This is a genomic window from Mycolicibacterium austroafricanum (assembly GCF_000612725.1).
Lineage (GTDB): Bacteria > Actinomycetota > Actinomycetes > Mycobacteriales > Mycobacteriaceae > Mycobacterium > Mycobacterium austroafricanum.
Map to the genome: position 1 here is coordinate 512,226 of NZ_HG964450.1, position 104,560 is coordinate 616,785.

Genomic DNA, 104,560 nt, shown 5'->3' on the forward strand with positions numbered 1-104,560 from the left:
GACGTGCGTGTCGTCGGCCTGGAGATCGACCCGGAGCGGGTGCGCGCCGGGCAGGCCGCCGCAACGCCCGGCGTCGAGTTCGCGCTCGGCGGCTTCGAATTGGCGGGCAGACGCCCAGTCCTGGTGCGCGCCTTCAATGTTCTCCGTCAGTATCCTGTCGAAGCGGTGCACGACGCGTGGACCGCCATGCAGCACAGGGTGTCTGCGGGCGGGTTGATCGTCGACGGCACCTGTGACGAGCTGGGCAGGCTGTGCTGCTGGATACTGTTGGACGCCGCCGCGCCGGTGAGCCTGACACTCGCGTGCGATCCGTTCGCCATCGAGCGGCCCTCCGACCTCGCCGTGCGCCTGCCGAAGATCCTCATCCACCACAACGTCGAGGGTCAGCCGATCCACGCGCTGTTACGGGCCGCCGACCGCGCGTGGGCCAGCGTCGCCGGGCACGGCGTGTTCGGGCCGCGGGTGCGTTGGCGTGCCATGCTGGAACTACTTGTCGGCGAAGGGTTTCCGGTGGCCGCGCCGCGCCGCAGCCTTCGCGACGGAATTCTCACCGTGCCCTGGGCCGCCGTCGCACCCACCGCCCGGTAGCCCGGTCTACCGAAAGCTGAAGTAGACGCCCAACAGTAGTGCGAAAAGCGCGGCCAACCAGAGGTGCATAACTGCCCGAAGCCAGCCGGGCGAGTTCCGCACTTCCATGAAATGCCAGATCACCAATTGCGTTTTCAGCGCCGCGATCAGCAGAACGACGACGGTGACGGCGATATTCACCTGGTGCGATGAGCCGCCATCACGCGCGGTCAGCCACGACGCGACGGTCACCACCGTCAGCAAGGCCCAGACGATGACGAGCGGGCTACGGATGTAAGACGTCAACGACTACCTCATCAAGTAGAACAGCGCGAACAGGATGAGCCAGAGCACGTCGACCATGTGCCAGTACGTTGCGCCGGTTTCCACTAACGAGATTCGGGGGTTCGGTGATATGCGCAGCTCTCGGACGACGAAGCCCAGGACGACGAGTCCGAGCAGCACGTGGCACAGGTGCAGCCCCGTCATCACGTAGTAGAACATGAAGAACGCGTTGGTCCCCGGCGTCAATCCAGCGGTCACTTCCGGGACGTACTCGAACAACTTCAGTAGCGGGAACGCTGCGCCGAAACCGAGTGCGATGACGAACAACCGCACTGCGTCTGCCACTTTGCCGCTGCGGGCAGCGGAGGTGCCCAGCGCCACGAACAGTGAACTGGTCAGCAACATGACCGTGTTGACCGCGCCGATGTCCTGGTTCAACCGGGCCTGACTCTGCAGGAACAGGTCTGGGTGTTGTCCTCGGTAGAACATGTAGGCGACGAAGTAGGCGCCGAAGATCACCAGATCCCCGATGACGAAGAACCACATGCTCCCTTCGCCGGGGAGGTGGCGGCCTGTCCTGCCGTCTCGTCGGGGCTCGCCGATGCCGGCGGTCTGCCCCTGCGCGACCTCCGTCATGCGTGGGCCGTCGGCCGAGTGGCGGGCAACGATGACGCCACGACGAACTGGGCATTCTCCAGCTCGTGGACCGGCTGGTTCTTGATCGCTCGGTAGATGCAGAGGTAGACGATGATTTGCCACGGTACGTACAGCGCCATCGCGAACCAGAACGTCATCAGACCGTCCCAGGCGAAGGGTCCGGAGGTGGCGATCCAGACGGGTGCGGCCATGAGTTCGGTGAGGTACTGCCACACGGTGTAGTAACCCAGCCACTTCGGGAGGATGTTGTTCCGATCGAGCAGGATGGCCAGCCCGAACGCCATCCACATGATGCAGAAGCAGCCCAGCGAACCGATATAGGCCAGGTAGCCGAAGTCGAAGAGCATGGCCAGGATTGGCGGGTCGTACCCGGTTCGGAACGCGCCGAGACCGAAGCAGAACATGGGAAAGAGCATGCCGACGATCGCGCCGGTGGTGGCGCCGACGATGATCGTGTAGCGGAACACCGGGCTGACCGACATCCGCTTGACCTGCATCACGTAACACGCGTTGGTGATCGGCGCCAGCCCGAAGGACAGCGTCAGGATCGCGCATGCGATCAGCAGATTGTGGGACTGCATGAACCCGACGATCTCCGGCGTCGAACTGCCCGGTGATCGCGGCGGCATCATGAAACTCAGTGGCACGAAGACGATCCCGAAGAGCGTGAAGAAGCCCGGAACGATCCAGAAGGCAATCCACTGATCCAGCTTCGGGTGTCTGCGCCACGACGGCGATGTTCCCGCGGCGGGGTTGTCGGCGACCTCGACTCGCTCGTTCATGCGAGGACCTCGCGCTCGCTGCCCTGCCGATTGACGATTCGCAACAGAACCAGGAACATCACGACGATGTACGTGGCAAAGACCAAGAGCCGCAACGTGAACGACACCGCACCATCCCACGCCAGTGGACCCGACTTGTAGAGGATGGAGAACGCGCCGGGAATCAGCAGTGCGGCGATGGCGATGTTGAAGTGCGCCACCCAGCGCGGGAAGATCGGGTCCGGCCGTGCGTCGAGGTAGATGCTCAGTGCGAGACAGAGGTTCTGGACGGCGATGCTGCCCACCGGAGCGATGAAGAAGAACCACGCCATGTCGTTCAGCAGGCTGATGAGCTGCGGGTCACGTTCGGGCCTGAACGCGGCGACACCCCAGCAGTAGTCGGCGAGGATGAACGCCGTGATGCTCACGCCGACGCACATGATGTACGCGTAGGTGAACACACTGCTCGACGTCGCGGTGCGCGAAATCTGCACCGCGGCAACCGCGAACAGCGGGACCAGTGACCCAGCGATCAGATTGCACAGTATGACGACGCCGAGGATTCCCGTGACATTGGTTCGGAAAAACGCCGCGACCTCTTCGGGTGGCATGGCCGGAGACAGCGGTGGCGAGAAGACCGGGAAGAGAAGACAGGCGACCGCGAACAGCGCCCCCGCCGCCGGCGTCGTCCACAACAGGATGCGCTGACCCCTGGTACTCATCACACCGGCCTGACCGTTCCCGTGGCCCTGACCCCGCAGTGAGCTGCCGCTGGAGGGTTCGGGCCGCAATCCGCATCTGGTTGCCGATCGGCAACCAGCATCAGCCACGGTAGCCGTTCGGCAACTAGGTCTCAAGAGGTCGAGTGGCTCCGAGCGCCCTCCCGCGTCGATGCCGAGATGGCGCAGTCGTTCGGCGGGGCGCTCACTTCACCGTGGGACGTCGTCGCATTCCGCGGGTGAGGCGAGCACCGAGCAGCACCGCCACCGTCAGGACCAGCACGGCGGCGCCGATCAGCACCGGAATCGTCAGGTCGATGCGTTCGTAGCGGTAGACGACCGCCTGGTAGGGGTCATCGTCCGGTGCCTTGACGAACTCGAAATCCGATGTGATGGAAGCGGGGTCGACGATCGTCGTGGTCATCTTCGTCAGGTAGCTCCCGGCGCCGGCCAGCCCGGTCAGCGCGGCGTTGTCGGTCCGCCCCGCGATGGAGCCTGCGTAGTCCTGTCTGACGATGTGAACGGACGCGTCCGCGTCGTCGCGGCGCATCCGGTGTTCGCCGAGGGTGTAGATCGTCACCGTCTGCCCGGTGGCCGCCTGCGCCGACATCCGCATCGGATAGACCAGTTCCTCGGACGCGAAGCGCAGCATGACCGGGGCGAGCGGTCCCGCCAGGGACGCCGCGTCGGTGGTCAGGCGCATCGCGACGACCGACCACCCTTCCCGCAGATAGGGGTCGAGTCCGGCGGAGATCTCATCACGGAGCTGATATCCGTTGTCGTCCAGCCATTTCCGAATACCGTCCAGATCTCCACCGGAGAGTGTGGTGGCCTCCAACGGACCCAGCTGGACCTGCTGCAGCACCGTCGGATCGCCCGGGCCTGCCCCCGGCGCCCGTGCGGTCGCCCCCTCCGACGCCATCGCGCCGTCCCAGCCGATCGTCCAGCGCCGCACCGTCTCGATGCGCGGAGCGGACAGCTCGGCCAGATCGTCGAAAAGGTCGGCGGGTGCGGCCGACACCGTCGCCGGGGCGGGGGTCGGCATCACCAGCGCCGCGTTGTCGGCGGAGGTGCTCAGGTTGAGCCGCATCACGATCGTCTCGGTGTCGCCGTCAGCGGTGAGCAGCGCCAGCTCGTCGGCGATGCGCATCGACGGATCGGCGCTGAGCAGCCCGCCGCACGCGCACGCGGTCGCGACGGTGGGCGCCGACAGCGACGTGGCCAACAGGCACCACACCGCGATCAGCGACCACCACCGCACCCGTGCCATCCGGTGAGATTACGTCGCCTTCGCCAGCTCCGGTTCCTTCTCGAACGCATCCGGGTCGTCGAGTGCGTCGTCGATGTCCTGGGCCACCCGGATGTCGAGTCCGCGCATGTGCGCGGGACGCGTCGCGAGCGACACCGACACGTAGGTCAGGATCGCCGCGGCGAACGCGATGAACGTCGGCCACCCGTCGAACGCCGCACCGACGAGGGTGTTCGGGATGTACAGGATGGTGTTGTCGACGCCGTAGATCGTCGGGGTGAGCACGAAAAGACCGACCCGGACCACGAATCCGACGACCATCGCCGCCATCGCCGCCTTGACCGTGCCGCGACGCCAGTACAGCCCGAGGATGAACGGCACCGCCAGGCAGGCCAGCAGCAGGTCGAACGCGAGAGTGAGCAGGATGCCCGTCTGCTTCACATAGATCGCGAACGCAATCGAGAACAACGTCATCGGGACCATCGCGATGCGCGTCGCGCGCAGCAGCGGATCACGCTTACCGGGCTCGTGCACCCGGCGCACGCCGCCGAGGTTGCGTACGCAGACGTTCGAGATGGCCAGGATGGCACCGTTGGCGGTGCTCATCGACGCCCCGACCAGACCGCACAGCACCAGCACCGTCAGCCCGGCCGGCGCGTACTGGTCGAGCAGCACGAACAGCACCGGGCCGTCCAGTTCGGCCGGCATGAACGAATGTGCGGCCAGCACCACGAGCCCGAACGGCACGCAGATGGCGACGGTCCCGGTCGCCGCGCTGAAACAGGCCTTGCGGGCGGCATCCGGCGACTTGGCCGAGAACACCCGTGCCATGAAGTCGATCGCGACCACGTCACCGATCCCGAGTGCGATCAGCGTGGCCCAGTTGATGACGGCGCCCTGCGCCGGGTCGGACAACTGACCGAACGCGAAAGGTCCTGTGCCCTCGGCGATGTCGATACCATGGGTGCTCGACATCCACACGAAAAGGCCGATCGCGCCGGCCAGGATCAACGCCATCTGGATGATCGCGGTGTAGGCGTCGGCGATCAGACCGCCGGTGCCCGTGTAGGCCACGGCGATCGCCGCGATCAGCACCACCCCGAGCCAGTACGGCATGCCCAGGAAGTAGTTGAACAGCAAGCCGCCGGCCACCAGATTGCCTGCCACCAGCATGCAGAACGCGACGACGAGCAGCAGCGACGCCCCCACCTCGACCGACCGGCCGAACCTGAGCCGGTAGTAGTCGGGGAACGACGTCAACCCCATCCGGTTCATCGGTTTGGCGAAGAAGATGCCGGTGATGGTCAGGCACAGCGCCAGGCCCAGCGGCAGCGTGGCGCCCGCCCAGAACCCGAATCCGAACGCGAGGTCGGTGTTGCCGAGGGTGGCGTTGGTGTCCACGGCCGCACCCATCAGGGCACCGCCGACCAGCCAGAACGGCAGCATCCGGCCGCCGACAAGGAAATTGGAGCTGTCACCCTCGATACGCCTGGACACGAAGAAGCCGACGGCCACCACAACAGCGATACTGATCGCCACGCCGAGAAGGATCATGGAGTCTCCCGAATCGAACTGGAGTCTCCCGGGCTTTTGTCCCGCCGTGGAACGGCCGGGCTCCGGTGCCGGCCGCCTGCGCCTCTCGGACCAGACCCGGCTGCCTGCCGGCGGAACCCTAGGCGCGCCCCACATACCTGTGTGAGTCCAACTCAGAAAAGCGCCGGCTCATTACGTCAGGTCACACAGGATGTAAAAGATGCGTTTCCAGTTCCGGTGGACAGGGATTCACGGACGTGCTGACAATGACCACAGGCGTCGCGTGTTCCGGCGCCCCGGACGAGGTGCGTCGTACCCGGTCAGCGACAAGACGGCGCGATGAGGAGTACTCGTGTCCGAGTCGTATGACGTACCGAACCCAGATCTGCCCAACGCCGAGGGCGCCTGGGCGCAGCAGGCCGAAGCCAGGCTCGGCGACCGCCGGCTGCGGGAGGAGATCGACCGCGGCCTCAGCTACGGGCTGGAGGCCGCGCCGACGATCAACGACCGCACCATCTCGACGTTCGTCCGCGGCGAGAAGCCTCACTTCGCCGGTGAACGGGGCACCTTCCTGAAGTGCCCGTTCATCGAGGACGTCAACGAGGTCGACGACGCCGAGGTCGCGATCTTCGGTGTGCCGCTGGATGCCGGCGCCACCTACCGCCCCGGAACCCGGTTCGGCCCGCAGGGGATTCGCCGCTCCACCAACCTGTTCGGCACCTACAACTACGAGTCCGGCGTGGATCTGCGCGAGCAGCTGAACATGGTCGATATCGGCGACGTGTTCACGATCCCGGGCAACCTGGAGAAGTCGTTCGACCAGATCAGCCAGGCGATGGCGCACGTGGTGCAGAAGGGCGTGATGCCGATCGTGCTCGGCGGCGACCACTCCATCGGCTTCCCCACCATCCGCGGTCTGGCGCCCTACATGGACGGCAACATCGGCATCATCCACTTCGACCGGCACGTCGACACCCAGGAGACCGACCTCGACGAGCGGATGCACACCACGCCGTGGTTCCACGCCACCAACATCAAGAACGCGCCCGCGACCAACCTGGTGCAGATCGGCATCGGCGGCTGGCAGAGCCCGCGCGAAGGGGTGAAGGTGGGCCGTGACCGCAAGTCGACCGTCATCACCGTCGGCGACGTCGAAAGGGTGGGGGTCGAGAAAATCGCCGAGATCGCGCTCGAGACGGCATGGAAGGACGCCAAGGCGGTGTACCTGTCCTTCGACATCGACGTCATCGACGCCGGGTTCGTGCCCGGCACCGGCTGGCCCGAACCGGGCGGGCTGCTGCCCCGCGAGGCGCTCAACCTGGTCAAGATGGTCTCCGAGCCCGGCCTGGCCGGCATCGAGGTGGTCGAGTGCTCACCTCCGTACGACTGGGCCGAGCAGACCGCGCTGATGAGCTCGCGGGTGATCCTCGACAGCCTGGCCGCCCAGGTGCGGTCCGGCAAGCTCGGCAAGAAGGCCGCCAGGGCCGACCGCCCGGCCTGGGGGCCGTAACTAGGCTGGGGGCATGCGCATCGCGTTGGCTCAGATCCGCGGCAGTACCGACCCGGCCGAGAACCTCGACCTCGTCGAGGAGTACACCGGGCGGGCCGCCGAGGCAGGTGCGTCCCTCGTGCTGTTCCCCGAGGCGACCATCTGCCGCTTCGGGGTTCCGCCGGCCGAGATCGCCGAGCCGTTCGACGGCCCCTGGGCCTCGGCGGTACGCGGCATCGCCGCGCGCGCGGGCGTCGTGGTGGTGGCGGGCATGTACGTCCCGTCGGACGACGACGACCGGGTCACCAACACGCTGATCGCCACCGGGCCGGGGGTGGACGCGCGCTACGACAAGATCCACCTCTACGACGCGTTCGGCTTCAGCGAGTCCAAGACCGTCGCCCCGGGACGTGATCCCGTCGTCATCACGGTCGAGAGCGAGTCGGGGCCGGTGAAGGTCGGCCTGACGTTGTGTTACGACATCCGGTTCCCGGAGCTCTACGTCGAACTGGCCGAACGCGGCGCGGAGATCATCACCGCGCACGCCTCATGGGGCAACGGTCCCGGCAAGATCGACCAGTGGACACTGCTGGCCCGGGCCAGGGCCATCGACACCAGCACCGTGGTCGCCGCCGTCGGCCAGGCCTACCCGGGCGACGAGATCGCCGCGCTGGGGCCGACCGGGGTGGGCCACAGCGTGGTGGCCTCAGCGCTGGGTGAGGTGCTGGCCTCGGCGGGCGCGGACCCGCAGCTGCTGATGTGCGATATCGACCTGGAGGCAGCCCGTGCCGCCCGCCAGACCGTCGCGGTGATGCACAACCGCTCAGAGGCAGTCCGCTCTTCGCGCGAGCGCTCATCGCCAGCAGTCCGCTCTTCGCGCGAGCGCTCATCGCCAGCAGTCCGCTCTTCGCGCGAGCGCTGATCGGCATCCACTCAGGGCAGTAGGGCAGAATCGCTGGGGTGACTGATCCCTGGGCGCGTCCGCCACAACAGCCCGGCCCACCGCCGGCACCGTTTCCGCAGGACCAGCCCCCCGGTTACGGGCCAGGGCCGACATCTCCCACCCCTCAGGAAGGTTCCTCGTTGCCGGCGAAACTGAAGAACATCTTCAGCGACCCCATCTCGATCGTGCTGGTCGTCGTGATCGTGCTGGCACTGGTGTTCGCGGGCCTGCTCGGCGCCGAACTGTATGCGCGTAACCGCGCGGACACGGTCGTCGCCGGCACCGTCGAGTGCGTCGTCCAGGACGACGCCACCGCATCGTTCGGCGTGCTGCCGCCGTTCCTGATGCAGCACGTGTCGGGGCACTACACGAACATCCGCATCGAGACGGCTGGCAACCAGGTCCGCGACGCCAAGGGCATGAAGGTCGACCTCGACATCAACGACGTCCGGTTGGAGGACTCCCCCACCTCCAGCGGAACCATCGGTTCGCTGGTCGCGCACATCACCTGGAGCGCCGAGGGCATCAAGCAGACGATTCAGGGCGCCATCCCGCTCGTCGGCAGCTTCGTGACCGGGGTGACCACCAACCCCAACGACGGCACCGTCGAGCTCGAAGGCGCGCTGGGCAGCATCACCGCGCGTCCCGAGGTCGCCGACGGCGGCATCGCGCTGCGGGTGCAGCAGGTCACCGGCCTCGGCTTCACCCTGCCCCGCGAGGCCGTGCAGCCCGCGCTGGACGCGTTCACCTCCGAGCTGACGCAGGACTACCCGATGGACATCCGCGCCGATTCCGTCGAAGTCACCGATTCCGGTGTGGTGAGCCAGTTCTCGACCAGAAACGCATCCATCCCGAAGCAGACCGACGACCCCTGCTTCGCCGGGCTGTAGGCGTCAGTCGGGAAACCCGGCCAGCACCGCGCGGGTTCCGGACAGGCCCAGCCGGGTGGCACCCGAGTCGAGCATCGCCGCCGCGTCTGCGGCGGAACGGATCCCGCCGCTGGCCTTCACCCCGAGACGGCCGCCGACCGCGCCCGCCATCAACTCGACGGCACGGACCGAGGCGCCGCCGCTCGGGTGAAAACCGGTGGAGGTCTTGACGAAATCGGCGCCGGCGTCCTCGGCCACCCGGCAGATGTCGACGAGCAACGGTTCGCCGCTGATCTGGAGGATCGCGGCCGACTCGACGATCACCTTCAGCACTGCTTCTGGGGCGGCGGCACGCACCGCCGCGATGTCGGATCGCACGGCGCCGAGTTCTCCGGCAAGAGCGCATCCGACGTCGATGACCATGTCGACCTCCCTGGCTCCCGCCTCGACCGCCAACCGGGCCTCCTCGGCCTTGATCGCCGAAACGTGCTTGCCGGAGGGGAATCCCACCACCGAGGCCACCGTCGCGTCGGGCGCCAACAGGGAGACGGCCGCGACGAACGTGGGGGACACACAGATCGCGTAGACGCCGAGTTCGGCGGCCTCGGTGACGAGGGCCTCGATATCGGCCTCGGTCGCCTCGGGCTTGAGCAGGGTGTGGTCGACCAGCGCCGCGACCCGGGCGCGCGAGTAGGAACCCATCAGAAGGGCTCTTCGGTGCCGCCCGGATTGCATCGGGTGGCGATCATCTGCTCGGGGCTGACCTCGGGGCGCCACGGTTCCAGGTTCCAGCTCACCTTGCCGGGTTCGACGAACTCGGCGAAGTTCCAGTGGCACAGGAACTGCTCCCGCATGCCCGGAATCGCGGCGTCGGGGGACAGCGTCAACACCTCGGCCCACGCCGCCTCTGCCAGCGCCGCAGTGCCTGCATGACCGGATGTGCGGCGTGCCGACGGCGTCGGATACACGCGCAGGCTCGAGAGGTCACCCCACTTCGCCCACGTCACGTGGTCGACGTACGGCGGTGGCCCGGGGACCGGGGACGCCGCAGCGGGAGGAGCCGGCACCACCACAGTGCCCGCCGCGGCCACGGCGGCGATCACGAACGCGCGCACTAGCGTGACTTTCCCTGGATCTCCAGGATCTTGGGCCGCACGTCGACCAGGTAGACGCCCGCGGCGACCGCCGCGATCGCCACGCCGGTGATGCCGAGCACCAGAGCCAGCAGCACGCCCACCCCGAGGATCACCAGCCACACCGGCTTGGTCAGCTTGTCGGCTGCGGTGTAGGCGTCAGGCCGCTGCATTGCGGCATGCACGAACGCGTAGGCCGACGTCACCAGGACGGCGATCTGCAATGCGAAGAGGACGTAACCCACGAGGCCTTGGAGCTGCACGCTCAATAGCCTATGCGGGTTACGTCCCCTTTTCGACTTCCGCCGCTCGCGCGGTGGGGTCGGTTACTTCTGGGTGACCTTCTTGGCCGCCGCCTTCTTGGCCGGGGCCTTCTTGGCCGGGGTGGCCGCAGAGGTCTTCGCAGCCGCAGCCGGGCTGGCCTTCTTGGCCGGCGCCTTCTTGGCGGCCTTCTTGGCCGGCGCGGCGGCCGACTCGGCCTTCTTCGGCAGCTCGACGCCGACCAGCTTGGCGGCGCGCTCACCGACTGCGCGGGTCTGCGACGCGACGTTGCCCAGCGCCTCCTGGGTCAGCTCGACGGCCTGGTCGGTGTACTCCTCGACCCGGCTGGCGGCCTCTTCCAGCGCCGGCTGGGTGCGCAGGCGCTCGATCGCCGCCTCGCCGCGCTCGATGAGCTTGTTGTAGGTCGACTGCGCGGCCTCGGCGTAGCCCTCGGCGAACTTGCGCAGCTCCTCGGCCGTCAGCTTCTCGCGGATGTCGCCGAACTGGGCCGGCAGATCTTCCTGCAGCTTGGTGATGCGGGCGCGGCTCTCCTCGACGCGGCTCTTGGAGTCGGTGCGGGCTTCGCCGGCACGCTCACGAAGCGTCGCGACGATCTCGTTGACGCGCTCCAGCGCCAGGTCGGCTGCACCGACCGCGGCGAGCAGAGGGGCCTTCAGGTCGTCGATGTCGAGTTGGTTCTTGTTGGTCTCAGCCATGGCTGTGTCCTTCCTTCGGAGGTTTGAGTTCTGTGATCGATTGCGGGACTTCGGGGATCTCTAGAGGGCTCTTGTCTTGTTCAGTCGTGGGCTCCTCGTCTACGTCGGTCACATTGTCGCCTCGCGCTTCCGTCGCTGAGACCGCTTCGGCGAGGACGGCCTCGTTCTGCTGGCAGAACGAGGTGTAGATGTCGAGCAGCACCTGCTTCTGCCGCTCGTTGATCGCCGTGTCGGTGACGATGGCGTCGCGGACCTCGTTGGTCTCACTCGGCTCGAGGATTCCGGCCCTGACGTAGAGAACCTCGGCGGAAACCCGCAGTGCCTTGGCGATCTGGTTGAGCACATCTGCGGACGGTTTCCGCAGGCCCCGCTCGATCTGGCTGAGGTACGGGTTGGACACCCCCGCCTTCTCGGCCAGTTGCCGCACCGACACCTGCGCGGCTTCGCGCTGGGCCCGGATGAAAGAGCCGATGTCCTGTGCAGCGCTGGACATGACAGCGGCAAGATTCTCATCCTGCGGCATGGGTTGCCCCCTCGTGCGGTGGGTTATCCGATTACCGACAACACCAACCGTACGACGGGGTGCTAACTTTTGCAAGCACCAGTTAGCGCAGGTCAGAACAATAGCTGGGCTATCGAATAGATGGCCAGACCCGCCAGCGACCCCACCACGGTGCCATTGATGCGAATGAACTGCAGGTCGCGGCCCACGTGAAGTTCGATCCGGCGGCTGGCCTCCTCGGCATCCCACCGCTCGATCGTGTCGGTGATGATCGTGGTGATCTCCGCCCCGTACTCGCCGACGAGGTGCTGAGCCCCGCGCACGATCCAGTTGTCCGCCTTGTCGCGCAGGTCAGCGTCGTCGCGCAGGGATTCCCCGATGCGCACGACGGTGTCGGCAATGCGGGTGCGCAGTGACGACGACGGGTCGTCGACCGATTCGAGAATGATCCGCTTGGCCGCGTTCCATGCCGTCTCGGCAGCCCTGGCGACCTCGTCGCGGGCCATGATCTGGTCTTTGACGTTCTCGGCCTTGCGGATCGTGGCCTCGTCGTTCTGCAGGTCGTCGGCGAACTCGAACAGGAACCGGGTGGCCGACCGGCGCAGCTCATGATCGGGATCACGACGCACCTTGTCGGTGAAGTCCATCAGCTCGCGGTGGATGCGATCGCCCACGAGATGGTCCACCCACCGCGGCGACCAGGTCGGCGAGTCACGTTCGATGACACGCTCGATGACCTCGCCGGCGTTCAACGACCACTGGAAGGCGCGATCGGCGAGCAACTGCAACAGCGCCTCCTGCCTGCCCTCGACCAGCAACGTGGACAGCACCCGCCCGACAGGGGGACCCCACTGCGGTTCGGCGATCCGCTTGATGATCATCCGGTCCAGCACATGCTGGACGTCCTCGTCACGCAGCATTTCGACCAGCACGCGCAGCACGGTCGCCGTCTCGGCGGCCACCCGCTCGGCATGCTTGCGGTCACAGAGCCACTTGCCCACCCGGCCGGCGACGTCGGCGTCGCGCAGCTTGGTCTCCACGTTGGCCGGGGACAGGAAGTTCTGCCGCACGAACGTGCCGAGCCCCTCCCCCAGCTGATCCTTCTTCCGCTTGATGATCGCGGTGTGCGGGATCGGAATGCCCAGCGGATGCTTGAACAGCGCGGTGACCGCGAACCAGTCGGCCAGCGCGCCGACCATGCCGGCCTCGGCCGCCGCCCGCACATATCCGATCCAGGGGGCCGCACCACCGGATGCGGCACCCCGGGACTGCGCCCAGGTGCAGATGAGGAAGATGACGCTGGCCCCGAGCAGGAAACCGAGCGCGACCAGCTTCATGCGCCTGAGCGCGCGCCTGCGTTCGGCGTCGGCGGCGCTGTCCGCGTCGGCTATCGCCTGGGCGAAACTCGTCAGCGCGCCGGCGGGCCGGACGTCCGGGGCATCTAGTCGGTGAGCCACATGTCCCATCATCCCTGCGCGGACAACCAGCCGGGGCCGGCCGCCGTATTATCGATGCGTACATAGGGAACGGATCACCGCGAACGTGGCACAACAATTCCCGCCGGTGGCGGCCAAGACCGACGGACGGAAACGGCGCTGGCACCGGCACAAGGTGGAGCGCCGCAACGAGCTGGTCGACGGCACGCTGGAGGCCATCCGCAGACTGGGCAGCAACGTCAGCATGGACGAGATCGCGGCGGAGATCGGTGTCTCCAAGACGGTGCTCTACCGCTACTTCGTCGACAAGAACGACCTCACTACCGCGGTGATGATGCGTTTCGCGCAGACCACGCTGATCCCCAACATGGCGGCCGCGCTGTCGTCGAATCTGGATGGATACGACCTGACCCGCGAGATCATCAAGGTCTACGTCGAGACCGTCGCGGCCGAACCGGAGCCCTATCGGTTCGTGATGGCCAACAACTCGGCGAGCAAGAGCAAGGCCGTCGCCGACTCCGAGACGATCATCGCGCGCATGCTCGCGGTCATGCTGCGCAGGCGCATGGTGTCGGCAGGCATGGACACCGGCGGCGCCGAACCGTGGGCGTACCACATCGTCGGCGGCGTCCAGTTGGCCACGCACTCGTGGATGTCGAATCCGCGGATGACCGCCGAGGAGCTGATCGACTATCTGACGATGCTGTCCTGGAGTGCGCTGTGCGGCATCGTCGAGGTCAACGGATCGCTGGACACGTTCCGTCAGAGTCCTCATCCTTCCCCGGCGTTGCCCACTCGCCTGCTTGACTAGGGCGCATGAGCGAAGCTTGCGAGCGAATCATCGGCCCTGAATGCGCCGACCGAGCCTGCGAGGACGGCGCATGAGCGAAGCTTGCGAGCGAATCATCGGCCCTGAATGCGCCGACCGAGCCTGCGAGGACGGCGCATGAGCGAAGCTTGCGAGCGAATCATCGGCCCTGAATGCGCCGACCGAGCCTGCGAGGACGGCGCATGATCGAAGCCGGCGAACCCAACGACCTGCCGTCGCTGTGGTCACACGAACCGCACGCCGAATTGATGTTCCAACCGGGCGACAAGGTGGCCGACATCGACACCGAAGCCACCCCCGGCTTCCGGGGCACCAAGTCCGACGCACCCACACTGCAGGCCGAACGCAACGTGCGCTTCGCCGAACTGCAGGAAAAGCTCTATGCCAACAGCCGTTCCGGCGACACCCGGTCGGTGCTGCTGGTGTTACAGGGCATGGACACCGCAGGCAAGGGCGGGATCGTCAAACACGTTGTGGGCGGCGGCAATCCGCAGGGCATTCAGTACCGCAGTTTCGGCAAGCCGACGGCCGAGGAACTGGCCCACCACTACCTGTGGCGGATCCGCAAGGCGCTGCCGGCGGCCGGTCACATCGGGGTGTTCGACCGCTCGCACTATGAGGACGTGCTCATCGTGCGCGTCCACAATCTGGTCCCACCCGATGTCTGGCAGCCGCGCTACGACGAGATCAACGCGTTCGAGCGGGAACTCGTCAACCAGGGCACGTCGATTGTGAAGGTCGCGATGTTCGTCTCGCTCGACGAGCAGAAGAGGCGGCTGGCCGCGCGGCTCGAGCGGCCCGACAAGTACTGGAAGTACAACCCCGCCGACATCGACGAACGGCTGAAATGGCCCGCGTACCAAGAGGCGTACCAGGCGATGCTGGACCGCACGTCGACCGCGTATGCGCCCTGGCACATCGTGCCCTGCAACCGGAAGTGGTACAGCCGGCTGGCGATCACCGAGTTGCTGATCGAGACCCTCAAACGCCTCAACATGTCGTGGCCGCCGCCGGACTTCGACGTCGCCGCCGAGAAGAAGCGACTGGCCTCGGCCTGACCGGGCCGAGCCGGCTCAGCCCGGCGTCAGCCCTTGACGAGGGTGAACTGCCCGACGTTGGTGATGCCGCGGCGGAAGAAGTCGGCGCAGCCGGTCAGGTAATGCATGTAGCGCTCGTAGACCTCCGGCGACGTGATCCTGGTCGCCTCTTGCCGGTTGGCCTCCAGGTTGGCCGCCCACATGTCCAGCGTGCGCGCGTAATGCGGCCGCAGCAGGTGGGCGCGCTCCAGCGTGAACCCGGAGTCGGCGGCCAGCTTCTCGATGTCCTCGACGGCGGGCAGCTGCCCGCCGGGGAAGATCTCGGTGCCGATGAAGCGCATGAACTTCAGATCCGAGATCGTGAGCTTGATGCCGTTGTCGCGGAAGAACTTCTGCGTGTGCGCCAGGATGGTGTGAAGCAGCATCCGGCCGTCGGCGGGCAGGATGCCGAAAGCCCGTTCGAAGAACAGCGGATAGCGCTCGGCCTTGAACGCCTCGAACGCGCCGATCGACACGATCCGGTCGACGGGTTCGTCGAACTCCTCCCAGCCCTGCAACCGCACCTCGGCCTTGCGCTCGGTGTCGAGGCCGGCCATCAGCGCCTTGCTGTACTCGAACTGTTTGCGGCTCAACGTGATACCGATGACGTTGACGTCGTACTTCTCGACGGCGCGGCGCAGTGCGCCGCCCCAGCCGCAGCCGACGTCGAGCAGCGTCATCCCCGGCTCAAGGTTCAATTTGCCCAGCGCAAGGTCGAACTTGGCGATCTGCGCCTCGTCGAGCGTCATGTCCTCACGCTCGAAGTAGGAACACGTGTAACCCATCGTCGGCCCGAGAAAAGCGCGAAGAATTCGTTGGACACGTCGTAGATCGACTGCGATTCCTCGTAGTACGGCGACAGATCAGGCACAGCGTTCGACATGCGGCAGGCAACCCCTTGCGGTTCGTCGGCCGACCGAGAACGCACCGGACACCGGGGCGGGGCGCAGACGGGCCTCTACCGCAGTCCCGGCTGCACTCTCAACCGGCGTGTCAATATTCGGTTAGAGCGTAACGAAGTATTCGGCCTTAGCGTAACGAAGTCGTCATTCATACACGTACGACCCCCTGAGCTGGCCCGATGCCTGCTCAGTAGGTGTAGAACCCCTTGCCCGACTTCTTGCCGAGCTGCCCGGCCTCGACCATGCGCTGCAGCAGCGGCGGCGGCGCGTAGTGCGGGTCCTTGTACTCGTCGTACATCGAATCCGCGATCAGCTTCATGGTGTCCAGCCCGATGAGGTCGGACAGCCGTAGCGGCCCCATCGGGTGCGAGAGCCCGGCCACGACGGCGGTGTCGATGTCCTCGACGGTGGCCACACCGGCTTCGGCCATCCGGATCGCCGACAGCAGATAGGGCACCAGCAGTGCGTTGACGACGAAGCCGGAGCGGTCGCCGCAGCGCACCACCTTCTTGCCCAGCACCTCGTCGGCGAACTGTTCCACCCGCGCGATGGCGTCGTCGGAGGTGACGAGCGTGTTGACCAGTTCGACCAGCGGGAGTACGGGCACGGGGTTGAAGAAGTGCAGGCCGAGTACGCGGCTCGGGTTCTTGGTCGCCGCAGCGATCTTCATGATCGGGATGCTCGAGGTGTTCGACGCGAGCACTGCATCGGGATCGGTGACGACGGCGTCGAGTTCGGCGAAGACCTTGGCCTTGACGGCCTCGTCCTCCACGATCGCCTCGATCACGAGCTGGCGGTCGGCGAGGTCACCCAGGTTGGTGGTGAACGTCAGCCGTGCAACCGTCGCGTCGAAGTCGTCGGCGGCCAGCTTGCCCTTCGCCTTGGCGCGCTCCAGCGACGCGGTGATGCGGTCCCGGCCTGCGGCCACGAGGGCTTCGCTGGGTTCGTAGACGACGACGTTCGCGCCCGCCTTCGCCGCCACCTCGGCGATTCCCGAGCCCATCTGCCCGGCGCCGACCACACCCACACGTTCGATGCTCATCTGTCCTCTGCTCTCTTGGCGTGCGGGATGACCCGCCGTTCTCCTCGCGCGGTATGCCGCTGTTCTCTGCGCACGGGGCATCTGGCGCCCACACGCGTCAGACCCCGCCCAAGATTTCTGGGCGGGGTCTGCGCTGTCAAGCTCGGTACCAATGCTCCTCGCGCAAGCGCTCGTCGGTCCGAATGCACGCGCGCGAGCCCTCGTGCGCGAGCGTGCGCTATATCTGCGTGTTGCACGGCGTGGCGCCTGCAGACACGCACGCTCGCGGCCTAGTGGCCTGGTGGCCTGGTGGCCTGGTGGCCTGGTGGCCTGGTGGCCTAGTGGAACTGGCCCTCTTCGGTCGAGCCCGCGAGCGCGGTGGTCGAGCTGGTCGGGTCCACGGTGGTGGCGATCCGGTCGAAGTAGCCGGCGCCCACCTCGCGCTGGTGCTTGGTCGCGGTGTAGCCACGCTCCTCGGCGGCGAACTCGCGCTCCTGCAGCTCGACGTACGCAGTCATCTGGTTGCGGGCGTAGCCGTGGGCCAGATCGAACATCGAGTAGTTGAGGGCGTGGAAGCCGGCCAGCGTGATGAACTGGAACTTGAAGCCCATCGCGCCGAGCTCCTTCTGGAACTTCGCGATCGTCGCGTCGTCGAGGTGCTTGCGCCAGTTGAACGACGGCGAGCAGTTGTAGGCCAGCATCTGGTCCGGGAACTCGCTCTTGACGCCCTCGGCGAACTTCTTGGCCAGCTCCAGGTCCGGCGTGCCGGTCTCCATCCAGATCAGGTCGGAGTACGGCGCGTAGGCCTTGGCACGCGCGATGCAGGGCTCGAGCCCGTTCTTCACCCGGTAGAAGCCCTCGGCGGTGCGCTCACCGGTGATGAACGGCCGGTCACGCTCGTCGACATCGGAGGTGATCAGCGTGGCCGCCTCGGCGTCGGTACGCGCGATGACGACGGTGGGAACGCCGGCCACGTCAGCCGCGAGGCGGGCCGAGGTCAGGGTGCGGATGTGCTGCTGGGTCGGGATCAGCACCTTGCCACCGAGGTGGCCGCACTTCTTCTCCGAGGCCAGCTGGTCCTCCCAGTGCGACCCTGCGACGCCGGCGGCGATCATCGCCTTCTGCAGCTCGTAGACGTTGAGCGCGCCACCGAAGCCGGCCTCACCGTCGGCAACGATCGGGGCGAGCCAGTTCTCAACCGAGGTGTCGCCCTCGACCTTGGCGATCTCGTCGGCGCGCAGCAGCGCGTTGTTGATGCGACGCACCACCTGCGGCACCGAGTTGGCCGGGTACAGGCTCTGGTCCGGGTAGGTGTGGCCGGACAGGTTCGCGTCACCGGCGACCTGCCAACCCGACAGGTAGATGGCCTTCAGGCCGGCCCGGACCTGCTGCACGGCCATGTTGCCGGTCAGCGCACCGAGCGCATTGACGAAGTCCATGTCGTGCAGCTGATCCCAGAGCACCTCGGCGCCGCGGCGGGCGAGCGTGTGCTCCTCGACGACGTGCCCCTGCAGGGCGACGACGTCGGCGGGCGTGTAGGTGCGGGTGATGCCCTTCCAGCGCGGGTTGTGGTCCCAATCGTGCTGGATCTGCTCCGGGGACTTCGGCGTTCCGACGGTGGACATGGGCTGCTCCTTCGTTTGATGCAAACCACCGGAGGGCTGGCCGACCTCGGCGGTGTTAATGCTCCAGCGGTTTCGCTGGCTTGCTAATCCGAGGATGCCTGAAGCCATAACCGCAGGTCCACCCGTTTCGATTGCCAATTTCCGCCAACCGAATCGGTGAAGTTGCTAATTCTGCAAAGGGCCACTGACCTGAACCGGTTCAGAAGCTACCGGCGGGTAGCGAATCTTCGCAGGTCAGTACGCTTGTACTGTTTGGGTGAGCCGATCAGAGCGGGAAGATGGCCGCGACGGCTTTCGTCTCGTTGCCGACCGCGTATGTGAGCGTTGTAACAGTCCGGTCGCTCAGTTCTTCGCCGAACTTGTCGGTGGATCCCGCGGGGTGGACGTGTCGGATGATCTCCAGCTTGTCGCCGAGCGCCACCGGAAGATCGTGCTCGATGGTGACCCGTACGGGTGCGCTCATCAGCTCGGGCTGCGAGTAGAGGTAGTCCTCGACCACGCTCCAGTACACCGAGTTGTTCATGTGGTCGAAGATGTCGATGTCGCTGACCCGGACCGGGTAGTCGCGGATGTGCTCGGCGTCTTCACGGCTACCCGCCCTGAGATAGGGCTTCCAGCGCAGACGGTTCTCGTCGGTGGTGCGACGCAATCCTTCGATGAAGTCGTCGGAGATCCGGGCGGGTCCCTGGGTCTCCCGGTTGATGTTGATCCAGAACGCCTCGGATTCGATGAGTCCGCCCTTGCGACCCTCGATGCGCACCCGCATCTCACACCACCGGTTCGAGGTGCCCGAACACCAGCGCCGCAACCGCAGCATGTCCTTGAACACGACCGGCTCGATCATGTCGATCATGGTCCGGCGCACGATCCACAGCGGGTGGGTGTCCTCGTAGCCCATCTCCCGCAGCTGGTCGGTGCCGATGTCCTGGATGTGGCGGGTGGCGGCGTCGAACTTGAGCCTGCCCTCGCGGTCCACGTCGGCAACACGCAGCGGCCATTGGATGTCGAAGACGTCGGGGTGTGGATCCGGCACCGGCATCATCGCCTTGGCCAGGCCGGTCGCTCCCGGGGTGGTACTCACGACCTTCGATACTGCCACATCGCCGCAGCCTGCGAATGCTGCAAACTTTGCCTTAGCAGGGTTGTTACGCTGTCTGACGTGGCCAAGACTTTCGTCGGCGCCCGCATCCGACAGCTGCGCAGCGAACGCGGGTTCAGCCAGGCAGCACTGGCGCAGATGCTGGAGATCTCGCCGAGCTACCTCAACCAGATCGAACACGACGTCCGGCCGCTGACCGTCGCGGTGCTGCTGCGCATCACCGAGGTGTTCGGGGTCGACGCGACGTTCTTCGCCTCCCAGGACGACACCCGCCTGATCGCCGAGCTGCGCGAGGTGCTCATGGACCGCGATCTCGACGTCGACGTCGACCCGGCCGAGGTGGCCGACATGGTCGGATCGCACCCCGCGCTTGCCCGCGCGATGGTCAATCTGCACCGCCGGTATCAGCTCACCACCACCCAGCTCGCCGCCGCGACCGAGGACCGTTTCAACGTCGGGAGCGGCGGTGGGTCGGGCGCCATCACGATGCCGCACGAAGAGGTGCGCGACTACTTCTATCAACGGCAGAACTATCTGCACGACCTCGACACCGCCGCCGAGGCGCTCACAGCCGACATGCGGGTGCATCGTGGCGATCTCGCCGGCGACCTGTCCGACCGGCTGCGATTCGTCCACGGCGTCACCGTGATCCGCAGCGTGGACCTCGGCGAGGGCGTGCTGCACCGCTACGACCCGGTGACCAGACGCCTGGAGGTCGGTGCGCACCTGTCGTCGGGGCAGACGGTGTTCCGGATGGCTGCCGAGCTCGCCTACCTGGAGTGCGGCGAGCTGATCGACAAGCTGGTGGACGAGGGCAAGTTCACCAGCGAGGAGTCGCGCAAGCTCGCCCGGATGGGATTGGCGAACTACTTCGCCGCCGCCGCCGTGCTGCCCTACGGCCAGTTCCACGAAGTGGCCGAGAAGTTCCGTTACGACATCGAGCGGCTCTCGGCCTACTACTCGGTCAGCTACGAGACCACCTGCCACCGGCTTTCCACCCTGCAGCGGCCGTCGATGCGCGGTGTCCCGTTCTCGTTCGTGCGGGTCGACCGCGCCGGAAACATGTCGAAACGGCAGTCCGCCACCGGGTTTCATTTCTCGTCCAGCGGCGGGACCTGCCCGCTGTGGAACGTGTACGAGACGTTCGCCAACCCGGGCAAGATCTCCGTCCAGATCGCCGAGATGCCCGACGGGCGCGCCTACATGTGGGTGGCGCGGACCGTGGAGCGACGCGCTTCACGCTATGGTCAGCCGGGTAAGACGTTCGCAATCGGCCTCGGCTGCGAATTGCGTCACGCGCAGCGGCTGGTCTACTCGGAGGGGCTGGTGACCGGTGACCCCAACGTCCCCGCGACACCGATCGGCGCCGGTTGCCGGGTGTGCGAGCGCGACAACTGCCCGCAGCGCGCGTTCCCCGCACTCGGGCGCGCGCTCGACATCGACGAACACCGCTCGACGGTGTCGCCCTACCTGGTGAGGCAGCAATGAGCAATCCCGCCCGTATCGCCCCCGGCGGCTTCAAGGAACTCGGCCCGCTCAACTGGGCCATCGCCAAGATCGGGGCCCGCGGGATCCGACGGCCGAGGTTCAGCCTGATGAACGTGCTCGGGCAGCACCGGCTGTTGTTCCTGACCTGGCTGCCGCTGTCGGCTCACCTGCTCTACGTCGGCAAGCTGTCGCGGCACGACGCCGAGGTGGTGATCCTGCGCGTCGCGCACCTGCGCGACAGCACCTACGAGCTTCAGCAGCACCGCCGCCTGGCCCGCAGTCGCGGCGTGGACGCCGACACGCAGGCCCGCATCTTCGCCGGACCCGACTCCGAGGGCCTGACGGACCGGGAACGGGTGCTGATCACCGCCACCGACGAGTTCGTCGTCACCCGCGGCGTGTCCCCCGAAACGTGGCAGGCGCTCTCCGCGCACCTCACCAAGCCACAGCTGATCGAATTCTGTCTGCTCGCAGCGCAATACGACGGTCTGGCGGCCACCATCACCACGCTGCAGGTGCCGCTGGACTTCCCCGACTGAACCGGGACCTGTTTGACATAGTCGACCGCGGCTGTAAACCGCGCGGCTACCATGCGTCCATGTTGTCGAACCCGTGGCGTCACCCTCCGGGTGTGCCTCGCTGTGAGCCGCCCCGCGCCGAGGGTGCGTTCTTCCTGCCCGACGGCCGCCGCATCGGTTACGCCGAGTACGGCGATCCGTCCGGACCGGTCGTGTTGTGGTTCCACGGCACCCCCGGCGGCCGCAGGCAGCTGCCGATCGTGGGTCGACGCGCGGCCGAGAAACTCGGGTTGCGGGTGATTCTCGTCGAGCGCGCGGGATCCGGGTTGAGCCACCGGCACTGCTACGACCGGGTCGGCGACTGGGCCACCGACATGGCGCACGTGGCCGACCTGCTCGGCGCCGAAAAGCTCGGTGTGGTCGGGTTGTCCGGCGGCGGCCCGTTCGCGCTGGCATGCGCCGGGATGCCCGCGCTGGCCGACCGCGTCGTCGCCGTCGCCGTCCTCGGCGGGGTGACACCGTCGGTGGGTCCGGATGCCGCATGCAGCGGCGCCATCACGCTGTCACGCAAATTCGCGCCGGTGACCTCGGCGATGCGGCGCCCGTTCGCCGCCGTCACCGCGGGCCTGCTGACCCCGGTGATACCGCTGGCACACCTGGCGTACCGCGGCCTGAGCGCCGCGATGCCCGAGGGCGACAAGCGGGTGTTCGCCAACCCCGAGATCGAGGCGATGTTCATCGACGACATCGTGCACGCCGCCAACGGCGGGTTCCAGGCGCTGCTCGACGACGCGCGGCTCTTCGGCCGCGACTGGGGCTTCCGGCTGGCCGACGTCAAGGTTCCGGTCCGGTGGTGGCACGGCGACGCCGACTCGATCATCTCGCTGGCCGACGCGCAGGCCGCCACCGAGCACCTGCCCGACGTCGAGCTGCTGCTGATGCCCGACGAAAGCCATCTGGGCGGGTTCGCGAAGGCCGACGACGTGCTCGACTTCCTGCACCAGCATCTGCTCAGCGGACACCGGCCGTAACGACGACCCGGTCGCCGCCGCGCGCCTTGGCTTCGTACATCGCCGCGTCGGCCGCGGTGATCACGTCGATGAGATCAAGATCCGGCCGCGTGCAGGTTGCCAGGCCGATGCTCACCGTGACGGGCGGCTGGGCGGGTGCCGAGACCGCCGCGCGGATGCGCTCGGCGACCTTGCCGGCCTGCTGGGCCGGAATCCGGTCGACCACCAGGAATTCCTCACCGCCCCACCGCACCACCACGGCATCCCCACGCACGCTCTGCCGGATCCGTCGCGCCGTCCGGATCAGCACCTCGTCGCCGACCGCGTGCCCCAGCGTGTCGTTGACCCTCTTGAAACCGTCGACGTCGATCAGCAGCGCACACAGGTCGGCTCCGGTGGGCGCGGCCTCGTTGAGCCGCTGCATCGACACCGCCAGACCCCGCCGATTGGTCAGCTCGGTCAACGGGTCGGTGAGTGACTGCTTCGAGCTGCCCTGCAGCAACCAGAATCCGAACTGCAACGCCGGCAGGATGCACACCGTGACCAGGAGCGCGATCACGGCCCGGGAGACCGCCACCTGAACGCCGTAGTCGGGCGTGGACGCCGCCAGCCACACCGCGATGCCGACGACCGAGACCGTGCACCAGGCGATGTGGGCCAGGTGCAGCCGCGGGCCGTGGAAGAACACCACATAGCCGCCCGCGCACAGCAAGATGGGGATCCCCGACATGGCCAGGTTCGGGTCCCCGAACAGCAGCGCCGACAGCGTCATGAGGACGTCGACGCACCCGACCAGGACGGCCGATTCCCGGGCGGTCGGCCACGGCAGGAAGGCCCAGCGCGCGGCCCAGGCCAGCGAGCCCACGGCGACGACCGCCCAGCCGAGGCGGAACACGGTGTCGTCGGCTCCCGGTGGCAGCACGACGTTGACCGCCGAGAGCACGCCCATCGTCGCGCCGATACCGGCGATCAGCCAGCGCAGCACCGGGAGGAGTCCGCGGCTGCGCAAAAAACCGATCCGCCACTGATATTCATCTCGCTGACGCCACCACTGCAGCAGCAGGTCGCCGACGGCTCCGTCCCCCATCGGCTCACCTTAGTCGCCGGTGAACGCCGCCAAGCCACGAAATGCGGTGTCGGACACTTCATTGCGGCACGCCGGCTACAGGTACGTCACCCCGAGCACAGCGAGCGAGAACAGCACCGGCGAGATCGACAGCCCGAACAGGAACGCCGCCCAGATCTCGCTCTTGCGGTCTTTGCGCTGCATCTTCCGCCGGCCCAGCAGCGCTGAGGCAAGGCCGAGGATCAGCGACACCCCGGCGACGACCAGCACCCAGGTGGGCACGTTCGCCGACGCGATGGCCGCCGAGATACCGGCCAGCCACAGGATGTGGCCGACCACCAACCCGCCGATGCCGGCGACCCAGATCGCTCTCAACTAGAAATTGATCATGTGGCCGACCAGGCCGTGGAAGCATTCCTGCATCGCCTCGGACAGGGTCGGGTGGGTGTGCACGTTGCGGGCGAGTTCGTTGGCGGTCAGGTCCCACTTCTGCGCCAGCGTCAGCTCGGGCAGAAGCTCGGAGACGTCGGGGCCGATCAGGTGCCCGCCGAGCAGCTCGAGGTGTTTCCTGTCGGCGACGAGCTTCACGAATCCGGTCGGGTCACCCAGTCCGTGGGCCTTGCCGTTGGCGGTGAACGGGAACTTCGCGACGACGACGTCGTAGCCCTCGTCCTTGGCCTGCTGCTCGGTCAGGCCGAAGCTGGCGACCTGGGGCTGGCAGAACGTGGCACGCGGCAGCATCCGGTAGTCGCCCAGCGCCAGCGTCTCGGCACCGGCGATGGTCTCGGCGGCGACCACCCCCATCGCCTCGGCGACGTGGGCGAGTTGCAGCTTGGCGGTGACGTCGCCGATCGCGTAGATGTGCTGGACGTTGGTGCGCATGTAGTCGTCGATGCCGATGGCCCTGCGGTCGGTCAGTTGCACGCCCGTCGTCTCCAGGCCGAAGCCCTCGACGTTGGGGGCGAACCCGATGGCCTGGAGCACCTTGTCGGCCTTGAGTTCGTCGGTCTTGCCGTCCTTGGAGACCGTGACCGTGACCGTCGAACCATCATCTTGGATCTTCTCGACCTTGGTGCCGGTCAGGATCTTCACGCCCAGCTTCTTGTACTGCTTCTCGATCTCCTTGGAGACCTCGGCGTCCTCGTTGGGCAGTGCGCGCGGCAGGAACTCCACGATCGTGACGTCGACGCCGTAGTTCTTCATCACGTACGCGAACTCCATGCCGATCGCCCCGGCGCCGGCGATGACGATCGAACCTGGCAGCTCCCGCGACAGGATCTGATCCTCGTAGGTGACCACGTTCTCCGACAGCGAGGTGCCGGGCACCAGCCGGGTGCTCGAGCCGGTCGCGATGATCGCGTTGTCGAACTCGAGCTTCTCGGTTCCGCCGTCGTTGAGATCGACTTCGATGCTGTTGGGCCCGGTGAACTTGCCGTAGCCGTGGATCTCGGTGATCTTGTTCTTCTTCATCAGGAAGTGCACACCGGCGACACGGCCGTCGGCGACCTTGCGGCTGCGGTCGAACGCGGCGCCGTAGTCGAAGCTCGCCTCCCCGCTGATCCCGAACGTCTTGGCTTCCTTGGTGAAGATGTGCGCCAGTTCGGCGTTGCGCAGCAACGCTTTCGACGGGATACACCCGACGTTCAGGCACACGCCGCCCCAGTACTTGGGTTCGACGATGGCGGTGCTCAACCCGAGCTGGGCGGCGCGGATAGCCGCGACGTAACCTCCGGGACCGGCTCCGAGAACAACGACGTCATAGTGGGTCACGTTCACACCCTATCGGGCGCGGCAAGACGGGCGGGCTACCTGGCGATCCATTCGAACACGTAGGCGCCGTACAGCACCGCTGCACCGACGGCCGCGGCCAACGGCGCCGACATCATCGCGATCGCGGTCGCCGCGACACCCGGCCGGTCCTGCACCATCGCGGTCAACAGGCTGCCGACGATGCAGGCCACCACGAACACCAGCACCGCGAAGACCGGCACGGCTTTGTCCGGCGAGTGGTACCACCAGTAGTACAGCCCCGCCCCGGCCGCGGCCGCGACGATCCACATACCGGCGACGACGAGCACGAACCGCCAGCGGCCGACGGACTGCGCCGCCGCGGGGACGACGACCGGCTGCGCGGGTGGCCGCGGCAGTTCGTCGGCGTACGCCGGGTCGTCGAGCGCGATCTGGTCCTCAGACACCGGTGGCCACCTGAATCGCGGTCAGCGCCCCGAACCATCCCGGACCGATGGCCAGGACCATGGCCCCGACGGCGGTCATCCACCGCCGGTTCGAGAACAGGATCGTCAGCATTCCGACGATGCTGGGCACACCGATCACCAGGCCGATGGCGAGGTCGGGCCGGATCGTGGCGGTGATCTCGACGGCCGCCAGCAGCGCCGCCATCATGCCGAGAGCGACGCCGATGATCATCACTCCGGCCAACACCGATGCTCGTGGCAGCGGGATCACGGTTCCGACGATAACGCCGCGACCGCCGCAAATCGGGGCGGCGCGCCCTAGCACGGAATAGCAATCCGGGTTGCTGCTGGGGCGGCTGCTTTCACAGCCAGGAACGCTATTCCGGGACGGGGATCGCGCACGCGTCGACGGCCTGGGCCTCGGCGACGACGTGTGTGCCGTTCGACACCGGCCGTTCGCCGCGTTCGTAGGCCGCACCGGTCACCGAGGGCACGGCGTCGAGGGCGCGGTTCTCCTCTTCGGTGAACGCACGCCCCCGCGACAGGAAACGCTTGCCCTCGGGTGCTTCGAGGCTGAACCCGCCGCCGCGGCCGGGAACCACGTCGATCACCAGCTGGGTGTGTTTCCACGCGTCGAACTGCGGACCGGAGATCCACACCGGCACCCCGTCCCCGACATCGAGCACGGCGAGAAGCACGTCGCGGTCGCCGACCAGGAACTCCCCGTCGGGGTAGCACATCGGCGACGAGCCGTCGCAGCAGCCGCCGGACTGGTGAAACATCAACGCGCCGTGCCGGTCCTGCAGGCTGCGCAACAGTTCGGCGGCGGCCTCGGTCACCAGTGCCCGGTTCGGTGCGTCCACGACGGTCATTGTCCTCCATGGGTTGTCGCCGGCGCACCCGCCATTCGGGCAGTGCGGATCGCGGGTGCGTTCGACGGTGGGAGCAGCAGGCACCGGTCGGCGGGATACCGGACGGACAACTCGATCGACGCGGCGAACCGGTACGGCTGGGCGGCAAGGATTCCGGCGAACTGCTTGCGCAGCCGCGACATCTCCGCGCGCACGGTCACCACCTTCGACCGGTCGCCGTAAAGGTCCTCGGCCAGTTGCGGCGCCGACCGGCCCTGGGGTGAAAATGCCAGCGCGCAAAGGATTTCCGCGTGACGCAGCGAAAGGTCATGACGCCAGCTGCCGAACGCGCCGGCCATGATCAGCGACGGCGTGTCCGGGTCGCTGACGTCGAGCGTCACCTGCGACGGCCGGTCCTGCTCGGCCCCGCCCTCGGCGTCATCCCCCTTGGCCGGCCGCACGAGCCAACCGCCGGGCAGCGGCTCGACGGCGCACATGCCCAGCGTCGCCAACCGCACCCGCCCCGGCCCCAGCCGTTCGGGCAGCAGGATCCGGTTGTGCAGCGGCATCGCGTCGACGGCGGCCACCCAGCCGTCGGTGTCGACGGCCAGCGCCGGGCTGCCCATCCGCGCCAGGATCGGGGCGGCGAGCGCACGCAACCGGTTCAGCGTGCGGTCGTGCTCCTGGCGCAGGTGCGATTCAGCGAGCCGGGCCACGGCGTCGACGAGGGCGACGGTCGTCGGGTGCACCGTGGCAGCCGGGCCCGACACGTCGACGACGCCGATGACCTGACTTGTCCTCGGATCCCGGATCGGCGCCCCTGCGCACGTCCACGAGTGATGGCTGCGCAGAAAGTGTTCGGCCGAGAACACCTGGACGGCGCGCTGGGACACCAGCGCGGTGCCGATGGCGTTGGTCCCGACAGCACCCTCGCCCCAGTTCGCGCCCTCGATGAAACCGAGTCGGTCAGCGTTCATGAGCACCGACGGCGATCCGGAGCGCCACAGCACCCGGCCCTTCGCGTCGGCGACCACCAGGATGTTCTCCCCGTCGGCGACCAGCGACTCCAGCCCGCGGGAGATCTCGTCGAGCACGTCCATCAGCCCCGACGACCGGCGCAGCATCTCCAGCCCGCCCATCTCCACCACCGTGGTGTCGGGTCCTCGGTCCTGCATGCCGCTGGCGATCAGCCGCTGCCAGGACTCGCCGATGACCTCCCGGGGCCGGGCGGGCGCGCGATGGCCGGCCATCGTCGCGTCGTAGACGGCGGACATCAACCGCGCGTAGCTGCGCGGGTCCTCGCCGACGGCGACGGCCGGTTCAGGCACGGGTGGGCCTTGCATCGAACCCCAGTGTGCCCCGCGCGCGAGCGGTAGGCCAGAGCATCTCAGCGGTAGACCAGCCCACCGTCGATGAGCCCGGATTGCCCCGTCATGTAGTCGGCGTCCGGGCCGGCCAGATACGACACGAACCCCGCGACGTCGTCGGGCGTCTCGGCGCGGCCCAGCGCGATGCCACCGACGAACTTGTCGTAGGTCTCGCCTTCGGCGGCACCGGTCAGCTCGGCGAACCGCTTGTCGATCTCGACCCACATGTCGGTGCCGACGACGCCCGGGCAGTACGCGTTGACGGTGATGCCGTCGGCGGCGTGTTCCTAGGCGGCGGCCTGGGTGAGCGCGCGCACGGCGAACTTGGTGGCGCTGTAGGGGCCGAGCATCGCGAAGCCGTCGTGGCCTGCGATCGACGAGGCATTGATTATCCTGCTGACTCTTCCTTTATCTTTGTTCTTCAGCTCCTTGAACTTGGCGACGGCGGCCTGGGTCCCCCACAGCACCCCGTTGACGTTGATCGCCCACAGCTTCTCGATCTGCTCGGGTGTGACGTCACTGATCGGCCCGACCAGCGCGATGCCCGCGTTGTTGACCATGATGTCGAAGCCGCCCAGCGCAGCGGCGGCGTGGTCGACGGCGGCGAAGACCTGCTCGCGGTCACTGACATCGGCGACGAACATTGTCGTCTTGCCACCGATCCCGGCGATCTCGTCGGCGACGCCGTCGAGCCCTTCGGGCAGGACGTCGACGAGTGCGATGTCGGCACCGTCACGTGCGAGCCGCAGCGCGATGCCCCGTCCGATGCCGCGCGCCGCACCGGTGACCAGGGCGACTTTTCCGTTGAGTGTCATGGGTCAGGCTCCGTTCGGGTCGACGAGAACTTTCATCTTGGTGCCGGCGTGCAGTGCCTCGAAGCCCTCGTCGACGACGTCGTCGATCGGGATCCGGGTCACCCAGCCGGTGGTGTCGTACTTGCCCTGCCCCATCAGCGCGATCACCGCTTCGAAGTCGGCGCCGGTGTAGCACAGCGAGCCCTGGATCCGGGACTCGTTCATCACCAGATTCAGAAGCGGTGTCTCCAGGGGCTTTTCGTAGATCGCGACGCTGATCATCGGCTTTCGCGACCCGACGCAGGCCAGTGCCGTGCTGACCGCAGGGGTTACCCCGGCTGCGTCGAACACGGCGTCGGCCCCGTCGCCGCGCGTGTGGTCGGCGATGAACGCCGGCACGTCGACGCTCGTCGGGTCCAGCGTTCTGGCGCCGAGCACCTCGATCGCGGCGCGCCGCGTCGGCGACGGCTCGACGACGAAGACATCATCAAGTCCTTTGCCGCGCAACGCGAACCACAGTCCGATGCCGATCGGGCCGGCGCCGAACACCATCGCGGTGTCACCGGGGCTCACGTCGCCGAGCGTGGCGGCGTGATAGGCCACCGACATGGGCTCGACGAGTGCGCCGAGTTCCAGCGACACGTTGTCGGGCAGCTTGTGCAGCATGCTGGTCGGCACCACGGTGTATTCGGCCATGCCGCCGTCGGACATCAGGCCGTGGAAGCCGATCTGCTGACAGACGTTGTAGTTGCCTGCCCGACACGGTCCGCAGTGGCCGCACTTGTAGATCGGTTCGACCGCGACCCGGTCGCCCTCGCTCCAGCCGGTTACCCCGTCGCCGACTGCGGCGATGGTCCCGGAGAACTCGTGGCCCATGGTCAGCGGCAACTGCTGGCCGGTCAGCGGGTGCGGTTCGGTGGGCACGAAGATCGGGCCTGCGTAGTACTCGTGCAGGTCGGTGCCGCAGATCCCGTTGAACCCGACCTTGAGTTTGACGGTGCCCGGACCGGGCTCCGGTTCGTCGACGTCGTCGACTTCGAGCTTGTTCGGTCCGTAGTAGACAGCTGCTCTCATAGCCGCATGTCTATGTGAGCGCGGCCACACCCCGAAAGAGTTGCAGGGGGTTGCAGCGGCCGTGTGCAACGCTTCGCAACCCTTGCCAGCAGCGACGCATCCGGTGTGTCCTGGCTCACATGACATCAACACTTGAGCCGCAGACCACAACCGATCCGACGCCGCAGCAGCGCGTCGACGCCTGGCTGGCCGACTTCGAGGCCGCGCTGGCCACCCGCGACATCGAACGAGTCGCCGGCATGTTCGCCGTGGACAGCTTCTGGCGTGACCTCGTGTCGTTCACCTGGAACATCAAGACCCTCGAAGGCCGCGACCAGATCACCGACATGCTGGGTGCGCGCCTGGCCGAGACGGACCCGTCAGGCTTCCGGACCCGCGAGCCCGCTGTCCAGGACGGCTCCGGAGAAGACGCGGTGACGTCGGCGTTCATCGAGTTCGAGACAGCCGCCGGTCGCGGCACCGGGCACCTTCGTCTGAAGGGCGATCAGGCCTGGACGCTGCTGACCGCGCTTCAGGAGCTCAAGGGCCACGAGGAGCGCAAGGGCCCGAGCCGGGTGCTGGGCGCGGTGCACGGCGACGACCCGGATCCGCGGTCGTGGGCCGAGAAGAAGGCCGCCGAAGATGAGGAGTTGGGCCGATCCATCCAGCCGTACGCATTGGTGATCGGCGGCGGGCAGGGCGGTATCGCGCTCGGCGCGCGGCTGCGTCAGCTCGGGGTGCCCGCGATCGTCGTCGACCGCCACGAACGCCCAGGCGACCAGTGGCGCAAGCGGTACAAGTCGCTGTGCCTGCACGACCCGGTCTGGTACGACCACCTGCCGTATCTGCCGTTTCCACAGAACTGGCCGGTGTTCGCACCGAAGGACAAGATCGGCGACTGGCTGGAGTTCTACACCCGGGTGATGGAGGTGCCCTACTGGTCGAAGACCACCTGCCTGTCCGCCTCGTTCGACGAGGGGTCCCAGACCTGGACCGTCGAAGTCGACCGCGACGGTGAACGGCTGACCCTGCACCCGACCCAACTGGTGCTCGCGACCGGCATGTCGGGCAAGCCCAATGTCCCGACGCTGCCCGGCCAGGACGTCTTCGCCGGCGACCAGCACCACTCCAGCGCGCACCCCGGACCGGACGCGTACGTCGGCAAAAAGGCCGTCGTGATCGGGTCGAACAACTCCGCCCACGACATCTGCAAGGCGCTCTACGAGAACGGCGTCGACGTCACGATGGTGCAGCGGTCGTCCACGCACATCGTCAAGTCCGACACCCTGATGGACATCGGGCTCGGCGACCTGTATTCGGAGCGCGCGCTGGCAGCAGGCATGACGACGGAGAAGGCGGACCTGACGTTCGCGTCGCTGCCGTACCGGATCATGCACGAGTTCCAGATCCCGCTGTACGACCAGATGCGCGAACGCGACAAGGAGTTCTACGACCGGCTCGAGGCGGCCGGGTTCGAATTGGATTGGGGCGCAGACGGTTCCGGGTTGTTCATGAAGTACCTGCGCCGCGGGTCGGGCTACTACATCGACGTCGGGGCCTGCGACATGGTCGCCGACGGCAGGATCAAGCTGGCGCACGGGCAGGTCGACCACCTGACGGAGAACTCGGTGGTGCTCGCCGACGGCACCGAGCTGCCCGCCGATGTGGTGGTCTACGCGACCGGCTACGGCTCGATGAACGGCTGGGCCGCCGACCTGATCGGCCAGGACGTGGCCGACAGGGTCGGCAAGGTGTGGGGTCTGGGCAGCGACACCCCGAAGGATCCAGGTCCCTGGGAGGGCGAACAGCGCAACATGTGGAAGCCCACCCAGCAGCCCAACCTGTGGTTCCACGGCGGCAACCTGCACCAGTCGCGGCACTACTCGCTGTACCTGGCGTTGCAGCTCAAGGCACGGTTCGAGGGGATGGCCACGCCGGTGTACGGCCTGCAGGAGGTCCACCACCTGAGCTGAGCTGGTGGTTTCGGCGTGTTCGGTAGCGGCTGTCGCAACCGAACACGCCGAAATCACAGGTTGTCGACGATGTCCTTGGACTCCTTGAGGCCCAGGCCGGTCTGCTCCCGCAGCAGCTTGATGGCCTGGATCTTCTTACCGGCAAGGGCCAACTGCACGACCTCGGGACTGACCTGCCAGCCACCGCCTCCGGTGGCGGCCGGCGCCGCCTCGGTTTGTGCGCCCGCGCCGCGCAGCGCCCACTCCAGTGCCGCGACGCGGCGTTCCAGGTCGTCGACCCGGCGGCGCAACCCGCCGTCATCGACATCGTCGACATTGTCGGACCGTCCGAAGAGTCCCATGCTGGGCGAGTATGGCGCATTGCGCAGAATGGTGGGCGTGACCGACACCGACAGCAAGCAGACCGATCCCTACCTGTGGCTGGAGGAGGTCACCGGCGACGATGCGCTGGCCTGGGTGCGTAAGCACAACGACCCGACGGTGGCCGACCTCGGCGGTGAACGCTTCGAGCAGATGCGCGCCGACGCGCTGGAGGTGCTCGACACCGACGCGCGGATTCCGTACGTCCGGCGCCGGGGTGACCACCTCTACAACTTCTGGCGCGACGCGACCAACCCCAAGGGGCTGTGGCGGCGCACCACGCTGGAGAGCTACCTGACCGAGAAGCCGGCCTGGGACGTCATCATCGACGTCGATGAGCTGGCCCGGGCTGACGGTCAGAACTGGGTGTGGGCCGGCGCCGACGTCATCGAACCGGACCATTCGCTGGCGCTGATCAGCCTGTCGCGCGGCGGCTCCGACGCCGCCGTGGTGAGGGAATTCGACCTGCGGACACGGGAATTCGTCACCGGCGGGTTCGAGCTGTCCGAGGCCAAGTCGCAGGTCTCGTGGGAGGACGCCGACACGCTGCTGGTCGGCACCGACTTCGGCGAGGGATCGCTGACCGAATCGGGATATCCCCGTCTGGTGAAGCGGTGGCGGCGCGGGCAGCCGCTCGCCGAGGCCGAGACCGTGTTCAGCGGTTCCGAATCGGACGTGGTGGTGGCCGGTTCCCGGGACCGCACCGAGGGATTCGAACGCACGCTGGTCAGCCGCGCCCTGGACTTCTTCAACGAGCAGGTCTACGAGCTGCGCGACGGCGAGCTGATCCGCATCGACACCCCCACCGATGCCAGCATCTCGATCCACCGGCAGTGGCTGCTCATCGAACTGCGCACCGACTGGAGCTACCGATTCCAGAATTATCCCGCCGGATCGCTGCTGGCCGCAGACTACGAGGAGTTCCTCGACGGCAGGGGCGAAGTGCAGGTGGTGTTCACCCCTGACGCGCACACCTGCCTGCACCACTACGCCTGGACCCGCGACCGCCTGGTCGTCGTCACGCTGGCTGACGTGGCCAGCCGGGTGCAGGTCTACACACCCGGGACGTGGACTGCCGAACCGGTGGCCGACCTGCCGCAGAACACGAACACCACGATCGCCGCGGCGGACCCCCTCGGTGACGAGATCTTCCTGGACTCTTCCGGTTTCGACACCCCGTCGCGACTCCTGCACGGCACGGCCGGCGGACCGCTGAGCGAGATCAAGCAGGCGCCGTCGTTCTTCGACTCCGCCGACCTCGAGGTGTCGCAGTACTTCGCCACCTCCGACGACGGAACCCGGGTCCCGTACTTCGTGGTCGGCCACCGGCACCGCCAAGGTCCCGGACCCACGCTGCTGGGCGGGTACGGCGGATTCGAGGTGGCCCGCACCCCGGGCTACGACGGCGTGCTGGGCCGGTTGTGGCTGGCCCGCGGCGGCACCTACGTGCTGGCCAACATCCGCGGCGGCGGCGAATACGGACCGACATGGCACACCCAGGCCATGCGAGAGGGGCGGCACCTGGTGGCCGAGGATTTCGCTTCTGTCGCAAGAGATCTGGTGGCGCGTGGGATCACCACCGTCGAGCAGCTGGGTGCGCAGGGCGGCAGCAACGGCGGCCTGTTGATGGGCATCATGCTCACCAAATACCCCGAGCTGTTCGGAGCGCTGGTGTGCAGTGTGCCGCTGCTCGACATGAAACGCTTCCACCTGCTGCTGGCCGGCGCGTCCTGGGTGGCCGAGTACGGAGATCCGGACAACCCCGACGACTGGGCGTTCATCTCCGAATATTCGCCGTACCAGAACATCTCCGCCGACCGGCGCTATCCACCGGTGCTGATCACCACCTCCACCCGCGACGACCGGGTGCACCCTGGTCACGCGAGGAAGATGACGGCGGCGCTGGAGGCGGCCGGGCATCCGGTGCGGTACTACGAGAACATCGAGGGCGGTCACGCGGGAGCGTCCGACAACCCTCAGATCGCGTTCCGGTCCGCGCTCATCTACGAGTTCCTGCACCGCACGCTGAACGGAAACTGAGATGGCCATGTCGTGGTGGCTGCTGGGTGCCGGCGCGCTCGCGCTCGTCCTCGGCGCCGTCGTGCCGGGATGGGATACGCCGGCCCGTCCCGCGCGCGCGGTCAAGCGTCGCATCTACTGGGCGGGAACCGCGGTCGGTGTGGTGCTGCTGTTCCTCGGCGGCCTGCCGGACGTGCAGAGCGCGATCGCATTCGCCGCCGCCGCGATGATCCTGATGACGGGGTGGGCGTATTCCCGCACTCCCCACATCAAGGTCGGCGGGAAGATCTATTCCGCCTACGAGCCGAACCGCGAACCGGATCCGCCGGCCGGCGTGTAACGCCCGAGGTTCTTCTCCCCACTACGACGTGATCACCGCGCCACCCGCAGCGCGGCCCGTCGAGAGGAACCTCATGACCACCTTGAGCCGCCACACCGTCATCGACCGGTTGCCCGTGTCCCGCCTGGAGAGCGCGGGCGGTGCACTGGCCCGTTACGGACTTGTCGTCGTCATCGCCTGGATCGGCGCGCTGAAGTTCACCGAATACGAGGCAAACGGCATCGCGCCGCTGGTGTCGGAAAGCCCGTTCATGAGCTGGGCCTACGACATCTTCTCCGTCACCACGTTCTCTGCACTGCTCGGCGTGCTGGAGCTGACTGCGGCGCTGCTGATCGCGGTCAAGCCGTGGTGGCCCAAGCTGTCGATCATCGGCTCTGTGATCGCCGTCGGACTTTTCGTCGCCACGCTGAGTTTCCTGGTGACCACCCCGGGAGTGTTCGAGGCCTCGGCAGGCGGTTTCCCCGTGCTGTCGTCGACCGGGCAGTTTCTCGTCAAAGACGTCGCGCTGCTCGGCATCTCCGTGTGGACGCTGGCCGACGCGATCAGAAGTTCCCGGCCCTGACCCCGCCGTGACGGGCTACCATCTCGCCGAGATGACCACCACGTCAGCCGACGAGGCCGACCTCATCGCCGCCCTCCGGGCGCGCGATGAGGTCGCGTTCGCCCGCCTGGTCGATCAGCACACCCCCGCGATGCTGCGGGTGGCCCGCGGATACGTGGCCAGCCACGAGGTCGCCGAAGAAGTGGTGCAGGAGACGTGGATCGCACTACTGAAGGGAATCGACCGTTTCGAAGGCCGATCCTCTTTGCGCACATGGCTTTTCACCGTGATGATCAACATCGCCAAGACCCGCGGCCTGCGCGACCGCACCGACGCCGACGTCCAGATCGCCGCCTACACCGGCGGCACGGTGGATCCGAAGCGGTTCCGCGACAGCGACGATCCCTGGCCCGGTCACTGGAAAGCCGACGAGGTTCCGTCGCCGTTTCCGGATACTCCGGAAGGGTCGGTGCTCGGCGGCGAGCTGTTGGCGGTCACCCGACGGGAACTGGCCAAGCTTCCGGAGCGCCAACGCCTGGTGGTCACCATGCGCGATGTGCTCGACATGGACTCGGCCGAGGTGAGCCGCATGCTGGATCTCAGCCCGGCCAACCAGCGGGTGCTCCTGCACCGAGGCCGGGCCGCGGTGCGGCAGGCGCTGGAGAACTACCTGAAGGAGCCGGTGTGAACACCGAACAACCCCTCGACTGCAACGAACTCGTGGAGTTGGTCACCGACTACCTCGACGGCACACTCGACCTGCACACCCGGGCGCGCTTCGACGAACACCTGCTCGGGTGTGACGGCTGCGCCAACTATCTGCAGCAGTTCCGCACCACCGTGGCGACGTTGGGCAGGGTCTCCGAGGACGCGATCGACCCGGCCTTCCGGGACAAGCTGCTCGACGCGTTCAAGAATTGGAGGTAGCCGTGCCGGAACCCGAGTTCGAGACCCTCCTGTACCGGGCCGATTCCGCTGTCGCGACCATCACGCTGAACCGGCCCGAACAGCTGAACACCATCGTCCCGCCCATGCCCGACGAGATCGAGGCCGCAGTCGGTCTGGCCGAACGGGACCCGCAGGTGAAGGTCATCGTGCTGCGTGGTGCGGGGCGCGCGTTCTCGGGCGGCTACGACTTCGGTGGCGGCTTCGCGCACTGGGGCGAAGCCATGAACACCGACGGGCGGTGGGACCCGGGCAAGGATTTCGCGATGGTCAGCGCCCGCGAGACCGGGCCGACGCAGAAGTTCATGGCGATCTGGCGGGCGTCCAAGCCGGTGATCGCGCAGGTGCACGGCTGGTGCGTGGGCGGCGCCAGCGACTACGCGTTGTGCGCCGACATCGTCATCGCCAGCGACGACGCCGTCATCGGCACCCCGTACGCGCGGATGTGGGGTGCGTACCTGACGGGCATGTGGATCTACCGGCTCTCGCTGGCGAAGGTGAAATGGCATTCGCTGACCGGCGAGCCGTTGACCGGAAAGGAAGCCGCCGCAGTCGAACTCATCAACGAGTCGGTGCCGTTCGAGCAGCTTGAGGCACGGGTGGCCGAGGTTGCGCAGAAGTTGGCGGGCATTCCGCTGTCGCAGCTCCAGGCGCAGAAGCTGATCGTCAACCAGGCTTTCGAGAACATGGGGCTGGCCTCGACCCAGACGCTCGGCGGCATCCTCGACGGGCTGATGCGCAACACCCCCGACGCGTTGGGGTTCATCGACACCGCGGCCGCCGACGGGGTCCGGGCCGCGGTCGAGCAGCGCGACGGTCCGTGGGGTGACTACAGCCAGGCGCCGCCGCATCGCCGGCCCGACCCGTCGCACGTCATCGAGCCCTGACCCTTTCCGTTACGGCTCCGTTTCGTTATTGTCGGTGCCATGACCGACACCGACGTCGTCGTGGTGGGCGCGGGGCCCACGGGTCTGACGCTGGCGTGTGCGCTGCGGTTGCACGGCCTGACCGTGCAGGTGGTCGACCGCGCCGCAGGCCCGGCGACGACATCGCGGGCGAACTTCCTGCATGCCCGCGGCTCGGAGGTGCTGGGCCGGATCGGCGCGCTGGGCACCCTGCCCGACGAGTCGCTGCGAGCCATGCGCATCACCAACTACCTGGGCGACCGCCCGCTGGTGACACTGGAGTTCGGCGACCCCCGCATGCGCACCGCGGCACCACCGATGGTGATCTCGCAGGCCAAGGTCGAGGCCTCGCTGCGGTCCCGGCTGGCCGATCTCGGCGCAGAGCCGCAGTGGGGTAACGGGCTGGCCGCACTGCACCGCAACGACGACACCGTCGTCGCCGAACTCGACGACGGGACCAGCGTCGAGGCCCGGTGGCTCGTCGGCTGCGACGGCACCGCCAGTACCACCCGCAAGCTGGCCGGGATCGGGTTTCCCGGCGTCAAGCTGACCGAACGATGGCTGCTGGCCGACCTGCACCTGGACTGGGACCTCGACCGCGGCGGCACCACCGGCTGGATCCATCCCGGCGGCCTGCTCGGCGCGATGCCGATGCCCGACAGCAGCGGGGCCCACGATCTGTGGCGGGTGTTCGCCTACGACCCCGGTCACACCGAGAAGCCCGCCGAGAGTGAGATTCTGGAGCGGATGCGGCAGGTCATCCCGCAACGCAGCGGACGCCGGGTGCACGTCGGTGACCCGGAGTGGCTGTCGGTGTTCACGGTGCACCGCAGGTTGGCCGACCGATACCGGCAGGGCCGGATCCTGATCGCCGGTGACGCCGCCCACGCCCACGCACCGTTCGGCGGTCAGGGCATGCTCACCGGCATAGGCGACGCCGAGAACCTGGCCTTCAAGCTCGCGCTGGTCACCCGCGGCCTGGCCGCCGACCCGTTCGTCGACACCTACGAGGCCGAGCGCCGGCCGCTGGCCACCGAGGTGCTGCGCGGCACCAGCGCGGCGACACGGGTGAACATCGCGGGCAACCCGGTCGGCCGGTTTCTGCGGGACCGGGTAGCGCCGAAGGTGTTCGGTCTCGCGCCGGTGCAGCGGTGGACGACCTACACCGCGTCCCAGTTGTGGGTGAGCTACCGCAAAGGACCACTGGGCGGTCGCGGGCCCAAGCCGCGGGCGGGTGACCGGATCCCCGACGTGGCGTGCGTGCGGCCCGACGGCACCCCGTCGCTGCTGCACCACGAACTGAGCGGGCGCTGGGCGCTGCTGGCGCCGCCCGACGCGCCGGCCGGGTGCGCCGACGTGGCCCGCCGCCATTTGGGCGACTTCGTCGAACCCCTGACCTTCGACGGGGACGAGGCGATGCTGATCCGGCCGGACGGCCACCTTGCCTGGCGTGGCGACGCCGGCGACGCCGACGGCGTAAACCTCTGGCTCACAAGGGCATTGACCACCGGCAACGCGCGATGACGGCGTCCCGCGGCCGCCCGCGGGACGCCGGCGCCGATGTGGCGATCCTGCGCGCCGGACTCGAGCTGTTCATCGAACGCGGCGTCGAGGGCACCAGCATGGAGCAGATCGCCAGAAAGGCGGGAGTCGGCAAGCCGACGATCTACCGCCGGTGGGCCACCAAGGAAGAGCTGATCTCGGCGGCGATGGAGACACTGGTCGTCGCCGAAACCGGGTGGGCGTCACCGGAGGCCATCGCCACCGAGTCGCCCTACGAACTCGTCGAGGCTGCGATCGAGGGGGCCGCCGTCGCGACCACCACGCCGCAGTACCGTGCGCTGGTCGCCCGGGTGTTCGGCTCGGCCGTGAGCCATCCGGAGCTGATGGCCACGTACTGGCGCCGCTACATCCTGCCGCGGCGGCGGCTGGCGGCCGCGCTGCTGGAGCGGGCACGTGAGCTGGGCACCGTTGCCGCCGACGCGAACCCCGACGTGGCGATCGACATGATGGTCGGCGCGGTGACGTACCGCGTGCTGCAGCCCGACCCGCCCGACGTCGACGAGATGCGGCGCTATCTCCGCGAGGTGTACCGACAGGTCGGGCTGCTACCGGACTGACCGGGTGCTACGTGTCGCGCCGGGCGTGCCAGCGTTCCAGCACTGCCGGGATCTCGGCCATCAGGAAAGCGTAGAAGTCCCGCATCTCGACCAGACGCTGCCGCGCCAGGCTTGTACGGCCGGTCACCGCGATCCCGGCGTCGGCAGCGTCCATGAACGCCGCGATGGTCTGATTCTGACCGGTGTACAGCATCGCCCACGCGTCGGGCCGGAGCCGGAAATGGTCACGGCGGCTACTCGGTGCCGGCACGCGCTCGGCCAGCCCGACCGCCGTCAGCGTCTTCAACGCGCCCGAGATCGACCCGGCACTGGCCTGCAGATCGTCGGCCAACTCGGCCATCGTCACACTGGGCTGCTCGGAGAACAACAGCGCAGCAAGCACCCGCGCAGTCATGCGCTGCAGCCCGTGTCCTGCGAGAACAAGTGCGAGTCGCTCCGCGGCGTCATGCACCTTCGGCGAGGGAGCCACCGACGAAACCTCCTGCAGATAACTGGTCTTCAATAATTTCTGAAAGTTTAGTACAGTCGGTCGCGGTGCTCCGGGAAGTCTGGTCGGAAACACGTATCCGGCTGCCCAGCGAAGGTTGACACAGACACCATGAACACCGAATCCGTCATCGACGTCCGCGACCTGACGTACACCTATCCGAAGACCGCCGAACCCGCAGTGCGGGGAATGGATTTCGCCGTGGGCCGAGGCGAGATCTTCGGATTCCTCGGCCCCAGCGGGGCGGGCAAGTCCACCACGCAGAAGCTGCTGATCGGGCTGCTGCGCGGGCACGGCGGCCAGGCGCTGGTCTGGGGGCGAGATCCGCTCGACTGGGGACCGCGGTACTACCAGCGCATCGGGGTGTCCTTCGAACTGCCCAACCACTACCTCAAGCTGACCGGCGCCGAGAACCTGCAGTTCTTCGCCTCGCTCTACGACAGCGCCGGCCCCGACCCGCGAAGCCTCCTCGACGACGTCGGCCTCACCGATGCGGCAGACACCCGAGTCGCCAAGTACTCCAAGGGAATGCAGATGCGGCTGACATTCGCCCGGTCGCTGGTCAACGACCCGGAGCTGTTGTTCCTCGACGAGCCGACATCCGGACTCGACCCGGTCAACGCCCGCCGTATCAAGGACATCATCCTGGACCTGAAGGCCCGGGGCCGCACCGTGTTCCTCACGACCCACGACATGGCCACCGCCGACGAGCTCTGCGACCGCGTCGCCTTCGTCGTCGACGGCCGCATCGTCGCCCTCGACGCACCGGCAGAACTCAAGATCGCCCGTAGCCGTCGCCTGGTCCGCGTCGAATACCGCAGTGCCCAGGGCACGTTGCAGACCACCGAGTTCCCGATGGACGGTCTGGCCGACGACCCCGAGTTCCGCACCGTGCTGCGCGACCACCATGTGGAGACCATCCACAGCCGCGAGGCCAGCCTCGACGAGGTGTTCGTCGACGTCACCGGCAGGAGCCTGGCATGAAGCGGTGGGTCAGTGCGCTGCGCCTGGAGGCCACCCTGCAGGTGCGGCAGCGGTTCGTTCACGCCGCGGTGATCTCCGGGATGCTGTGGCTGGTGGTGCTGCTGCCGATGCCGCAACACCTGCGCAGCATTGTCGAGCCCTACGTGTTGATCGGCGATATCACCATCGTCGGCTTCTTCTTCATCGGCGGCGCGGTGTTCTTCGAGAAGCAGGAACGCACGCTCGGCGCCGTCATCTGCAGCCCCCTACGGTTCATCGAGTACCTTTCCGTCAAAATTCTTGTGCTCACCGGTGTTTCGCTGTTCATCGCAGTGGTGGTGACGCTGGCGACGCACGGCACCGACTTCCGCCCGGGATTTCTGGTGGCGGGTGTGGTGCTCGGCACCCTGGTGATGCTGCTGGTGGGCTTCATCTCGGCGCTGCCGTTCGACTCGGTCAGCGACTGGTTCCTCTCCACGGTGGTGCCGCTGCTGATCCTGTCGCTGCCGGTGATGTACATGCTCGGCGTCTGGACCAACCCGGCGTTTTACCTGGTTCCGACCCAGGGCCCGCTGCTGATGTTCCTCGCAGTCTTCGACCAGGTCAGCCTCGCACCATGGCAGGTCGGCTACGCCGTGCTGTACCCGCTGATCTGCGCCGCGGGGCTCTACCGGCTGGCCAGGGTCATGTTCGGCCGCTACGTCGTCGAACGGTCGGGGGTGGCGTGATGAGCGTATCGATGACACCACGACTTCGGGCGTGGGCAGCGTTCGGCCGCAACGACCTTCGTGGCACCTATCGGGACCCGCTGCTGGTGATGTTGGTGCTGGCCCCGGCGATCTGGACCATTGGCACCGCGGTTGTGGTGCCGCGGTTGTCGGTCGCACTGGCGCAGCGCTACGACTTCGATCTGGTGCCCTACTACCCGCTGGTGGTCACCGGACTGCTGCTGCTGACCAGCATCATCATCGTCGGTGGCCTGGCGGCGTTTCTGGTGCTCGACGAGATCGACGCGGGCACGCTGACGGCGCTGCGCGTCACCCCGGTGACGTTGGCGAGTTTCTTCGGCTACCGGGCCGCCACCGTCGTCGCCGTCACCACTGCCTATGTGGCGGTGACGATCCCGTTGACCGGGCTGCTGCCGTCTTCGGTGGTGTGGCCGCTGATCCCGATCGGGATGGTCGCCGGGCTGTCGTCGGTGGTGACGATGTTGCTGATCGTCGCGGTGGCGAGCAACAAGGTGCAGGGGATCGCGATGCTGCGGTTGCTGGGCCTGCTCATCGCCGGAATACCCTGCCTGCCCTGGTTCGTCGACTCCGCGTGGAACCTGGCGTTCGGCGTGCTTCCGCCGTACTGGGCGGCCAAGGCATTCTGGGTTGCCTGCGCAAACGGCACCTGGTGGCCGTACCTGATCGGCGGCGTCGTCTTCAACGCCGCCGCGGGCTGGCCGCTGCTGCGCCGGTTCGTCGCCAAGAACACCTGACCCGCCGAGATTGCACGCAGGCAGCGAAATTTCGAGTGAGGACCTGCTGGAATGCAATTTCGGCGGGCAGGCGGCGTCAGGCCCGGTCAGGTCCTCGCAGCACGCTGCCCAACACCGCGGCGGTGACGCCGAGCAGCACCAGCGCGCCGCCGGCGATCAGCGTGTAGTTCAGCCACTGGTGCAGGCTGGCCTCGGCCGAAGCGACCATGACCTCGGCCACCGTCCGGATGTTGCCGGCCGTCCGGTCGAGACCGGCGTCCACGAAGCGGCCACCGACCTCGATCGCCGCCCATCCCGCGGCGCCCACCAGCAGCGCCGAAACACCAAGCGCGGTCAGCACTTTGCCACGTGACCTGGCCGCGGCCAGCGTCAACAACGCGAGCAGGCCGGTGACGACGGCGGCGCCGATGCTGACCCACGGGCCCCAGGTCGCCAGCGGGCGCAGCTTGCCGGGCTGCAACTCGGGTGCATCCACCGTGATCGGCACCGTCAGCGTCGGAGGAACCTGCAGATCCAGGGTGCCGAGGGTGGCCGAGAACGACGGGTCCGCCAACATCGGCGCGACGTCGATGAGCCACTCGTCGGTCGAGTTCCCACTGGGCACCGCACCGGTGAACATCCACCTGTGCGCGATGCGGTTGGCCTGCGCGAACTGGCCCGGGAACCCTTCGTTGCGGGTGTAGGACTCCGCCACCTGCCGGACCAGCTCGGGGTTGAGCGAGTATCCGTTGTCGGCGGCCAGCGAGACGACCTGGGTGGTCAGCTCGGCGGCCATCGCCACCTGCAACCGACCGTCCCTGGCTGCCGAGTCGGCCAGGCCGGCGTAGCCGTCCTCGCCGACGATGTGCGTCTGGGCCCACACCGCGGGGACGGCGGCGGCCAGCGCGATCGTCGTGAGCAGCCACAGCAGCAGCGCGGCGAAAAAGCGCACGGGCGCGTCCTCCTGTCTCCTGCTCCAGGTCGCCGCCCGATTTGTCCGGTCAGTCGGAAAGTGCGCGCCCCACGATGAGCGGATCGGGCCGGCCCACGACGTCGTGGTCCTTGTTGTCGTAGTCGAACTTACTCAGCACGTGGCGCATCGCGTTGATGCGGGCGCGCTTCTTGTCGTTGCTCTTGACCACGGTCCACGGCGCCACCTCGGTGTCCGTCCAGGCGAACATGTCCTCCTTGGCCGCGGTGTAGTCGTCCCACTTGTCCAACGAGGCCAGGTCGGTCGGTGAGAGCTTCCACTGCCGCACGGGGTCCACCTGACGGATCGTGAAGCGGGTGCGCTGCTCGGAGGCCGTCACCGAGAACCACAACTTGGTCAGGCTGACGCCGTCGTTGACCAGCATCTGTTCGAAAAGCGGTACCTGCCTGATGAATTCGGCATGCTGTTTGGGCGTACAGAAACCCATCACCCGTTCGACACCGGCCCGGTTGTACCAGGACCGGTCGAACAGCACCATCTCACCGGCCGACGGCAGATGCTCGACGTACCGCTGGAAGTACCACTGGGTGCGTTCCTTCTCCGTGGGTTTCTCCAACGCCACCACCCGCGCGCCGCGGGGATTGAGGTGCTCCATGAACCGCTTGATGGTGCCGCCCTTACCGGCCGCGTCGCGCCCCTCGAACACGATGACGTGCCGGTGCCCGTGCGACTGGCTCCACTTCTGCAGCTTCAACAACTCGATCTGCAGCAGCCGCTTCTGCTCCTCGTAGTCGGGCCGGGTCATCCGCTCGTCGTACGGGTAGTTCTCACGCCAGGTGTCGACGACCTCGCCGCTGGGCTGGATCAGCAGCACCGGGTCGTCATCGTCGTCGTCGACGACGGTATATCCGGAGATGTCCAGGGTCACCGGCGCAAGCTACCGACCGCCTCGTACCGGACGGTGACGCGCCGGTGAACAGCAGGTGCGTTACTTCGCCACGCGTCGCGGCCGGATCAACGCGAGCTTGGTCATCAGCTTGTTCATCCGCTTCAGCGCGCGCATCGAGTTGTTGTAGTAGTTGCCGCCCGCTCCGAGGTTCGTGCGTGGACTGACCACCGTCTCGATTCGGCAGAACTTTCGCAGGCCTTCGGGCCCGCCGAACCGCGCACCGATCCCCGACGATTTCCAGCCTCCCATCGGGGCGGTGGTGCACATCAGGTTGGAGATCACGTCGTTGATGTTGACTCCCCCACAATCCAATTGCAGCGCAACGGCATTCGCCCGATCGACATCCCTGGAGAAGACGGCCGCCGAGAGTCCGTACGGGCTGTCGTTGGCCAGCCGGACCGCCTCCTCGACCGAGGAGACCTTCATGATCGGCAGGGTGGGGCCGAACGTCTCCTCGGTCATGCACGCCATCGAGTGGTCGACGTCGACGAGCACCGTCGGCTCGTAGAAGCTGCCCGGGCCGGAACCGCGTTTGCCTCCGGTCAGCGCCCTGGCACCCTTGGCCAGGGCATCCTCGACATGGCGTGCGGTGATATCGACCTGGCTGTCGTCGATCAGCGCGCCGAACGCGTTGCCCTCCCCCGCCCCCATCTTGAGGTTTTCGACGTCACGCACCACCGCGGCGACGAACTGGTCGTAGACCTGCTCGAGCACATACACCCGCTCGACCGACACGCAGGTCTGCCCGGCGTTGAACATCGCGCCCCACACCGCGGCGTGGGCGGCGAGGTCGACGTCGGCGTCTTCGAGCACGATCATCGGGTCTTTGCCCCCGAGCTCGAGGCTGACCGGCGTCAACCTGCGCGCCGCGCGCTCCATCACCTTCACCCCGGTCGCGCTGGAGCCGGTGAACTGGATGTAGTCGGAATGGTCGATGACGGCCTCGGACACCTCACGCGCCCCCTGGGCCAGCGCCAGCACGTCGGGACCCCCGGAATCCAGCCAGCCGCGCAACAGCAGTTCGGCGGTCAGCGGGGTGCGCTCGGACGGCTTGAGCAACACCGCGCAGCCCGCGGCGAGCGCTCCGATGGCGTCCATCAGCGCATTGGCGACCGGGTAGTTCCACGGCGCGATGATCCCGACGACGGGGCGGGGCCGGTAGTGCACGGTGATCTTCTTGATCGACAGGAACGGCAGCGATGCCGGCCGGGTTTCCGGCGCCAGCGCTTTGGCCATGGTCCTGACGTAGTAGGACGTGATCATGATGATCAGCGGCACTTCCTGGGCCGCGTCGGCGGCCGATTTCCCGGTCTCGGCGATGAGCAGCCGCTCGATCTCGTCGCGGTGCTCCCCGAGCCATACCGCGTAGCGGGCCAGCACCTTCGCGCGCCCGTTGGGGCCGCGGGTCTCCCATTCCCGCTGCGCGGTGCGCAGGCCGGCCGCCAGCCGGGCCACGTCCGCGGGGTCGGTCCAGCGCACCTCGCCCGCGACGGCTCCGGTGGCCGGGTTCTTGATGGTTCCGGTGCCGGTGAAGGTATGGGTGGGCTGCACGTCAGACGTCGCTGTCATGAACCCCATGCTAACGATTTTTGTGACCCAGCTCGCACCTGGGTTGACGCCTGTCAATTTTGGCCGCCGACACGGCGGCGCACACCAGTGCGGTTCCGAGCAGCAGCGCCCCGATCGCGTCGGTGAAGTAGTGGTAGGAGACGGCCTGCCCGACGACCGCGAGAACCGTGATCACCGCCGCCCCGACCACGGCCCAGGCCGCGGCGCCCACCAATAGCACCGCCATCGCCAGCACGACGACCGTCACCGTGGTGTGCCCGCTGGGAAAGCACACTTCGCCGTCCTTCAACCGGCCGAACGCGCGCTTGCCGAACCGGGCCGCCGCGACCGCCACCACCGGTGTCACCGCCGCGATCGCCGCGAGCCGCCACCGACGCCGGAGGAGGGCCGCCGCGACGACCGCCACATACGCCGCGACGACCACCCGGCTGTCGGTGAACACCAGCAGCCGCCCGAGGTCCGGGTGGCGCTTGCCGAGCTCCTGGAACCAGTCGTCAACCGGCGTCGAACCTTGACCGACGGCAAGGCCCAGCAGCACGAGCGAGGCCAGCCCGACGGGCGGCCACCACCGGATCAGCGACCTCAGCGCACGAGCCCCCGGATGTAGGCCGCCTGGCCCAGATGCTGGGCAGCGTCGTCGATGATGCTGACCAGCCGCACGCTCGCCGTCACGGGCGGCGTCCAGCGCTCGTCGACAACCCTGGCGAGTTCGTCGGCCGACACCGAGGCCACGTACTCCAGGGACAGCTTGTGCACCGCGTGGTAGTAGCCGGCGAGCAGTTGCGCCGACGCGCGCACCTTCGCCACCTCCTCGGGGGTGTGCCCGTAGCCGTGCGCATCACGGGGCAGGTCCAGGGCGAACCTGTCGACCCAACCGTCCCGGAACCACACCTGCTCGATGCCGGCGATGTCGCACAGCTGGGCGTCCTGGATGCGGGCGCTGTGCCAGATCAGCCACGCGATCGTGTTGGCCTGCGGTGTCGGCCGGTAGTAGGCCACCTCGTCGGTCAGGTTCTCGGTGAGATCGTCCACGTGCTCGATCAGGCGGGTGAACGAATCCCGCAGCAGTTCGCGGGCGGCATCTATTTCGGCCATGTCCGCCAAGCTACGCCCCGTGGAAGACGGCTTCGACGTTGTTGCCGTCGGGATCGCGAACGAACGCCCCGTAGTAGCCCGGGTGATACTCGGGCCACAACCGGGGTGCGTGCAGCGACTCCGCACCGGCTTCGAGCGCGGCGTCGTAGAAGGCCTGCACGGCGTCGACACCGGCAGCCTGGAACGCGATATGGACCTCGCGGTTGGGGCCGGAGGCGTCGCCGGTGCTCATGTCGGCGATCCAGAAGTCGGGTTTGCCGTCGACGCCGTACCCGACCGCGACCTGAAAATCCATCTGCCGCGTATAACCCAGCACGCCGAGAACCTTGTCGTAGAACGCTTTCGACGTCTCCCAGTCCGCGCAGTTGATTCCGAAGTGGTCGATCATGGGATCACCGTACATTCGGGGTATGACATATGACCTTGTGATTCGCGGGGGCACCATCGTCGACGGCCTCGGCGGCGAGCCGTTCACCGGGGACGTCGCCGTCCGGGATGGCGTGATCGTCTCGGTGGGCACCGTGGACGCGGCCGGCACCCGCGAGATCGACGCGGACGGGCTGCTCGTCACGCCCGGTTTCGTGGATCTGCACACCCATTACGACGGACAGGCGATCTGGTCGGACCGGCTCACGCCGTCCTCGGCGCACGGCGTCACCACCGCCGTGATGGGCAACTGCGGGGTCGGCTTCGCGCCGTGCCGGCCCGCCGACCACGACGTGCTGGTCGACGTGATGGCCGGTGTCGAGGACATCCCCGGTGTGGTGATGGTCGACGGTCTGCCGTGGCACTGGGAGACGTTCCCGGAGTTCCTCGACGCCGTTGGATCGGGACAACGAGACATTGATGTGGCGGCGTTCCTGCCGCATTCGCCGCTGCGGGTCTACGTGATGGGCCGACGCGGGGTCGACCGTGAGCCCGCCGGCCCCGAGGACCTGGCGATGATGCGCAAGCTGGCCGCCGAGGCGGTGGCTGCCGGCGCGCTGGGGTTCGCGTCGTCGCGGTTCACGTTGCACAAGACCGAAAGTGGCAAGCCGATCCCGAGCTACGACGCCGATCGCGCCGAGATCGAGGCGATCGCCCGCGGTGTCGACGACGCCGGCGGTGGGCTGATCCAGTTCGTGCCGGACCTGGTGGCCGGCGACTACGAGCCGGTGCTGCAGACGGTGTTCGACGTGGCCGCCGAGGTCGGGCTGCCGGTGACGTTCACGCTGGCGATCGGCAACGCCGGCGACCCGTTCTTCCTCGACGCATTGCGGATGGTGGAGAAGGCCAATCAGAACGGCGGCCGGATCAGCGCCCAGATCTTTCCGCGGCCCATCGGGCTGATGCTCGGTTTGGACCTGTCCGGCAACCCGTTCGTGATGTACCCCTCGTACCGCGAGATCGCATCGCTGCCCCTGGCCGAGCGGGTGGCCGAGATGCGCAAACCCGAAGTGCGGGAACGTATCCTGAACGACAAGCCGGAATCGGACGGACACCCGCTGATGTTCGCCGCGCAGGCCTGGAACTACATGTTCCCCCTCGGCGAGCCGCCGAATTACGAACCGTCACCGTCGGATTCGATCGGTGCCCGGGCCCAGGCCCGCGGTGTCAGCCCGCTCGAGGAGGCCTACGACCGGCTCCTCGACGAGGACGGGCACGCCATGCTTCTGGTCACGCTGGCCAACTTCCGCGACGGATCCCTGGAGACCGTCGCCGAGCTGATCCGCCGCGACGACGTGGTGCTCGGTCTCGGCGACGGCGGCGCCCACTACGGAATGATCTGCGACGCAAGCTTCCCCACCTACATGCTGACCCACTGGGTACGCGACCGCGCCACAGGTCGGTTGTCGGTCCAGGACGCGGTGCGCGAGCTGACCTCGGTCCCCGCCCGGGTGGCCGGGCTTGCCGACCGCGGCCGGATCGCGGTGGGCTACAAGGCCGATCTCAACGTCATCGATGCCGACGCGCTGACGCTGCACAAACCGGTCATCGTCAACGATCTGCCCGCCGGTGGGCGGCGCCTCGACCAGACCGCGGACGGCTACGTCGCGACGATCGTCTCCGGAGAGGTGATCGCCGAGAACGGCCAACCCACCGCGGCCCGCCCGGGAAAGCTCATCCGGGGCCGACAGCCCGCCCCCGCGTCGGCCTGAGATCTCGCGACATGAGCGTCAAAGTGGATCTCGACCGGCTCGCCGAGACACTCGGCGACTTCTCCTTCGCCTACCTCGTCACCGTCGGTGACGACCACCGCGCACACACCGTCGCCGTGGACCCGGTGCTGAGCGGCGGCGGCTTGCTCATCGCGTCTGTCGGCACCCGCACCGGCGCGAACGCCGCAGCGCACCCCGACGTCACGCTGGTCTGGCCGCCGCGCGAGCCGGGCGGGTACACGCTGATCATCGACGGCCGCGCGGAGAGCGACGGCAACGGCTTACGCGTGCAGCCCGGCGGCGCGGTGCTGCACCGCAAGCCGGGACCGGACTCGCCGCCGTCCGCATCCGGCTGCGGCGACGACTGCATCCCGCTCCACGGGTAGGTTCCCGCGCACGACACGAAAAAGCCCGGCGCTGCTTGACGCAACGCCGGGCTTCCTCGGTACAGGGACTTAGAAGTCCATGCCGCCCATGCCACCGGTCGGGTCGCCGGCGGGTGCGGCGGCCTTCTCCGGCTTGTCGGCGACGACTGCCTCGGTGGTGAGGAACAGGGCCGCGATGGACGCTGCGTTCTGCAGCGCCGAGCGGGTGACCTTCACCGGGTCGGCGACGCCGGCCTTGAGCAGGTCCTCGTACTCGCCGGTCGCGGCGTTGAGGCCGTGACCCGCGGGCAGGTTGGTGACCTTCTCGGCGACCACACCGGGCTCCAGACCACCGTTGAAGGCGATCTGCTTGAGCGGAGCCGACAGCGCGACGCGCACGATGTTGGCGCCGGTCGCCTCGTCACCGGTGAGCTTGAGCTCCTCCAGAGCGGGAGCCGACTGCAGCAGCGCGACGCCGCCACCGGCGACGATGCCCTCCTCGACGGCCGCCTTCGCGTTGCGAACGGCGTCCTCGATGCGGTGCTTGCGCTCCTTGAGCTCCACCTCGGTGGCAGCGCCGGCCTTGATCACCGCAACACCGCCGGCCAGCTTGGCCAGGCGCTCCTGCAGCTTCTCGCGGTCGTAGTCGGAGTCGCTGTTCTCGATCTCGGCACGGATCTGGGCCACCCGGCCGGCGATGGCGTCGGAGTCACCGGCGCCCTCGACGATGGTGGTCTCGTCCTTGGTCACGACGACCTTGCGGGCGGTGCCCAGCAGCGCGACGTCGGCGGTCTCCAGGGACAGACCGACCTCTTCGCTGACAACCTGGCCACCGGTCAGGATCGCGATGTCCTGCAGCATGGCCTTGCGGCGGTCACCGAAGCCCGGAGCCTTGACGGCCACGGACTTGAAGGTGCCGCGGATCTTGTTGACCACCAGGGTCGACAGGGCCTCGCCCTCGACGTCCTCGGCGATGATCAGCAGCGGCTTGCCGGCCTGGATGACCTTCTCCAGCAGCGGGAGCAGATCCTTGACGGTCGACACCTTGGAGCTGACCAGCAGGATGTAGGGATCCTCGAGGACGGCTTCCTGGCGCTCGGCGTCGGTCACGAAGTAACCCGAGATGTAGCCCTTGTCGAAGCGCATACCCTCGGTGAGCTCGAGCTGCAGGCCGAAGGTGTTGCTCTCCTCGACGGTGATGACACCCTCGTTGCCGACCTTGTCCATGGCCTCGGCGATGAGCTCGCCGATCTGGGTGTCGCCGGCCGAGATCGCGGCGGTGGCAGCGATCTGCTCCTTGGTCTCGACCTCTTTGGCCGACTTCAACAGCGTCTCGGTGACCTTCTCGACGGCCTTCTCGATGCCGCGCTTGAGGCCGAGCGGGTTGGCCCCGGCGGCCACGTTACGCAGGCCCTCACGGACCAGCGCCTGTGCGAGCACGGTGGCGGTGGTGGTGCCGTCGCCGGCGACGTCGTCAGTCTTCTTGGCAACTTCCTTGACCAGCTCAGCGCCGATCTTCTCGTAGGGATCCTCCAGCTCGATCTCCTTGGCGATGGACACACCATCGTTGGTGATCGTGGGAGCGCCCCACTTCTTCTCCAGGACGACGTTGCGACCCTTGGGGCCCAGCGTCACCTTTACCGCGTCGGCGAGGGCGTTGAGGCCCCGCTCGAGGCCGCGACGAGCCTCTTCGTCATACGCAATTGTCTTGGCCATTGCGAAGTGTTTCCTCCGGATTGGGGATGCACGTCTTGTCGGTCGGAATCGATGCCCGCGACGGACGACCAGGGCTGTGCTCGCAGATGCGGCCCCGGCCTCACCGGCCCGACCTAGCACTCACTGGTCGCGAGTGCCAACTGCATTCTTAGCACTCGACCTGGGCGAGTGCAAGGTTGGGTCACACCTTCCCGGGAACCCTCAGGCCGTCCTCGATGACCCGCACCACCCGCTCGGACACCTTGCCGTACACCGAGCCGTCGTGGAATTGCGGCACCTTGCACACCACCAGGAGCGCCTTGATCACCGCGACGTCGACGTCGGCGCGGACGGTGCCCGCGCGTTGGGCCGCGGCCAGGAGTTCGCCGAGCGCCGCCAGGAACGCCGCCTCGGCGCCCGGCGCCGCAACCTCCAGATCGAGGCCGTACCCGACCAGCGCGTCGACCAGACCGTGATCCGCCGCGGCACTGCGCACCATGTCCTGCAGGAACACAAAGAGTGCCTCACCAGGACCTTCGGTCTTCAGCAGGGTTCGCGCATGGTCGACGATGCGGCGCACGCGGTCCTCGGCGACTGCGACGACGAGCGCCTGCTTCGTCGGGAAGTGCCGGTAGACCGTGCCGGCGCCGACCTCCGCCCGCCGCGCGATCTCGTCGATCGGGACGCCCAGCCCCTCCGCGGCGAAGGTGTCGTAGGCGACCTCTAAGACCCTCGCCCTGTTGCGCGCCGCGTCGGCCCGTAGTGGTCGGGTCACGATTTCCCTCCTGGCGAACACTAAGCGGGGCGTACGTTCCGTATTGTCGGGTACAACCGGAGCTATCGCCCCGTTTACGCAGTCTACGAGCACCAGGAGACACACCATGACCGACTGGACCACCGCCGACATCCCCGATCAGACCGGACGCACCGCAGTCATCACCGGCGCCAACACCGGGCTGGGCTTCGAGACGGCGAAAGCCCTCGCCGTCGGCGGCGCACGCGTCGTACTCGCGGTCCGCGACACCGCAAAAGGCGCGCAGGCAGCCGAGAGAATGATCGGTGACGTCGACGTCCAGCAGCTCGACCTGACGTCGCTGGCCTCGATTCGGGCCGCGGCCGAGGCACTGAAGAGCCGCTTCGACCGCATCGACCTGCTGATCAACAACGCGGGCGTGATGACGACGCCGAAGGGCACCACCGCCGACGGCTTCGAGCTGCAGTTCGGGACCAACCACCTCGGCCACTTCGCGTTCACCGGCCTGCTGCTGGACAAGCTCCTCGACGTCGACGGTGCCCGCATCGTGACCGTCAGCAGCAACGGCCACAAGATGGGCGGCGCGATCCACTGGGACGACCTGCAGTGGGAGCGCAGCTACAGCCGGATGGGCGCCTACAGCCAGTCCAAGCTGGCCAACCTGCTGTTCACCTACGAGCTGCAGCGCCGGCTGGCGCCGCGGGGCAAGACGATCGCGGTCGCCGCCCACCCAGGGACGTCGAGCACCGAGTTGGGTCGCAACCTGCCCGCCGCCCTGCAGCCCGCGCTGAACCGGATCGCACCGCTGCTGGCGCAGAGCCCCGCGGCCGGTGCGCTGCCGACGCTGCGCGCGGCCACCGATCCGAGCGTGCTGGGCGGGCAGTACTACGGACCGGACGGAATCGGCCAGCAGCGGGGCAATCCCGTCGTGGTGGCCTCCAGCAATCAGTCCTATGACCTGGCCCTGCAGCGGCGGCTGTGGACGGTTTCCGAGGAGTTGACGGGGGTCACCTTCCCCGTCCCCGTGCCCGCCTGAGCGGGATCACCCGCCGACCTCCTGTCGTTGCGCCGGGTCGTCGGTCGTCTCCCTCGCATCCGACTCCTCCGCGGGCTCAGACGCCTCCGGGTCCTCCGCCGCTTCCCGCTCATGCGGTTCCTCCGCGGACTCCCGCACATCCGGGTCGTCCGCAGAATCAGAGACATCCGGGTCGTCGCGGTCGAGCCGGCCGTCGCCTCCGGCCTGCCGGGTCGGGGCGGCGACCTCGGTCTCCTTCTCACCGCCCGCGTCGTCGTCGCCGTCGCGGTGGATCCTGCCGTCATACAGGTACGGCCGGGAATCGCCGGGCTGGTCGTGACGGTGGTAGCCGGCATCGATGATGGGGCGCAGAATCTGATCGGCCGCGTCGACGACGCAGTCGGGGACGCCGATGTCACGGAACGGCCGCGTCAGCGGGAGGTGCTCAGTCGGCACGAAATACCTGGTGACCGTGCCGTCGACGGTGATGTTCTCGGGCGGCACATCGTCGAGGTCGATGTCCCAGCTCGCCGGCCCGTGGACATAGAGCAAGGCCATCGCCGAGTTGGCGACGGCAACCAGGTTCCACGGCCGATCGGGCGGATCGGCCCAGCCGTCGTATTCACCGACGATGACGGTGGTCGGGTAGGGGGACTGCGCAACGCGGCTGACCGTGTAGTTCAGCAGCGGAATGCGCGTGCCCTCCTTGAAGTACTGCGCCATGCCCTCCTCCGGCGAGGCGATCAGGACGAACCTGATGTCGTCCGTCGACGGGGGATCCGGGCTGTGGGACAGATCCGCGGCGAGTCTGGACGCCACCATGCTCCCCATCGATTCGCCGATGACGACCGCCTTGCCGTCGATCTCACGCACGGCGACCTCTGCCCGCTCGAGCCCTTGGAGAAGCGCACGGTCGGTGGAGAACGGATTCTGCGAGTAGTCGACCACCTGGGGGTCGGCATCGTCATGCAGATTGATGCCGATATACGGATAGGTCGCGGCGATGATCGGAAAGAACGGGTTGATCGGCTTGAAGGGGGAGGCTCCCGGGATCAGGACGGCTCTCTCGGCCGCGCCGACCGGGCCGGCCACTGTTCCGATCCCCAGCAGCACACACGCCAGCGCGATCAGGGAAACCAAACACCTGCGGACTACAACCATCCCGTTGTCCTCCTGCTCGGCGCGCGCCGACGAGCAACAGGTCAAGCGTGTCATCTTGTCGGTCACGCCGCAGCGAAATTGCCGCCACCGTCAGCTTGGTGCGGGGGGCGCGGCCGGGCAGACTGGACGCGTGTCCCTCGTGGTGCCGCCCTACCCCCCGCCCCGCTACACCGCCGACCAGCCCGAGGTCAGCGCCTGGCTCAGGCGCGGCGACGAACCGCCCGACTACGACGCCTTCGGCCTGGTCCAGTACCACTATCTGGCGAACCAGCAGGCCACAGACGGTGACTACGGGCTGTACCGGGTGGAGATCGCACCGAAGGGCGGCGGCCCGGGACCGCACTTCCACCGCGGCATGTCCGAGGCGTTTTTCGTACTTTCGGGCTCGCTGTCGCTACACAACGGAACCGAGTGGGTGGACGGACACGTCAACGACTTTCTCTACGTGCCGCCGGGTGGCATCCACGGGTTCCGCAATGAGGCCGACGAGCCCGCGTCGATCCTGATCCTGTTCGCCCCCGGCGCACCCCGCGAGCACTATTTCGAGGGATTGGCCCAGCTGGGTGAGCTCACCGACGAGGAACGCCGGGAGTGGTTCGTCAAGAACGACAACCATTTCGTCGAGTAGCCGAACCGACCCGGGGACAGACACGCCGTACCCCGGACACGCCGCGGAGATGCGATCGCGGAACAGCCTGCCCTAGACTGCATTCCGGTCGAAAGGAGTTCAAGGGTGCGGGCTGATGCAGCGCCCAGCACCCAGGCGTTGCGGGGCTGGCAACGTCGGGCTCTGGTCAAATACCTATCGGCCGCTCCTCGTGATTTTCTCGCGGTGGCCACACCGGGTGCCGGCAAGACCACCTTCGCGCTGCGCATCGTCGCCGAGCTGCTCGCCGAAGGCACCGTCGACGCCGTCACGATCGTCGTGCCCACCGAGCACCTGAAGATCCAGTGGGCCCAGGCCGCCGCGCGGCACGGTATCGCGCTGGACCCGAAGTTCTCGAACTCGAACTCTCAGACCTCCTCGGAGTACCACGGCGTCGTCGTCACCTACGCGCAGGTGGCCAGCCACCCGACCCGGCACCGGGTGCGTACCGAGAACCGCAAGACCCTGGTCGTCTTCGACGAGATCCACCACGGCGGAGACGCCAAGAGCTGGGGCGACGCGATCCGGGAGGCGTTCGACGACGCGACCCGCCGGCTCGCGCTGACCGGGACGCCGTTCCGCAGCGACGACAGCGCGATCCCGTTCGTCACCTACGAAGAGGACGCCGCCGGCTTCAGGACTTCGGTGGCGGATCACACCTACGGCTACTCGGACGCGCTCGCCGACGGCGTGGTCCGGCCGGTGATGTTCATGGCGTACTCCGGTGAGGCCCGCTGGCGCGACAGCGCGGGCGAGGAGCACGCCGCCAGACTCGGTGAGCCACTGACCGCCGAGCAGACGGCGCGGGCGTGGAAGACCGCGCTGGACCCGAAGGGCGAGTGGATGCCCGCGGTGATCGCCGCGGCGGACAAACGGCTGCAGGGACTGCGTCAGCACGTGCCCGACGCCGGGGGCATGATCATCGCCTCCGACCAGACCACCGCCCGCGCGTACGCGGACCTGCTGGTGAAGATCACCGGCGAAGCGCCGACGGTGGTGCTCTCCGACGACAAGGGCGCCTCCGATCGGATCTCGGAGTTCTCGGCGGGCACGTCGCGGTGGCTGGTGGCGGTGCGGATGGTGTCCGAGGGCGTCGACGTGCCGCGACTGGCCGTCGGGGTATACGCGACGAGCGCATCCACGCCGTTGTTCTTCGCCCAGGCGATCGGTCGGTTCGTGCGGTCGAGGCGGCCCGGCGAGACCGCCAGCATCTTCCTGCCGTCGGTGCCGAACCTGCTGCTGCTGGCCAGTGAGATGGAGGCGCAGCGCAACCATGTGCTGGGCAAGCCGCACCGCGAGCCGCTCGAGGATCCACTCGACGCCGAACTGCGTGAGCAGAAGCGCGACGAACCCGGTGAGGAGGAGAACAGGATCGAGTACCTCGGCGCAGACGCCGAACTCGATCAGGTGATCTTCGACGGGTCGTCGTTCGGCACGGCCACGCCGGCGGGTAGCGACGAGGAGGCCGACTACCTCGGCATCCCGGGCCTGCTGGATGCCGAATCGATGCGGGATCTTTTGCGGCGCAGGCAGGAAGAGCAACTCACCAAGCGCACCGAATCAGGCTTGGCGGTCCCCAAGACCACGCACGGGCAGCTGCGCGATCTGCGCAGCGAGCTCAACACCCTGGTGTCGCTGGCGCATCACCGGACCGGCCGTCCCCACGGGTGGATCCACAACGAGTTGCGCCGCCGCTGCGGTGGCCCGCCGGTGGCCGCCGCCACCCGCGAGCAGCTTCAGGAGCGCATCGAGGCGGTGCGGGCCCTGCAGCGCGAGTTGTCGGCGTAGCGCAGGAATCGCCTCAGAGGCCGAGCAGCGCGGGAAAGTCGGCCACCGAATCGATGACGTGGTTCGGCTGCATGGCGAATTCGTCTGCGGCCCAACGGTCCAGCGTGTCCTGACGGAACTTGCCGGTACGCACCAGCACACCCGACATACCGACCACCTGCGCGGCGAGCACGTCGTTGTTCAGGTCGTCCCCGACCATGTACATCTCGTCGGGATCCACACCCAGCCGGGCCGCCGCGGACAGAAAGCCCTCCGGCGCGGGCTTGCCGACCGCGGTGGCCTTGCGGCCCGAGGCCTGCTCCATTCCGATCAGATACATGCCGGTGTCGATGCGCAGTCCGTCGGTGGTGGTCCACGCGGTGCTGCGGTGCATCGCCACCACCGGCACGCCCTGGGCCATCCAGTCATACACCCACGACAGCGTCAGATGGCTGTATTCGGGCCCCGCCCCGCCGAGCAGCACGACATCGGGCCGGGCGGGCGCGCGCGGACCGGTGAACTCCGAGGAGTAGACGAGATCGATGCCGGGCATGTCCTCGCCGATCTGTCCGCTGTTGACCAGGAAGCAGCGCGCATCCGGGTAACGGTCACGGACATAGTCGGCGGTCAGCACCGCGGCGGTGATCACCTCGTCCGCGCGCACCGCCATGCCCGCCTCGGTCAGCAGATCGGCGATCTGCACGCGTGTCCTGGTGGTGGTGTTGGTCAGGTACGCGCATGCGATCTGGTTGTCCGCCAACGTCCGCAACGTCTCGGCGGCACCGGGGATCGGCTTCCACGACGTCACCAACACACCATCGATGTCGAACAGCACTCCACCGATAGCCATGGTGCGACAGTAAACCGCCGACGCTCGGCCGCAACTCGGGCCCCACTAGCCTCGCGCCCACGCCGTCCTGCCCACCCACGGCGAGGTCGCCGCGACGATCGACCACGCAAGGTCGGCGGGTACGTCGATCACCTCGTAGCGCTTCACCCCGGCAGCGGTCGCCGCCACCAGAGTGGCCACCCCGGCACGCCGCTGCGGCAGGGACTGGCGCACCGTCCATCCGACGATGCCCGCGGCGGCCACACAGTCCCGGCGGCGCTGCAGGCTGCCCGCCCTGGCCACCAGCCAACCTCCGCCGACCCGATGCCCCAGCGACCGGGCACGGTCGAACCCCAGAAATCCGCAGGCGATCGTCAGCGCCGCGGGCGCCAGCCACGCCCACCACGGCACGTCGGCGAACACCGACACCACCGCCAGCCCCGCCACCACCGCGGCCGGCGCCAGCATGGCCCTGGTCCATCGCCGCCGCGTCGCCACCGGACCATGCGCGGTCAAAGGCCCTGTCACCGCGTCGGCCCGCTCGACGAGCTCGGCGAGCACCGCTTCGGCGGTGCCGCGCGGGCACGGCGGAAGCAGCTGCGAGGCCTCGCCTGCGCCGGCGACGCCGGTCATCACCGCGTCCAGTCGGGCGCCGCCGAACAGCCGCACCAGCAGCGGTTCGCGCAGTGTGCCGCCGCGCAGCCGACGCATGTCGAAGGTGTGTTCACGCACGCGAAGCAGCCCGTGGGAAAGATGCAGTACCTCGGCGTCGCGGCGCAGCACCAGGTTCCCGTAGCTCAGCAGTGACTGCAGCACCGACAGCGCCACCGAGGCGAACAGCACCACGACGACCACGACCGTGACCGCGCCGAACGCACCGAGGCTCTCCGCGGCTCTCTCGCCTTCCCGAAACAGGCCTGAATCACGCAGGGCCCCAGACACTTCCGGGTGAGAGAGGATGCCGAGCGCGGCGGCGATCATCAGCAGCCCGGTGAACGTCAGTGGGCTGTAACGCAACCACGACGGTTGCCACCGCGCCAGCACCCGGGTGGGCTCGGCGCTCCCGGCCGGTTCGAGCGACTCCGCCAACAGAATCGCCCGCAGCCGGGCCACCTCGGCCACCGGCACCGCGTCGAGTTCGAAAGACGTGTCCCCCGTTGCTTCCTGGCCGGTGCTGACCCGGACCACGGTCAGCCCGAGGAGCCGGTGCAGCAGCCGGGCGTCGGTGGACACCGAGCGGATCCGGTTGCGCGGCACCGACAACACGTTGCGCTGCAACACGCCGGTGCGCAGCTGCACGTCGTCGGCGCCGATACGGTACGTGGTGGTGAACCATCGGGCCAGGCCGTAGGCGATCACCAGGGCCACACCGGCAACCGCCCACAGCGGGTTGCCCGTCGCCGAACCGAGCACCAGGGAACCGACCAGCACCGGGATCTGGCGCACCACCTCGTGCACCGGATGCACCAGCAGCATGCGCGGGCTCAGCCGGGACCATTCCGGCGTCACGTGGCGTCCTCGGCGCCCAATGCGGCGATGTCGGTCAGCCGCGCCACCACCCGGTCGGCGACGTCGACGTCCAGCGCGACGATGCGCACCGCCCCGGCCGACGACGCGGTCGTCACCGTCACGTTCGCCAAACCGAACAACCGGTCCAGCGGGCCCCGGTAGGTGTCCACGGTCTGCACCCGCGAGATGGGCGCGATGCGGCGCTCCTGCACCAGCCAACCCGACCGGGTGTAGACCGCGGTGGCGTCGAGATCCCATCGGTGCACCCGATAGCGCCACAGCGGCGCGACGACGACCGACACGACGGCGCCGACCACGGTGCCTGCGGCGACCAGCATGTGCAGCCACGGCACCCGGCCGTCGACCATGAACCACACCGCCTGTGCGGCCACGGCGAACATCCACGGGATGGCGGCCCCGATGGCCCAGACGAGCGGCGCTTTCCGGCTCGGCGGGTGCGCCGGTTCGGCCATGTGCACGGCTGCGAGCCTAGTTGCGCGACCATCCAACCCGGTTGCGTGCCCAGCCCGTAAGTTGAATCCCATGAGCTCAAAGTGGACCGCCGCCGACGTGCCCGATCAGTCCGGCCGGGTCGCCGTCGTCACCGGCGCCAACACCGGCATCGGTTACGAGGCCGCCGCGGTACTGGCGGGCAGGGGCGCCCGCGTCGTCGTCGCGGTGCGCAACCTCGACAAGGGCAGGCAGGCGGTGGGCCGGATCAGGCAGCTTCACCCGGGCGCCGACGTCGTGTTGCAGGAACTCGACCTGTCGTCGCTGGCCAGCGTGCGGACCGCCGCCGAGGAGCTGCGCGCCGCGCATCCCCGCATCGACCTGTTGATCAACAACGCCGGAGTGATGTACCCGCCGAAGCAGACCACCGGCGACGGCTTCGAATTGCAGTTCGGCACCAACCATCTCGGCCATTTCGCGCTGACCGGCCTGCTGCTCGACCGGCTGCTGCCCGTGGAGGGCTCGCGGGTGGTCAGCGTCGCCTCCATCGCCCACAACATCCAGGCCGACATCCACTTCGACGACCTTCAGTGGGAGCGCGGCTACAACCGCGTGGCCGCGTACGGGCAGTCCAAGCTGGCCAACCTGATGTTCACCTACACGCTCGCGCGCCGGCTGGCCGCCAAGGGCGCACCGACGATCGCCGTCGCCGCACATCCGGGGATCTCGAACACCGAACTGATGCGTCACGTCCCCGGCTCCCAGCTGCCCGGCTTCGCCTGGCTGGCCGGGCTGGTCACCAACAGTCCCGCGGTCGGGGCGCTGGCCACGCTGCGGGCGGCGACCGACCCAGGCGTGCGCGGCGGCCAGTACTACGGACCGTCCGGGCTGCGCGAGCTGGTCGGTCATCCGGTCCTGGTGCAGTCCAACCGCAAGTCCCACGACGTGGACGTGCAGGAACGGCTGTGGACGGTCTCCGAGGAGTTGACCGGCGTGAGCTACGACCTCTGATGCGCACCGTCGACGAGCACCGGCGGGTGGTCGCCGGGCTGATCACCGCGCGGGCGCCGGAGGCCGTGCCGGTCGCCGACGCGCTGGGCCTGGCGCTGGCCTGCGACGTCGTCGCGCCGCTGTCGCTGCCCGGTTTCGACAACTCCGCGATGGACGGCTACGCCGTCGTCGCCGAGGACATCGCGACCGCCACCGACGACACCCCGGTGCGGCTGCCCGTCACCGAGGACATCCCGGCCGGCCGCACCGACATCCCGACGCTGCAGCCCGGCGCCGCGCACCGGATCATGACCGGGGCTCCGCTGCCCGCGGGCGCGACGGCGGTGATCCCGGTCGAGGCCACCGACGGCGGCGTCGACACCGTGGCCATCCGGGCCGCCGGCCGGGAGGGCCAGCACATCCGCCGCGCCGGAGAGGACGTCACCGCGGGCACGACGGTGTTGCATGCCGGACAGGTCGTCACCCCGGCGGCCATCGGCCTGGCGGCCGCGCTGGGCCTGGCCGAGCTGACCGTGACCCCGCGCCAACGGGTGCTCGTCGTGTCCACCGGCACGGAGCTGGTCGCCGCGGGCGACGCGCTGCAACCCGGGCAGATCTACGAATCCAACGGCGCGATGCTGGCCGCCGCGGTGCGCGACGCCGGAGGTGAGGTGGTCGCCTCCCTGATGACCGGTGACGATGTCGACTCGTTCCTGGACGTGCTGCGCCGGCATCGCGCCGAGGCCGACCTGGTCATCACCACCGGCGGGGTCAGCGCCGGCGCCTACGAGGTGGTCAAGGACGCATTGACCGAGGGCGCGGTCGAGTTCGTCAAGGTCGCCATGCAGCCGGGCATGCCGCAGGGCGCCGGATTCCTCGGCGACGGCGACGGGACAGCCATCATCACGCTGCCGGGCAATCCGGTCAGCGCGCTGGTGTCGTTCGAGGTGTTCGTGCGCCCGGCGCTGCGTGCGGCGATGGGTCTGCCGCATGCCGAGCGGCCGCGCCGCACCGCGATGCTGACCGAGGATCTGGTCTCACCGCGGGGCAAGCGGCAGTTCCGCCGGGGCGTGTTCGACCCCGTCACCGACACCGTCACCGGTTACGGGCCGCCGGCGTCGCATCACCTGCGCTGGCTGGCGTCGGCGAACTGCCTGCTGGAGCTCGACGAGGACACCGCGGAGGTGGCTGCGGGCTCGCGAGTGCAGCTGTGGGACCTCCGCGCAGACTCGACCGGGCCGTAGAGCCGTAGAATCGCCACACGATGGCCAGACGCCCCGACCTCAAGACAGGACCAGCGCGCCTGGCGGCCCTGGTTCGTACGTCCGTACCCCCGATGCACCCGGCGGGCCTGCCGTTCGTGGGCGCCAGCCTCGCGGTGGCGCTGGCCGGGCGGAAGTCCCGTTGGCTGCGCAACGCCGGTGTCGCGTCCGCGGCGGCCAACGCCGCGTTCTTCCGCCACCCTCCGCGCACCCCACCGACCCGCCCCGGCGTGGTCGTCGCGCCGGCCGACGGGCTGATCTGCCTGATCGAGGAGGCGATCCCGCCGAGCGAACTACGGCTTCCCGCAACACCTTTACCGCGGATCAGCATCTTCTTGTCCCTGCTGGACGCCCACGTGCAGCGCGCCCCGCTCGGCGGTGAGGTGATCGCAGTCGAACACCGCCCCGGGCTGTTCGGCTCGGCCGACCTGGCTGCGGCCAGCGAGGACAACGAGCGCAACAGCATCGTCATCCGCAGCCCGGAGGGCGCTCAGGTCATCGCCGTGCAGATCGCCGGCCTGCTGGCCCGCCGCATCGTCTGCGACGTCGAGCCCGGCGACACCGTCCGCCTCGGGGACACCTACGGACTGATCCGCTACGGCTCCCGGCTGGACACCTACCTACCCGCCGGATCCGACATCCTGGTCGACGTCGGGCAGCGGACGCTGGCCGGCGAGACCGTGCTGGCCGAGCTGCCGCGATGAGACCCCGCATCAAGGCGCCCATCGTCAGCGTGCGCATCCTGCCCAGCGCGATGACCGTCGCCGCCATCTGCCTGGGGCTGAGCGCGGTGAAGTTCGCGCTCGACAACCGCCCGACGGAGGCGATGGCCTTCCTCGCGATCGCCGCGATCCTCGATGCGCTCGACGGCCGGCTGGCCCGCGCGTTGAAGGCGACCTCGCGGATGGGTGAGGAGATCGACTCGCTGGCCGACGCCGTGAACTTCGGTGTGGCGCCGGCTTTCATCGTGTACGCGACCCTGCTGTCCACGTCGCGGATCGGCTGGATCGTGGTGCTGCTGTACGCGGTGTGCATCGTGCTGCGGCTGGCCAGGTTCAACGCGATGCTCGACGTGGACCAGCCGGCGTACGAGAAGAAGTACTTCACCGGGATGCCCGCGCCCGCAGGTGCGATCGGGGCGATCGGCCCGCTGGCCGCCAAGATGCAGTTCGGCGACGGCTGGTGGACCTCCGAGCCCGCGGTGGTGATCTGGATGATCGGCGTCTCGCTGCTGGTCGTCAGCACGCTGCCGATGCGCAAGATCCACACCTTCTCGATACCGCCGAACATGGTGGCGCCCCTGCTGGCCCTGCTGGCGATCGGCGTGGCGGCCTCGATCCTGTACGGGTACCTGGTGATCCTCGCGATCATTCTGGCCTACGTCCTCCACATCCCGTTCGCGATGCGCACGAAGCGTTTTCTCGCCGAGCACCCCGAGGTGTGGGACGACAAACCGCGCCAGCAGCGGGCCGCCCGACGCGCGATCCGCCGGGCACAGCCGCACCGCCGTTCGATGATGCGGCTGGGCCTGCGCCGGCCACCGAGGGGGTGACGTGTCCGAGCGCGCACATCTGACACTGACGGCGCGGCTGAACACCTCCGCGCTGGACTCCCGTCGCGGCGTGGTCCGACTGCATCCGGAAGCGATTGCCGCCCTGGGCATCCGGGAATGGGATGCGGTCTCGCTGACCGGGGCGCGCACCACCGCCGCGGTGGTCGGCCTCGCTCCGCCGGGGACGCCGACGGGCACGGCGCTACTTGATGACGTGACGCTGTCCAACGCCGGGCTGCGCGAGGACACCTCGGTGCTGGTCGCCCCGGTCACGGTCTACGGCGCCCGGTGCGTGACGCTGAGCGGCTCGAAGCTGGCCATGCAGTCGATCACCGCCGCGACGCTGCGGCAGGCCCTGCTCGGCAAGGTGATGACGGTCGGCGACACGGTGTCCCTGCTGCCCCGCGACCTCGGCCCGGGCACCTCGACGTCGGCGGCCAGCGTCGCGCTGGCCTCGTCGGTGGGCATCACCTGGACCTCGGAGCTGCTGACCGTCACCTCCGTCGACCCGGCGGGACCCGTGAGCGTGCAACCCAATTCACTGGTCAACTGGGGCACGTCCACGGCGACGCCCGCCGCACCCGCGGATGCCACCGGCCAGCATGTGGTCACGACATCGGCGGAGTCGACGACACCGGCGGTGAGCTACGACGACCTCAAGGGCTCACACACGCAGGCGGCCCGCCTCACCGAGTGGCTCAAGCTCGCCATCGACCAACCGGAGCTACTGGAGAAGCTGGGTGCCACCGCCAATCTCGGCGTGCTGGTGTCGGGGCCGGCCGGTGTCGGCAAGGCCACCCTGGTCCGGACGGTCTGCGCGGGCAGGCGACTGATCGAGCTCGACGGGCCGGAGGTCGGTTCGCTTCGCGCCGAAGACCGACTGGCCAACGTGTCCTCGGCCGTCGCCGCCGTCCGCGACGGCGGCGGCGTGCTGCTGGTCACCGACGTCGACGCGCTGCTCCCGGTGCCCGCAGACCCGGTCGCGACCCTGATCCTCACCGAGTTGCGCTCGGCGGTCGCGACCAGAGGTGTCGCGTTCGTGGCCACGACAGCGGTACCCGACAATCTGGACCCGCGGCTGCGCGCACCGGATCTGTGTGACCGCGAGCTGGGACTGACCCTGCCCGACGGCGCGGTGCGCGCACAGCTGCTGGAGGTACTGCTGCGCGAGGTCCCCGCCGAAGACCTTGAGATCGGCGAGATCGCGGAGCGCACACCGGGTTTCGTTGTGGCAGACCTGGCCGCGCTGGTGCGCGAGGCGGCGTTGCGGGCCGCGGCGCGGGCCAGCGAGAACGGCGAGAAGCCCGCGCTGCGACAGGAGGACCTGATCGGCGCCCTCGGCGTCATCCGTCCGCTGTCACGCTCGGCGACCGAGGAGGTGTCCGTCGGCTCGGTGACCCTCGACGACGTCGGCGACATGGCCGCGACCAAGCAGGCACTCACCGAGGCGGTGCTGTGGCCACTGCAGCACCCCGAGACATTCCAGCGACTCGGGGTACAACCCCCACGCGGTGTGCTGCTCTACGGGCCGCCCGGGTGTGGCAAGACGTTCGTGGTCCGGGCCCTGGCCAGTTCCGGGCGGCTGTCCGTGCACGCCGTCAAAGGCGCTGAGCTGATGGACAAGTGGGTCGGATCCTCGGAGAAGGCGGTGCGGGAGTTGTTCCGGCGGGCGCGCGACTCCGCGCCGTCGCTGGTGTTCCTCGACGAGATCGACGCACTGGCCCCGCGACGCGGGCAGAGCTTCGACTCCGGGGTGACCGACCGCGTGGTCGCCGCGTTGCTGACCGAACTGGACGGCATCGAGCCGCTGGTCGACGTGGTGGTGCTGGGCGCGACCAACCGTCCCGATCTGATCGACCCGGCGCTACTGCGCCCGGGACGACTGGAGAAGCTGGTCTTCGTCGAGCCCCCGGACGCCGAGGCACGCACCCAGATCCTGAAGACCGCAGGGAAATCCGTGCCGCTGGCCTCGGACGGACCCGAAGCCGTCGACCTGGAGACACTGGCCGCGGATCTCGAGGGCTACAGCGCCGCCGACTGCGTGGCGTTGCTGCGGGAGGCTGCGCTGACCGCGATGCGCCGCTCGATCGACGCGGCCGACGTCACCGCCTCCGATGTGGCCACGGCGCGCGAGACCGTGCGGCCGTCGCTGGATCCCGTCCAGGTCGAAGCGCTGCGCGCGTTCGCCGAATCCCGCTAGGCCGATCCAACAACATCTTGACACTGACTAGTTCGAGTGGCATCGTCTGAACTAGTCGTTGTCAAGATTCGGGAGGGATCATGAGCTCCATCGTCACGCCTGCCGCCACTCCGAACTTCCGCGTCGGCGACCGCGACCGCGACATCACCGCCGGCCTGCTCGGCCAGGCCCTGGCGCAGGGATACCTCGACATGGCCGAATACGAGTCCCGCCTGCAGACGGTGTACGACGCCCACACCGCGCCCGACCTGCGCCTGCTCACCTCAGACCTACCGGTGGCCGAGCTGCGCCGCAACGATCCGCAGCGACGATCGGCGCGGATCGCGGCGGCCCGGCGCGGTATCCACGCCCATCTCGCGGCCTACCTGACCATGGTCGTCATCGTGCTCACCGTCTGGCTCGCCGTCGGACTTGGCGCGGGCTCCTGGTACTTCTGGCCGGTCTGGCCGATCCTCGGCGCAGGCATCGGCGTGCTCGCGCATGCCCTGCCGGTCCGCTACGCCTTTCCGGCCTGCGCCGAAATTGCATTCCAGCCGCGAAAGCGCGAGTGACGGCCTGCCGGAATGCAATTTCGGCGGCTGTCTGGCTAGGCCGGGTCGCCGTATTCGTCGAACCAGTACGCGAGCTTGCCGCGGCGACTGACCGCCCGCAGCCGCCTCTCTGCCAGATCCCGCGTCACCGACGTCGTCACGATCAACAGCTCGTCGCCGACCTGCAACCGGGTCACCGGCTGCGGGACGAACGGTTGACCGGCCCGGATGATCAGCGTGATGACGCTCGGATCGGGCAGCCTCAGTTCCAGCACCGTGACGTTGTGCAGCCGCGACCCGGGCGACACCGTCATCGTCAACAGCTCGGCTCCCAGCACGTCCAACGGCGCTGCGTCGACCTGGATCTCACGGGTGGTGTCGCGCGGGATCAGGTGCAGCCATTCGGCGACCAGCCGAAGGCTCGGCCCCTGGATCACCGTGAACAACACCACGAGGATGAACACGATGTTGAGCAGTCGCCAGCTGTCGGGCACTCCGGCCACGATCGGATACGTGCACAGCACGATGGGTACGGCGCCGCGCAGACCGGCCCACGACAGGAACACCTGTTCACGCCACGGCACGCGAAAGCCGATGAGCGACAACATGACCGACAGTGGCCTCGCCAACAGCAGCAACACCAGCCCCGCCACGACCGCCGGCACCACCTCGTCGAGCAGCTCGTCGGGTGACACCAGCAGACCGAGGATGACGAACACCCCGATCTGGGCCAGCCAGCCGGCGCCCTCGGCGAACGAGCGCGTCGCCGAACGGTGCGGCAGACCGGAATTCGCCAGCACCACGCCGGCCAGATACGCGGCCAGGAACCCACTGCCGTGCGCGGACCCGGCCGCCGCGAACGCGAGCATGCCCAGACCGAAAGTCGCCAGCGGGTAGAGCCCCGTGGCGGGCAACGCGATACGCCGCAACGCCATCGCGCCGAGCACACCGGCGCCGAGCCCCAGGACTGTGCCGATGGCCAGCTCGTAGGCCAGCGTCCCGACGATCGTCACCGGATCGAGGTCCAGTGGTACGACGCTGAACAGCGTCACCAGGATCACCGCCGGTGCGTCGTTGAAGCCCGACTCGGCCTCAAGCAGGCCGCTGACCCGCCTCGGCAGCGGCACCACCCGAAGCACCGAGAACACCGCAGCGGCATCGGTGCTGGAGACCACGGCCCCCAGCAGAAGGGCCAGCTGCCAGTCCATCCCGAGAATCCAGTGCACGGCACCGGCGGTCACCGCGGTGCTCACCGCGACCCCGACCGTTGCCAGCACGCCTGCGGGCGCGAGCACCTTCCGGATGTCGCTGAAGCGTGTCGTGAGACCGCCCTCGACGAGGATGACCGCCAGCGCCGCCGTACCCAGATCCTGTGCCAGCTGCGCGTTGTCGAAGGGCAGCCCGAGACCGTCCTCGCCGACCAGCACGCCGACCCCGAGGAAAAGCAATAGGCTGGGCAGGCCGATTCCCGTGGCCAGCCGGGTGGCGGCGATGCTCGCCAGCAGCACAAGGCCGCCGATCATGAGCGCCACGTAGAGCTGGTGCAGGGTCACCGGACAAAGTAAATCAGGACTGTCGGCGCCGGACTCGGCGGTGAAGGAGACCACATGCGGATCGCCGTCGCGGGTGCGGGTGCGGTCGGCCGGTCCGTCGCGCAGGAGTTGGTCGGGTACGGCCACAAGGTCCTCGTCATCGAGAAGGAGTTCGACCGCTACCAGCCCGCGACGGTCCCCGGTGCCGAGTGGTTGTGGGCGGACGCGTGCGAGATCGCCTCGCTCGAGGAAGCCGAGATTCAGATCTGCGACGTCGCGATCGCGGCCACCGGAGACGACAAGGCCAACCTTGCGATGGCCCTGCTGGCCAAGACCGAGTTCGGCATCGGCCGCGTGGTCGCCCGGATCAACGAGGCCGGCAACGAGTGGCTGTTCACCGAGGCGTGGGGGGTGGACGTGGCGGTCTCCACACCGCTGGCGATCGTGGCCGCCGTCGAAGGCGCCATCGACGTCGGGCACCTCATCCGTCTGATGGCGCTCGGCAGGGACTCGCGGGGCGACCTCGGCCGGCGCGCTGCCAATGTCGCCAAGTTCACGCTGCCCGAGGACAGCCCGCTGGTGGCCCAGCAGGTGCGCGACCTCGCGATGCCCCGGGACAGCGCCCTGGTCACGCTGGTCCGTGGCAACCGGCTGATCATTCCCGAACCGCACGACGTGCTACGCGCGGGCGACGAGATGCTGTTCGTCGCGGCGTCCGGGGTCGAGGAGCACATCGAGGCCATGGTGCAGGGCACCCGTAGACTGGAGTGACTCCAGAGTCAGTACGGCTGACACCTTTGTCCACCTGCCCGACGGTAAGCCCGCCCGACAGCGTGCCGCCCACGACGAGACGGAGCCATGCTCGCCATCCTCGCTGCCCATGCAGTCGCCGCCCTTCTGGCGCCGCTCCTCGTGCACCGCTGGGGCCGGATGGCGTTCTACCCGCTGGCGCTCGTACCGCTGGGCTCGCTGGTCTGGGTGGTGTTGAACTGGCCGGCGCGCGGCCAGGCGCGCACCGTCGATGTGTCCTGGGTGCCCGATCTGTCGATGGACATCGCGCTGCGTTTCGACGCGCTCGCCGCGGTGATGAGCGTGCTGGTGCTCGCGATCGGCGCCCTGGTCCTGTTCTACTGCGCCGACTACTTCCACCATCACGACGGCCGCAAGGAAAAGCGCCTGCCGAGTTTCGCCGCGGAGCTGGTGGCGTTCTCCGGGGCCATGTTCGGCCTGGTCACCAGCGACAACATGCTGGTGCTCTACGTGTTCTGGGAGATCACGACGGTCTTGTCGTTCCTGCTGGTCGGGCACTATGCCGAACGGGCGACGAGCCGGCGGGCCGCGATGCAGGCGCTGCTGGTGACGACGTTCGGCGGGCTCGCGATGCTGGTCGGCATCGTCGTGATCGGCAACATCGCGGGCACGTTCCTGCTGTCGGAGTTGATCGCCGACCCGCCCACCGGTCTGGCGGCGTCGGTGGCCGTGGTGCTGATCCTCGTCGGCGCGCTGTCGAAGTCGGCGATCGTGCCGATGCACTTCTGGCTGCCTGGCGCCATGGCCGCGCCCACCCCGGTCAGCGCGTACCTGCACGCGGCCGCGATGGTGAAGGCCGGCGTCTACCTGATCGCACGGATGACGCCCGGGTTCGCCGACAGCCCCGAGTGGCGGCCGACCGTCGTCACCCTCGGCCTGTTGACGATGCTGCTGGCCGGCTGGCGCGCGATCCGCGAGTACGACCTGAAGCTCATCCTGGCCTTCGGCACCGTCAGCCAGCTGGGCTTCATCACCGTGATGGTGGGCGTCGGCGGCAGCGAGATGATGCTCGCCGGCCTGGCCATGCTGTGCGCGCACGCGATGTTCAAGGCCGCGCTGTTCATGACCGTCGGCATCATCGACCACGCCACCGGAACCCGCGACATCCGCAGGCTCGCCTGGCTCGGTGACCGCAGCAGGCCGCTGCTGATCGTCGGTTGCGCGGCCGCCGCGAGCATGGCGGCGTTGCCGCCGTTCTTCGGGTTCGTCGCCAAGGAGGCGGACTTCGAAACCGTATTGCACAGCCCGTATCTGGGTGCCGCGTCACCGTTCGTACTCGCCGGCATCGTGCTGGGCTCGGTGCTGACCACCGTCTACAGCCTGCGGTTCGTGTTCGGCGCATTCGGCCGCAAAGGCCTGCCCCATCCGAGCACCCGAGTCGAGGAGATGCACCGTCCGGAGCTCGGCTTCCTGATCCCGCCCGCAATCCTGGCCGCCGCCGGGCTGCTGTTCGGCCTGTGGCCGAAGCCGCTCGACACCGTGCTGCGCAACTACAGCGACACGGTGCCCGACCCGCTGGGGTACACGGGTGACTACCACCTGGCGCTGTGGCACGGGGTGAACCTGCCGCTCCTGCTCTCGGTGCTGGTGCTGGCGGCCGGTATCGGCGTCTACTTCGGGCGCAAGCGTCTGCGCCGCGCCCGCGCGGACTTCGTGCCGCTGGGCAACGCCGACCGCATCTACGACGCGGTCATCCGCGGCGCCGACGTGCTCTCGGTACGTCTGACCGCCCTCACCCAGCGGGGCTCGCTGCCGCAGACGCAGTCGTTCATCCTCGTCACGCTGGTGCTGCTTCCGCTCGGCGTGCTGGCCCTGGGTGCCCGCGACCGGCCGCGGTTCGAGTTGTGGGACTCCCCGCCGCAGGTGGTGGTCGGCCTGCTGATGGTGGCCGCTGCGCTGGCGGCAGTGGTCATGCGCAACCGTCTCGCGGCGGTGTTGCTGGTCGGCGTCACCGGTTACGGCTGCGGGGCGATCTTCGCGTTCCACGGCGCACCGGATCTCGCACTGACCCAGTTCCTGGTCGAGACGTTGACGCTGGTGGCCTTCGTCCTCGTGCTGCGCACCCTGCCCGCCGAGACCAGCCGGGCCGAGAACACCCGCTTCCGGGTTCCGCGGGCCGCGCTCGCCGTCGCGGTCGGCGCGACGGTCACCACGCTGGCGGCGTTCGCGATGGCCGCCCGCACCGGCCGGCCCATCGCCGAGCTGCTGCCCGAGGCCGCCTACGTGCTGGGCCACGGCTCGAACACCGTCAACGTCATACTCGTCGACATCCGCGCCTGGGACACCATGGGCGAGGTCTCGGTGCTCCTCGTCGCCGCGACCGGGGTCGCGTCGATGGTGTTCCGCAGCAGGCGTTTCGGTGCCGCGCCCCGAGTCTCCGACGCAGGGCAGCCCGACATCGGGCGGCTGCCCACATCCTTCAACACCAGCCCGGCCGCCGGCGACATCATCTGGCTGCGCGGCAGCGGACTGCGTGACCCGCGGCACCGTTCACTCGTGCTCGAGGTCGCCACCCGGCTCATCTTCCCGGTGATGATGGTGCTGTCGGCGTACTTCTTCTTCGCCGGCCACAACGTCCCCGGGGGCGGATTCGCCGGCGGCCTGATGGCGGGGCTGGCGCTGGTGCTGCGCTACCTGGCGGGTGGACGTTACGAACTCGGCGAGACGCTGCCGCTGGACGCGGGCAAGATCCTGGGTGCGGGCCTGACGCTGGCGGCAGGTACCGCCGCCGCCTCCCTGTTCCTCGGTGCCCCGGTGCTGTCGTCGGCGCTCATCCAGGTCGATCTTCCGGTGCTCGGAACCGTCAAGTTCGTCACTGCGCTGTTCTTCGACCTCGGCGTGTATCTGATCGTGGTCGGTCTGGTGCTCGACGTACTGCGCAGCCTCGGGGCTCGCATCGACGTGGAGCTCAGTGAACAGTCCCGCCCGCAGACCGGCCGGATGGCGCGGCAGCGATGACCACCTACCTCGTCCCTCTCGTCCTGATCGGGGTGCTCACCAGCGCCGGGGTCTATCTGCTGCTGGAACGCAACCTCACCCGGATGTTGTTGGGGCTCCTGCTGATCAGCAATGCGATCAACCTGCTGATCCTCAATGCCGGCGGCCCGTCGGGTAACCCGCCGGTCCGTGGCCGCACCAGCGGTACGGAGACGACGACGGCGGACCCGTTGGCGCAGGCCATGATCCTCACCGCGATCGTGATCACCATGGGGGTGGCCGCGTTCGTGCTGGCGCTGACCTACCGCTCGTACCGGATCAACACCATCGAGGAAGTCGCTAACGACCCCGAGGACACCCGGGTGTCCCAGCTCTCCGGCAAGGAGGACGACGAACAAGAGGACCGCCTGGTGCCCGACGCCGCCCGCGACACCGACCTGCCCGACGAGCTCGACGCACTGCCCGGTTACGAGGGGTCGCGATGATCGGCGCACAGTTCGCGTCGGTACTCACACCGCTGCCGGTCCTCGTGCCCATGCTCGCGGCGGCGGCGACGCTGATCGCCGGACGTCGGCCGCGTCTTCAACGCTCGATCGTGGTTCTCGCGCTCTCGACGGTCGTCGCGGTGTCGGCCGCCTTGTTGTATCTGGCCGACCGCGACGGAACTTTCGCGCTGCAGGTGGGCGGCTGGGGGTCCACCGAGGCCGGCATGGGCCCGCTGGGCGTGACGCTGGTGGTGGACCGGTTGTCGGCGCTGATGCTTGTGGTGTCGTCGATCGTCCTGCTCGCCGTCGTGTTCTACGCCATCGGCCAGGGCATCCGGGACGGCGATGAGCGGCAACCGGTTTCGATCTTCCTGCCCACCTACCTGGTGCTGTCGGCGGGCGTCTTCATGGCGTTTCTCGCCGGTGACCTGTTCAACCTGTTCGTCGGCTTCGAGGTACTGCTCACCGCGAGCTTCGTGCTGCTGACCATCGGGGCAAGCAAGGAACGGGTGCGCGCAGGCATCTCGTACGTGATGGTGTCGATGGTGTCGTCGCTGGTGTTCCTGTTCGGCATCGCGCTGGTGTACGCCACCACCGGAACGCTGAACCTGGCCGAGATCGCGGTCCGCCTCGACGACGTGCCCGAAGGCACCCGGATGGCGCTGTTCGCCGTCCTGCTGGTCGCGTTCGGCATCAAGGCGGCGGTCTTCCCGCTGTCGGCGTGGTTGCCCGACTCCTATCCCACCGCGCCCGCGCCCGTCACTGCGGTGTTCGCCGGCCTGCTCACCAAAGTCGGTGTGTACGCCATTATCCGCGCCCATTCGCTGCTGTTCCCCGGCGGCGGGATGGACCGTGTCCTCCTGGTGGCGGGTCTGCTGACGATGATCATCGGCATCTTCGGCGCGATCGCCCAGAGCGACATCAAGCGACTGCTGTCCTTCACGCTGGTCAGTCACATCGGCTACATGGTGTTCGGCATCGCGCTGTCGACCCACCTCGGGATGTCGGGGGCGATCTACTATGTCGCACACCACATCCTGGTGCAGACGACGCTGTTCCTCGTCGTCGGTCTGATCGAGCGGCAAGCCGGCGCGTCCACTTTGGAGCGCCTCGGCGGTCTGGCCGCCGCGAGTCCGCTGCTGGCGTTCGTCTTCGTCGTCCCTGCGCTCAATCTCGGTGGCATCCCCCCGTTCTCGGGATTCATCGGCAAGGTGGCGCTGCTGGAGGCCGGCGCCCAATCCGGGTCGGTGCTGGCGTGGGCCCTGGTGGCGGGCAGCGTCGCGACGAGCCTGCTGACGCTCTACGTGGTGGCGCGGGTGTGGACCAAGGCGTTCTGGCGGTCGCGGGAGGACGCACCCGAGGGACACCTGTCGGGTCCGGCCCCGGCGGCTCTGCTGGACAACACCGACGAGACCATGGACATCGAACTGGCCGACCGGGACGACGTGGGCAGGATGCCGGTCGGCATGCTGGCGCCGACCGGTGCGCTCATCGTCGTCGGACTGTTGCTGACGATCCTGGCCGGCCCGATCTTCGGCTACAGCGATCGGGCCGCCGGCGAGGTGATCGATCGCGGTCAATACATCGGCGCGGTCCTCGGGGGGACACGATGAGACTGCTCGCGCTCCGCGCCTGGATGGTGTGCTGGCTCATCCTGGTATGGGTTCTGTTGTGGGGCAACATCTCTGCGGCCAACATCGTGTCCGGCCTGGCGGTCGCGCTCGTCATCACCCTGCTGCTCCCGTTACCGCCGGTTCCCGTGGAGGGCCGGCTCCATCCCCTTTCGGTGCTGCGGCTGGTCGTGACCGTGGCCTACTGGCTGGTCGTGTCATCGATCCAGGTGGCGGCGCTGGCCGTGAAGCCGGGACCGCCACCGCTGACCGCGGTGCTGCGGGCACACCTGGACGTCAAGTCCGATCTGGTGCTGGCATTGGCGGTCAACATCTTGAACCTGACCCCCGGGAATATCGTGCTGGAGATCGACCAGGCGCGCCGGATGATCTACGTGCACGTCCTCGACGTCGGGTCCGACCGCACCGTCAACCGCTTCTATCACCAGATCGACCAACTGCAGAAGCTCCTGGTGGCCTCGTTCGAGCGCGAGGCGGACTGGAAGCCGTCGGCGGAGAAGGAGGTGGACCCCGCATGATGTACGTCTGGATCGCGGCCGGTGCGATGCTGTCGCTGGCGGCCCTGACCACCATGTTCCGCATGCTGCTCGGCCCGACCACGCTGGACCGGTTGGTCGCCCTCGACACGCTTGTCGCGGTGACGATGTGCGCCATCGGCACCTGGGCGGCGTTCAGCCTCGACACCACGGTCACGTACAGCCTGACCGCGCTGGCGCTGATCACGTTCGTCGGCTCGGTCAGCGTCGCGAGGTTCCGCGTTCCGGACATCGCCGACCCTGCGGACAAGGGGCCCGCGCGATGAACGTCTCCGACATCGTCGCAGCCGTGCTGATCCTGGGCGGGTCGGCGCTGGCGCTGACCGCGGCGATCGGCGTCGTCAGATTCCCCGACACGCTGTCGCGGATGCACGCGGCCACCAAGCCGCAGGTGCTCGGCCTGCTGCTGGTGCTCGCCGGTGCCGCGATCCGGCTGCGCGGCAACGTCGACATCGGCATGCTGATCCTGACCGGCATGTTCACGACGATCACCGCACCCGTGATCGCCAACCGGGTCGGGCAGCTCGCCTACCGGGAGCAGAACATCCGCGACGATCTGCTGACCAGGGACGAGATGCATGATTTCGCCGCCGAACGGGAATCCGGCGGCCATGACAGTTCTGGGCGGTGACGCGGACGCCGTCTACGCCGACCTCACCCCCGCGCGCGTCGCGATGGCACGCGCACGGGAGGCGGGCGAAACGTGTCCGCTGTTCACCGATCCCTACGCCGGATTGCTGGCCGGGGGCGCCGCGGAAGACCGCCCCGCGATAACGAATTACGTTGCCGCCCGGACGAAATGGTTCGACGACTACTTCCTGGCGGCGAGTTCGGCGGGTGTCTCGCAGGTGGTGATCCTGGCCGGGGCCCTCGACACGCGGGCGTGGCGGCTGCCGTGGCTCAACGACACGGTCATCTACGAGGTCGAGCAGCCTGCGCTGTTGGAGTTCAAGCAGCGCGCCCTGGCACAGGCGGGCGCGGAAGCGGCCGCCCGGCACGTCCCGGTTCCCGTCGACCCGGACGACGACTGGCCGAGAGCGCTGACCGCGGCGGGATTCGACCACACCGAACCGACCGCGTGGGCGGCCGAGGGCCTGCTGCCGACGTTGTCGGCGCAGGCACAGGAGCAATTGCTCGGCAACATCGATCTCTACAGCGCGCGTGACAGCAGGTTCGGCCTCGAGACCCTTTCCTCGGGCCCTGACCACGCCTGCTCGCTGTGCGCCCGCCTCTGGGAGGTGAACTCGACGACCATCCCCGATCTGCTGGACCGCTACCACCGCACACCACCGCAACCCCGCGATGATCCGTTGCGTCACAGCGTCTTTCTCGACGCCGCGAAGCTGTGATCACTCCGACAGCTGGAATTCCACCATCGCGGTCACCGTGTCCACCGCTTCGGACAGCGCGGTGACCCGTTCCGCGGCGCTCGGCGCGGCCAGCACCGAGTACCGGTCTGCCTGACCCATGGGCAGACGAGCCGTCAACGCGTACAACCACTTCGCCGCTTCCCCGGATTCGTCGGCGCCGGCCACGATATCCCGGGCGTTGACCTGTGCGCCGCGCGCGGCGGCGATCCGCTCGAACAACGCCACCATCCGGTCCTCGATGTCCTGGATGGCCTCGACGTCGACCGCCTGCCCCGGCTCGTCGGGCCGCAGCTCGACCACCGCCCTCGGGTACGGGTCGTCGGGAAGCCATTCGAGGACCCGAATCCGTTCCCCTATCACGCATTTCAGCCGGTATCGACCGGAACCCATGTCGACGCACTCGGCGATGTGGGCAAGTGCCCCGATGTCGCTGCGGGTGTCGCCGCCACCCACCTCTCGACCGGCGGCGATGAGCACCACCCCGAACGCCGGATCCTCGGCGGCCAGACATGCCTGCACCAGCGCCGAGTATCGCGGTTCGAAGATCCGCAACGGCAGTTCCTCGCCGGGCAGCATCGCCACCTCGAGCGGGAACATCGGCACCGTCGGCATGGTCTACAGCACCAACTCGCTCACCAGGGCGTCGACCACGGCCCGCAGATCACCGTCGTGCTCTTCGGCGACCCGACGCTGGCGCTGATAGGAGGCGCCGTTGTGGTAGATGTCGGGAACGCGGGAGAGCTCTTCGACACACGACAGCCGCTTCGCCACCGGCTGCAGACGCTCCAGCAGGTCGTCGAGATCCTCGGTGACCAGCCGCTCGTTGCTGTCGGCGTCCAGGATGATGATGGCGTCCAGGCCGTAACGTGCTGCGCGCCATTTGTTTTCCTGCACATGCCACGGAGGCATCACCGGCAGCGACTCACCCGCGTCGAGGCGGCGGTCCAGATCGACGATCAGGCAGTGGGTGAGGGCGACCAGCGCCGACAGCTCGTGCAGATTGGAGACGCCGTCGAAGATCCTGACCTCGATGGTGCCGAGATGCGGGGACGGCCTGATGTCCCAGCGGATCTCGTTCATGTGATCGATGATCCCGGTCTTCTTCTGGTCACTGACGAATCGCTCGAACTCACGCCATTCCTGGAAGTGGAAGGGCAGCCCGGCCGTCGGCAACTGCTGGAACATCATCGCCCGGTTACTGGCGTAGCCGGTGTCCTCACCGTCCCAGTACGGAGAGGACGCCGACAGCGCCAGCAGATGCGGGTACTGATGCAGCAACGCGGTGATGATCGGCATCACCTTGTGCGCCGACGAAACACCGACGTGGACGTGCACGCCCCAGATCAGCATCTGGCGACCCCACCACTGGGTGCGCTTGATCAGCTCGGCATAGCGCGGCGCGTCGGTGAGTTTCTGTACCGACCAGTCCGCGAACGGATGGGTGCCTGCGCAGAACAGGTCCATGCCGCGCTCGCGCACCACCTCACGCACCGGGCGCAGCGTGGATGCAAGGTCCTCCATGGCCTCACCGGCGTTGTCGCAGATCCCGGTGACGACCTCAACGGTGTTGCGCAGCAACTCCTTGTGCACCCGAGGGTTCTCGCCGATCTCGGCGATCACCGAGGCTGCTTCGTTGCTCAGGTCACGGGTGGTGGCATCGACGAGCGCGAACTCCCATTCGACGCCCACGGTAGGCCGGACCGACCCGACGAAGTCGATGCGGCCGTCAGCCCGTTGGTCAGCCGCCAGTGATGACACCGCAGGCCACCCGCGCTCCGGCGTCGCCGGTCGCCAGGGTGGTCTGATCCGGTGGCGGCGCACCGTTGACCTGCTGGTAGCGCTCCGGCGGGATGTTGGCGAAGTTGTCGGCCTTCTCGTGGATGATCAGCGCGGTACCCGCGCCGTCGAGCAGGTCTTCCTTGGTGAAGGCGTCGGTGGTCGTCACCAGCTTCGCCGAACCGTCCTCGCGCACCTGCAACGACGACAGGTCGCCGCTGGCGGGGTGCCCGCTGTGCCCGGACACCTGGAAGTGGCCGCCTGCGGAATTGAAGTCGGCCGGTGCGCCGCCCGTCGGTGCGACGGAGTCGGCCTCGCACTTGCCCACCGAATGGATGTGGATGCCGTGGAACCCCGGCGTCAACTCGCCCGCACCGCTGGCCTCGACCGTGACGGTGGCGTAGCCGTCGGAGAACGTGATGTCGGCGGTGGCGACGGTGGTGCCGTCGGCCAGCTTCAGGTCGGCCGTCAGCGTCTCGCCACCTGCCTGCGTACCGCTCCCGTGTCCGGAACCCTGCTCGTCCGGCCCCGCCGTCGGGGAGGGCGAACCTGTCCATACCGGGGGCGTGGTGCCGGGCGAATCCGAGGGCACTTCTCCGGGAGGAGAGCACGCACTCAAGGCAAGTGCGGGCACTGCGAACAATGTGGCGGCAGCGACGGACCTGAGCATGAGCAAGAGCCTAGCCGGTGACCAGTACGACCACTCCCGGTGGCTGCTCTGTGAGCTCGGGCACCCGCGGGGCGACCGGCGCTTCGAGTAGTCGGCCGACCTCTTCTGCGGCCTCCTGCTCGCCGGGTTCCTCCCCGAAGTACACCGTGGTCACCGTCACCTCGGGCACGACGAGGTTGCCGACCTCGGTCACGTTCCACTTGTCGTCGCGCAGCCGGGTGGCCGTCGCTTCGGCGGCGCCTGCGGTCTCGGAGATGTTGAACACGCGCACGTCAGGCCTGGCCGGTTCTTCGGGCGCGGCGCTCGTGGTGGTGGTCGTCGTCACGGTGGTCGCCGTGGCCGACGACTCGTCGTCACCGTCGGACCCGCCCATGGACTGCAGGGCGACGAGCAGGAAGACGACGCCCAGGAACAGCAGGACCATCACCATGGCGCGAAGGGGCAGTCCCGAGGACTCTCGCTGGTTCATCGGCGCCTACTGTATCGCGGGCCGGGACGTTGCCCCGGTGACCTAAGTGACGTCGAAACCGAGGCGGCGCGCGGCGCGCGCCTTCTGCCTGCTGGCGCGCAGCCGGCGCAGCCGCTTCACCAGCATCGGGTCGGCCGCCAGCGCCTCCGGCCGGTCCACCAGCGCGTTGAGCACCTGGTAGTAGCGGGTCGCCGACATGGAAAACAGCTCCTTGATGGCGTCTTCCTTCGAGCCGGCGTACTTCCACCACTGCCTCTCGAAAGCCAAGATGTCGTGCTCTCGACGGGTCAGACCGTCGGTGGGCTCGGTGTCGTCCCCAGAACGCTCAGCCCGCGCGATGGCGCCGTCCATTTCGCTACTCGAACCCTTCCGGAATCGGGAATGACATCAGTGTGGTTTCGGCGAGTATTCAATCACGGCTCGGTCACGGACACCGTCACCAACCGCCGCGAGTCGGCGGCGAAAACAACGGCACCTAAGCTTCCACGCATGGCCGTTAGACCCATCCGCATCGTGGGAGATCCCGTCCTGCACACCGCCACCGAACCCGTGCCCGTCGGCGCCGACGGTTCGTTGCCTGCCGATCTGGCCGATCTCATCACCGACATGTACGACACGATGGACGCCGCCCACGGAGTCGGGCTCGCCGCCAACCAGATCGGGGTCAGCAAGCGGGTCTTCGTCTACGACTGCGCGGATGAGCGCAAGAAGACCACCCGCCGCCGCGGGGTGGTGATCAACCCCGTGCTCGAGACTTCCGAGATTCCCGAAACCATGCCGGACCCCGAGGACGACGACGAAGGCTGCCTGTCGGTGCCCGGCGAATCGTTCCCGACGGGGCGGGCCGACTGGGCGCGGGTCACCGGGCTGGACGCCGACGGGACACCGATCACCCTCGAGGGAACTGATCTGTTCGCCCGGATGCTGCAACACGAGACCGGTCATCTCGACGGGTTTCTCTACCTCGACCGGCTGATCGGTCGCAATGCGCGCAGCGCCAAGAAGACCGTCAAGTCCCACGGCTGGGGGGTTCCCGGACTGTCGTGGATGCCCGGCGAGGACCCCGATCCGTTCGGCCACTGACCGATGACCGAGGTGCCTGAAGTCGGCACTCGGGTCAGCCTGCGCTACCGGCTGCCGACAGACTCGGACCGGCCGTTCACCGACGTGGTCGGCCATATCGTCGACGCCGGCCCGGTGGTGCGGATCCACACCCGGCGCGGCGATGTCGTGGACGTCGCACGCGAGGACGTGGTGGCCGTCCGGGTGGTGCCCGAGATGCCGGTGCGCACCGGAGAGATCCGCAACCTTGAGCACGCCGCCGCGCTGGGCTGGCCGGGCACCGAACATCAGTGGCTGGACGGCTGGCTGCTCCGGCATGGGCACGGGGTCACGAGGCGCGCGAATTCAGCAGTGCCGCTGCGGTTTTCTTCTTTCAGCGAGATCGCAAAGGTTGCGGACTGGTATGCCGAGCGCGGGCTGCCCGCGCTGGTGTCCGCGCCGGACCGGCTGCTCCGGCTTCCCGACGGCGTCCCCACAGATGCCGAGAACCTGGTCATGGCAACCGATATCGCAGTTGCCGGGGTGACGGACGCAGCGGTCTCGGCATCGCCCGATGACAGGTGGCTGGCCCTGTACCGGCGGGACGTTCCGGTCGATGTGCTGACCGCCGTCGTCGACGGGGTGGTCGGTTTCGGTGAACTGGCCGGTGCCGCGGTAGGGCGGGTGGCGGTGACGGACGCACCGGACGGTACCCGCTGGGCGGGGGTCTCGGCGGTGCACGTGTCTGAGGACGCGCGTCGGCAGGGCCTGGCGCGACGGCTGTGCGCGGGGCTGCTGGACTGGGCTCACGGGCGCGGTGCGACGCGCGCCTACGTCCAGGTGGTCGTCGAGAACACCGCTGCGCGTGCGTTGTACGCGGCGATGGGCTTCCGGGTGCACCACCACTCGCGGTACGTCCGCGCGCAGGACCTACTGTAGGGCGCATGCGCCTGGCTACCTGGAACGTCAATTCGATCCGCGCCCGGGTCGACCGCGTCACCGATTGGCTGGAGCGCGCCGACGTCGACGTTCTGGCCATGCAGGAGACCAAGTGCTCCGACGACCAGTTTCCGACCATGCCGTTCGCGGCGCTCGGGTACGAGATCGTGCACTGCGGCTTCAACCAGTGGAACGGGGTGGCGATCGCCTCGCGGGTCGGCATCGACGACGTCGAGGTCGGATTCGACGGCCAGCCCACCTGGAATGACAAACCGGAGGTGGAGGCCGCCGCCGAAGCCCGCGCACTGGGCGCGACGTGCGGAGGGGTGCGGGTGTGGAGCCTGTACGTCCCCAACGGACGCACCGTCGACTCACCTCACTACGTGTACAAGCTGGAATGGCTTGCCGCACTTCGTGACACGGCCTCGTCGTGGCTGGAGTCCAACCCGTCGGCACCCATCGCCCTCGTCGGCGACTGGAACATCGCCCCCATCGACGACGACGTGTGGGACATATCGCTGTTTCAGGACAGCACACATGTCACCGAGCCCGAGCGCGCGGCCTTCAACGCCGTCGTCGACGCCGGATTCACAGACGTGGTACGACCTTTCACACCCGGCCCGGGCACCTTCACCTATTGGGACTACACCCAGCTGCGCTTCCCGAAGAACCGTGGCATGCGCATCGACTTCATCCTGGGCTCCCCCGCGCTGGCCGAACGCGTGGTCCACGCCGAGATCGCCCGCGATGAACGCAAGACCGGCAAAAACCGCATCGGGTCACCCAGCGACCACGCACCCGTGGTCGTGGACCTGAGCGACTGACCGCGCGGAAACGGGGCACCTCCTTGTGGGAGGTGCCCCGTTTCGGCTTTGACGGTTACCGACGTCGCCGCTTACGTGACGTCGGCCGGGTTATCCGCTCAGCGCACGTCGGCCGGATTGTGCGCTCAGCGCACGTCGGCAGAATTGTGCGCTCAGCGCACGTCGACGTAGTAGACGCTGCCTGTCACCGTCTGCTGGTAGGTGCGGTCGGTGAAGTCGTCGCGGACGGTGGAGCGGATGTCGCCGCCCTTGTGGACGCCGACGACGCTGGCTTCGCTCAGCGGGGCATCGGAGAGCCGGTTGACCACGACACGGTGGCCCTGGGCTTCGAGCTGGCTGATCGTCGCGTCGGCGTTACCGCCGGTGGGGGCGGCGATCGCGGGGGCGGCCAGGCCGAGCACGGCGGCGCTCAGGCCGGCGGTGATCGCGGTGGCGATGGTGAGGTTCTTCATGGTTCTGCTCTTCCCTTGTCTGGGGTCGGAGCCGTGGAGCGTGTCGCGCGGTTTCGACGTGTGGTGGTGTTCCGTTCTGGTAGATCGTGATCGATCTGACCGGTTAAACCCGCAGGTCAGGTCAATAATTCCAGTGGCAGAAATTGATCGGCGGCTGGCAGAAACACAGCGGTGAAACTTGCCCGACCGCCACCTATAATCGAACGCATGTTCGACATATCGATTCCCGGGCCCGCCGACCTGGCGGCGTTGGCGGACGCCGAACTCGTCGACGCCGCCACCGCGACCACGCAGGCGGAGAACGCGGTGTGTGCCCGCAAGCTGGCCGTGAGGGCCGAACTGTTCATCCGCCGCACCACACTGGCCCGCACCCTCGACGAACGCCGCAACGACGCCCACACCGCACTGCTGACCGGAATCACCACCCTGGCCTGCCAATGCGGGAACCCCGACCGCCACGCCAGCACCAACCCCCGACCCCTGCGCGACATCACCGTCTACGCCCTCACCGACCACACCACCACCGACAGCGGCGACGCCGACACGACCGACACGAGGGTCACCGCGGGAGGCGGCCAGGAGCACCAACTCGACGAGGAGGACGGTGCACGGGCGCCCACGACCGATGACGCCGAGACCGCCGATGACGCCGACGCGACAGTCGAGGCGAATCCGCCCGCCCCGCCGGCGCCCAAACCCCGCCGCCATCGCCTGGACCGCGCCCACCGGCCACACCTACACCACCCACCCCGGCAGCCGACTGCTGTTCCCCGCCCTGTGCCAACCCACCGCCACCCTCTGGACCGGCGAACCACCCAAAGTCCCACAAAGCCAACGACGCGGGGTCATGATGCCGCGGCGCCGAAACACCCGCGCCCACAACCACGCCGCCCATATCACCGCAGAACGACGACGGAACGCCCAAACACGCTACGCCACAACCGGAAACACCCCGCCATACCTACCGCGCGACCACATCCCCTACCAATCCTCCACCGGATGGCGCCAACCCGACTATGGCAACGACCCACCACCGTTCTAGGAGAGAATGAATGAAAATCCTTGTGGCAACAGGCCATACGCAGGGCACGCATCCCGGCGACTACCACTTCTGCATCGAGCGTGAACTGGTCTGGATCCAGGAACCGTGCGACCGTGACCTTCGCGACCCTGACGGGCCCTGCGGCTGTGGGCGAGGGTTCGCTGGGGCGGCATCACATCGGGCCACCACCACCGCGATGGTTGTGGAATCCGAGATGAGCCGCGACGACGTGGTTCTCGCATTCCAGACCAGTCTCGACGACGGCGGATGGCCGGTCGCGTGGGCCGAAGACGTCGCCGACGAGAACCTGGAGATCGCCGCGCGACTGCCCGCCGGCGCGATCATCACCCGGAAGCTGGAGCACTTCTTTGTCAGAGGCGCGCTGTTCTAAGGGTTCTCGACAACCTCGGCGTAGCGGCCCGGGTTGAACATCGAGGCGATCATGCCGATCACCATCATGATCGCCGCGGCGACGAACACCACGACCAGACCCGAATGGAACGGCTCGATGATCAGATGCGGGAAGAAGGTCTGACCGGTGAGCACCTCGGCGTTGACACCGGGCTGCTGCAGCGCGTGGTAGGGCTCGAGCAGTTCGGCGATCGGGTTGTAGCCGAGGAATGCGGCGAACAGGCTCCCGACCGGTGGTAGATCCGCCACTTGTTGGGCGACGTCGGCGGAAACCCCTTGCTCCTGAAGACCGCTGCTCAGCGCTCCCGGCAACGTGTTGGCCAGCCCGACGACCATCAGCGAGAAGAAGATTCCGATCGACAGCGACGATCCGGCGTTGAAGAAGGTGGCGCGCACCCCGGACGCCGCACCACGTTCCGACGGCGGGACGCTCGACATGATGGCCGCGGTGTTCGGCGCGGTGAAGATGCCGCCGCCGACCCCGTTGAGGAAGATCAGCACGGCGAACACCCAGTAGTCGAAGTCCACCGGGATCATCACCAGCGCGATGAACGAGCCCGCCATCAACAGCATTCCGCCCACGGTCAACGGTCTCGCGCCATACCGGTCCGACAGCCACCCGGCGATCGGTCCGGCCAACAGGAACCCGACCGTGATGGGCAGCATGTAGATCGCGGCCCACAGTGGCGTCACCTCGAAGTCGTAGCCGCGCAGCGGAAGCCAGATGCCCTGCAACCAGATGATCAGCATGAACTGCAGGCCGCCGCGTCCCATCGACGACATCAGCCCGGCGACGTTCCCCATCCCGAACGCCGCGGACCGGAACAACCGGACGTTGACCATCGGCTGAGCCACCCGCAGTTCGACGACACAGAACACCACCAGCAGCGCCAGCCCCGCGGCAATCGACCCCAGCACCCACGGGTTGGTCCACCCGGTCGTCGACCCACCGTAAGGCTGGATGCCGTAGGTGATTCCGATCAGCAGCACCGTCAGCCCGATGCCGAACGTGAGCGTGCCCGCCCAATCGAGCCTGCCCGGCGTGCGCACGCCGATCTCGACCAACGACCGCAGGCTCCAGACCGTGCCCGCCAGCCCGATCGGCACACCCACCCAGAAGATGGCCTGCCAGTGCCACTCCGAGAGCACACCGCCGACGAGCAGACCCAGGAACGAGCCGGCCACCGCGGCGACCATGTTGACACCGAGCGCCATGCCGCGCTGATTGGCCGGGAAAGCGTCGGTCAGGATCGCCGACGAGGACGCCATCAGCATCGCCCCACCGATACCTTGGATCACCCGCCATGCGATCAGCCAGATCGCGCCACCGTCCAGATGGAACGGATCGAACGACAGCGCGATCGCCGCGACGGTGAACACCGCGAAGCCGACGTTGTAGATCCGCACCCGGCCGAACATGTCGCCGAGTCGCCCGAACGGCACGACCAGTACCGCGGTCACCACCAGGTACCCCATCAACATCCAGAGCAGATAGCTGATGTTGGCCGGCGCGAGCGGGTTCAGCCCGATGCCGCGGAAGATGGCCGGCAGCGAGATCAGCACGATCGAGGCGTTGATCGTCGCCAGCAACGTGCCGAGCGTGGTGTTCGACAGGACGATCCACTTGTAGTGCGGGTGGTCGGCGTTCATGCGGCTGCGCCGTCGCGCGGTCTCCGCTGCTGCACCGGTCTCGATCTCCGTCGTCATCACTCACCCACCTCGCCCACAAAAGAACATATATTAGCTATACAAATTACCGCCGGTCAATTCGAAGTACCGGCCGTGCTGTTCCCTGGGCCCGGTCGCTGCGCTAGCGTGGCACTCGCCACTAACGCGGGAGCGCGTACCGAGCGCGCTGAGAGGACGGGTAGGCCCGTCGACCGTACGAACCTGACCGGGTAATGCCGGCGTAGGGAGAACGCACATGTCTGACGTCGTCAATGTCACCACCGGGCCCATCGCGGGCAGCACCAAGGTGTATCGGAACGGGGTGCCGTTCCGTCGGGTCAACCTCACCACCGGCGAGCATCTCGACCTGTACGACACCTCCGGCCCGTACACCGATGCCGGCGCCGTCATCGACCTCGAGGCCGGCCTGCCCCACCGTCGGGTGACCCGGAACCGCGGTACCCAGCTGCAGCGGGCCCGCGCCGGTGAGATCACCGCCGAGATGGCCTTCATCGCCGAACGCGAAGGGGTTTCGCCCGAACTCGTCCGCGACGAGGTGGCCCGCGGCCGCGCGGTGATCCCCGCCAACCACAACCACCCCGAGGCCGAGCCGATGATCATCGGCAAGGCGTTCGCGGTGAAAATCAATGCGAACATCGGCAACTCGGCGGTGACCTCCTCCATCGCCGAAGAAGTCGACAAGATGGTCTGGGCCACCCGCTGGGGCGCCGACACCATCATGGACCTGTCCACCGGCCGCGACATCCACCAGACCCGAGAGTGGATCCTGCGCAACTCACCCGTGCCCGTCGGCACCGTCCCGATGTACCAGGCCCTGGAGAAGGTCGGCGGCGACCCGGTGAAGTTGACCTGGGAGGTGTACCGCGACACCGTCATCGAGCAGTGCGAGCAGGGCGTGGACTACATGACCGTGCACGCAGGCGTGCTGCTGCGCCACATCCCGCTCACCGTCGATCGCGTGACGGGCATCGTCTCGCGCGGCGGCTCGATCATGGCCGCGTGGTGTCTGGCCCACCACCGGGAGTCCTTCCTCTACACCAACTTCGAGGAGCTCTGCGGCATCCTCGCCCGCTACGACGTGACCTTCTCGCTGGGCGACGGGCTGCGGCCCGGCTCCATCGCCGACGCCAACGACGCCGCCCAGTTCGCCGAGCTGCGCACCCTGGGCGAACTCACCGGGATCGCGAAATCCCATGGTGTGCAGGTGATGATCGAGGGGCCCGGGCACGTCCCGATGCACAAGATCGTCGAGAACGTGCGCCTGGAGGAGGAACTGTGCGAGGAGGCGCCGTTCTACACCCTCGGCCCGCTGGCCACCGACATCGCACCCGCCTACGATCACATCACCTCGGCGATCGGCGCGGCGATCATCGCGCAGGCCGGCACCGCGATGCTGTGTTACGTGACGCCGAAGGAACACCTCGGGCTGCCGAACCGCAAGGACGTCAAGGACGGCGTCATCGCCTACAAGATCGCCGCCCACGCCGCCGATCTCGCCAAGGGCCACCCGGGAGCGCAGGCCAGGGACGACGCCCTGTCCAAGGCCCGCTTCGAGTTCCGCTGGGAGGACCAGTTCAACCTGTCACTGGACCCCGACACCGCCCGCGAATTCCATGACGAGACCCTGCCGGCCACGCCGGCCAAGACCGCCCATTTCTGTTCGATGTGCGGCCCCAAGTTCTGCTCGATGCGGATCAGCCACGAGGTACAGGAAGCCATGAAGGAGAAGTCCCGCGAGTTCGCCGATCAGGGGAACAAGGTGTACCTACCGGTGGTGACGTCGTGACGTTCCTGCCGCTCACCCCACCGGGCCAAACCCCTCTGCGGGTGATGACGATCGCCGGGTCGGACTCCGGCGGCGGGGCGGGCATCCAGGCCGATATGCGCACCTTCGCGCTGCTCGGACTGCACGGCCTGGTCGCCGTCACCGCGGTCACGGTGCAGAACTCGGTGGGCGTCAAGGGCTTTCACGAGATACCGCTCGACATCGTCGCGGGTCAGATCGAGGCGGTGGCTTCCGACATCGGGCTGCAGGCCGCCAAGACCGGCATGCTGGCGTCGTCGGAGATCATCGAGACCATCGCCGACACCTGGGTCGCCCAGGGACTGCACGGCAGCGTTCCGCTGGTCGTCGACCCGGTCTGCGCGTCCATGCACGGCGACCCGCTGCTGCACCCCAGCGCGCTGAACGCCCTGCGCGACAAGCTGTTCCCGCTGGCCACCCTGGTGACGCCGAACCTCGACGAGGTCCGCCTGCTCGTCGATATCGACGTGGTCGACGAGGAGTCCCAGCGTGCCGCCGCGCGCGCCCTGCACGCCCTCGGCCCGCAGTGGGCCCTGGTCAAGGGCGGGCATCTGCGATCGTCTTCACACAGCCCCGATCTGCTGTTCGACGGCACCGACTTCCACGCATTCGATTCCACCCGCATCGACACGGTGCACGACCACGGCGCCGGAGACACCCTGGCCGCCGCGATCGCCAGCGCGCTGGCACACGGCTATCCGGTACCCGACGCGGTCGCTTTCGGGAAGCGCTGGGTCACCGAATGCCTGCGTGCCGCATACCCGTTGGGGCACGGCCACGGACCGGTGTCCGCGTTGTTCCGGCTCACGACATGACCCTCGAAGACATAACCGGCGTCGCGCACCGCCCCGACGGCACACCCGCTGGTGTCGTCGCACTGACGCACGGCGCAGGCGGAAACCGGGAATCGCCGATGCTGCAGGCCCTCTGCGAGGAGTGGGCGCGCCGCGGATGGCTCGCGGTGCGCTACAACCTGCCCTACCGCCGGCGCCGCCCTAAGGGCCCACCGTCCGGCTCGGCGACCGCCGACATGGCGGGCATCGTCGAGGCGGTCACCGCGGTGCGAGCCCTCGCCGACGGCCCCGTCATCGCGGGCGGTCACTCGTACGGCGGGCGGCTCACGTCGATGGCGGTCGCCGACGGGCTTCAGGTCGACGTGCTGACGCTGTTCTCCTATCCTCTGCACCCGCCCGGCAAGCCGGAGCGCGCCCGCACCGAACACCTGCCGCGCATCACGGTGCCCACGGTGTTCACCCACGGCACCGCCGACCCGTTCGGCACGCTCGACGAGCTGAGGTCCGCCGCCGACCTCGTGGCGGGCCCGACCGAGATCGTCGAGGTCACAGGCGCCCGCCACGATCTGAACTCCAAGAAATTCGACGTTCCCGCGCTTGCGGTCGATGCCGCCCTGCGCATGCTGGGCTGAGCTATCGTCGCAGCGTGACCGTGCCGCCGCCCTATCCGCCGCCGCCTCCGCTGCCGTATCAGGGCGGGCCCGGCCAGCCGTACTACCCGCCGCCCCGGCGGACCAACTGGTGGGCGGTGGTCTCGCTCATCTTCGGCGTCATCGGTGGGGTCCTGATCAGCCTGGTCTGCGGCATCGTCGGCTTGGCCAAGGTCAAGCAGTATCAGAGCGGCCGCGGCATGGCGATCGCGGGCATCGTGCTCTCGGTGCTGTGGTCGATCGCAATCGTGGCGATCATCATCGCGGCGGTCAACGACGACACCGTCAACGCCACGAACGTCAAGCTCGGCGACTGTCTCGCCGAGATCCCCGGCGGGGAGCGGGTGGCGAGCGTCAAGACCGTCAGCTGTGACCAGCCGCACGCCGGCGAGGTGTTCGCCGTGTTGACGATGCGGGACGGCGACTTCCCCGGTCAGGCCGCGGTCGAGGCGTACCACGAGAAATGCAGCCCTGAACTGCAGCGCTACTCGCCGGAGTCCATGACGGACGACTCGGTGCAGCTCTACGTGCTCTACCCCACCGCCGAGACGTGGGAGGACGGCGACCGCACGGTGACCTGCATCGCGACCCTCGACCCGCCGCGAACCGGGTCCCTCAAAGGCTGAGTTTTCGGGGACCTCGGGTACCGTTACGCCATGATTTCGGAGCACTTCGACGCGGTCATCGTCGGAGCCGGGTTCGCGGGTATCGGGGCCGCCATCCAGTTCAAACGGATGGGCATCGAGAACTTCGTGATCCTGGAACGTGAAGACGATCTGGGCGGCACGTGGTACGTCAACCACTACCCGGGGCTCGCCGTCGACGTCCCCACCACCACCTACTCGTACTTCTTCGAGCCGAACCCCAACTGGTCGCGGCTGTTCTCCACCGGCGCCGAGATCAAGCAGTACGCCGACGATGTCGCCGACAAGTACGACGTGCGCAGGCACATCCGGTTCGGTGTGACAGTGGGGGGCGCGCGCTGGGATGACGACGCCCAACTCTGGCGGGTGAACCTCGCCGACGGTGAGACGGTGGACGCCCGGTACCTGGTCACCGCCACCGGATTCCTGTCACAGCCCCACATGCCCGACATCCCGGGCATCGCCGAGTTCGACGGACGGGTCATCCACACCACCGCGTGGGACGACTCCTACGATCCGACCGGCGAGAAGATCGGCATCATCGGCACCGGCGCCACCGCCGTGCAGCTCATCCCCGAGCTGGCCGAGAAGGCTGCCGATCTGACGGTCTACCAACGCACCCCGATCTGGGTGGTGCCCAAGATCGACTTCCGGTTCTCCGAGCGCGCCAAGCAGCTGTTCGCCCGGATCCCGTTGACCCAGCGCCTGATCCGCGTGATCACCGACACCATCTACGAGCTCATGGTGTGGGTGGCGGTCCTGCACAACCGGCAGACCCGCGGCCGGTTCAACATCGCCGCGGGCGATCTGGCCAAGATGCATCGGTTCGCCACCATCCGGGACAAGGAACTGCGGGCCAAGCTGACCCCCGACTACGACTTCGGCTGCAAGCGGCCCACGTTCTCGAACAGCTACTACCGCACCTTCACCAAGCCGCACGTGCACCTGCAGGACAGCGGCATCGCCAAGATCGAGTCCGACGGCATCGTCGGCAACGACGGCACCAAGACCCCGATCGACACCCTGGTGCTGGCCACCGGTTTCGACCTGTGGGAGGCCAACTTCCCCGCCATCGAGGTGATCGGGCGCGACGGCCGAAACCTCGGGAAGTGGTGGCGCGAGACCAGGTTCCAGGCCTACCAGGGTGTTTCGATGCCGCACTTCCCGAACTTCCTGTCGCTGGCCAGCCCCTTCGCGTTCCTCGGGTTGAACTTCTTCAACACGGTGGAGTACCAGATGCGGCACATGGATCGTCTCTTCGGCGAGTTGAGGCGCCGCGGTGCAACGACTTTCGAGATCACCGAGGAAGCCAACGCCCGGTACCTGGCCCGCATGACCGCGCTGCTCGGCGACTCGCTGTTCACCAACGGAAGTTGCGCGACCGCGCGGTCCTACTACTTCAATCCCAGCGGTGAGCCGACCCTGCTTCGCCCCACCTCCACCAGAGCCGCGATCCGCGAGGCCACCGACTTCCCGATCGACGACTACCGCATCGTCTAGTATCCGGTTGTGCCCAACGAAAATTCGCGTGCCGCCACCGTCGCCGGACTGGCCCTTGCCGGGGCCGGCGTGTCCCACTTCGTCGCCCCTGCGCTCTACGAGGGCCTGACCAAGCCGGCGTTCCCGACGAACACCCGGCAGCACGTGTACGTCGACGGTGCCATCGAGACCGCCGTCGGCCTCGGTATCGCCTCCCCCAAGACGCGCAGGCTGGCCCTCGTCGGGCTGGTGGTGTACCTGCTCTATTTGGCAGGCAACGTCGCCCGTAACCGGTAGCGGCCCAGCAGCGTCATATCCACCAGGCCCGACACGGTCTCCCTGGCCTCTTCGGAGTTCTCGTACCGCATCAGGCGGCCGAGGTCGACCACAAGGGCCATCGCCGCGTGCACGGCGAAGCGCGCTTCCGCGGCGCTCCACTCCGGTCGGACCGCGACAACGAGCTCGACCCACGACTCAACGGTCGAGCGCTGAAGGTCGCGCACGATGCGTTGGTCGGCGGCCGACATGTTGAGCCGCTCGCTGTAGTAGACGCACTCCAACTCGGGCTGGTCGAACGACCGCTGCACGTAGCCGTCGATGACGGCGGTGAGCGCCTCCTCGGGGTCCGACATCGTCGCCACGACGGAGGCGAGTTCGGCCGACACCCGGTCGGCGGCGCGCCGGAAGATCGTGGCGAGGATGTCACTCTTGCCCGAGAAGTACTTGTAGATACCGGAAGTCGGCATTCCCACCGCCGACGCGATGTCCTCCATGGTGGTGTCGCGGTAGCCGTTGCGGTCGAACAACTGCATCGATGCGGTCAGCAGCGCCTCGTATTTGGACGGCTCGGCCGTGGGCCGCGCCGGCACGACGTCGGGCGGGTAGCGCCGCGGATCGGCCGACAGCTCGGCACCCAGCACCGCGCGCGAGATCTGCGCGATCAGCGCGTGCACCTGCGCGGCCGGCAGTTTCGCGCGGTGGTCGACGATGCTGCCGACGATCGACAGCACCGCCGTGGACAGCGTCGAGCGCTGCCGTGCGGTCAGCTCGGGCCGCAACGCCGACAGCGGGCGGTGGATCCGGTGGTGCACCGTGTGGATCTGCTGCAGCAGCGTGGCCTGGTCGTCGCCGCGCAGGTACCGGCCCTCCCAGCGGTACAGACCGCCCGAGCCGCGGTTGGCCAGCGCGGTGTCGGTGAGCGCCGACACCAGCCGGTCGAGCACCACCTGCGGGTCGTCACCCTCGATTCCGGCCGTACCGTCGACGAGTTGCTGGCCGAGGTTGAGCACCGCATCGCGGAACAGCTCGTACTTGCTGGAGTAGTGCCGGTACAGGGCGGCGGCCGAGATACCGACGCGTGAGGCGATCATCTCCATGCTGACGCCGTAATAGCCCAGCGCACTGAACGCCTCGGCCGACGCGCGCGCAATCTGCGCTTTCCGGTCTTTCGGCCGTCGTCGGATGCCGTGATCATCGGCGGTGCTCGCCACCGAACCACGATATCGTGGGCGCGTGAGCTCGCCTGGTGGGTCGACGCTTGATCGTCGCCTCGGAGTGTTCGACACCGTCACCATCGGCCTGGGCTCGATGATCGGCGCGGGAATCTTCGTCGCGCTGGCCCCGGCAGCGGCCGCGGCGGGCAGCGGGCTGCTGATCGGGCTGGCGGTCGCGGCCGTGGTCGCGGTCTGCAATGCGATGTCGTCCGCCCGGCTCGCGGCGCGCTACCCGCAGTCGGGCGGCACCTACGTCTACGGCCGCGAGCGCCTCGGCCCGTTCTGGGGTCACGCCGCGGGCTGGAGCTTCATCGTCGGGAAAACGGCGTCCTGCGCGGCGATGGCGCTGACCGTGGGCTTCTACGCCTGGCCGGAGTACGCCAATGCGGTCGCCGTCGCCTCGGTGGTCGCGCTGACAGCCGTGGGTTACGCCGGGGTGCAGCGGTCCGCGGCGTTGACGCGCATCATCGTCGCGCTGGTGCTGGCGGTGCTGGCCATGGTGGTGGTCGTGCTCCTCGGGTTCGGGGGCGCCGACACCTCCCGGCTCGCCCTCGGCGACGACGTCACGGTGTACGGGGTGCTGCAGGCGGCGGGTCTGCTCTTCTTCGCCTTCGCCGGCTATGCGCGCATCGCCACACTGGGTGAAGAGGTTCGCGATCCGGCCCGCACCATCCCGCGCGCCGTGGCATTGGCACTGGTGATCGCCCTGATGGTGTACGCGGTGGTCGCGGTGGCGGTGGTGAGCGAACTCGGTGTCGCAGGCCTGGCGTCGGCCACCGCCCCGCTGTCGGATGCGGTCCGGGCCGCCGGATTTCCCGGCCTCACACCCGTGGTGAACGTCGGGGCCGCGATCGCGGCGCTCGGCGCGCTGCTGGCGCTGCTGCTGGGGGTGTCGCGGACCACGCTGGCGATGGCGCGCGACCGGTATCTGCCCGCGGGCCTGGCCGCCGTGCACCCGAATCACGGCACACCGCACCACGCGGAGGTGGCCGTCGGCCTGGTCGTCGCAGTGGTCGCGGCCTTCGTCGACCTGCGCGGCGCGATCGGGTTCTCGTCGTTCGGGGTGCTGCTGTACTACGCGATCGCCAACGCGTCGGCGTGGACACTGGGCGCGCGGCTGATACCCGCGATCGGGCTGGTCGGCTGCCTGGTCCTGGCGTTCACGCTGCCGCTGACGTCCGTACTCGCCGGCGCCGCGGTGGTGCTGGTCGGCATGATCGCCTACACGATCGGAGGCACGCGATGAGAGCCTGGACGAAGGTTGATTCGCGGCCTGACCCGGATTTCGTGGTCGCACCCGACGAACGGCTGAGCTGGCCGCGCACGCTCGGCCTGGGCGCCCAGCATGTGGTCGCCATGTTCGGGGCCACCTTCCTCGTCCCCGTGCTCACCGGTTTCCCGCCGGCCACCACGCTGCTGTTCTCCGGTGTCGGCACCATCCTGTTCCTGCTGATCACCGGCAACCGGCTACCCAGCTACCTGGGGTCGAGTTTCTCGGTCATCGCCCCGGTGACCGCAGCGGTGGCTTCAGAGGGCACCGGCAGCGCGCTCGGCGGAATCGTCGCGGTCGGGGTGCTGCTGATCCTTGTCGGCGGTGTGGTGCACATGGTCGGCACCCGCTGGCTCGACCTCACGCTCCCCCCGATCGTGACCGGCGCGATCGTCGCGCTGATCGGGTTCAACCTGGCCCCGGCGGCGAAGAACAACTTCGAACAGGGCCCGCTGCTCGGGTTGGTGACCCTGGTGCTGCTGGTCGCCGCGCTGGCTTTCTTCCGCGGCATGATCGGCAGGCTCGCCATCTTCGTCGCGGTCGCCACCGGTTACGTGCTGGCGTTGCTGCTCGGCGAGGTCGACACGTCGGGCATCGCGACCGCCCCCTGGATCGGGCTGCCCGAATTCGAGGCCCCGACGTTCACGCTGTCCGTGTTGCCGATGTTCCTGCCCGCGGTGATCGCGTTGATCGCCGAGAACATCGGCCACGTGAAATCGGTCAGCCAGATGACGAAGACGGATCTCGACCCACTGATGGGACGAGCACTGGCCGCCGACGGGGTCGCGACGACGCTGGCCGGGTTCGGTGGCGGCTCGGCGACGACGACGTACGCCGAGAACATCGGCGTGATGGCGGCGACGCGGGTGTACTCGACGGCCGCGTACTGGGTGGCCGCGCTGGTCGCCGTCGCTTTGTCGTTGTGCCCCAAGGTGGGTGCGGTCATCGTTGCGGTCCCGGCCGGGGTGCTCGGCGGTGCGACGGTGGTGCTGTACGGGCTCGTCGGCATCCTGGGTGTGCGTATCTGGCTGACCAACCACGTCGACTTCTCCAAGCCGATCAACCAGATGACCGCGGCCATCCCGCTGATCATCGGCATCGCCGACTTCACCTGGAGCGCAGGCGGTCTCACGTTCACCGGGATCGCGCTCGGATCGATCGCCGCGCTGCTGATCTACCACGGCATGCGGTTGCTCGGCTTCCGGCAGCGCGGCTAGGGCGCACTCCGGTCGCGCTCGTCCCGCGCAGGCACCCCGTTCACGCCGTCGATCGACTGCGCGTAGGTGCCGATCGCGAACGCCGCGGAGGACGCCATGATCGCCAGCGCACCCCGGTCGACGTTGTCGATGTCGTCGCGCGGGGTGTGGTAGTTCGGGTCGAACGCCACCCCGGCCTGTCCGCCCCAGAGCCGGGCCTGCACCTCGGTTTTGAGCTGCGAGGAGCCGGTGGTGAGCCCGCCGACGGGTATCCCGGCGGCCAGGAAGGGGCCGTAGTCGGTGGTCCGGGTCAGCGGCATGTCCGCGGGACGCACCCCCGCGGTGTTCAACCGGGCGGCCAGGGTGCGTTCGATTCCCGCCGAGCCGTCCGGCACCGGGGCGACCGGACCCGTCTGCGTGGACTGGTCGCCGTCGTCGGTGAAGTAACCGGGGTTGGGTGAGCCGACCATGTCGAAGTTCAAGTAGAGCGCGATGTCGTCGAGCTGCTCCTTGCTCAGCGACCGCAGGTAGGTCTTGGAGCCGTCCATCGACACCTCTTCGGCTCCCCAGAACGTGAACCGGACGGCGTTGGCCGTCTGCGGTTCCCCGCCGAGCTGGACGGCGGTCTCCAGCACGGTGGCCACGCCGGACCCGTTGTCGTTGATCCCCGGCCCGGACCGCACGCTGTCAAGGTGCGCCCCGACCATGACGACGTTGCGCGCATCCCCGGTTCTGGTCTGCGCGACCACGTTTCGCGATGTCGTCATCACCGGCCTGTTGTCCAGCACCAGCGTGACCGGCGACTCGGTGCGACGCAGCGCGGCGTCCGCCGCCGGATCGATGACGCCCACCGGGACGGTCAGGTCGTGGTAGTAGCCCGGCGAGAACAGGGTCGGCGCCGCGCCGACGGGCCGCGACGGGCTGGCCTGACTGACCACGAGCATGCCGACCGCGCCCTCGGCGACCGCGACGCGCTGCTTGGTCACGATCGAGCATCCGGCGTCGTCGACGACGGCGATGGCCTTGGCGACCGATACGTCACCGTAGTCTGCGGCGGTGCATCCGGCCGGGCGGCGCGGGCGCAGGGTGATCGCCTTCAGCCCGCCCGGCGGCGTGGTGAGCAGCAGCGAGGCCTGGTCGACGCGGAACTGCCGGCCGGCCACCGTGAGCGACGGCTTGCCACCCTCGGAGCCGGACAACCGTTGAAACTCGGGGGTCTGGACATCGAAGCCCTTGTCGCGCAACAGCTGTGCCACGTAGTCGACGCTGGCCTGGTAGCCGGGTGAGCCGTCGGCGCGGTTGCCGTCATTGGCGTCGGCGATCTCCTGGAACTTCCCGAGATGGCCGTACACCCCGTCGATGGTGACCTTGTCGGCCAGCTCAGGTCCCAGTCCCGCCACCGGCGCCTGCAGGCCCGACGAGCAGGAAACGACCAACGCACACACCGCGACCAGCGCGCCGAGCCCGCTGCGACGGGATGTCATGGCGCGGTCAGCTTGTGGCGGATGCGATCCTCGCGGATCGGGATACCGTTGCGGCCGCGCTGATCCTGTGCGTAGAGCCCGACGGAATAGGCGACGCCGCTGCCGTGGATCTGCAGCGCCGTGCGGTCGATGTGTTCGAGCGTGTCGGAGGCCTTGTGGTAGTTCGGGTCGAACGGCTCGTCGGCCCGCCCACCCCAGATCTCGGCCTGCTCGGCGGACATCTTGTCCTCCGCACCCGAGAAGAGGCCTCCCGCAGGCACTCCGACCATGGTGAACCCGTCGTAGTCGGACCGGCCGTTGAACGAGGTGTCCTGCGCCGGCTTCCCGGCCCGGTCGAGGTAGGCCATCAGCATGCGCTCGATCCCGGCGGACCCCTCGGGCACCCGGGGCACGCCCTCCCCCTGGCCGGGCGGGGTGGACTGGTTCCCGTCCATGGTGAAGTAGCCCGGGTTGGGGGAACCGAGCATGTCGAAGTTCAGGTAGAGCGCAATGTCCTTGAGCGCCTCGGCGTCCAGGGAGGTGACGTAGTCGCGCGAGCCGAGCAGGCCCTCTTCTTCGGCTCCCCAGAATCCGAACCGCACGGCGTTGGCCACCTCCGGTGTACTGCCCAGCTGCAGCGCGGTTTCCAGCACGGCCGCCACCCCGGAGCCGTTGTCGTTGATGCCCGGCCCCTCCGCAACGCTGTCGAGGTGGGCGCCGACCATGACGACATCGGCCGTTGACCCGGTCTTGGTCTGCGCGATCACGTTGCGGGACTGCTCGACCCGCACCCCGGCGTTGAGGTTGAGCACCGCCGGTGCGCCCTGCTGGCCGCGGAGCCGTTCGCCCACGTCCTTGGTGACGTAGACGACCGGGATCTTCACGTCGGTGGACTCCCCGAGCGTGCCGGCCCCCAGGTCGCCGCCGTCCTGGCTGTCGGCGACGATCAGGGCCACCGCACCGCGCTCGGCGGCCACCGCCTGTTTGCCGCCGAACGGGCACGCCCCCCGGTCGACGAGCACGACCGCGCCCTGCACCGGAAGTCCGTTGTAGTCGTCTGCGGTGCAGCCCGGGGTGTCCTCGCTGCGCGCGGCGACCAGCGGCCCGGAGACCCCCTCGGGCCCGGCACCGATGGTGAACTCCATCGGCCGGGCCGCCGTCTTGGCGCCCGCCACGGTCAACGACGGCTCGTCGGCCCACGGGATCCTGACGTCGAACGTGGGGGTCTGCACCTCGAAACCCTTGTCCCGCAGAGCGTCAACGACGTAACCCACGCTCGCGTCGTAGCCGGGCTCACCGAGTGCCCGGTTACCGCCGTTGTCGTCGGCGATCTCCTGCAGCCTGGTCAGGTGGGCCATCATCGCGTCGGCGGTGACCTTCTTCGACAGCGCGTCGGCGAACTCCGCGGCCGCAGCCTGATCGCGCACCGGCTGCGGCGCGGGGTCCGCGTTACGACTGCAGCCGGCGACGACCAGCAGGGCGACGGCCAGCAGGGCCACGAGTCTTGTCCGGAGCACGGCCACCACGTTAGCGCGGTCCGGAGCAGTCACCGAGATACTGCAGGACCGCCGCAGCGGTCTCGGCCGGCCGCTCGATCTGCAGAAAGTGTCCGGCCGCCGGGATCGTCACCACCCGGCTACCCGGCGGCAGCACCGCACCGATCGGCTCGGCGTACCCGGCCTGCATGGCGCCGTCCTGCTTGCCCTGCACGTGCAGGATGGGCGCCCGGGGCAGCTCGAAGCACCACTTGTGCAGGTCGGCGTACATCCGTCCCGGGCGCGACGGACGAACCATGGCGCGGTAGTAGGACACCGCGGCGCGGCGGTGGGCCGGGCTCGGCAGCGCAGCCAGTGCGTCGTCGAGCTCTGCGGCGGTGTCGTAACCCGCGGGTCCCCAGTCCTGCCAGAGCCTCGGGATGACCCGCGGCAGCAGCCGTTCGGGCAGTCCCGGCAACTGGAAGAACAGGATGTACCAGCTGTTGCGCAGCTGGCGCGGCATCATGCGCAGCTGCCGGGCCAGCGATCCGCGGGTGCGGTTGATCGCGCCGACGGGCGGCACCGCCATCGAAACATGGTCGGCGAAAGGCGATTCCGGGTACGCGGCGATGGCGCTGGCGGTGAACGCACCCCAATCGTGGCCGATCAGGACCGCGTCGTCGGGGGCTCCGAGTTCCCGGTGGACGGCGAGCGCGTCGTACATCAGGGCGCCGATGTGGTAGTCGCCGTCGGGGGCAGGCCCCGTCGGCGCGTACCCGCGGGAGAACGGAGCCACCACCCGCATGCCGTGTTCGGCCAGCAACGGGGCGAACTTGCGCCAGCCCCATGCGCTGTCGGGGAAGCCGTGCAGGCACAGCACGAGCCGGCCGTCGGGCGGACCCCACGACAGCGCGGCGACGTCGAGATGTGGCAGGCTCAGCCTGAGCGTCTGCGGTGCGGTCACCTGCGCCATGCTAAGTGTCTCGTCGATTGACGGTGATCAGGGCCGCAACGAACACGGTGGCCACGACGGCGGTGAAGTAGCCGAGCGAACCCGGACCGCCCCAGTGCATCGCGAACTCGGGGAACAGCCACTGCACGTCGAGGAACCGGAACATGTTCGCGAACGGTAGATAGGGGCCGATCTGCCAGCCGCGGCCCGGCAGGTTGGCGAGCAGCGGCTCGATGAGCAGAGGCCAAAGCAGCAGGACCGTCACCGCGCCCGCCGTGTGCCGCAGCAGCGTGGCGACCCCGACGCCGAGCACGGCCGCCGGCGCCGCGTACAACGCGATGGCGGCCACGAAGCCCGCCGTGGCCGCCGGCGTCAGCGCGTCGCCGACACCCGGATCGGCCACCAGGCGCGCCACCAGGACCGAGCCGACCACCATCACCGCCGCAGACAAGGCCGAGAACACGGCCGCGACAAGCGCTTTGGCGCAGAACACCAGCGTGCGGTGAGGCGTCGCCATGAATGTGGTGGCGATCAGGCCGCTGCGGTACTCCCCCGTCACCGTCATCGCCGAGACGACCATCAGGACCGGAACCCCGAACACCGCCACGCCGAGCGCCGCGTCGGGCACCGTCAACCGTGCGTAGTCGTAGGCGACGGAGGCCTGCAGCGCCGACAACCCGAAGCTGAGCACCGCAGCAGCCACCGTGGCCCACAGCGGTGAGCGCAACGTGGTCAGCTTGATCCGCTCGGCGTTCAGGACGGCGCCGGCAGTCGCCATCATCGGGGGGTCCCGCGGTACTCGGTGGCGTCGTCGGTGGACGCCAGGTAGGCCTGCTCCAGCGAAACCTGTTGTGAGCTCAGCTCGTGCAACGCGATGGAGTGCGCCGCGGCGAGCTCGCCGACGGCCTCGGTGGTGGTGTCGTGCACCGTCAACGACGTACCGTCCCCCCGCACGGCCAGCCCGGCCGCGGTGAGCACCGTGTGCAGGTCCTGCAGCCGCGGGCTGCGCACGCGCACCACGGCCCCGCCGGAGCGCCCGATGAACTCGGTCACCGTGGTCGATGCGATCAGGCGACCTCTGCCGATGACGACCAGGCGGTCGGCGGTGTTGGCCATCTCCGACAGTAGATGGCTGGACACCAACACGGTGCGGCCCTCTCCCGCCAGTGTCCGCAGCAGCGTGCGGACCCAGTGAATGCCCTCGGGGTCAAGGCCGTTGACCGGTTCGTCGAACAGCAGCACCGGCGGGTCACCCAGCAGTGCCGCCGCGATGCCCAGCCGCTGGCTCATGCCCAGCGACAGCGTCCCTGCCCGCGAGCCCGCCACCGCGGTCAGCCCCACCATCGCCAGGACCTCGTCGGGGCGCTTGGGCCCGATGCCGTTGGTGGCGGCGATCCAGCGCAGGTGGTTACGCACGGTGCGGTTCGGGTGTATCTGCCTGGCATCCAGCAGCGCGCCGACCGTGCGCAGCGGATTCCTGAGCTGTCGATAGCTCTTCCCGTCGATGGTGGCGGTGCCCGACGTGGGATGAGCGAGGCCGAGGATGATCCGCATGGTCGTGGTCTTGCCCGCGCCGTTGGGCCCGAGGAATCCGGTCACCACGCCGGGCTCGATCGTGGCGGTCAACCCGTCAACAGCCCGCGAGGACCCGTAAACCTTTGTCAGCGCCCTCAGTTCGATCATGCGGCCGCCGCCACAACCAGGTCGGCGACCGCGCGCATACCGTCGGCGTTGGGGTGCAGCGGAGCCGGCCTGCCCGGGATCGGCAGCGCCGGCAGGGTTGTCCAGGGCGCGCCCGACCAGGCGTGGTGGTTGCGGCTCGCCTCGGCGGCGGCCACCAGGCCGCAGCCGGTGGCCTGCGCCGCATCGGCGGTGAGCTGCTCGAGCGTGGCGGCGACGTGCCTGCCGAGTGTCAGGTCGGCGGCGCGCAACGGGGGTGCGGCGCCGGTGGGCGGGAGCAGGGTCAGGTAGTCGACGAACAGCACCGTGGCATGCGGTGCGCGGCGCCGGATCTCGTGGCCGACCTGCACCAGCGCGCCGCCGGTTTCGGCGAGCGCGAGATACCGCGCCGACGGATCCAGCAGTTCGCGTAGCCGGGCGCCGAGCAGCGGCACCCGCCGCACCCGCCCGGGCAGGGCGGCGGCGAGCAGCATCGGGACGTAACCGGCGTCGTTCCCTCCGATCGTCACCGTGACCAGGGTCTCGCCGCCGTCGAGGGCGTGGATCTGCGGTGGTGCCCCGCGCTGGGATTCGGACAGCACGTGCGCGGTCGTCGCCCCGGAGTAGGTGACGTCGACGAGGTCGAGCCCGAGCGCGGCGGCGACCAGGTGCGGGTAGTTGCGGGCGGACCGGCCCGCCGTCCGCGGTGAACCCGGCGCCCGCGGCGCGATGCCCGGCCCGGCAGCCATCGAACTGCCCAGGGCCACATACCTGCTCACAGCGAGGGGCTGCTTGCCTGCGCCCAGAACCTCTTGGGGATGCGGCCGGCCCGGCGGGCCAGGTATCCGGCCCGGACCGCGGCCGCCATCGCCGCTGCCATCGCGGGCGGATCCGCGGAGCGGGTCACCGCGCTGGCCAGCAACACGGCGTCACAGCCCAGTTCCATGGCCAGTGCGGCGTCGCTGGCCGTGCCGATACCCGCGTCGAGGATGACGGGCACGCTCGCCTGGTCCACGATCATCTCGATGTTGTGCGGGTTGGCGATGCCCAGCCCGGTGCCGATCGGCGAGCCGAGGGGCATGACCGCGGCACAGCCCGTCGCCTCCAGCCGCCGCGCGAGGACGGGGTCGTCGTTGGTGTAGGGCAGCACCACGAATCCGTCGTCGACGAGTTGTTCTGCCGCCCTGACCAATTCGATGGCATCGGGCAGCAACGTGCGCTCGTCGGCGATGACCTCCAGCTTGACCCAGTTCGTCTGCAACGCCTCGCGCGCCAGCTGGGCGGTCATCACCGCCTCGGCCGCACCGCGGCAGCCCGCCGTGTTGGGCAATGGGGAGATGCCAAGTCGGGTCAACAGATCCAGCACCCCGGTGCCGCCTTCGGCGTCAACCCGGCGCATCGCCACCGTCGTGAGTTCGGTTCCGGATGCGACCAGCGCCGCCTCCAGCACCGCGAGGTTGGCCGCACCGCCGGTGCCGAGAATCAGCCGCGAACCGAACTCGCGCCCGGCGATGCTGAGCTTGCCCGTCGTGAAATCAGAGTCAGCGAACTCGGAAACCGCCACATCAGCCACCCTGCACCGCCGCCACCACCTCGACCTTCGCTCCGTCCGTCAGCGCGGTGTCCCACTGCGAGCGCGGAATCACCGCCCAGTCCACCGCCACCGCGATTCCCTTCTCCGGGAAGCCCAGCCGATCGAGCAGCGCAGCGACCGTGATGGCGTCGTCGACCTCCACCAACTCGTCGTTGACCGTGACCTTCATCGGACCAGCGCTCCTTCCAACTCGGCGGCGATCGAGTCCGCCGTCCAGGGCGCCAACAGGAAACCCGACCGGCCGTGCCCCGCCGCGACCAGTGTGCGCTCGTCGAGCCTGCCGACGAGCGGGAGGTTGTCGGGCGTCATCGGCCGAAGCCCGGCCGCCGCCTCGGCGAACTCGTATTCGCCCAGTGCGGGCATCACCGCGCAGGCGTCGTCGAGCAGATCGCGGACCCCGCTCACCGTGGGTGCGGTGTCTCGTCCGTGCTCGTACTGCGTCGCCCCCACCACCACACCGTCGGCGCGCGGCACCACGTAGACCTGCCGTCCGTGCACCCGGGCCCGCACCACCCGCCGCGGAACCGGCAGGCAGCCGGGTCGCCAGCGCAGGCGTAGCACCTCACCTTTCACCGGCCGGACCGGGAGGCCGGGCCACAGTTTGGGGGCGTCGATGCCGTTGGCGAGCACCACCGTGTCCGCGGGGCCGACGTCGGTCAGCGTCGCCACCGGCGGCGCCCACTCGACGTCGAGTCGTTCACACTCGGCGGCCAGCGCCGCCACCACCGCCCGGTTGTCGACCGCCAGCTCGGTCTCGGCCCGGAATCCGTGCCGGATACCTTGCGCGAGAAGCGGTTCGACATCCCGCGCCGCAGTCGTCACCGTCACCGGGTGACCCTGCCCGGAAAGCCACGCCGCGACGGTCTGCAGGTCCGCGGCGTCGGCCCGGTCGACGGCGACCACCAGTGACTCGCGTGCGGTGACCACCTCCGGGGGCAGACCATCGAGAAATCCCTCCCGCCAGAGCCGAAGCGAGTCCAGACCGATCTGGAGCAGCCGCTCCTCGCCGGGCCAGCCCTCGCTGTGCGGGGCCAGCATCCCGCCGGCGACCCACGACGCACCCGCCTCGGTGGTGCGGTGCACCCGCACGGCCCAGCCGTCCTGCAGCGCCCGCCGTGCCACCGAGAGCCCGATGACGCCGCCGCCGACGACGGCGAGCGTTCCGCGGGTGTGGGCTGGCACTGGCTGGCTCCCTTCGCCGGCATGACCCGGATCAGGTGTGACGGTAAGAGCCGGCGGGCTCACTCTCAGTCCCCGTACCCGGGACTCCCGTGTGGTCGGCTACCAGCCTACGTCGCGGCGGCGCTAGCGTTCGAGGGTGCGTGAATCCCGCAACCTCGACAGCGCTGCGCTGTACCTGTGCACCGATGCCCGCCGCGAACGCGGCGACCTGGCCGAGTTCGCCGATGCGGCGCTGGCCGGCGGTGTCGACATCATCCAGTTGCGCGACAAGGGCTCGGCGGGCGAGCAGCGCTTCGGCCCGCTGGAGGCCCGCGAGGAGATCGCGGCACTCGAGGTCCTCGCCGACGCGGCGCGCAGGCACGGCGCACTGTTCGCGGTCAACGACCGCGCGGACATCGCGCTCGCCGCGGACGCCGATGTGCTGCACCTCGGCCAGGACGATCTGCCGCTGACCGTGGCCCGCCGGATCGTCGGGGACCGCATCGTGGGCCGTTCGACGCACGACCTGGATCAGGTCAAGGCCGCGGTAGGTGAAGCCGTCGACTACTTCTGTGTGGGTCCGTGCTGGCCGACGCCGACGAAACCGGGCCGCCCCGCACCGGGACTGGACCTGATCAGGGCGACTGCCGCGCTGGGCACCGACAAGCCGTGGTTCGCGATCGGCGGCATCGACGCGGAGCGTCTGCCCGACGTACTCGACGCCGGGGCACGGCGCGTGGTGGTGGTGCGGGCCATCACCGCAGCCGACGACCCCGGGGCCGCGGCCGAACGGCTCGCCGGGATGCTCAGCGCTGCGGGTTGACCAGCAGCGGGATCGACGCGGTGACCTCGCGCAGACGGTCCCAGCTCGCGGCGAACCCGGGATGCAGCGGCAGGTTGGCGACCTCGTCCTCGGCCACCCAGCGGAGCTCGGCACTCTCCCGGTTGGGGATGGTGGCCAACTGTTCCTCGGCGTCGGCGATGACCGTCGTGTACGTCCACCCGGACGCCTCGGCGGTGACGACGGTCGTCCGCACGGTCAGCTGATCGGCAGGCAGGCCGGCTTCCTCTTCGGCCTCGCGCACCGCCGCCTGCTCGGCCGTCTCGTGGCTGTCGCGGGCGCCGCCGGGGAGTCCCCAGGTGCCGCCCTGATGACTCCACGGTGCCCGGTGCTGGAGCAGCACCGCCGCCGATCCGCCGGGTCCCGGCGCGCGTAGCAGCAACCCGGCCGCGCCGTGCCTGCCCCAGTACGCATTGCCGGCTTCCGACACAACCCAGCCGTCACCGTCGCCACGCACGCGTTCAGGATAGGGAACCGCCACGGAATTCGGGGCACCTGAATCCACACGCGTCGCACGAGTACCTCTTAGAATTCCCTCATAGAAGGTCGGCGCTCGATAGAGTTGGCCGAACGACCGCCGGAAAGATCGAGACCAGGATGAGGTCCGCGCAGACGTGACTGTGGAGTTGGCGCACCCCTCGACCGAACCTCTCGCGTCACGGTCGCCGACGACACCGTCGCATCCGCGGTGGTGGTTCCTCTGGACCACGCCGGGCCGGATCCTCAGCATCGGGATGGTGCTGGCCGCGCTGGTGGTCGGCAGCGCGTTCGCGACGTCGACGACGATCAACGACCGCCAGCAGGCGTTGACGACCGTGTTGAACCACACCGAACCGCTGGCGTTCGCCGCCGGGCAGCTCTACACCACGCTGTCGGTCGCCGACGCCGCGGCGGCCACCGCCTTCATCGCCGGCGCCGAACCGCGCGCGGTCCGGCAACGCTACGAGCAGGCCATCACCGACGCGTCGGTCGCGGTGACACGGGCGTCGAGCGGGCTGACCGAGGAGGAACTGGTCCAGCTGCTCGGCCGGATCAACGCGCGTCTTGCGGTGTACACCGGTCTGGTGGAGACGGCCAGGACCAACAACCGGGCGGGCAACCCGGTCGGTTCGTCGTACCTGTCGGAGGCCTCAGCGCTGATGCAGCAGCAGATCCTGCCGGACGCGCAGCGGCTCTACGAGGAGACCTCGGCCCGGGTGGACGCCGAGACCACCGCGTCGACCCGGATCCCGACACCGGTGATCCTGGTGGTCGTCGCGACGCTGTTGTTCGGGGTGTTCGCCAACCGCTGGCTGGCCAAACGCACGCGCCGGCGCGTCAACATCGGCTTCGTCGCGGGTGGGCTGGCGGTGTTGATCATGCTGATCTGGGTCGGTACGGCCCTGGTGATCTCGACCAGCGACAGCCGCAGCGCCAAGGAGACCGCGGCCGAGTCGCTCAAGACTGTGACGACGCTGGCGATCACCGCACAGCAGGCGCGCGCCGACGAAACCCTGTCGTTGATCCGCCGGGGTGACGAGAATCTGCGCAAGCAGTCGTACTACCAACGCATCGACGACATGAAGCAGCAGCTGGCGCGTTATCTGTCGCGCGACGATTCGATCGACAAGACCGATCTGGCCGACGCCGGGGCGCTGCTGGACCGGTGGCGCGCCGCCGACGACCGGATCTCCGCGTACATCGCCGTCGGCAACTACCAGGCCGCGACGCAGGTGGCGTTGGGCACCGGCGAGGACGACTCCACACCGGCGTTCGACAAGCTCGACGCGGCGTTGACCAAGGGCATCGACCAGAGCCGGACCCAGTTGCGCAATGACATCGTCAACGCCCGCCGGGTGCTGTCGGGGGCGACGGTCGGCGCCGCGGCGCTGTCGATCGTGGCGGCCGTGGCGGTGGCGTTGGGGATCTGGCCGAGATTGAGCGAGTACCGGTGAT

111 protein-coding genes, 2 pseudogenes and 3 riboswitches (1 of these 116 running past the window's edge) are annotated in these 104,560 nt (G+C 68.4%); of the genes and pseudogenes, 55 read left to right on the forward strand and 58 right to left on the reverse strand.

Annotated elements, in window-relative coordinates; all coding sequences use genetic code 11:
* Positions 1 to 588 carry the 3' portion of a hypothetical protein gene (locus BN976_RS02485; protein ID WP_011778095.1) on the forward strand. Its footprint begins 201 nt before the window's first position, so 588 of the gene's 789 nt are visible here — the last part of the coding sequence; its start codon lies beyond the left edge, outside the window; it ends in the stop codon at positions 586 to 588.
* Between the two features lie 6 nt (positions 589 to 594).
* Here BN976_RS02485 and BN976_RS02490 read toward each other — a convergent pair whose 3' ends face one another.
* The 6 genes from BN976_RS02490 to BN976_RS02515 form a co-directional block, all read right to left on the reverse strand.
* Positions 595 to 873 carry a cytochrome C oxidase subunit IV family protein gene (locus BN976_RS02490; protein ID WP_011778094.1) on the reverse strand — a complete coding sequence of 93 codons (279 nt, stop codon included), beginning with the start codon at positions 871 to 873 and terminating at the stop codon, positions 595 to 597.
* Between the two features lie 3 nt (positions 874 to 876).
* Positions 877 to 1,488 (reverse strand): cytochrome c oxidase subunit 3 family protein, encoded by a 612-nt coding sequence (locus tag BN976_RS02495; RefSeq protein WP_051558259.1) that lies wholly within the window; start codon positions 1,486 to 1,488, stop codon positions 877 to 879.
* Positions 1,485 to 2,291, reverse strand: a complete 807-nt coding sequence (locus BN976_RS02500; protein ID WP_011778092.1) for a hypothetical protein — start codon at positions 2,289 to 2,291, stop codon at positions 1,485 to 1,487. Before BN976_RS02500 ends, BN976_RS02495 begins: the two co-directional genes overlap by 4 nt.
* Complete coding sequence (locus tag BN976_RS02505) at positions 2,288 to 2,992, reverse strand: hypothetical protein (protein WP_011778091.1); 705 nt, start codon at positions 2,990 to 2,992, stop codon at positions 2,288 to 2,290. The genes BN976_RS02500 and BN976_RS02505 overlap by 4 nt, the downstream gene beginning before the upstream one ends.
* A 202-nt stretch (positions 2,993 to 3,194) precedes the next feature.
* On the reverse strand, positions 3,195 to 4,259 hold the full coding sequence (locus BN976_RS02510) for a DUF2330 domain-containing protein (protein WP_036367663.1): 1,065 nt from the start codon (positions 4,257 to 4,259) through the stop codon (positions 3,195 to 3,197).
* A 9-nt stretch (positions 4,260 to 4,268) separates the two neighbouring features.
* A complete protein-coding gene (locus tag BN976_RS02515) occupies positions 4,269 to 5,792 on the reverse strand; it encodes a high affinity choline transporter 1 (protein WP_011778089.1) in 1,524 nt (507 codons plus the stop codon).
* A 23-nt stretch (positions 5,793 to 5,815) separates the two neighbouring features.
* A riboswitch (guanidine-I (ykkC/yxkD leader) is annotated at positions 5,816 to 5,925 on the reverse strand.
* A 118-nt stretch (positions 5,926 to 6,043) separates the two neighbouring features.
* Positions 6,044 to 6,112: riboswitch (guanidine-III (ykkC-III) riboswitch) on the forward strand.
* An 11-nt stretch (positions 6,113 to 6,123) separates the two neighbouring features.
* Between BN976_RS02515 and BN976_RS02520 the strand changes: the two genes are divergently transcribed.
* From BN976_RS02520 to BN976_RS02530, 3 genes are read left to right on the forward strand one after another with little or no spacing between them, the layout of a single operon-like run.
* Positions 6,124 to 7,281 (forward strand): agmatinase family protein, encoded by a 1,158-nt coding sequence (locus BN976_RS02520; protein WP_011778088.1) that lies wholly within the window; start codon positions 6,124 to 6,126, stop codon positions 7,279 to 7,281.
* A 13-nt stretch (positions 7,282 to 7,294) separates the two neighbouring features.
* Positions 7,295 to 8,182, forward strand: a complete 888-nt coding sequence (locus tag BN976_RS02525; RefSeq protein WP_011778087.1) for a carbon-nitrogen hydrolase family protein — start codon at positions 7,295 to 7,297, stop codon at positions 8,180 to 8,182.
* 38 nt (positions 8,183 to 8,220) lie between these two features.
* Entirely contained in the window at positions 8,221 to 9,093 is an 873-nt protein-coding gene (locus tag BN976_RS02530) for an LmeA family phospholipid-binding protein (RefSeq protein ID WP_011778086.1), read from the forward strand.
* Positions 9,094 to 9,096: 3 nt separating this feature from the next.
* Here BN976_RS02530 and deoC read toward each other — a convergent pair whose 3' ends face one another.
* From deoC to BN976_RS02560, 6 genes are all read right to left on the reverse strand, one after another.
* Positions 9,097 to 9,774, reverse strand: coding sequence for a deoxyribose-phosphate aldolase (deoC, locus tag BN976_RS02535; protein WP_036367665.1), 678 nt, complete (start codon positions 9,772 to 9,774; stop codon positions 9,097 to 9,099).
* A complete protein-coding gene (locus tag BN976_RS02540; protein WP_036367666.1) occupies positions 9,774 to 10,187 on the reverse strand; it encodes a DUF2599 domain-containing protein in 414 nt (137 codons plus the stop codon). Before BN976_RS02540 ends, deoC begins: the two co-directional genes overlap by 1 nt.
* Positions 10,187 to 10,468 carry a DUF2516 family protein gene (locus BN976_RS02545; RefSeq protein WP_011778083.1) on the reverse strand — a complete coding sequence of 94 codons (282 nt, stop codon included), beginning with the start codon at positions 10,466 to 10,468 and terminating at the stop codon, positions 10,187 to 10,189. The genes BN976_RS02540 and BN976_RS02545 overlap by 1 nt, the downstream gene beginning before the upstream one ends.
* 63 nt (positions 10,469 to 10,531) lie before the next feature.
* Complete coding sequence (locus BN976_RS02550; protein WP_011778082.1) at positions 10,532 to 11,182, reverse strand: hypothetical protein; 651 nt, start codon at positions 11,180 to 11,182, stop codon at positions 10,532 to 10,534.
* The gene (locus BN976_RS02555) at positions 11,175 to 11,705 is read right to left on the reverse strand and encodes a helix-turn-helix domain-containing protein (RefSeq protein WP_011778081.1); all 531 of its coding nucleotides are present in this window, start codon (positions 11,703 to 11,705) and stop codon (positions 11,175 to 11,177) included. Before BN976_RS02555 ends, BN976_RS02550 begins: the two co-directional genes overlap by 8 nt.
* 92 nt (positions 11,706 to 11,797) lie before the next feature.
* Positions 11,798 to 13,150, reverse strand: coding sequence for a DUF445 domain-containing protein (locus tag BN976_RS02560; protein ID WP_086008470.1), 1,353 nt, complete (start codon positions 13,148 to 13,150; stop codon positions 11,798 to 11,800).
* A gap of 76 nt (positions 13,151 to 13,226) precedes the next feature.
* Here BN976_RS02560 and BN976_RS02565 point away from each other — a divergent pair, with 76 nt between their 5' ends.
* A complete protein-coding gene (locus BN976_RS02565; protein WP_036367669.1) occupies positions 13,227 to 13,931 on the forward strand; it encodes a TetR/AcrR family transcriptional regulator in 705 nt (234 codons plus the stop codon).
* A 200-nt stretch (positions 13,932 to 14,131) separates the two neighbouring features.
* Positions 14,132 to 15,007 carry a polyphosphate kinase 2 family protein gene (locus tag BN976_RS02570; RefSeq protein ID WP_011778078.1) on the forward strand — a complete coding sequence of 292 codons (876 nt, stop codon included), beginning with the start codon at positions 14,132 to 14,134 and terminating at the stop codon, positions 15,005 to 15,007.
* Positions 15,008 to 15,033: 26 nt separating this feature from the next.
* Here the strand turns inward: BN976_RS02570 and BN976_RS02575 are convergent.
* The 4 genes and pseudogenes from BN976_RS02575 to BN976_RS02590 form a co-directional block, all read right to left on the reverse strand.
* A pseudogene (locus BN976_RS02575) lies at positions 15,034 to 15,896 on the reverse strand (cyclopropane mycolic acid synthase family methyltransferase).
* 218 nt (positions 15,897 to 16,114) lie between these two features.
* Positions 16,115 to 16,969, reverse strand: a complete 855-nt coding sequence (locus BN976_RS02580; RefSeq protein ID WP_036367672.1) for a 3-hydroxybutyryl-CoA dehydrogenase — start codon at positions 16,967 to 16,969, stop codon at positions 16,115 to 16,117.
* A gap of 317 nt (positions 16,970 to 17,286) precedes the next feature.
* Complete coding sequence (aceA, locus tag BN976_RS02585; RefSeq protein ID WP_011778075.1) at positions 17,287 to 18,573, reverse strand: isocitrate lyase; 1,287 nt, start codon at positions 18,571 to 18,573, stop codon at positions 17,287 to 17,289.
* Positions 18,574 to 18,838: 265 nt separating this feature from the next.
* Positions 18,839 to 19,615, reverse strand: coding sequence for an acyl-[acyl-carrier-protein] thioesterase (locus BN976_RS02590; protein WP_199558895.1), 777 nt, complete (start codon positions 19,613 to 19,615; stop codon positions 18,839 to 18,841).
* Between the two features lie 117 nt (positions 19,616 to 19,732).
* Here BN976_RS02590 and ramB point away from each other — a divergent pair, with 117 nt between their 5' ends.
* Genes ramB through BN976_RS02605 form a run of 3 tightly spaced genes read left to right on the forward strand, consistent with a single transcriptional unit; the run spans position 19,733 to position 22,709 of the window.
* Positions 19,733 to 21,160 carry an acetate metabolism transcriptional regulator RamB gene (gene ramB / locus BN976_RS02595; RefSeq protein WP_036367674.1) on the forward strand — a complete coding sequence of 476 codons (1,428 nt, stop codon included), beginning with the start codon at positions 19,733 to 19,735 and terminating at the stop codon, positions 21,158 to 21,160.
* Positions 21,157 to 21,699 (forward strand): carboxymuconolactone decarboxylase family protein, encoded by a 543-nt coding sequence (locus BN976_RS02600; protein ID WP_011778072.1) that lies wholly within the window; start codon positions 21,157 to 21,159, stop codon positions 21,697 to 21,699. Before ramB ends, BN976_RS02600 begins: the two co-directional genes overlap by 4 nt.
* A 59-nt stretch (positions 21,700 to 21,758) precedes the next feature.
* Positions 21,759 to 22,709 carry an alpha/beta fold hydrolase gene (locus BN976_RS02605; protein WP_036367676.1) on the forward strand — a complete coding sequence of 317 codons (951 nt, stop codon included), beginning with the start codon at positions 21,759 to 21,761 and terminating at the stop codon, positions 22,707 to 22,709.
* Here the strand turns inward: BN976_RS02605 and BN976_RS02610 are convergent.
* The 9 genes and pseudogenes from BN976_RS02610 to BN976_RS02650 all read right to left on the reverse strand — a co-directional run bounded on the left by BN976_RS02610 (position 22,690) and on the right by BN976_RS02650 (position 30,035).
* Positions 22,690 to 23,775 carry a GGDEF domain-containing protein gene (locus BN976_RS02610; RefSeq protein WP_011778070.1) on the reverse strand — a complete coding sequence of 362 codons (1,086 nt, stop codon included), beginning with the start codon at positions 23,773 to 23,775 and terminating at the stop codon, positions 22,690 to 22,692. The two genes, BN976_RS02605 and BN976_RS02610, sit on opposite strands and share 20 nt — an antisense overlap.
* A gap of 75 nt (positions 23,776 to 23,850) precedes the next feature.
* Complete coding sequence (locus tag BN976_RS02615; protein ID WP_199558881.1) at positions 23,851 to 24,129, reverse strand: hypothetical protein; 279 nt, start codon at positions 24,127 to 24,129, stop codon at positions 23,851 to 23,853.
* The gene (gene lpdA, locus BN976_RS02620) at positions 24,130 to 25,524 is read right to left on the reverse strand and encodes a dihydrolipoyl dehydrogenase (RefSeq protein WP_011778068.1); all 1,395 of its coding nucleotides are present in this window, start codon (positions 25,522 to 25,524) and stop codon (positions 24,130 to 24,132) included.
* Positions 25,525 to 25,559: 35 nt separating this feature from the next.
* On the reverse strand, positions 25,560 to 25,949 hold the full coding sequence (locus tag BN976_RS02625) for a hypothetical protein (protein ID WP_011778067.1): 390 nt from the start codon (positions 25,947 to 25,949) through the stop codon (positions 25,560 to 25,562).
* On the reverse strand, positions 25,942 to 26,220 hold the full coding sequence (locus BN976_RS02630; RefSeq protein ID WP_036367678.1) for a putative holin: 279 nt from the start codon (positions 26,218 to 26,220) through the stop codon (positions 25,942 to 25,944). The genes BN976_RS02625 and BN976_RS02630 overlap by 8 nt, the downstream gene beginning before the upstream one ends.
* Positions 26,221 to 26,326: 106 nt before the next feature.
* On the reverse strand, positions 26,327 to 26,812 hold the full coding sequence (locus BN976_RS02635) for a DUF779 domain-containing protein (RefSeq protein ID WP_109489551.1): 486 nt from the start codon (positions 26,810 to 26,812) through the stop codon (positions 26,327 to 26,329).
* A 5-nt stretch (positions 26,813 to 26,817) separates the two neighbouring features.
* The gene (locus tag BN976_RS02640) at positions 26,818 to 28,143 is read right to left on the reverse strand and encodes a GAF domain-containing protein (protein ID WP_036367681.1); all 1,326 of its coding nucleotides are present in this window, start codon (positions 28,141 to 28,143) and stop codon (positions 26,818 to 26,820) included.
* Between the two features lie 44 nt (positions 28,144 to 28,187).
* Positions 28,188 to 28,982 (reverse strand): annotated as a pseudogene (locus tag BN976_RS02645) (acetoin reductase).
* A 3-nt stretch (positions 28,983 to 28,985) separates the two neighbouring features.
* The gene (locus tag BN976_RS02650) at positions 28,986 to 30,035 is read right to left on the reverse strand and encodes a 2,3-butanediol dehydrogenase (protein ID WP_036367684.1); all 1,050 of its coding nucleotides are present in this window, start codon (positions 30,033 to 30,035) and stop codon (positions 28,986 to 28,988) included.
* Between the two features lie 119 nt (positions 30,036 to 30,154).
* Here BN976_RS02650 and BN976_RS02655 point away from each other — a divergent pair, with 119 nt between their 5' ends.
* Positions 30,155 to 31,987, forward strand: a complete 1,833-nt coding sequence (locus tag BN976_RS02655) for a flavin-containing monooxygenase (RefSeq protein ID WP_011778061.1) — start codon at positions 30,155 to 30,157, stop codon at positions 31,985 to 31,987.
* Positions 31,988 to 32,040: 53 nt separating this feature from the next.
* Here BN976_RS02655 and BN976_RS02660 read toward each other — a convergent pair whose 3' ends face one another.
* On the reverse strand, positions 32,041 to 32,328 hold the full coding sequence (locus BN976_RS02660) for a ribosomal protein L7/L12 (protein ID WP_011778060.1): 288 nt from the start codon (positions 32,326 to 32,328) through the stop codon (positions 32,041 to 32,043).
* A gap of 28 nt (positions 32,329 to 32,356) precedes the next feature.
* Between BN976_RS02660 and BN976_RS02665 the strand changes: the two genes are divergently transcribed.
* From BN976_RS02665 to BN976_RS02700, 8 genes are all read left to right on the forward strand, one after another.
* Positions 32,357 to 34,387, forward strand: a complete 2,031-nt coding sequence (locus BN976_RS02665) for a prolyl oligopeptidase family serine peptidase (RefSeq protein ID WP_036369021.1) — start codon at positions 32,357 to 32,359, stop codon at positions 34,385 to 34,387.
* A gap of 1 nt (position 34,388) precedes the next feature.
* Positions 34,389 to 34,706, forward strand: coding sequence for a hypothetical protein (locus tag BN976_RS02670; protein WP_011778058.1), 318 nt, complete (start codon positions 34,389 to 34,391; stop codon positions 34,704 to 34,706).
* Between the two features lie 73 nt (positions 34,707 to 34,779).
* Positions 34,780 to 35,268 carry a YkgB family protein gene (locus BN976_RS02675; RefSeq protein WP_084182225.1) on the forward strand — a complete coding sequence of 163 codons (489 nt, stop codon included), beginning with the start codon at positions 34,780 to 34,782 and terminating at the stop codon, positions 35,266 to 35,268.
* A 31-nt stretch (positions 35,269 to 35,299) separates the two neighbouring features.
* Positions 35,300 to 35,935: an RNA polymerase sigma factor gene (locus tag BN976_RS02680; RefSeq protein WP_036369028.1), complete on the forward strand. Its 636-nt coding sequence runs from the start codon at positions 35,300 to 35,302 to the stop codon at positions 35,933 to 35,935.
* Positions 35,932 to 36,174 (forward strand): anti-sigma factor family protein, encoded by a 243-nt coding sequence (locus tag BN976_RS02685; protein WP_011778055.1) that lies wholly within the window; start codon positions 35,932 to 35,934, stop codon positions 36,172 to 36,174. The genes BN976_RS02680 and BN976_RS02685 overlap by 4 nt, the downstream gene beginning before the upstream one ends.
* 2 nt (positions 36,175 to 36,176) lie before the next feature.
* Positions 36,177 to 37,079, forward strand: coding sequence for a crotonase/enoyl-CoA hydratase family protein (locus BN976_RS02690; protein WP_011778054.1), 903 nt, complete (start codon positions 36,177 to 36,179; stop codon positions 37,077 to 37,079).
* A 39-nt stretch (positions 37,080 to 37,118) separates the two neighbouring features.
* Positions 37,119 to 38,621, forward strand: a complete 1,503-nt coding sequence (locus BN976_RS02695) for an FAD-dependent oxidoreductase (RefSeq protein ID WP_109489529.1) — start codon at positions 37,119 to 37,121, stop codon at positions 38,619 to 38,621.
* Complete coding sequence (locus tag BN976_RS02700) at positions 38,618 to 39,217, forward strand: TetR/AcrR family transcriptional regulator (RefSeq protein WP_011778052.1); 600 nt, start codon at positions 38,618 to 38,620, stop codon at positions 39,215 to 39,217. The genes BN976_RS02695 and BN976_RS02700 overlap by 4 nt, the downstream gene beginning before the upstream one ends.
* 7 nt (positions 39,218 to 39,224) lie before the next feature.
* Here the strand turns inward: BN976_RS02700 and BN976_RS02705 are convergent, their stop codons facing one another.
* On the reverse strand, positions 39,225 to 39,668 hold the full coding sequence (locus BN976_RS02705) for a GbsR/MarR family transcriptional regulator (RefSeq protein ID WP_036369031.1): 444 nt from the start codon (positions 39,666 to 39,668) through the stop codon (positions 39,225 to 39,227).
* 147 nt (positions 39,669 to 39,815) lie between these two features.
* On the opposite strand from BN976_RS02705, the gene BN976_RS02710 reads away from it, so the two are divergent.
* The 3 genes from BN976_RS02710 to BN976_RS02720 are packed head-to-tail and all read left to right on the forward strand — an operon-like array spanning position 39,816 to position 42,150.
* Positions 39,816 to 40,688: an ABC transporter ATP-binding protein gene (locus BN976_RS02710; protein ID WP_011778050.1), complete on the forward strand. Its 873-nt coding sequence runs from the start codon at positions 39,816 to 39,818 to the stop codon at positions 40,686 to 40,688.
* Entirely contained in the window at positions 40,685 to 41,395 is a 711-nt protein-coding gene (locus tag BN976_RS02715) for a fluoroquinolone export ABC transporter permease subunit (protein WP_011778049.1), read from the forward strand. Before BN976_RS02710 ends, BN976_RS02715 begins: the two co-directional genes overlap by 4 nt.
* The gene (locus tag BN976_RS02720) at positions 41,395 to 42,150 is read left to right on the forward strand and encodes an Rv2686c family ABC transporter permease subunit (protein WP_011778048.1); all 756 of its coding nucleotides are present in this window, start codon (positions 41,395 to 41,397) and stop codon (positions 42,148 to 42,150) included. Before BN976_RS02715 ends, BN976_RS02720 begins: the two co-directional genes overlap by 1 nt.
* Before the next feature lie 76 nt (positions 42,151 to 42,226).
* Here BN976_RS02720 and BN976_RS02725 read toward each other — a convergent pair whose 3' ends face one another.
* Genes BN976_RS02725 through BN976_RS02750 form a run of 6 tightly spaced genes read right to left on the reverse strand, consistent with a single transcriptional unit; the run spans position 42,227 to position 47,061 of the window.
* Complete coding sequence (locus tag BN976_RS02725) at positions 42,227 to 43,081, reverse strand: hypothetical protein (protein ID WP_036367689.1); 855 nt, start codon at positions 43,079 to 43,081, stop codon at positions 42,227 to 42,229.
* A 49-nt stretch (positions 43,082 to 43,130) separates the two neighbouring features.
* Positions 43,131 to 43,988 carry a polyphosphate kinase 2 gene (ppk2, locus tag BN976_RS02730; RefSeq protein WP_036367691.1) on the reverse strand — a complete coding sequence of 286 codons (858 nt, stop codon included), beginning with the start codon at positions 43,986 to 43,988 and terminating at the stop codon, positions 43,131 to 43,133.
* A gap of 60 nt (positions 43,989 to 44,048) precedes the next feature.
* The gene (locus tag BN976_RS02735) at positions 44,049 to 45,578 is read right to left on the reverse strand and encodes an aldehyde dehydrogenase family protein (RefSeq protein ID WP_036369036.1); all 1,530 of its coding nucleotides are present in this window, start codon (positions 45,576 to 45,578) and stop codon (positions 44,049 to 44,051) included.
* 10 nt (positions 45,579 to 45,588) lie between these two features.
* Positions 45,589 to 46,116, reverse strand: coding sequence for a phosphatase PAP2 family protein (locus BN976_RS02740; protein ID WP_109489530.1), 528 nt, complete (start codon positions 46,114 to 46,116; stop codon positions 45,589 to 45,591).
* A 44-nt stretch (positions 46,117 to 46,160) separates the two neighbouring features.
* On the reverse strand, positions 46,161 to 46,673 hold the full coding sequence (locus BN976_RS02745) for a mycothiol transferase (protein ID WP_036369038.1): 513 nt from the start codon (positions 46,671 to 46,673) through the stop codon (positions 46,161 to 46,163).
* Positions 46,674 to 46,683: 10 nt separating this feature from the next.
* Entirely contained in the window at positions 46,684 to 47,061 is a 378-nt protein-coding gene (locus BN976_RS02750) for a VOC family protein (protein ID WP_036369040.1), read from the reverse strand.
* A gap of 22 nt (positions 47,062 to 47,083) precedes the next feature.
* On the opposite strand from BN976_RS02750, the gene BN976_RS02755 reads away from it, so the two are divergent.
* Both BN976_RS02755 and BN976_RS02760 read left to right on the forward strand, forming a co-directional pair.
* The gene (locus tag BN976_RS02755; protein WP_036367694.1) at positions 47,084 to 48,811 is read left to right on the forward strand and encodes an N-acyl-D-amino-acid deacylase family protein; all 1,728 of its coding nucleotides are present in this window, start codon (positions 47,084 to 47,086) and stop codon (positions 48,809 to 48,811) included.
* A gap of 11 nt (positions 48,812 to 48,822) precedes the next feature.
* A complete protein-coding gene (locus BN976_RS02760) occupies positions 48,823 to 49,197 on the forward strand; it encodes a pyridoxamine 5'-phosphate oxidase family protein (RefSeq protein ID WP_036367695.1) in 375 nt (124 codons plus the stop codon).
* Between the two features lie 69 nt (positions 49,198 to 49,266).
* On the opposite strand, the gene groL is transcribed toward BN976_RS02760, so the two are convergent.
* On the reverse strand, positions 49,267 to 50,892 hold the full coding sequence (gene groL / locus BN976_RS02765) for a chaperonin GroEL (protein ID WP_036367696.1): 1,626 nt from the start codon (positions 50,890 to 50,892) through the stop codon (positions 49,267 to 49,269).
* Between the two features lie 181 nt (positions 50,893 to 51,073).
* The gene (locus BN976_RS02770) at positions 51,074 to 51,646 is read right to left on the reverse strand and encodes a TetR/AcrR family transcriptional regulator (RefSeq protein ID WP_036369042.1); all 573 of its coding nucleotides are present in this window, start codon (positions 51,644 to 51,646) and stop codon (positions 51,074 to 51,076) included.
* A gap of 106 nt (positions 51,647 to 51,752) precedes the next feature.
* Here BN976_RS02770 and BN976_RS02775 point away from each other — a divergent pair, with 106 nt between their 5' ends.
* A complete protein-coding gene (locus tag BN976_RS02775) occupies positions 51,753 to 52,661 on the forward strand; it encodes an SDR family NAD(P)-dependent oxidoreductase (RefSeq protein WP_036367698.1) in 909 nt (302 codons plus the stop codon).
* A 6-nt stretch (positions 52,662 to 52,667) separates the two neighbouring features.
* Here the strand turns inward: BN976_RS02775 and BN976_RS02780 are convergent, their stop codons facing one another.
* Positions 52,668 to 53,855, reverse strand: coding sequence for a PE-PPE domain-containing protein (locus tag BN976_RS02780; RefSeq protein WP_235621954.1), 1,188 nt, complete (start codon positions 53,853 to 53,855; stop codon positions 52,668 to 52,670).
* 76 nt (positions 53,856 to 53,931) lie between these two features.
* On the opposite strand from BN976_RS02780, the gene BN976_RS02785 reads away from it, so the two are divergent.
* Both BN976_RS02785 and BN976_RS02790 read left to right on the forward strand, forming a co-directional pair.
* Positions 53,932 to 54,429 (forward strand): cupin domain-containing protein, encoded by a 498-nt coding sequence (locus tag BN976_RS02785; protein ID WP_036367702.1) that lies wholly within the window; start codon positions 53,932 to 53,934, stop codon positions 54,427 to 54,429.
* A gap of 105 nt (positions 54,430 to 54,534) precedes the next feature.
* A complete protein-coding gene (locus tag BN976_RS02790) occupies positions 54,535 to 56,235 on the forward strand; it encodes a DEAD/DEAH box helicase (RefSeq protein ID WP_036367704.1) in 1,701 nt (566 codons plus the stop codon).
* Between the two features lie 13 nt (positions 56,236 to 56,248).
* On the opposite strand, the gene BN976_RS02795 is transcribed toward BN976_RS02790, so the two are convergent.
* The 3 genes from BN976_RS02795 to BN976_RS02805 are packed head-to-tail and all read right to left on the reverse strand — an operon-like array spanning position 56,249 to position 59,025.
* On the reverse strand, positions 56,249 to 57,064 hold the full coding sequence (locus BN976_RS02795; protein ID WP_036367706.1) for an HAD-IIA family hydrolase: 816 nt from the start codon (positions 57,062 to 57,064) through the stop codon (positions 56,249 to 56,251).
* A gap of 45 nt (positions 57,065 to 57,109) precedes the next feature.
* Positions 57,110 to 58,552, reverse strand: a complete 1,443-nt coding sequence (locus BN976_RS02800; protein WP_036367708.1) for a PH domain-containing protein — start codon at positions 58,550 to 58,552, stop codon at positions 57,110 to 57,112.
* Entirely contained in the window at positions 58,549 to 59,025 is a 477-nt protein-coding gene (locus BN976_RS02805) for a PH domain-containing protein (protein ID WP_199558896.1), read from the reverse strand. The genes BN976_RS02800 and BN976_RS02805 overlap by 4 nt, the downstream gene beginning before the upstream one ends.
* 70 nt (positions 59,026 to 59,095) lie before the next feature.
* On the opposite strand from BN976_RS02805, the gene BN976_RS02810 reads away from it, so the two are divergent.
* From BN976_RS02810 to BN976_RS02835, 6 genes are all read left to right on the forward strand, one after another.
* Entirely contained in the window at positions 59,096 to 60,013 is a 918-nt protein-coding gene (locus BN976_RS02810) for an SDR family NAD(P)-dependent oxidoreductase (protein ID WP_036367713.1), read from the forward strand.
* Positions 60,013 to 61,236: a molybdopterin molybdotransferase MoeA gene (moeA, locus tag BN976_RS02815; protein ID WP_036367715.1), complete on the forward strand. Its 1,224-nt coding sequence runs from the start codon at positions 60,013 to 60,015 to the stop codon at positions 61,234 to 61,236. The genes BN976_RS02810 and moeA overlap by 1 nt, the downstream gene beginning before the upstream one ends.
* 20 nt (positions 61,237 to 61,256) lie before the next feature.
* Positions 61,257 to 61,958 carry a phosphatidylserine decarboxylase gene (locus tag BN976_RS02820; RefSeq protein ID WP_036367718.1) on the forward strand — a complete coding sequence of 234 codons (702 nt, stop codon included), beginning with the start codon at positions 61,257 to 61,259 and terminating at the stop codon, positions 61,956 to 61,958.
* Positions 61,955 to 62,806, forward strand: a complete 852-nt coding sequence (gene pssA, locus BN976_RS02825) for a CDP-diacylglycerol--serine O-phosphatidyltransferase (RefSeq protein WP_036367720.1) — start codon at positions 61,955 to 61,957, stop codon at positions 62,804 to 62,806. Before BN976_RS02820 ends, pssA begins: the two co-directional genes overlap by 4 nt.
* Position 62,807: 1 nt before the next feature.
* A complete protein-coding gene (locus BN976_RS02830) occupies positions 62,808 to 65,006 on the forward strand; it encodes an AAA family ATPase (RefSeq protein WP_036367722.1) in 2,199 nt (732 codons plus the stop codon).
* A gap of 80 nt (positions 65,007 to 65,086) precedes the next feature.
* Positions 65,087 to 65,557 (forward strand): DUF1707 domain-containing protein, encoded by a 471-nt coding sequence (locus tag BN976_RS02835; protein ID WP_051558261.1) that lies wholly within the window; start codon positions 65,087 to 65,089, stop codon positions 65,555 to 65,557.
* A gap of 35 nt (positions 65,558 to 65,592) precedes the next feature.
* Here BN976_RS02835 and BN976_RS02840 read toward each other — a convergent pair whose 3' ends face one another.
* Positions 65,593 to 67,089, reverse strand: a complete 1,497-nt coding sequence (locus BN976_RS02840; RefSeq protein ID WP_036369050.1) for a potassium/proton antiporter — start codon at positions 67,087 to 67,089, stop codon at positions 65,593 to 65,595.
* A 54-nt stretch (positions 67,090 to 67,143) separates the two neighbouring features.
* Between BN976_RS02840 and BN976_RS02845 the strand changes: the two genes are divergently transcribed.
* From BN976_RS02845 to BN976_RS02880, 8 genes are all read left to right on the forward strand, one after another.
* Complete coding sequence (locus BN976_RS02845) at positions 67,144 to 67,839, forward strand: potassium channel family protein (protein WP_036367724.1); 696 nt, start codon at positions 67,144 to 67,146, stop codon at positions 67,837 to 67,839.
* An 87-nt stretch (positions 67,840 to 67,926) separates the two neighbouring features.
* Entirely contained in the window at positions 67,927 to 70,836 is a 2,910-nt protein-coding gene (locus BN976_RS02850) for a Na+/H+ antiporter subunit A (RefSeq protein ID WP_036367726.1), read from the forward strand.
* Entirely contained in the window at positions 70,833 to 71,300 is a 468-nt protein-coding gene (locus BN976_RS02855; RefSeq protein ID WP_036367728.1) for a Na(+)/H(+) antiporter subunit C, read from the forward strand. The genes BN976_RS02850 and BN976_RS02855 overlap by 4 nt, the downstream gene beginning before the upstream one ends.
* Positions 71,297 to 72,913: a Na+/H+ antiporter subunit D gene (locus tag BN976_RS02860; protein ID WP_036367730.1), complete on the forward strand. Its 1,617-nt coding sequence runs from the start codon at positions 71,297 to 71,299 to the stop codon at positions 72,911 to 72,913. The genes BN976_RS02855 and BN976_RS02860 overlap by 4 nt, the downstream gene beginning before the upstream one ends.
* The gene (locus BN976_RS02865; protein WP_036367732.1) at positions 72,910 to 73,449 is read left to right on the forward strand and encodes a Na+/H+ antiporter subunit E; all 540 of its coding nucleotides are present in this window, start codon (positions 72,910 to 72,912) and stop codon (positions 73,447 to 73,449) included. Before BN976_RS02860 ends, BN976_RS02865 begins: the two co-directional genes overlap by 4 nt.
* The gene (locus BN976_RS02870) at positions 73,446 to 73,733 is read left to right on the forward strand and encodes a monovalent cation/H+ antiporter complex subunit F (protein ID WP_011778015.1); all 288 of its coding nucleotides are present in this window, start codon (positions 73,446 to 73,448) and stop codon (positions 73,731 to 73,733) included. The genes BN976_RS02865 and BN976_RS02870 overlap by 4 nt, the downstream gene beginning before the upstream one ends.
* Entirely contained in the window at positions 73,730 to 74,098 is a 369-nt protein-coding gene (gene mnhG, locus BN976_RS02875; RefSeq protein ID WP_036367736.1) for a monovalent cation/H(+) antiporter subunit G, read from the forward strand. Before BN976_RS02870 ends, mnhG begins: the two co-directional genes overlap by 4 nt.
* Positions 74,079 to 74,816, forward strand: a complete 738-nt coding sequence (locus BN976_RS02880; protein ID WP_036367738.1) for an SAM-dependent methyltransferase — start codon at positions 74,079 to 74,081, stop codon at positions 74,814 to 74,816. Before mnhG ends, BN976_RS02880 begins: the two co-directional genes overlap by 20 nt.
* Here BN976_RS02880 and BN976_RS02885 read toward each other — a convergent pair whose 3' ends face one another.
* From BN976_RS02885 to BN976_RS02905, 5 genes are read right to left on the reverse strand one after another with little or no spacing between them, the layout of a single operon-like run.
* Positions 74,817 to 75,449 carry an LON peptidase substrate-binding domain-containing protein gene (locus tag BN976_RS02885; protein ID WP_036367739.1) on the reverse strand — a complete coding sequence of 211 codons (633 nt, stop codon included), beginning with the start codon at positions 75,447 to 75,449 and terminating at the stop codon, positions 74,817 to 74,819.
* 3 nt (positions 75,450 to 75,452) lie between these two features.
* Positions 75,453 to 76,595 (reverse strand): glutamate--cysteine ligase, encoded by a 1,143-nt coding sequence (locus BN976_RS02890; protein ID WP_036367741.1) that lies wholly within the window; start codon positions 76,593 to 76,595, stop codon positions 75,453 to 75,455.
* Complete coding sequence (sodC, locus tag BN976_RS02895; RefSeq protein WP_011778010.1) at positions 76,576 to 77,283, reverse strand: superoxide dismutase[Cu-Zn]; 708 nt, start codon at positions 77,281 to 77,283, stop codon at positions 76,576 to 76,578. Before sodC ends, BN976_RS02890 begins: the two co-directional genes overlap by 20 nt.
* Before the next feature lie 10 nt (positions 77,284 to 77,293).
* Positions 77,294 to 77,752: a LytR C-terminal domain-containing protein gene (locus tag BN976_RS02900; protein ID WP_011778009.1), complete on the reverse strand. Its 459-nt coding sequence runs from the start codon at positions 77,750 to 77,752 to the stop codon at positions 77,294 to 77,296.
* A 42-nt stretch (positions 77,753 to 77,794) separates the two neighbouring features.
* The gene (locus BN976_RS02905) at positions 77,795 to 78,103 is read right to left on the reverse strand and encodes a nucleoid-associated protein NapA (RefSeq protein WP_011778008.1); all 309 of its coding nucleotides are present in this window, start codon (positions 78,101 to 78,103) and stop codon (positions 77,795 to 77,797) included.
* A 138-nt stretch (positions 78,104 to 78,241) separates the two neighbouring features.
* On the opposite strand from BN976_RS02905, the gene BN976_RS02910 reads away from it, so the two are divergent.
* From BN976_RS02910 to BN976_RS02920, 3 genes are read left to right on the forward strand one after another with little or no spacing between them, the layout of a single operon-like run.
* Positions 78,242 to 78,835 (forward strand): peptide deformylase, encoded by a 594-nt coding sequence (locus tag BN976_RS02910; RefSeq protein ID WP_011778007.1) that lies wholly within the window; start codon positions 78,242 to 78,244, stop codon positions 78,833 to 78,835.
* Positions 78,836 to 78,838: 3 nt separating this feature from the next.
* On the forward strand, positions 78,839 to 79,732 hold the full coding sequence (locus tag BN976_RS02915) for an N-acetylglutamate synthase, CG3035 family (protein WP_036367743.1): 894 nt from the start codon (positions 78,839 to 78,841) through the stop codon (positions 79,730 to 79,732).
* A 5-nt stretch (positions 79,733 to 79,737) separates the two neighbouring features.
* Positions 79,738 to 80,556, forward strand: a complete 819-nt coding sequence (locus tag BN976_RS02920) for an exodeoxyribonuclease III (protein WP_036367745.1) — start codon at positions 79,738 to 79,740, stop codon at positions 80,554 to 80,556.
* A 152-nt stretch (positions 80,557 to 80,708) separates the two neighbouring features.
* Here the strand turns inward: BN976_RS02920 and BN976_RS02925 are convergent, their stop codons facing one another.
* The gene (locus BN976_RS02925; RefSeq protein ID WP_036367747.1) at positions 80,709 to 81,008 is read right to left on the reverse strand and encodes a hypothetical protein; all 300 of its coding nucleotides are present in this window, start codon (positions 81,006 to 81,008) and stop codon (positions 80,709 to 80,711) included.
* 207 nt (positions 81,009 to 81,215) lie between these two features.
* On the opposite strand from BN976_RS02925, the gene BN976_RS34260 reads away from it, so the two are divergent.
* Positions 81,216 to 82,064: a hypothetical protein gene (locus tag BN976_RS34260; protein WP_036367748.1), complete on the forward strand. Its 849-nt coding sequence runs from the start codon at positions 81,216 to 81,218 to the stop codon at positions 82,062 to 82,064.
* Complete coding sequence (locus BN976_RS02935; RefSeq protein WP_036367750.1) at positions 82,061 to 82,441, forward strand: DUF7715 family protein; 381 nt, start codon at positions 82,061 to 82,063, stop codon at positions 82,439 to 82,441. The genes BN976_RS34260 and BN976_RS02935 overlap by 4 nt, the downstream gene beginning before the upstream one ends.
* On the opposite strand, the gene BN976_RS02940 is transcribed toward BN976_RS02935, so the two are convergent.
* Positions 82,438 to 84,168 (reverse strand): MFS transporter, encoded by a 1,731-nt coding sequence (locus tag BN976_RS02940; RefSeq protein ID WP_036367752.1) that lies wholly within the window; start codon positions 84,166 to 84,168, stop codon positions 82,438 to 82,440. The two genes, BN976_RS02935 and BN976_RS02940, sit on opposite strands and share 4 nt — an antisense overlap.
* Before the next feature lie 116 nt (positions 84,169 to 84,284).
* Positions 84,285 to 84,394, forward strand: a riboswitch (TPP riboswitch).
* On the opposite strand from BN976_RS02940, the gene thiC reads away from it, so the two are divergent.
* From thiC to BN976_RS02970, 6 genes are all read left to right on the forward strand, one after another.
* A complete protein-coding gene (gene thiC / locus BN976_RS02945; RefSeq protein WP_036367754.1) occupies positions 84,386 to 85,936 on the forward strand; it encodes a phosphomethylpyrimidine synthase ThiC in 1,551 nt (516 codons plus the stop codon). Its footprint overlaps the riboswitch before it by 9 nt.
* On the forward strand, positions 85,933 to 86,769 hold the full coding sequence (gene thiD, locus BN976_RS02950; RefSeq protein WP_036367756.1) for a bifunctional hydroxymethylpyrimidine kinase/phosphomethylpyrimidine kinase: 837 nt from the start codon (positions 85,933 to 85,935) through the stop codon (positions 86,767 to 86,769). The genes thiC and thiD overlap by 4 nt, the downstream gene beginning before the upstream one ends.
* Positions 86,766 to 87,380, forward strand: coding sequence for an alpha/beta hydrolase family protein (locus tag BN976_RS02955; protein WP_036367758.1), 615 nt, complete (start codon positions 86,766 to 86,768; stop codon positions 87,378 to 87,380). Before thiD ends, BN976_RS02955 begins: the two co-directional genes overlap by 4 nt.
* 14 nt (positions 87,381 to 87,394) lie before the next feature.
* Positions 87,395 to 88,024 (forward strand): DUF4190 domain-containing protein, encoded by a 630-nt coding sequence (locus tag BN976_RS02960; RefSeq protein ID WP_011777997.1) that lies wholly within the window; start codon positions 87,395 to 87,397, stop codon positions 88,022 to 88,024.
* A gap of 30 nt (positions 88,025 to 88,054) precedes the next feature.
* On the forward strand, positions 88,055 to 89,542 hold the full coding sequence (locus BN976_RS02965; RefSeq protein WP_036367760.1) for a flavin-containing monooxygenase: 1,488 nt from the start codon (positions 88,055 to 88,057) through the stop codon (positions 89,540 to 89,542).
* A 9-nt stretch (positions 89,543 to 89,551) separates the two neighbouring features.
* Complete coding sequence (locus tag BN976_RS02970; RefSeq protein WP_011777995.1) at positions 89,552 to 89,818, forward strand: DoxX-related protein; 267 nt, start codon at positions 89,552 to 89,554, stop codon at positions 89,816 to 89,818.
* Here BN976_RS02970 and BN976_RS02975 read toward each other — a convergent pair.
* Entirely contained in the window at positions 89,785 to 91,011 is a 1,227-nt protein-coding gene (locus BN976_RS02975; protein WP_036367763.1) for a TetR/AcrR family transcriptional regulator, read from the reverse strand. The two genes, BN976_RS02970 and BN976_RS02975, sit on opposite strands and share 34 nt — an antisense overlap.
* A 22-nt stretch (positions 91,012 to 91,033) precedes the next feature.
* On the opposite strand from BN976_RS02975, the gene BN976_RS02980 reads away from it, so the two are divergent.
* Positions 91,034 to 92,260 (forward strand): APC family permease, encoded by a 1,227-nt coding sequence (locus BN976_RS02980; RefSeq protein ID WP_036367765.1) that lies wholly within the window; start codon positions 91,034 to 91,036, stop codon positions 92,258 to 92,260.
* On the forward strand, positions 92,257 to 93,501 hold the full coding sequence (locus BN976_RS02985; RefSeq protein WP_011777992.1) for a uracil-xanthine permease family protein: 1,245 nt from the start codon (positions 92,257 to 92,259) through the stop codon (positions 93,499 to 93,501). The genes BN976_RS02980 and BN976_RS02985 overlap by 4 nt, the downstream gene beginning before the upstream one ends.
* Here BN976_RS02985 and BN976_RS02990 read toward each other — a convergent pair.
* The 9 genes from BN976_RS02990 to thiO are packed head-to-tail and all read right to left on the reverse strand — an operon-like array spanning position 93,498 to position 101,805.
* Complete coding sequence (locus BN976_RS02990) at positions 93,498 to 94,964, reverse strand: M28 family metallopeptidase (protein WP_011777991.1); 1,467 nt, start codon at positions 94,962 to 94,964, stop codon at positions 93,498 to 93,500. The genes BN976_RS02985 and BN976_RS02990 overlap by 4 nt on opposite strands.
* The gene (locus tag BN976_RS02995; protein WP_036369053.1) at positions 94,961 to 96,460 is read right to left on the reverse strand and encodes a M28 family metallopeptidase; all 1,500 of its coding nucleotides are present in this window, start codon (positions 96,458 to 96,460) and stop codon (positions 94,961 to 94,963) included. Before BN976_RS02995 ends, BN976_RS02990 begins: the two co-directional genes overlap by 4 nt.
* Positions 96,461 to 96,470: 10 nt before the next feature.
* On the reverse strand, positions 96,471 to 97,382 hold the full coding sequence (locus BN976_RS03000) for an alpha/beta fold hydrolase (RefSeq protein WP_036369056.1): 912 nt from the start codon (positions 97,380 to 97,382) through the stop codon (positions 96,471 to 96,473).
* Positions 97,383 to 97,392: 10 nt separating this feature from the next.
* Entirely contained in the window at positions 97,393 to 98,151 is a 759-nt protein-coding gene (locus tag BN976_RS03005; protein WP_011777988.1) for an ABC transporter permease, read from the reverse strand.
* The gene (locus tag BN976_RS03010; RefSeq protein WP_036367767.1) at positions 98,148 to 99,053 is read right to left on the reverse strand and encodes an ABC transporter ATP-binding protein; all 906 of its coding nucleotides are present in this window, start codon (positions 99,051 to 99,053) and stop codon (positions 98,148 to 98,150) included. Before BN976_RS03010 ends, BN976_RS03005 begins: the two co-directional genes overlap by 4 nt.
* Positions 99,050 to 99,808, reverse strand: a complete 759-nt coding sequence (locus BN976_RS03015; RefSeq protein ID WP_084182178.1) for an SGNH/GDSL hydrolase family protein — start codon at positions 99,806 to 99,808, stop codon at positions 99,050 to 99,052. Before BN976_RS03015 ends, BN976_RS03010 begins: the two co-directional genes overlap by 4 nt.
* On the reverse strand, positions 99,805 to 100,593 hold the full coding sequence (gene thiG / locus BN976_RS03020; RefSeq protein WP_051558262.1) for a thiazole synthase: 789 nt from the start codon (positions 100,591 to 100,593) through the stop codon (positions 99,805 to 99,807). The genes BN976_RS03015 and thiG overlap by 4 nt, the downstream gene beginning before the upstream one ends.
* A 1-nt stretch (position 100,594) precedes the next feature.
* Positions 100,595 to 100,792 (reverse strand): sulfur carrier protein ThiS, encoded by a 198-nt coding sequence (gene thiS / locus BN976_RS03025; protein ID WP_036367768.1) that lies wholly within the window; start codon positions 100,790 to 100,792, stop codon positions 100,595 to 100,597.
* Complete coding sequence (gene thiO, locus BN976_RS03030; RefSeq protein ID WP_036367770.1) at positions 100,789 to 101,805, reverse strand: glycine oxidase ThiO; 1,017 nt, start codon at positions 101,803 to 101,805, stop codon at positions 100,789 to 100,791. Before thiO ends, thiS begins: the two co-directional genes overlap by 4 nt.
* A gap of 136 nt (positions 101,806 to 101,941) precedes the next feature.
* Between thiO and thiE the strand changes: the two genes are divergently transcribed.
* A complete protein-coding gene (gene thiE, locus BN976_RS03035; RefSeq protein WP_036367772.1) occupies positions 101,942 to 102,607 on the forward strand; it encodes a thiamine phosphate synthase in 666 nt (221 codons plus the stop codon).
* On the opposite strand, the gene BN976_RS03040 is transcribed toward thiE, so the two are convergent.
* Positions 102,591 to 103,082 (reverse strand): NUDIX hydrolase, encoded by a 492-nt coding sequence (locus BN976_RS03040; protein ID WP_036369065.1) that lies wholly within the window; start codon positions 103,080 to 103,082, stop codon positions 102,591 to 102,593. The two genes, thiE and BN976_RS03040, sit on opposite strands and share 17 nt — an antisense overlap.
* A gap of 157 nt (positions 103,083 to 103,239) precedes the next feature.
* Between BN976_RS03040 and glnX the strand changes: the two genes are divergently transcribed.
* Positions 103,240 to 104,559 carry a protein kinase G-activating protein GlnX gene (gene glnX / locus BN976_RS03045; RefSeq protein WP_036367774.1) on the forward strand — a complete coding sequence of 440 codons (1,320 nt, stop codon included), beginning with the start codon at positions 103,240 to 103,242 and terminating at the stop codon, positions 104,557 to 104,559.
* The last annotated feature ends 1 nt before the right edge of the window (position 104,560 follow it).

Bases quoted from the DNA above. Each gene is read 5' to 3' on its own strand.
- BN976_RS02990 (WP_011777991.1), bottom strand. From the start codon at position 94,964: ATGACATCCCGTCGCAGCGGGCTCGGCGCGCTGGTCGCGGTGTGTGCG.
- BN976_RS02600 (WP_011778072.1), top strand. From the start codon at position 21,157: ATGAGCAATCCCGCCCGTATCGCCCCCGGCGGCTTCAAGGAACTCGGC.
- BN976_RS02515 (WP_011778089.1), bottom strand. From the start codon at position 5,792: ATGATCCTTCTCGGCGTGGCGATCAGTATCGCTGTTGTGGTGGCCGTC.
- BN976_RS02605 (WP_036367676.1), top strand. From the start codon at position 21,759: ATGTTGTCGAACCCGTGGCGTCACCCTCCGGGTGTGCCTCGCTGTGAG.
- BN976_RS02550 (WP_011778082.1), bottom strand. From the start codon at position 11,182: ATGGCTGAGACCAACAAGAACCAACTCGACATCGACGACCTGAAGGCC.
- BN976_RS02715 (WP_011778049.1), top strand. From the start codon at position 40,685: ATGAAGCGGTGGGTCAGTGCGCTGCGCCTGGAGGCCACCCTGCAGGTG.
- BN976_RS02780 (WP_235621954.1), bottom strand. From the start codon at position 53,855: ATGACACGCTTGACCTGTTGCTCGTCGGCGCGCGCCGAGCAGGAGGAC.
- BN976_RS02905 (WP_011778008.1), bottom strand. From the start codon at position 78,103: ATGGACGGCGCCATCGCGCGGGCTGAGCGTTCTGGGGACGACACCGAG.
- BN976_RS02900 (WP_011778009.1), bottom strand. From the start codon at position 77,752: ATGAACCAGCGAGAGTCCTCGGGACTGCCCCTTCGCGCCATGGTGATG.
- BN976_RS02955 (WP_036367758.1), top strand. From the start codon at position 86,766: ATGACCCTCGAAGACATAACCGGCGTCGCGCACCGCCCCGACGGCACA.
- BN976_RS02710 (WP_011778050.1), top strand. From the start codon at position 39,816: ATGAACACCGAATCCGTCATCGACGTCCGCGACCTGACGTACACCTAT.
- BN976_RS02745 (WP_036369038.1), bottom strand. From the start codon at position 46,673: ATGGCCGAAATAGATGCCGCCCGCGAACTGCTGCGGGATTCGTTCACC.
- BN976_RS02915 (WP_036367743.1), top strand. From the start codon at position 78,839: ATGACCGAGGTGCCTGAAGTCGGCACTCGGGTCAGCCTGCGCTACCGG.
- BN976_RS02695 (WP_109489529.1), top strand. From the start codon at position 37,119: ATGACCGACACCGACGTCGTCGTGGTGGGCGCGGGGCCCACGGGTCTG.
- BN976_RS02940 (WP_036367752.1), bottom strand. From the start codon at position 84,168: ATGACGACGGAGATCGAGACCGGTGCAGCAGCGGAGACCGCGCGACGG.
- BN976_RS03010 (WP_036367767.1), bottom strand. From the start codon at position 99,053: ATGATCGAACTGAGGGCGCTGACAAAGGTTTACGGGTCCTCGCGGGCT.
- BN976_RS02820 (WP_036367718.1), top strand. From the start codon at position 61,257: ATGGCCAGACGCCCCGACCTCAAGACAGGACCAGCGCGCCTGGCGGCC.
- BN976_RS02865 (WP_036367732.1), top strand. From the start codon at position 72,910: ATGAGACTGCTCGCGCTCCGCGCCTGGATGGTGTGCTGGCTCATCCTG.
- BN976_RS02675 (WP_084182225.1), top strand. From the start codon at position 34,780: ATGACCACCTTGAGCCGCCACACCGTCATCGACCGGTTGCCCGTGTCC.
- BN976_RS02880 (WP_036367738.1), top strand. From the start codon at position 74,079: ATGACAGTTCTGGGCGGTGACGCGGACGCCGTCTACGCCGACCTCACC.
- pssA (WP_036367720.1), top strand. From the start codon at position 61,955: ATGAGACCCCGCATCAAGGCGCCCATCGTCAGCGTGCGCATCCTGCCC.
- BN976_RS02500 (WP_011778092.1), bottom strand. From the start codon at position 2,291: ATGAACGAGCGAGTCGAGGTCGCCGACAACCCCGCCGCGGGAACATCG.
- BN976_RS02755 (WP_036367694.1), top strand. From the start codon at position 47,084: ATGACATATGACCTTGTGATTCGCGGGGGCACCATCGTCGACGGCCTC.
- BN976_RS02640 (WP_036367681.1), bottom strand. From the start codon at position 28,143: ATGCAAGGCCCACCCGTGCCTGAACCGGCCGTCGCCGTCGGCGAGGAC.
- mnhG (WP_036367736.1), top strand. From the start codon at position 73,730: ATGAACGTCTCCGACATCGTCGCAGCCGTGCTGATCCTGGGCGGGTCG.
- BN976_RS02510 (WP_036367663.1), bottom strand. From the start codon at position 4,259: ATGGCACGGGTGCGGTGGTGGTCGCTGATCGCGGTGTGGTGCCTGTTG.
- thiC (WP_036367754.1), top strand. From the start codon at position 84,386: ATGTCTGACGTCGTCAATGTCACCACCGGGCCCATCGCGGGCAGCACC.
- BN976_RS02935 (WP_036367750.1), top strand. From the start codon at position 82,061: ATGAAAATCCTTGTGGCAACAGGCCATACGCAGGGCACGCATCCCGGC.
- BN976_RS02555 (WP_011778081.1), bottom strand. From the start codon at position 11,705: ATGCCGCAGGATGAGAATCTTGCCGCTGTCATGTCCAGCGCTGCACAG.
- aceA (WP_011778075.1), bottom strand. From the start codon at position 18,573: ATGTCCACCGTCGGAACGCCGAAGTCCCCGGAGCAGATCCAGCACGAT.
- BN976_RS02920 (WP_036367745.1), top strand. From the start codon at position 79,738: ATGCGCCTGGCTACCTGGAACGTCAATTCGATCCGCGCCCGGGTCGAC.
- groL (WP_036367696.1), bottom strand. From the start codon at position 50,892: ATGGCCAAGACAATTGCGTATGACGAAGAGGCTCGTCGCGGCCTCGAG.
- BN976_RS02680 (WP_036369028.1), top strand. From the start codon at position 35,300: ATGACCACCACGTCAGCCGACGAGGCCGACCTCATCGCCGCCCTCCGG.
- BN976_RS02910 (WP_011778007.1), top strand. From the start codon at position 78,242: ATGGCCGTTAGACCCATCCGCATCGTGGGAGATCCCGTCCTGCACACC.
- BN976_RS02590 (WP_199558895.1), bottom strand. From the start codon at position 19,615: ATGATGCCGGTGCCGGATCCACACCCCGACGTCTTCGACATCCAATGG.
- BN976_RS02855 (WP_036367728.1), top strand. From the start codon at position 70,833: ATGACCACCTACCTCGTCCCTCTCGTCCTGATCGGGGTGCTCACCAGC.
- moeA (WP_036367715.1), top strand. From the start codon at position 60,013: ATGCGCACCGTCGACGAGCACCGGCGGGTGGTCGCCGGGCTGATCACC.
- BN976_RS02660 (WP_011778060.1), bottom strand. From the start codon at position 32,328: ATGGGACTCTTCGGACGGTCCGACAATGTCGACGATGTCGATGACGGC.
- BN976_RS02760 (WP_036367695.1), top strand. From the start codon at position 48,823: ATGAGCGTCAAAGTGGATCTCGACCGGCTCGCCGAGACACTCGGCGAC.
- BN976_RS34260 (WP_036367748.1), top strand. From the start codon at position 81,216: ATGTTCGACATATCGATTCCCGGGCCCGCCGACCTGGCGGCGTTGGCG.
- BN976_RS02805 (WP_199558896.1), bottom strand. From the start codon at position 59,025: ATGGCCGAACCGGCGCACCCGCCGAGCCGGAAAGCGCCGCTCGTCTGG.
- BN976_RS02795 (WP_036367706.1), bottom strand. From the start codon at position 57,064: ATGGCTATCGGTGGAGTGCTGTTCGACATCGATGGTGTGTTGGTGACG.
- BN976_RS02650 (WP_036367684.1), bottom strand. From the start codon at position 30,035: ATGAGAGCAGCTGTCTACTACGGACCGAACAAGCTCGAAGTCGACGAC.
- BN976_RS02505 (WP_011778091.1), bottom strand. From the start codon at position 2,992: ATGAGTACCAGGGGTCAGCGCATCCTGTTGTGGACGACGCCGGCGGCG.
- BN976_RS02495 (WP_051558259.1), bottom strand. From the start codon at position 1,488: ATGACGGAGGTCGCGCAGGGGCAGACCGCCGGCATCGGCGAGCCCCGA.
- BN976_RS02750 (WP_036369040.1), bottom strand. From the start codon at position 47,061: ATGATCGACCACTTCGGAATCAACTGCGCGGACTGGGAGACGTCGAAA.
- BN976_RS02860 (WP_036367730.1), top strand. From the start codon at position 71,297: ATGATCGGCGCACAGTTCGCGTCGGTACTCACACCGCTGCCGGTCCTC.
- thiS (WP_036367768.1), bottom strand. From the start codon at position 100,792: ATGAAGGTCACGGTCAACGACGAGTTGGTGGAGGTCGACGACGCCATC.
- BN976_RS02870 (WP_011778015.1), top strand. From the start codon at position 73,446: ATGATGTACGTCTGGATCGCGGCCGGTGCGATGCTGTCGCTGGCGGCC.
- BN976_RS02850 (WP_036367726.1), top strand. From the start codon at position 67,927: ATGCTCGCCATCCTCGCTGCCCATGCAGTCGCCGCCCTTCTGGCGCCG.
- BN976_RS02965 (WP_036367760.1), top strand. From the start codon at position 88,055: ATGATTTCGGAGCACTTCGACGCGGTCATCGTCGGAGCCGGGTTCGCG.
- sodC (WP_011778010.1), bottom strand. From the start codon at position 77,283: ATGCTCAGGTCCGTCGCTGCCGCCACATTGTTCGCAGTGCCCGCACTT.
- BN976_RS02925 (WP_036367747.1), bottom strand. From the start codon at position 81,008: ATGAAGAACCTCACCATCGCCACCGCGATCACCGCCGGCCTGAGCGCC.
- BN976_RS02670 (WP_011778058.1), top strand. From the start codon at position 34,389: ATGGCCATGTCGTGGTGGCTGCTGGGTGCCGGCGCGCTCGCGCTCGTC.
- BN976_RS02845 (WP_036367724.1), top strand. From the start codon at position 67,144: ATGCGGATCGCCGTCGCGGGTGCGGGTGCGGTCGGCCGGTCCGTCGCG.
- BN976_RS02580 (WP_036367672.1), bottom strand. From the start codon at position 16,969: ATGAGCATCGAACGTGTGGGTGTGGTCGGCGCCGGGCAGATGGGCTCG.
- BN976_RS02525 (WP_011778087.1), top strand. From the start codon at position 7,295: ATGCGCATCGCGTTGGCTCAGATCCGCGGCAGTACCGACCCGGCCGAG.
- BN976_RS02735 (WP_036369036.1), bottom strand. From the start codon at position 45,578: ATGACAGCGACGTCTGACGTGCAGCCCACCCATACCTTCACCGGCACC.
- BN976_RS02655 (WP_011778061.1), top strand. From the start codon at position 30,155: ATGACATCAACACTTGAGCCGCAGACCACAACCGATCCGACGCCGCAG.
- BN976_RS03005 (WP_011777988.1), bottom strand. From the start codon at position 98,151: ATGATGGCGACTGCCGGCGCCGTCCTGAACGCCGAGCGGATCAAGCTG.
- BN976_RS02810 (WP_036367713.1), top strand. From the start codon at position 59,096: ATGAGCTCAAAGTGGACCGCCGCCGACGTGCCCGATCAGTCCGGCCGG.
- deoC (WP_036367665.1), bottom strand. From the start codon at position 9,774: ATGGGTTCCTACTCGCGCGCCCGGGTCGCGGCGCTGGTCGACCACACC.
- BN976_RS02985 (WP_011777992.1), top strand. From the start codon at position 92,257: ATGAGAGCCTGGACGAAGGTTGATTCGCGGCCTGACCCGGATTTCGTG.
- BN976_RS02560 (WP_086008470.1), bottom strand. From the start codon at position 13,150: ATGGGACATGTGGCTCACCGACTAGATGCCCCGGACGTCCGGCCCGCC.
- BN976_RS02885 (WP_036367739.1), bottom strand. From the start codon at position 75,449: ATGCCGACGGTGCCGATGTTCCCGCTCGAGGTGGCGATGCTGCCCGGC.
- BN976_RS02665 (WP_036369021.1), top strand. From the start codon at position 32,357: ATGGTGGGCGTGACCGACACCGACAGCAAGCAGACCGATCCCTACCTG.
- BN976_RS02835 (WP_051558261.1), top strand. From the start codon at position 65,087: ATGAGCTCCATCGTCACGCCTGCCGCCACTCCGAACTTCCGCGTCGGC.
- BN976_RS02610 (WP_011778070.1), bottom strand. From the start codon at position 23,775: ATGGGGGACGGAGCCGTCGGCGACCTGCTGCTGCAGTGGTGGCGTCAG.
- BN976_RS02700 (WP_011778052.1), top strand. From the start codon at position 38,618: ATGACGGCGTCCCGCGGCCGCCCGCGGGACGCCGGCGCCGATGTGGCG.
- BN976_RS02720 (WP_011778048.1), top strand. From the start codon at position 41,395: ATGAGCGTATCGATGACACCACGACTTCGGGCGTGGGCAGCGTTCGGC.
- BN976_RS02570 (WP_011778078.1), top strand. From the start codon at position 14,132: ATGATCGAAGCCGGCGAACCCAACGACCTGCCGTCGCTGTGGTCACAC.
- BN976_RS02775 (WP_036367698.1), top strand. From the start codon at position 51,753: ATGACCGACTGGACCACCGCCGACATCCCCGATCAGACCGGACGCACC.